The following is a 111172-nucleotide window of genomic DNA, read 5'->3' as shown; positions in this document are numbered from 1 at the left end:
TCTGGAGGGCTTGCTCCGCAAGCTGGCCGGTTAATCCAGCTGGGCCAAGACGGGGCACTTTCTTCCCCGACAAAGATCACCCGCCCGGCTGGGGTTGGCAAGATGGCTGTATGAGTCAGACGCTGCGGTTGGCCGTCGCGCAGAGCACGGTGCCAGAGGATCCGTCGGATCGAGACGGTCTTCGTAAGAGTGCGTCGGAGATCCGGGCTTTGATGCGGGAGGCGAGTGCCGCGGGTGCCCGGTTGGTGCAGTTTCCGGAGGGGGCGATCACCTATCCCGACAAGTATGCAGTGGCGGGGGATGGCGACGGGGGGCTGTGTGAGGCGGATTGGTCGCGTGCGGCTTGGGATGTGCTTCGGGAAGAGGCGGAGGCGGTCGCTGACCTCGCTGGTGCGCTCGGGATCTGGACGGTGTTCGGTTCGATCCATCGGTTGTCCGGGGCACACCGTCCGCACAACAGCCTGTATGTGGTCTCCGACCGGGGCGAGCTGGTAGGCCGCTATGACAAGCGGTACCTGTCGCACAGCGAGATCAGTTACCTGTACACGCCGGGAGTGGCGCCGCTGGTCTTCGAGGTTGATGGGTTCCGGTTCGGCTGTGTCCTCTGTATCGAGGTCAACTTTCCCGAGTTGTTCGCCGAGTACGAGAGTCTGGACGTTGATTGTGTGCTGGCATCGGTCATGGTCGACGACCTGCCGAGGTCGGTCGTGGCACAGGCGTACGGCACTCTCTACAACTACTGGGTCGCCTACTCGGTCCCGGCCCAGTTCAGCGCGACGGCCCCAGCCGGCCTCGTCGCACCCGGTGGGCGATGGATCGCACGCGCTGACAGCGGCGGGCGACCCGGCCTCGCCGTCGCCGAGCTCGATCGAGACGCGCCGGACACTGACATCGACGTGGCAGTGCGGCTCGCACGGCCGTGGCGCCGGACTGCCGGAGCAGCACTCTACGAACCCCATGTCGTGCAGGGTGATCCCCGCAGTGAGACACGCACCGCGTTCTGAGCGGGTCAGAACGGCCAGTCGGCGCTCCGGCCCGCATCGAGGAGTGGAATCATCCGGAAGGCCTGGTCGGTCAGACCGCCGAAGGTGTGCCGGTTTCCGCGTCCGGACGTCGAGTGGCCGTGCTGGTAGCCCGCGAGGTTCCGGTAGCCGTCCCGGCCTCCGTGGGTGACGCCGCCGGGGCTCCGCTCACCGGTGATCGGTGAGCCGGTCGCCGGGCGCGTGCCGGCGGTGTTGCACTTCGACACTCGACCCTCGTTTCGTTCGAGGGGAGCTTCGACTCCAGCCGATGCCCGAGAAAAGTCGGGGACGGTGCTTGTCCAATGCTCTACCGACTGAGCTACCGGCAGGATGGCTGCCGGGCGGGACTCGAACCCGCGACCCTTGGGATACGGTGAAGTATCCGTCCCCTGCGCACCGGGAGTGCTCGCGCAAGTTGCCGGCTCTCAGAAGCGGGGAAGCTCCAGCAGGTTGTTCTTCCAGATCCCGTCCGCGCGCGTGCGGAGGAACTCCGGGCCGAAGGTCGGTTTGATGATCTCCACGGCCACCCGGTGGATTCCCTCGTCCACGTAGGCTTTCCCGTCGTCGTCTTCGATCCACGCCACGATCGCCGAAACGAAGCTCTCGCCGGTCTCGCCGTTGCCGGGGTTGATCCAGCGCAGTTTCGTGATGTTCTCGTGGAACTTCCCACCTTCGAGCCGCGCTGCGATGATCTTGATGGCCATGGTGCTACCTCTTCGGCTGGGTGCCCTCGATGCGAACGGGGGTAATGCGGTACTCGTCCCCTGTCCGCACCTTGTTACGCCGTGCTCCGAACGTTACGAGTTCGAGGGCGGCGGGTTCGTTCTGCGTCAGATGACGCAGACGGCGTGCGTGCCGCCGTGTCACTGTCCTCGCGCCGGCGGGAACAGCAGCCGGGGGAGAGGGGAACAGACATGTGCGCTGCCTTCAAGACATCGGTCACCGCGGGAATCGTCCTGGCCGCGGTGGTGCTGGCCGGTTGCGCGCCGGATCCGGCGCCGGCCGCCCAGCAGACGGTGCCTTCGCCGTCCGCGGAACCGGCTTCGCCGTCCGCCGTGGAACCGGCCGCGGCGGTGGCCTGGATGAACGGCTTCTGCGGCGCGGTCAAGGATTTCGTCGAGGGAAACAACGCGATGCCGTCGGCGAGCGGGGAAACCGTCGAGGCCATCAAGAAGAGCACCAGCGCGCAACTCGGGCACTACGCGGCGATCCTGGCCAAGACGGTCGACGGCCTGGCCGCGCTGCCCGCAGCGCCGGTTCCGGCCGGAGACGCGGCGAAGCGCGATTTCCTCGCGAAATACACCTCGGCACGCGACAAGACCGTGAAAGCGAAGGCGCATCTGGACGCGGCGGGGAAGGCCGACACCGTCGCGCAAGGCCGTGCGGTCGACGGGCTCATGGCCGCCCAGAAGGACACGCACGGCGTGCTGGACCCGGTCGCGGCCATCCTGGAGGCTCCCGAGCTGAAGACGGCCGCGGCGACCGCGGAACGCTGCCGCCCGTGAGCACGGGCTAGGCGCTGTCCTGCAAGCCGAGGCCGCGCAACCGGGCGGCCTCGTGCTCGACCGATGGCGGCGCGGTGGCGATCACCTGGTCGAGGGTGCCGCGGGCGGTGGTCAGTTCGGCGATCGCGGCACTGAGCCTGGCGCGTTCCCGCTGGAGGTCCAGCAACAGCTCAGGGCAGTCGGCGATGAGCTGCCCGCCCGCGGAACCCATACAGGGCAACAGATCGGCGATCGTGGTGGTGGACAGTCCCGCGGCGAGGAGGTTACGGATGTGCTCGACGGTGGTGACGTCGTCTTCGGCGTACACGCGATAGCCGCTGGGGAGACGCTTCGGCCGCAGCAGGCCTTGTTCCTCGTAGTAACGCAGAAGACGCTGGCTGACACCAGTCCTGCGTTCCAGCTCGCTGATGCGCACGGCCCCTCCGAAAATCGTCCTTGACTCTCACATCTATGTGAGACTTTAGCGTCAAGGCATGTTCGACCGACAACTCGAAATCTCCGCGGGGCCACGGGAATGGCTCGGCCTCGCCGTGCTCGTCCTGCCGACCGCGTTGCTGTCCATGGACGCCACGGTGCTCTATCTGGCGCTTCCCAGTCTCGCCGCCGAGCTGGCCCCGAGCCCGGGGCAGCTGCTGTGGATCTCCGACGCCTACGGCTTCCTGGTCGCCGGTTTCCTCGTCACCATGGGCACGCTGGGTGACCGCATCGGCAGGCGGCGGCTCCTGCTGATCGGGGCGGCGGCCTTCCTGATCGTTTCGGTACTGGCGGCCTACGCGCCGTCGGCCGAACTGCTCATCGTCGCCCTCGGGCTGCTCGGCATCGCCGGTGCCACGCTCATGCCGTCGACCCTCGCGCTGATCGGGAACATGTTCCGTGATCCACGTCAGCGCGGGGTCGCGATCGGACTGTGGTCCGCCGGCCTGTCCGGCGGAGTGGCGCTCGGTCCGGTGGCGGGTGGGCTGCTGCTCGAGTGGTTCTGGTGGGGTTCGGTGTTCCTGCTCGCCGTCCCGGTGATGGTCCTGCTGCTGATCACCGGCCCGTTCCTGCTGCCGGAGTACCGCGACCCCGAGCCCGGTGCACTGGACGTGGCGAGCGTGGTCCTGTCCCTGGCGACCGTGCTGCCGATCGTCTACGGCATCAAACAGCTCGCGGAGGGCGGATCGATGGTGGCGGGCGGGATCGGACTGCTGCTCGGCGTCGGTGCCGGAAGCGTGTTCCTGCGGTGGCAGCGGCGGTTGAGCGTGCCCTTGATCGACCTCCGGCTGTTCGCGGCGCGGCCGTTCCGGAACGCGCTGCTCATCCTTCTCGCCGCGCTCGCCTGTGTCGCCGGGGTCTATTTGTTCGCCGCGCTTTATCTTCAGCAGGAGGCCGGATTGTCTCCGATCGTGGCCGGGATGTGGCTGGTGCCTTCCGCGGCCGCGATGGTCCTGACGTCGGTCGCGGCTCCGGCGCTGGCTCGCCGGATCCCGGTCCACCGCCTGTTCGCGTCGTCCTTGGTGGTGTCGGCGCTCGGCTTCGGCGTACTGGCCTGGACCCCGGCCGAAGAGGGGATCGCGCCGCTGGTCGCCGGTCTCGTGCTGATCTATCTCGGCCTGGGGCCGGTGATGGCGCTGAGCACGGAGATCGTGATCAGCGCGGCACCACCGGACCGGGCCGGTGCGGCGTCGGCGTTGTCGGAGACCAGCGTGGAGTTCGGGCTGGCGCTCGGGGTCGCGGTACTCGGCAGCGTCGGCACCTTCGTCCAGCGCGGTCACGGTTTCACCACCGGACTCGCCGTGGTCGCGGCGATCAGTGTGGTGGTGCTGTGCGGGCTCGCCGTACTCGCCGGCAGGCGACCGGACGCGTGACGATCAGGTATCCGTGAGTATTTTCCGCAATCGCGTCAAAGCCCGGTGCTGCGCCACCCGCACGGCCCCCGCCGTCGAGCCGACCACGCCGGCGGTCTCCTCCGCGGACAGGCCGACGACGATCCGCAACACGACGATCTCGCGCTGCTTGTCCGGCAGGATCCGCAGCAGTTCACCCATGCGGTCACTCAATTCGTTGTGCAGCGCGTGTTGTTCCGGGCCCGCGGATTCCGAGATCCCGTCGGGGACTTCGGCGACGGGTTCGGTGCGGTTGCGGGCGGCGGCGCGGCGCGCGTCGGCGACCTTGTGATGGGCGATGCCGTAGACGAAGGCGAGGAACGGCCGCCCTCGCTCACGATAGGTCGGCAGCGCCCGGAGGATCGCCACGCAGACCTCCTGCGCGACGTCGTCGGCCGAGGCGTAGGTCCGTTCCTGTCTGCCGATCCGCGACCGGCAGTATCGGATCACGAGCGGGCGGATGGTGGTCAGCAGCTGGTTCAGGGCCCGCCGGTCACCCCGTCCGGCGGCCGCGACGGGTTCGTCGAGGGTGTACCAGCGTGACGGCGTCACCTGTTCGGGTTCCGACTCGGCGGGGGAACCCGGCGCCACCAGCGCGAGTTCCCGGATCATCGCGCGGTTCTTGATCCGGGACAGGGTGTCGTCGACGTCGAGGCCCATCCTCAGCGCGTCGATGAAGGCGCTGTTGGCGCTGTCCAGGCGGTCGACGAAGCCGGGGTCGTGCTCCGCCAGACGGTCACGCGCGTGGCGAAGGGTCGCGTTGACCGCCTCGTCCGAAATGCCGAGCACGCCGGCGATCTCCCGCGACGAGTAGCCGTCCAGCGCCCACGCCATGCCGAGTTGCTGACGTTTCGGCAGCTTCCCCAGCATCGTCAGGACGGACGACGCCTCGTCGGCGAGGATGGTGAGTTTGTCCTCCCGGCCGGTGTCGTCGAAGGCCCAGTCGGACCGGACCGCCGTCTGTTCCTTCGCCCGCCGATGCCCGACCCGGCGGACCCAGGCCTTCGGCCGGACGATGCCCTGCCAGCCCTCGTAGGCGTTGAGCATCGCCTCCGCGGCGGCGTCCCGCGCCGGGTCCAGCGCGAAGCCCGCCTTGCACAGAAAGCCGTTGAGCAGCGGAAATTCGGCGTGGAAGAACTCGTCGAACCCGTCGTGGCCCATCACCCGCACTCACCGCTCTCAGCCGCCTGACGCGCATGCCCTCACAGGACAGGTGCAGTGAGCGGGCCGCTGAGTGTAACGATTCGGTCAAGGTGATGTTTGCGTGCCGTACCCGGCCGGATACCCGTCGCCGAGGGAGAAGTCGTTTGACGAGGAAGGGAAAATCGAGAAAAGGAGGTGATAGGAAAATGGAAATGAGGATGGCGGGCGACCTCAGTGGGGCCGCTTGCCGTGGTGAGGATCCCGAACTGTTCTTCCCGGTCACCGAAACCGGCCCCGGAGCACGGCAAGTGGCCAGGGCGAAGGCCGTCTGCGCACGGTGCCCGGTCATTTCGACCTGCCTGGCCTACGCCCTGGAAAACGGGTTGGCCCATGGAGTTTTCGGCGGGCTGACCGGCAGTGAGCGGAGCCACGTGATTCGCGTCGGCAGCGCCGCCTGAAAGCGTTCGATCGTGTTGTCGAATTTCCGATGTGTTCTTCGTGCGCGCGAAAAGAGGGGCCCGGTTCGGTGAACCGGGCCCCTCTGCCGTTGGTTGTCAGGCGGCAGCGGTCTCCTCGGCCAGCCGCTCGTTGCCCGACTGGGTCTTGAGCGGCTTGTGCTTGAGGAACGCGACGGCGACGACGACCAGCAGCGCGATCGGCGCGCTGATCAGGAACAACTCGCTGGTCGCCTCCCCGTAGGCCTCGCGGACGACGTTCGCGACCGGTTCGGGCAGCGTGGCGATGTTCGGCACCGCGCCGCCTTCGCCGCCGCCGGGCAGCGGCCCGAGCTTCTCGCTCATCAGCGCGAGGACCCGGTTCGCGAGCACCGCGCCGAGCGCGCTCACCCCGATGGAACCGCCGAGGCTGCGGAAGAACGACAGCGTGGAGGTCGCCGTGCCGAGGTCGTGCGCGTCGACGTCGTTCTGGGACACCAGGACCAGGTTCTGCATCAGCATGCCGACGCCCACGCCCAGCAGCACCATGTACGCGCCGAGGACGACGAGGTTCGACTTCGCGTCGATGGTGCCCAGCAAGGCCAGGCCCGCGGTCATCAGCGCCGCACCGAGCAGCAGGTGGCTCTTCCACTTGCCGGTCCGGCTGATCAGCTGGCCGGAGACCGTGGAGGACACGAGGATGCCGAAGATCATCGGCAGGCTCAGCAGCCCGGCCACCGTCGGCGACTTGCCGAGCGAGAGCTGGAAGTACTGCGACAGGAACACCGTGCCGCCGAACATCGCGACACCCACGAGGAAGCTCGCGAGGGTGGTCAGGGCGACCGTGTGGTTGCGGAACAGGCCCAGCGGCAGGATCGGCTCGGTCACCTTCGACTCGACGTAGACGGCGAGGGCGAGGATGACCACACCGGCGGTCACCAGGCCGACCGTCCACCAGGAGCCCCACGCGAACTGGTGCCCGGCCAGCGACGACCAGACCAGCAGCGTCGAAACGCCTGCCATGATCAGGAACGCGCCGAGGTAGTCGACCTTCACGTCACGTTTGATCGTCGGCAGGTTCAAGGTGCGCTGCAGCAGCAGGATCGCCGCGATCGCGAACGGGACACCGAGGAAGAAGCACCAGCGCCAGCCGAGCCACGAGGTGTCCACCATGACGCCGCCGATCAGCGGGCCCGCGATGGTCCCGACGGCGAACACGGCACCGAAGATGCCCGAGTACTTCCCGAGTTCGCGCGGGGAGACGATCGCGGCCATGATCACCTGCGCGAGCGCGGTGAGCCCGCCCGCACCGATGCCCTGCGCGACCCGGCTGCCGATCAGGACCTCGATGTTGCCCGCGAACCCGGCGACCAGCGAACCGACCACGAACAGGCCGAGCGAGAGCTGGATCAGCAGTTTCTTGTTGTACAGGTCGGAAAGCTTGCCCCAGAGTGGAACCGTCGCGGTCATCGCGAGCAGTTCGGTGGTGACCACCCAGGTGTAGGAGGCCTGCGAGCCACCGAGTTCGGAGACGATCCGCGGCAACGCGTTCGCGACCACCGTCGAGGCGAGGATGGCGACGAACATGCCCATCATCAGCCCCGACATCGCTTCGAGGACCTGTTTGCGGCCCATCGCGCCCGCCGGGGCGTCCGGTTCTCGTGGTTCGGTCATGGATACGGACATGGTCGTCCCCCTTCGTGTTTCCGTGGTGCCGGGCGCGTCAGCGCGCGCGGCCGCCGGGCTCCGGGAACCCGGCGAGAAGCGTTTCGACGGCGTCGTCCAGCAGGTCGAGCGCGGACACCCGGCCGTCGTGCTGGTACCAGTGCATGAGCACGGCGTTCACCGCGCCACCGAGCGTGGACAGCAGCAGCGTCGGGTACAGCTCGGCCTTGGGATCCACGCCGGTACGCCGCGCGATCGCCTCGATCAGCGGCGCGATGGTGTCGTGGTTCATGGCCACCGCGCGCGAGTGCAGGGTGGCGTTCTCTTGAATGGCCTTCATCCGGCCGAGCCACTCTTCGCGGTTCTCGTCGACTTGGGCGAAGTCTTCCTTCAGTGCCTCGACGAAAGCGCGGGGAGTGCTGACTTCCTTCGGCGTGGCAAGGAACTTGTCGATAATGCGCTGGGTCCGCTCGGCGCTGTCGGCGTGCGCGATGACGACAGCGTCCTCTTTGGACGCGAAGTAGTTGAAGAACGTGCGCGGGGAGACCCCCGCCGCCGCGCTGATGTCCTCGACCGTCACCTGGTCCAGACCACGTTCGGCGACGAGCCGGACGGCGGTGGTCGCCAGCGCGCGGTGGGTTTCCAGCCGCTTGCGCTCGCGAAGACCTTTGACGGGTTCGGGCATGAGCACCACGATACGCCCGAAGATGCAGATACTGCAAAATTGCAGTCTGTGAAACGTGCCACTGGTGGCCGGTGCCGGGCCGCCTGGCAGACTGCGGCGCGTGAGCGGAACGGTGCTGGTACTGGGCGGACGCAGCGAGATCGGCCTCGCGGTCGCGGAACGGCTCGCCAAGGGCGGGGCGCGCCGGATCGTGCTCGCCGCGCGCCGGAGCGCCGACCTCGGCGCGGAATCCCGGCGACTGCTGGCCGCGGGGGCGGAAACCGTCGAAGCCGTCGAGTTCGACGCCGACGATCTCGCCGGACACGGCCCGTTCCTGGAGAAGGTCGTCTCGGACCACGGGCCGCTCGACGTCGTCGTCACCGCTTTCGGGATCCTCGGCGACCAGGCACGCGCCGAAGCGGACGCCGCTCACGCCGTCGCGATCGTCCACACGGACTATGTGGCTCATGTGAGTGTGCTGACGCATGTGGCCAATGTGCTTCGTGAGCAAGGAAACGGAAGTCTCGTGGTCTTCTCGTCGGTCGCCGGGGTGCGGGTCCGGCGGGCGAACTACGTCTACGGATCGGCGAAAGCGGGTCTCGACGGTTTCGCGAGCGGCTTGGCCGACGCCCTGCACGGCACCGGAGTTCATCTCCTGCTCGTCCGGCCCGGCTTCGTGATCGGCCGGATGACCGAGGGAATGTCGCCCGCGCCGTTCTCCAGCACACCGGACCAGGTCGCCGACGCGACGGTCGCCGCACTCCGGAAGCACCGGGGAACCGTGTGGGTGCCGGGACTTCTGCGGCTGGTGTTCTCAGTGATGCGCGTGGTGCCACGCGCCATCTGGCGCCGGATGCCCCGCTAGGGGAGCGCTGCGCGGTCGGTCCGGTACTCGCTGTCGCGACCGGCTGTGCGCTTGATCACTTCGGCTCGTCCGAACGGGCTTTAAGACCCGGTTATGACACGTTTCTCAGGTAATTCCCAGCTAATGCGGTGATCCTCGAATGCGGGGGATCATTCACGGAAGCGGGGAGAAGTCGTGCTGCTCACGTCGCGAGGACGGCGGATCGGCGGCCGCGTCGCACTGGGCCTGGTGTCGACGGCCGTACTGGGGGTCACGGGTTTCGCGTGGACCCAGTTGAGCCGTTTGGACGAAGCGATCGTGACGGCGGACGTCATCGCACCCTCCGCCCAGATGCCTCAGGGCCCGGCGGGCGAACCGCTGAAGGTGGCGCAGAACATCCTGCTCGTCGGAATCGACTCCCGCACCGACACGAGCGGGAACCCGCTGCCGCAGAACGTCCTCGACGCGTTGCACGCCGGAGACAGCGACGACGGCGGTGACACCACCGACACCATGATCGTGGTCCACATCCCGGCGGGCGGAGCGGCCGCGACGGCCATCTCGATCCCGCGTGACTCCTATGTGGACATCGCGGGCGGGCTCGGCAAGCACAAGATCAATTCGGCGTACAGCCGCGGCAAGAACGCCGCGATGAACTCGCTGCGCGCGCAAGGACTCTCCGGCGCGCAGCTCGAGGTCAAGGCCAACGAGGCGGGCGCCAAACTCACCATCCAGACGATCGAGCGGTTCACCGGGCTGTCGATCAACCACTACGCGGCGGTCAATCTCGCCGGGTTCTCCGCGCTGAGCGAAGCCGTCGGCGGGGTCGAGGTCTGCCTCAACGAAGCGGTGCAGGACAAGTTCTCCGGGGCGTCGTTCGCGGCGGGCAAACAGCTGCTTTCCGGGCCGCGGGCGCTCGCCTTCGTGCGGCAGCGGCACGGGCTGCCCAGCGATCTCGACCGCATCGCGCGGCAGCAGGCGTTCCTTTCGAGCATGGCCAAGACCGTCCTGGACGCCGGGACGTTCACCGATCCCACCAAGCTGAGCGCGCTGATCGGCGCGATCCAGGGTTCGGTCGTGCTCGACCGGGGCTGGGACGTGCTCAGCTTCGCGCAGCAGCTGCGGGGGATGAGTTCCGGGGCGCTGAAGTTCCAGACGATCCCGGTCCAGAGTCTTTCCCTGCCGACGCCGTCGGACGGCGACGCGGTGAAGGTGGATCCGGCCGAGGTGCAGGCGTTCGTGAAGGCCGCGCTGAACTCGACGAGCGTCGCCGCGGTGGGGGAGCCGACCGGCGGCATCGGGATCAAGCCGGTCGCGGCCACGTCTTCGGTCACCGCGCCGCCTTCGTCTTCCAAGCCGCCCGCGATGGCCGGCTGTGTGAACTGAGCGGTCAGAGATCCAGCACGAGCTTGTCGCCGGTTGCTCGTGAGACGCAGGGGTAGATGACGTCGGCGCGGTCTCGCTCATGGGATTGCAGCACGTCGTCGCGATGGTCGGGGACACCGGCGAGCACCGTCGTTCGACAGCTGCCGCACACCCCGTCCGCGCACGACGAGGGCACGGCGGGATTGACTTCGTGGATGGCGGCCAGCAGGGTGCCGTTCGCGGGCACCCGCACGGTCCGCCCGCTGCGTCGCAGTTCCGCGTCGAAGGGACGGCTTGGTCCCGTCCGGGTCGTGGCGGCGAACCTCTCGACATGAAGTGTCCCTTGGGGACATTCTTTTCTCATCACCTCGGTCATCGCTTCGACCAGTTCCGCGGGGCCGCAACAGAAGACCGCGGCTCCGGGGGGCAGCCCTCGCACCGGTTCGGCGAGATCCGGACGCCGGCAGGTGTCGGCGGGGTACAGCGAGACCCGGGCGGGGTGAGCCGCCGCGAGCTGCTCGGCGTAGGCCATGTGGCCGAGTGAGCGTCCCCTGTAGATCAGCCGCCACGGTGATCCGGTGGCGGTGAGGCGGGGGAGCATCGGAAGGAAGGGAGTGATCCCGATGCCTCCGGCGACCAACAGGTACGCCGGAGCGTCGACGATCGGGAAGTGATTGCGGGGCCCGCGGATCTTCACCTGGGCGCCAGTCCGAAGGGCATGTACTTCACCAGAACCGCCGCGGCCCGCGGCGTCGCGCAGCACGGTGAGCCGGTAGTGACGCGTCTCGGCGGGGTCGCCGCACAATGAGTACTGCCGGATCAAACCCGACGGCAGGATCAGGTCGACATGCGCACCGGGCTCCCAAGCCGGCAGGTCATGGTCGCCCACTGGCGCCAGAGTCAGCGCGACGGTGTCGTTCGCGACCCGGCGCCGGTCGGTGACGGTGACCGCGATGGTGGGCGCCGAATCGCGGTCACGACCCCATCGGGTCCTGCCCCATGGTTTCAGGACGGAAAGAATGGTGGCGGCCCACAGCGAGATCGCGAAGCCGCCGACGGTGATCACGAGCGCGACACCGAGCGCGCCCGGCCGGGCAGCCGGGTCTTCGGTACGTGCGACCAGTTCGGTGACCCACCTGCTTTCCACCGCGGCCGCGGCCGGGATACTCAGGGAGATCAGGAATTTCGTCAGTACCCAACGGTGTCCGGCCAATCCCCAAGGTGTGCCGAGCGAGAGCACGAGGCCGGTGATGATCGTCAGCACCACACTGGGAATCACGATCACGAGGTCGAAGATGTGGAAGATCTCGTAGGCGCTGTGCCGCACGATGTGGGTACCGGCGAGTAGCCCGATGAGCGCGAGTGTGAGCATTCCCAGTGAAAGACCCAGCCAGCCCACGCTGACTCCGATGTGCAGGATGAGCCAGATCTTCCTGGACCGAGGTGACAGCCTCGGGAACCGGGGCCGCAGCCCGACCAGTATCGCCACTGACAGCCCCATCCCGAGGTTCGGCACCGGGTTCGGGAAAGCGAACAGAAACTGCGTCGGCACGAACGCCAGGTGGAAGCCGATGAGCAGGCTTCGTGCGCCCGGCTTCGGCAAGGCCGCGGCACATCCAAGGGCTACGGCGGCGGCCACCGCGTAGCCGATCACCCCCATCGTGCGGATCGTCGGCAGAGCGGCGTTCTCGCCGGGGAACAGGATCAGGATCGCGACCACGGCGAACGCGGCGAAACCGAGCTGCCACCACCGCGGGCGCGCCCGCGGTGTCATCGTGCGCCAGGCGGGAAAGCGGGTTTTCTTCATGAACGAAGCGTCGTGGTATTCACATGCCTGCTGCATCGGCATGACGACGCGAATCGCACGTCGATGGAACGATTTCCGCTCCCGCTGTCTACAACTTTCCCCTGATGCCCGCGGCCGGCGATCGGATTAGGTTGATCGGTGTGCGCCCTGTGGACAAGCCCCTGAGCTTCCTGCCCGCACGGGTGATCGACGGCGTGCTGGCGGTCGGCTGTGGGGCGGCGACCACCCCGTTCGCGGCCGCGGGTCTCATCTATGGCTACGTCCGCTGGCACCCGCCGTTGTGGTTCTGGCTCCCGGCCGTGGTGCTGGTGGCTACCGCGGCCTGGTTCCGGCGGGATCATCCGTGGGTGTTCGCCGGGGTCGCATTGGCGGGTTGGATGGTGCTGTCCGGGATCTTCGCGGTCGTGCTCGCCCAGTACACCGTCGCCGAACGCACCCGATCGTGGCGGCTCACCGCAGGCAGCACACTCGGCACACTGATCGTGGTCGGCCTGCCGATCTGGCGGCTGGGCGGTTTGGACGCAAGCCTTCCGCAGAGCATCGCGGTCTGCGTGGCGCCGGCGCTGCTCGGCCTCTACGTCGGCACCCGGCGGGAGCTGATCTCCGAAATGCGTGAACGGGTCGAGCAAGCCGAACAAGAACGAGATCTGAGAGTCCGGCAGGCCCGCAGCGACGAACGTGCCCAGATCGCCCGCGACATGCACGACGTCGTCACCCACCGGGTGTCCCTCATGGTGCTGCACGCGACAGCGCTCGAAGCCACCAACGGCCGTGACGCCACCAAGGTCGCCGGGCGGATAGGGACGATCGGGCGTGCCGCACTGGATGAACTGCGCTCCGTGGTGTCCGTGCTGAGGGCAAGCGACGCGGCACCGCTGGTTCCGCAACCAGGCCTGGCCGACCTCGTCGACCTGGTGGACCAGACCCGCGCGCTCGGGGTGCCGGTCGTCCTCGAGGTGGACACCGCAGGGCCGGTCCCCGCGCTGGTCCAGCATGCGGTGTACCGGGTGGTCCAGGAAGCGCTCACCAACGTCCGGAAGCACGCGGGGAACCCCGAGACTCAGGTCCGCGTGCTGCGTGAACCGGGTCTGCTCCGGCTCATCGTGCTCAATCGGGCTGGTGCGGCGTCCGGGCGGGTGGACGGACTGCCCGGTGGTGGGCACGGCCTGCTCGGTATCGCCGAACGGATCCGTCTCGTCGGAGGTGAGCTGACCGCCGCGCCCACCCTCGACGGTGGGTTTCTCGTCGAGGCTGTCGTTCCCCTCGCGGGGGAGTCCGGCCGGTGATTCGCGTTCTCATCGCCGACGACGAGTGGATGGTGCGTTCGATGCTGCGCACGATCATGGAGTCCGCCGACGACATCACCGTCACAGGTGAGGCGGCCGACGGCGCCGAAGCGGTGAGCTTGGCCCGATCCACCCGGCCCGACGTCATCCTGCTGGACATCAGGATGCCCCGTGCCGACGGCCTCGACGCCGCTCGCCGGCTTCAGGGGCTGGCTGATCCGCCGAAGGTCGTGGTCCTGACCACCTTCGACCTCGACGAGTACGTCGAAACCGCGCTGCGTGCCGGAGCTGTCGGCTTCCTGCTCAAGGACGCCACCGCCGGCGACATGCTCGCGGCGGTCCGGTCCGCCGCTCGCGGCGACGCGATGCTCTCGCCCAAGATCACCCGCCGCCTGCTCGCCCGGTTCACCGATGGTGAGCCTGCCGCCGGGCCGCGGGCCGACGCCGAACGGCGGCTCGAGGTCTTGACCGGCAAAGAACGCGAGGTGCTCGTCGCGGTCGCCCGCGGTCTGTCCAATATGGACATCGCCGCCGAGTTCCATCTCAGCGAAGCCACGGTGAAGACCCACGTCAGCCGTATCCTCGCCAAGCTGGGGTGTACCAATCGCGTCCAGGCCGCCCTGCTGGCACACCGGGCCGCTTTGCTTGATTAGGCCTTGTCCTGTGAACGGACAGTGCCAGAAGGATGCGGGGATGGCCTTGATGCTCAGCTCGCTGCTGGCCTGAGCTGACGTACGTGCTCGCGACGGAGAACGTGGGTATGCCGAGGGGCCCGTCGCCGGTGTGGCTGGCGGGCTCCTCGGGGTTCAGACGTGGTGGAGGGTGTTGCGGCGGGGTTGTCGGAGCGGATCCCGGTATTGGGGTGGGATGAATTCCGGTAGCCCGTCGGCCGCCATGCGGACTTCCCAGTCGCCGTGGTGGATCAGGCGGTGGTGGAATCCGCAGAGCAGCACCAGATTGCGGAGATCCGTCGGGCCGCCGTCTGCCCAGTGGTGGATGTGGTGGGCGTGGCAGTTTTTGGGTTTCCGGTGGCACCCGGGGAAGGCGCAGCCACCGTCGCGGATGTTGAGTGCGCGGCGTTGGCCTGGGGTGACGAAGCGTCTGAGTCGTCCCACGTCGAGGGGTTCTCCGGCGGCGCTCATCACCACGGGCAGCATGAGGCAGTCGCAGGCGGCCAACCTGGCTTCGCGCGCGGTCATCGTCCCGACGAAGTCCAGGCAGGCAGTCCCGAGGCCGGACTTGAGTTCGTCCAGTCCGATGGTGACATGCACCATCGTCCGGTAGCCGTTGGTGCCGGGTTGGTCGGGGCAGGCGACGGCGAGGTCGAGGATGTCGACCCACGCGTCTCCCATGCGCTCGCACTTCATCCGTAGATCCGCTTGGCCGAACTCGTCCACCGGGCGGGGCTGGGCGTAGGCCTCGAGTGCGGCGTGGGTGCGGGCACCGGTCTCGTCGTCGAGGAGGCCGGTCAGCTTCCAGAACCCGTCCTTACGCCGCTCCAGCGTGATTTCCCGGCGCGGCTCCTTCGGCTCGGGGTCTTTGGGTTCGTTGCCGTCCGGGTCCAGCAACCCGAGCAGATTCGTTTCAGCCTTCGCCAGTTGCCGGGGACCAGCCTCGCGGGCGAGGGTGGCGAGGATCTTCTCGGCATTGGCGCGGTCCTCAGTTGAGGTGTCGGCCGGGAGCTTCTTCAGGAACTCCAGAATCTGATCGATCCGCTCGTCCCCGACCAACCCCTCCGCAGCCACCGCAGCAGTCGCGGGCGCGACAGCAGGAACTTCGGTCCCATCCAACGCTCGGGTCGGATTCAACGCGAGCGCCCGGTTCACCACAGGCTGAGCCTCGCCACGCGACAGTCCCGCCACATCGGCGAACCAGGCGGCCGTCGACCCATACCCGTACAAGTCTTTGACGCCCCGAGACTCGATCTCCGCCAGATACTGTCCCAACCCGGCGGTGGCCATCCGAATCACCCGCAAGGACTGCTGCACGCCATGGGCAAGCTCCAGCTTGCCAGCACGCCACAGCTCCTGCGGCAACTCGGGAAGGAAGGTCTCGGACACTCCTCCATAATACCCCAAAACAATCGAACAAGTGTTCGTAATTTTAAGCAACCAGCCAAACCAACGCACGACACCGATGGGTGAATCAGTCGCCAACCTGGATCGCTTTGAGCGACGTGCCCAAGACCCCCTCGCATTTAGTCGACTAATTGCGAGCGCTCAGGCATGCGCATGACGCTGGCAAGAAAACAGCCGCATCGGGCGCGCACAACCCGAAGGGTGAATCGCCTTGAGTGAGACGCCCGAATCTCCCCGCAATTAGTCGACTAGGTGCGAGGGACACGCCCCGGCAGCAAGGAAGTGAGCCCAGGAGCAAGTAGTCGACTAAGTGCGGGGGGCGTGCGAAGACGGATCACGAGGCGGCCATCACGAGAACAACCCCAAGATTGTTTTGAACCGTGTCCCGCAGCCGCCCGTGTCCCTGGAGTCGGGGAAGTCGTCGGGACGGGGATGGTGTGATGAAGCACTGGACGATTCTGGTGAGTCTCTCCCTCTGGCTCGCCGGTTGCGCCGCGACCGTGGACGGCGTGGCGCGACCCGTTGATCCCACCCGCGTCGCCGGCCTCGAGATCACCGACGGCCCCAGTGGTCTCAAACCCGGCGTGCTCGACGCCGGTCTCCCGGTCGACGGTGGAGACGGCGGCGAGATCGACAGGCTCGCCGCCAATGCCGTCGCCGACGTCCAGCGGTATTGGCGCGAGCATCTGCTCGCGACCTTCGACCGGGAATTCCGGCCGCTGGCCACGCTCGTCTCCTACGACTCGGCGGGTCGCGGCCGTGAGATCTGCGGTGCCTCGACGGCGGGTCTGGTGAACGCCTTCTATTGTTCGGGGCAGGACGTCGTCGCGTGGGATCGCGGGGAATTGCTGCCGACGCTCAACGACTCCATCGGCCCGGCGGCGGTCATGGCCGTGCTCGCCCACGAGATCGGCCACGCCGTCCAGTTCCGGCTGGGGCTGCCCGCCGCGAGCCCGTCGATCGTCAAGGAGCAGCAGGCCGACTGCTACACCGGCGCGTACTTCCGCTGGGTCGCCGAGGGCCGGTCGCCGATGTTCCAGGTGTCCACCGGCCGCGGGCTCAACGAAGTGCTCACGGCGCTGTTCCAGATCCGTGACTCCGCGGGCGTGGCTTTCGACGACGACGGCGCGCACGGCAACGCGTTCGATCGGGTGTCCGCGTTCCAATTCGGCTTCACGGACGGGCCCGCCCGGTGCGCGAAGATCGACGAGCGCGAGATCGAAGGCCGGAGCACCCAAGGCGCCGTGGCGAGCGAGAAGGCCGCAGCGAACGTCCGCCTCGACGACCGCCAGGCACTCGCCGACCTCACCGCCAGTTTGCGGCAGGCGTTCCCGCTCGCGGCCACGCCGCCGATGCTCACCACCGGAGCGGCGTGCGGTGTGACGGCGGAGGACGCGCTCGCGTCGTATTGCTCGGAGTCCAACCAGATCAACCTCGACCTCGACGGCCTGGTCCGCATCGGGACCCCGCCGCGCCGGGGGAGGCAGGGCGGCATCGGTGACTTCGCCGCGTTCGCCGAGGTCGCGTCGCGCTACACGCTGGCGGTCCAGCAGGAGGGCGGGTTCCGGCTCGACGGCCCGGTGGCCGCGCAACGCACCGCCTGCCTCACCGGCTTCTGGGCGTCGACCATCGCGGACGGTGGCGCGCTCACGTTGTCCCCTGGCGACCTCGACGAGGCCATCGCCGAGATGTTGACACGGAACAGCCTGATCGCGGCGGACGTCCGGGGCCGGACCCTCCCGGCCGGTTTCGCCAGGGTCGCGGCCTTCCGTGACGGTTTCTCCTCCGGCAGCCAAAAGACTTGCGGCGACAAATACCGCTAGACACGAATGAAGGCCCCCGAGGAAAGGGGCCTTAATTCGCAAAGCGAGGCTTACACGAACGCGCTCTGGCCGGTGATCGCCTTCCCGACGATCAGCGTGTTCATCTCCCGCGTGCCTTCGAACGAGTAGATCGCCTCGGCGTCGGTGAAGAACCGCATGATGTCGTTGTCCAGCACGATCCCGTTGCCGCCGAAGATCTCGCGGCCCCAGGCGACGACCTCCCGCATCCGCGAGGTCACGAAGGCCTTCGCGAGCGATGAGTGTTCGTCCTTGAAGATCCCGGCGTCCTGCAGCCTGGCCAGCTGCACCAGCATGCCCCACGACGCGGTGATGTTGCCGAGGCTCTTCACCAGCAGATCCTGCACCAGCTGGAACCGCGCGATCGGACGGCCGAACTGCTCGCGCTCCTTGGCGTAGTCCAGCGCCAGTTCGTAGGCGCCGACCATCACGCCCAGCGCCTGCCAGGCCACGCCGCCGCGGGTCGCGCGCAGGATCTCGGCGACGTCGCGGAACGAGTCGATGCCCTGCAGCCGGTTGGCCTCCGGCACCCGCACGTCGGTCAGCGTGATCTCGGCGTTCTCCACGATCCGGAACGCGAACTTGTTCTCGATCTTGACCGGCACGAACCCGGGCGAGTCCTTCTCGACCACGAAACCCTTGACGTGGTTGTCTTCTTCGTCGCGGGCCCACACGATGACGAGATCGGCGAAGGTCGCGTTGCCGATCCATTTCTTGGCACCGTTGAGGATCCAGGTGTCGCCCTCACGGCGGGCCGTGGTGCGCATGCCGCCCGCGACGTCGGATCCGCCGAGCGGTTCGGTCATCGCGAAGGCGCCGATCTTGTCCATCGCCGCCATCGACGGGAGCCAGCGGTCGCGCTGTTCCTGGTCGCCGCCCGAGTAGATGCTGTACATCGCGAGTCCGTTGTGGACACCGAAGAAGGTGGCCACCGACGGGTCCGTGCGGGTCATCTCCATCGCCATCATGCCGCTGAGCAGGTGGCTGGTGGCCGGAAGGTGCTCGCCGTAGCCCTCGTAAGGCAGTCCGGCGACGCCGAGTTCGCGGAACTTGCCGACGAGTTCGTGCGGGAACTCGCCCTTGGCCCAGTACTCGTTCACCAGCGGTTTGACCTCGGTGCGCATGAAGTCGCGCGTCTTGAGCAGCAGCTTGCGCTCCTCTTCCGGCAGCAGGTCCTCGTAGGCGTAGAAGTCGGCGGTCATGTCAGTTCTCCTCCTTGCGATTACTGCCGGCACTGTCCAAAGCGGACAACACCGCGAGCTGCTTGCGGTCGCGCGCCTCGGCCAGTTCCGAGTACGTGGAGGAGCCGTAAGCGGATTCCACGGCTTCGATGAGCCGCTCCTGTTCTTCGGGGTTCTGCGAGGGCGTGCCGAGGCCCGCCCACATTTGCTTCATCGACTTGCCGATGTGCTCGGCCATGTGCCGGTAACCTCCGGGGCCGCCGCCCAGATGCGAGCCGAGGAACGGCCCGACCGTGGACCAGCGGATGCCGAGCGAGTTCGTCATCACCGCGTCCACTTCGGACGGTGAGACGACACCCTGTTCCACCAGGTAGATCGCCTCGCGGCTCAGCGCGTTCTGCAGCCGGTTGCCGACGAAGCCGGGGATCTCCTTGCGTTCCACCACCGGCGTGCGGCCGACGAACCGGTAGAACTCGACGGCGCGGTCCACCGACTCGGCGCTGGTGCGCTCACCGGGGACGACCTCGACCAGCGGGATCAGGTGCGGCGGATTGAACGGGTGCCCGATCAGGACGCGGGACGCGTCGTCCAGTTCCGAGGCGAACGCCGTCGAGGGGATCGCCGAAGACGAGCTGAGCAGCAGCGCGTGCGACGGCGCCTCGCGGACCAGGGTCGCGAACAGCTCCTTCTTGAACTCGACGTTCTCGGGTCCGTTCTCCTGCACGACATCCGCGTTCCGGACGGCTTCGGAGACGTCAGCGGCGAGGTGGACGCGAGGGGCGAGGTCCGCGGCGGCCCGGCCGAGATGCGGGGCGAACGTCTCCAGCGCGCCGGCGACGGCGTCGGCGAGATCGGGCCGCGGATCCGAGACCCGGACCTCCATGCCGTGCGCGGCGAACAACGCCGTCCACGACAGGCCGATGGTGCCCGCGCCGGCCACCGCGGCGGTGCGAAAAGTCATGACCGAGCTCCCTTCAGGTAGTCGAAGACCGGCTTGACCGGGGCGAGTGTCAGGTCGGTGAGGATGTGGCTCGCCGCGACGACCTCCAGTACCGGGAGATCGGCGAGCGGGGCCAGCACGTGCTGGAACAGTTGCAGCCGCGCCGGCCCGGTCCACGCTTCCTTGACCACCACGTCGGTGATCTCGGTGCGGACCAGTTCGAAGACCCGGGGCGAACCGTCGTAGTCCGGGATGGTCTTGAGCATGAACGTCGGCACGGTGATCTGCGCCTCGGCCTCGGCCACGTCCAGCCGGTGGTGTTTGTAGCCCATGGTCGCGGTCGCGACGCGCTGGCTGCCGTAGTCGAGCGTCCCGACGAGCGCGCCGTTCTCGGCGAACAACCTCGGCGAGCCGATGGTCTTCGGGTAGGCGCTGATCTCGCGGCCGGACGCGGTGGCGGGGAAGTTGTCGAGGTACATCGCGTGCAGGTACTCGCCGCGCTCGCCCTCGAATTTCACCGGGATCGCCTGCCCGGACTCGGTGTAGGGCCCGTAACCGCTGACGTCGCCCATCTTCATCACCTCGAACCGCACCAGCGGTTCGTCGATTTCCAGCGGTTCCGGCACGACGGCGCGCAGGGCGTCGGCGTCGGTGCGGTAGACGATGTTCAGGTACTCGCGGTTCGTGAACCGGGGCACCACCGGGGCGTACGCCGGGTTCGTGAGCGGCGTGGTCACATGCCGGAGAACGTCTTGTTGCTTCATTTCACTCACCTGTCCACTGTGGAACGCGGCGCTCGGCGAAGGCCTGCATGCCCTCGCGGACGTCGGCCGACTTCATCAACGCCGGCAGCTCCGAACGCTGGGTGGCAAACGCTTGCGCGTCGGGGACTCCGTCGGCGGCGCGGACGATCTTCTTGACCAGTGCCAGCGCCAGGGGAGCGTTGGCGGCGACCTGTTCGGCCAGTTGCAGGGCGACCGCGGCGGCTTCACCGCTCGGGACGACCCGGTTCACCAGACCGAGCTGTCCGGCGCGTTCGGCGCCGATCGGCTCGCCGGTGAGCAGGAACTCCATCGCCAGGTGGTGCGGGATCCGCTTCGGCAGCCGGATCACGCCACCACCGGCGGCGATCAGCCCGCGTTTCACCTCGGGCAGCCCGAACTTGGCGTCTTCGGCGGCGACGATCAGATCGCAGCCCAGCGCCAGTTCGAAGCCGCCGCCCATCGCCCAGCCTTCGACGGCCGCGATCAGCGGCTTCGACAGCTCGGCCTCGGTCAGCCCGCCGAACCCGCGGCCGGGAATCTCGGGCGACTCACCTTCCAGTGCCGCCTTGAGGTCCATTCCGGCGCTGAACGAACCGTCCGCGCCGGTCAGGACCCCGGCCCGCAGCGCGGGATCGGACTCCAGCAGATCGAGGGCTTCGGCCAGACCGGCGGCGACGGCGGCGTTCACCGCGTTGCGGGCCTGGGGCCGGTCGATCGTGATCAGCAGCGTGCCGCCGACCTTCTCTGTCCGTACTTCGGTGCTCATGGTTTCTTCCTCAGCGAGTGGTGGTGAGTTCGCGCAGGACCTCATCGGTGTCCTGACCCGGCAAGGGAGCCAGCCGCCGGACGGAACCGGGGGTCGCGGAGAACTTCACCGGGATGCCGATGGTGCGGATCGAGCCCTCGCTCGGGTGCTCGACGACGTCGAGCAGGTGGCCGTCGCGGACGTATTCGTCGTCCTGCGCCTTGTCGAGTTCGAGGACGGGGGCCATCGGGATGCTGTGCTTCGCGCAGACCTCGGTCCACTCCTCGGTGGTCAGCGCCGGGGCGCATTCGGCGATCATCGCGGCCAGCGCCTCGTGGTCGGCGCCGTCGATCGCGTCGCCGTTGACCCGGGGGTCCTCGGCCAGTTCCGGCCGCCCGGCGGCGTGGAAGAAGTCGCGGAAGTTCCGCGGGTTGTACGGGATCACGCAGGCCATGCCGTCCTTGGTGTGCACCGCCTGGTGGCCGGGATTCATGGACGGGCCGAAGCCGGTCGGGCCCTCCGCGGGCTCGAAGACGTGTCCGGCGAGGTGTTCGACGAGGTTGAACGCGATCAGCGTGTCGGTCATCGGGATCTCGACCCGCTGGCCCTCACCGGTCCGGTCACGGTGCACCAGCGCGGCGAGCACGGTGTAGGCGATGGTCAGGGAGGAGACCTTGTCGCCGATGATCGTCGGCAGGTAGACCGGCTTGCCCAACGCGCGGTTCGCGACGTCGACCAGCCCGGACGACGCCTGCACGGTCTCGTCGTAGGCGGCGTGCCCCGCGCGGTCGGAGTCGCCGCGGAACCCTTGCGCGTGGGCGTAGACCAGGCCGGGATTGCGCGCGGCGACGTCGTCGTAGTTCATGCCGAGCCTGCTCAGCGCGCCGGGGCGCATGTTGGTGATCAGCACGTCGGCGGTCTCGATCAGCTTGAGCGCCTGCTCGCGTTCCTCTTCGTCCTTGAGATTGAGGGCGACGCTGCGCTTGTTGCGGTTCACGTTCAGGTTGAGCGGCGTCATCCCCGGTGTCGTGCGGAACCTGCCCACCCGCACGGTGTCGGCCGGGGACTCGATCTTGATCACGTCGGCGCCGAGGTCGCCGAGGATCTGCGCGGCGTACGGGCCCATGACCACCGTCGAGAGGTCGATCACGCGAACGCCGTCCAGGGGTCCGGTAGCGGTTTGTGTCATTTTGCTTCCCTTCGCCGTTGTTCGCTCTACAACCGAAGTTAGGCGCGAATAGGGAAAAAGGGAATGATCAAGAAACGAAGAATGGTATGACCGCAGCGGTCATACCATTCTTGCGGGATTCGATTTCGCCGAGTAGGGCAAGGTGTTGTTCTGCTCTGGTCGTGCCGGTCTCTGGCGTTGCGAAAGCCACTTTCGCAACCTTCAGCGTTGCGAAAGTGGCTTTCGCAACACCGTCTTCCCGCCAGGCTGCCGCGCGCTGCGGGGTCTCGATCAGGTCGAAAGCGGTTCGTCGAAGATCTCGCGCGCCCCGGCGACCAGTTCGGCGAGGTCGCCCTCCTCGGCGCGGTCGCGCCGCCAGACCAGCGCCGTCTCCAGCTGAGGCCGGAAATCCGAGAACGGGAGGACGGTGGCGCCGTCGACGAGGAACAGATGCATCGGGCTGGCCGGGTCGAGCATCGTGATCGAGAACGACGAGCCGTTCGCCACCAGCTCGGAAATGCCCGAATATTCGGTTCCGCCGACTTTGAGCCTTTTCTTGATGCCCGCTTTCGACAGGGTGTGGTCCATATCGTCCGAATAGGCCGGAATGCTTTCCGAGGCGGACGGGATATAGGACAGATCGCTCAATTCGGCGATGGTGACGGTCTCCCGGCCGGCGAACCGGCCGGCCGGGACGACGGCGCCGAGCCGCTCCACCTGCACCGGGACGATTTCCAGCGCGGGATCGGTGACCGGCATCCGGACCAGCGACAACGCCAGCTTGCCCTCGTGCACCGCGGCGACCAGATCGGGTGTCGTCCCCGGCCAGCGCTTGAGTTCGAAGCGGTCGCGGCAGCGTTCTTCGAGGCGTTTGACCCGTTCCCGCAGCGCCGGGTGCACGCCGGCGGGCATGCCGACGAACACGGTGCTCCGCCGGGGTTTCACCGCCTCCTGCAACCGCCAGGGGATCGCGTTGACCTGTTCGAGGACGTCCCGCGCGATCGGCAGCAGCGCGGTGCCCGCCGCGGTGAGCGTGACGTGATGCGTGCTGCGGTCGAACAGCCGGTGCCCCAGTTCGTGTTCGAGATCCTTGATGCGCTGGCTCAGCGGGGAGGCGGCCATATGCAGTCTGCGGGCCGCCTGGGAGAAGTTCAGTTCCTCGGCGACGGCCACGAAATACCGCAGGTGCAACATCTCCACGTGCTCACCCTAGGCCGTGCCCGCTGAGCCCGCTCGCGGTCTTCGGGTCCAGGCGGCCGCTGGTGGTACGGGCGGACCCGGTACGAGGGCAGTCCGCCCGCACCGCCAGGAACCACCTGGACCTCGAAGCCCATCGAGCGGGCTCAGCGGGCACGGTCTAACCGGAACGCCACGGTGAACGCGGCCCCGCCTTCGGGCGCCGGGCCCGCCGTCAGCGTCCCGCCCATCCGGGTGACCAGCCCGTGTGCCAGCGCGAGCCCGATACCCGAACCGACCGGGCGGCGGTCGCGATACCGCTGATTCAGCACCCCGCGCTCGAACGCGACCGGGTAGTCCTCCGGCGCCAGGCCTGGCCCGCCGTCCCGCACCGCCAGCCGGGCCTGCCCGCCGGCCGCCACCAGGGAGAAGACGATCGGCGCGCCCGCCGGGGTCACGCGCAGGGCGTTCTCGGCCAGCCCGTCGACGACCTGGCGGAGCCGCCGCGGATCGGCGACGACCGGCACCTCACCGGGTGGCCGCTCGACCAGCAGCGTGACGTCCTGCCGCGTGCAGCGCAGCCGCCAGACGTCCGCGCATTCGTCGACCAGCGCGGCGAGATCGAGGCGCGCCGGGTCGAGGCGGAATTCGTCCGCGCCGAGCCGTGCGAGCTCCAACAGGTCGCTGACCAGGCGTTCCAGCCGTTCCGCCTCGCGATGGATGGTCCGCCCGGCGCGGCGCGCGTCCTCGCCTTCGGCCACGCCGTCACCGATCGCCTCGGCGAATCCGGTGACGGCGGTGAGCGGCGTCCGCAGTTCGTGCGACACCGAAAGCAGGAACTCGCGCTGGCGCGCCTCGCTGTACCGCAGGGCGTCGGCCAGTTCGTTGACCGATTTCGCGACGTCCGCGACCTCGGACGGGCCTTCGACCGGAACGCGCAGGTCACGGCGCCCGGCCCGCATCCCGTTCGCCACCGACGCGGCCCGGCGCAGCGGCCGCGAGAGCATCCGGCTCAGCAGCAGCCCGGCGATCGCGGCGACCGCCAGCCCGGCGCCGAGCGCGAGCACGGTGTTGCGCACCAACGTCCTGCCGCGCGCCTCGCCGATCTCCGTCGGCTGGACCAGCGCGAACGCGGCCCCTCTCGCGCCCACCGTGCGGACTTCGACGAGGTACTGCCGTCCTTCGACGACCACCGTGCCCGAGCGGGTGAAGCCCGTTTTGGTGGCGGCGATGGCCGCGACCGTCCCGTCGCCGTCGATCGTCCCGTTCGGACGGCGGACGACTACGTCGATCCCTTGCCCCCGAACGACTTCCGCGACCTTGCCGACGCGGAGCCGGTTGCCGATGCCGGTCTCGTCGAGCTGGCTCGCGACCACGTCGGCCTGCGCCGAAAGCGACTGCCGGAGCACGTCGCTTCCGGTCGTGCGGATGAGCCTGGCCGCGATCAGCCCGGCGACCACCACCGCGACGGCGGCGACCGCGAGGCACACCACGGTGATCCGCAGCGCGAGCGAGGTCCGGTTCATCCGGCGTCCGCCGCGTAACCGATCCCGCGGACCGTCCTGATCGGACTGTGCTCGCCCAGTTTCCCGCGCAGCTGGGCGATGTGGACGTCGACGGTCCGCGTGCCCGCCGACGCCGCGTAACCCCAGACGGAACTGAGCAGCTGCTCGCGGCTGAACACCTGACCGGGCCGCCGCACCAGATGGGTGAGCAGCTCGAACTCGGTCGACGTCAGCGCGATCTCGGTGTCGGCGGCCCAGGCACGACGCTGGGTGACATCGACGCGGACGCCGCCCGCCGCATAGGTCTCGGCGGGCGGAGGTGCTCCGGCGGCGCGACGCAGGACGGTCCGGACCCTTGCCGAGAGTTCACGCGGGCTGAACGGTTTCGTCAGGTAGTCGTCGGCGCCGATCTCCAGACCCAGCAAGCGATCGAGCTCGTCGTCGCGCGCGGTCACGAACAGCACCGGCGTCCAGTCGCCGTCCGCGCGCAGGGTGCGGCAGATCTCGATACCGTCCATTCCGGACAGTCCGATGTCGAGCACGATCGCGACCGGGCGCAGCCGTCGGATCGTGGCCAGTGCCGCGCCGCCGTCCGCCTCCACGTGCACGCCGAACCCGTCCCGCCGCAGGTACAGCGAAGCGAGTTCGGCGATCGCGGGGTCGTCCTCGACGACCAGCACCAGCCCGCGTCCCGGTTGTGTCGTCACCGGCCGATCCTGTCACGGGGCGGGGTCGCCGGCCATGTCCTGCTCGATCGAGTCGAGGGTGTGCCGGACATCGTTCAGCTCACCCGGCGCCGGGCTCGAAGCGGGCTCGTCGTCGGTGCACCCGGCCGCGCCGAAGAGCGCGAGCGCGGTCAAACCCGCGGCCAGGAGACGTTTCACTTGCCGGCCTTGCAGTGCGCGCCCGCGAACGCGTCGAGCTTCTGCTTCGCCGCGGTGAGCTCGGGCAGCCTGCCATTGCGCTTGTCGGCGCGCTTCTGCAGCCTGTCGGCGGCGTCGTTGTGGCCCTTCTTGCGCTGGCCCTCGGCCCTGGCCTTGAGGTTCGCCACCGAACCGCGGATCTCGGGGCCACCGTTGACGCGTTCGGTGAGCTTGGTGGTGCGCTGGGTGAGCTGCGGCAGCCATTCGGCGCACAGCTGCTGGGACTCTTCGGGGCTCAGCGTGATCGGTGCCTGGGCCGAGGCCGCGGGAGCGAGGGCGACTAGCCCTGCCACGGTCAGGCAGGCGGCGATGGTGTGTTTCAGCATGCGAAGAGCGTCGCGCGGCCGGATACGAGGAATGTGGGGGGAATGTTCGGGTTCGGTAAGCGATACTCGGACGATGGGGCTCAAGAGCTTGACCGTCACCGTGGTGGCGACGCTGCTGCTGACCGCCGCGCCCGCCGTCGCGTCGCCCGCGTTCGTCCTGCGCGACGGCGTCAGCGAGCCGGTGTTCTCCTACGAGAAGGCCATCCGGGAGACCGCCTGGGTGGAGACCGGCCAGGACCTCGACCGCGACGGGCGGGCCGACCGGGTCGCCGCCGACATCATCCGCCCGGCGGAACCGGCCGCGCGCGGGCAGCGCGTTCCGGTGATCATGGACGTCAGCCCGTACTTCGAGAAGGTCGGGCGAGGCAACGAGCGCCAGCCGAAGACGTACCTGCCCGACGGCACGCCGTCGCAGTTCCCGCTCTTCTACGACAACTACTTCGTCCCACGTGGGTACGCGGTCGTGCTGGTCGACGTCGGGGGTACCAACCGCTCGTCCGGGTGCTTCGACGACGTCGCGTCCGGCAACGGCGTCGTGAACTGGCTCAACGGGCGCGCTCAGGCTTTCCGCACGCCGTTCGGGCCCGAGCGCGTGCGGGCGGAGTGGGCGAACGGGTCGGTCGGCGCGATCGGGAAGTCGCAGGACGGGGCGACGGCGATCGGGATGGCCGCGTCCGGGATCGAAGGCCTGAAGACCATCGTGCCGATCGCCGGGGTCAGTTCGTACTACGAGGTCCACAACTCGCACGGCGCCTACTTCGGGTGGGCGGGCGGTCCCGGCTTCTACAACGAGCGCGCCGAGAAGCTGTGCCGTCCGTTCGAAGAGGACAACGCGCGGCGCGCGGGGACGGACGGGAACTTCAACGAGTACTGGCGCGGGCTCGACTACGTCGCGAAGACCGGCAAGGTGCGTGCGAACGTGTTCGCGTCGATGGGCTTCCACGATCTCAACGTCAACCCGATCCAGTTCGGGCCGTGGTGGGAGGCGCTGAACTTCTACGGCGTGCCGCGCAAGGCGTGGCTGCACCAGGCGGCGCACGTCGACCCGTTCGACCTCGACCGGTCGCGGTTCGTGCGGACGCTGCACCGCTGGTTCGACCGCTGGCTGCTCGGTGTCCGCAACGGTGTCGAGACCGAACCCGCGATCCGGATCGAGCACACCCCGGATCGCTGGACCGACGAACACCACTGGCCGCCCGCCACCCAGGCGCGCGTGTGGTGGCCCGCGGTGTCGGGCGGGCTGGGGAATCGCCCGTCGTCAGGCACGGCGTCGGTGAACGACGATCCGGCGCGCGGGGCGTCGCAGTGGGTGGAGAACCCGTCGGAGCCGAGTCCGGATCGGCTCGTTTTCGCAGGTGAACCCGTGCGCACGAACACTCGCGTCGCCGGGACCGCCGCCGTCACGGTGACCGCCCGCTCGGACAAACCCGCCGCACGGATCGGCGCGGTACTGGTCGACTACGGCCCCGCGACCGCGCGGAACACGAAATTCCCCGCGCTCGGCACGAAGAACCTGACGACCCGCTCCTGCTGGGGCGCGGGCACCGCCGCGGACACCGGCTGCTTCCTCGACACCGCCGCGGATCTGACCACTGTGGACAGACGGATCGTCGCGACCGGCTGGGCGGATCTCGGCCACCACCGCTCACTGTGGCGCGGCGAACCGCTCGTGCCCGGCAAGGCGTACACGATGACCTTCCGGCTGAGCAGCCTCGACCACGTCGTCCCGGCGGGGCACCGGCTGGCGCTCGTCCTCGGCGGGACCGACGGGGACATGTTCGACCCGGCGCTGCCCGCGCTCGGTTCCCGGGTGACGTTCGAGCTGGGCGGGACTTCGCTCTCGGTGCCGGTCGTCGGCCGCGTTTAGTCCTCTGAATGCGGGAGAAGGAACGGCAGCGGCATTACCCCGGCATTCGAGCCTCGTGGCGCGGGCCTCGCGCGGCGCACCATAAAGTAGGCGCATGGCCGCCCCACGACGCACACAGGAGGAACGCAGCGCCGCGATGCGCGTCAGGCTGCTCGACGCCACGATCGACTGCCTCGTCGAATACGGCTACGCGGGCACCACGACCACCCGCGTCGCGGATCGCGCCGGCGTGACCCGCGGCGCGCAGGTGCACCATTTCCCGACGAAGACCGACCTCGTCACCTCCGCGATCCGGCATCTCGCGGCCAAGCGCACCGAGGTCGCGATGGCGGAGATCGACCGGCTCAAGGCGTCGGCGGACCCGGTCGGGGACGCGTTGCAGCTGCTGTGGGAGATGCACCAGGGGCCGGTCTTCTCGGCGACGGTGGAGCTGTGGGTGGCGTCGCGGACCGACGCGGAACTGCGCGCCCAGATGGCGGTGGTCGAGCCGATCGCGACGAGCAGCCTGGTCGAGTTCGGCAGGGCACTGCTGCCGGACCATTCGGCGCATCCGGAGTTCCTGCACGCGGTGTACACGGCGATGGACGTCGTCCGCGGCATCCTCATCGCCAGCTGGGCGACCCGCGACCAGACCGAACTGGAGGCGCGCTGGGAGCGCGGCCGCCGTCATCTGATCCTGCTGTTCGAGGCGCTGATGCAGCCCACTCCCTCTCGCTAGGCGTGTTACGTGAGCACCGGGTTCGCCGTGAGCGCCGTCGTCGCCGGCGCGCTGAGCCCGGTACTCGCGCCCGTGGTCGCCCTGGTGCCGCTCGCGCTGGCGGAGGTCCTCTCCCTTCTTCCGCCCGCCGCGCAGCACTGGGACACCCTGCGCCAGGCCCGTCTGCGCCTCGCCGCGTGCAATGAAGGCGTCCTTCATCGCAAAATTCGCAATGAAGGGGCCTTTCATAGCACCGGCGGGGTGCGGATCCGCAACGCCGACCTCGGCTGGCCCGGTACCGAGCGCCCGGTCCTCACCGGCGTCGACCTCGACATCCCACCCGGTACGCACATCGCCGTCGTCGGCCCGAGCGGTGTTACTCTCCCAGAGAGAGTGAGGAGGTCACGTGCTCGGAAACCCGTACGATCCCGATTGCCCGACCCGCGCGCTGCTCGACCGCATCGGCGATCAGTGGACCGTGCTGATCGTCGGCGTGCTCGGCGACGGCCCGCTCCGGTTCACCGAGATCGGCAAACGCGTGCGCGGCATCTCGCAGAAGGTCCTCACCCAGACGTTGCGCAGCCTCGTCCGCGACGGCATCCTGACGCGCACGGCGTACCCGGAGATCCCTCCGCACGTCGAGTACGAGCTGACCGCGCTCGGCCGCAACCTCGCCGAACCGCTCGAGATGCTCGACAAGTGGGCTCGCGTCCACATGGGCGAAGTGCTCGACGCCCGCCGAGCCCACGATGAGAAGCTCAGCGCTTGACCAGACCGGCCTCGTGCGCCAGCAGGCCGGCCTGGGTCCGGTTGGCGCAGCCCAGTTTGACCAGCATCCGCGACACGTAGCTCTTCACCGTCGCCTCCGCCAGGTGCAGCCGCGTCGCGATGTCCGCATTGGACAGTCCTTCGCCGAGGCAGGACAGGACATCCGTCTCCCGCTCGGTCAGCCCTTGGGTCTTCCGCTGCGCGTCGTCGCCGCGACGGCGTCCGTCGGCCGACATCGCCACCAGCCGTCGCGCGGCTTCGGGCGAGAGCACGGTGTGCCCGTCGGCGGCGACGCGGACCAGGCCGATGAGATCCTCGGGCGGCGTCGACTTCACCAGGAAACCGGCCGCCCCCGCCCGCAGCGCGCGGATGACGTAGGTGTCCGCGTCGAACGTCGTCAGCGCGACGACCGCGGGCGGATCCGGGAGCTTCGCGATCCGCTCGATGGCGGTCAGCCCGTCGACGCCGGGCATCCGCAGGTCCATCAGCACCACCCGCGGCCGGTGCCGGAGCACGGCTTCGACCGCCTCGGCGCCGTCCTGTGCCTGCGCCACGACCTCGATGTCGGCCGCGGAACCGAGGATCGTCCGCAGATGCGCGCAGACCATCGGCTCGTCATCGACGACGACCACCCGGATCACGCATCTCCCTCCGTGGTCGGGACGTAGGCGGGCAGTATCGCATCGACGCGGTATCCGCCGCCCGTCGCCGGACCGGCGTCCAACCGGCCGCCGATCAGCGCGACGCGTTGCCGCAGCCCGGCCAGCCCCACGCCCGAACCGCTGCCTGCCAGCGCCGGGTCCGGTGCGGCGCCTGCCCGCGTGTTCTCCACCGCGACGTCCAGCCCGTCCGCGTGATACCGGAGTTCGACGGTCGCGGTCGAACCCGGCGCGTGCTTGCGGACGTTCGTCAGCGCTTCCTGGACGACGCGGTACGCCGTGCGGGCGACGGTGGCGGAGATCCGCCCGGGATCGCCGTGCACCTTCAGTTCGGTCGGGATGCCCACCGAAGCCGATTCCGTGACCAGCGTCGCGGGATCGCCCACCGCGCCGTCGGTGAGCGTTCGCGGCCCGGCGTTCGCGCCGTTGCGCAGTACACCGACCAGATCGCGCAGTTCGTCCAGCGCCAGCGCCCCTTCCCGCCGGATGTCCTCGGCGGAGGAACGGACCGCCTCGTCCGCCGAGACGACGCCGAGCGCCCCGGCGTGCAGCACCATCAGGCTCAGCCGATGGGTGACGACGTCGTGCATCTCCTCCGCCAGTTTCCGCCGCTCTTCGGCGCGGGCGCGTTCGGCGAGCAGATGCTGTTCTCGTTCGGCCCGTTCGGCCCGGTCCCGCAGCGAGCGCAGCAACTGGCGCCGCGCCTCGAAGTACAGCGAAAGTGTGGTGGGCAGCGCCGTGTTCAGCAGACCGAACGGGGTGGTGTTCCAGTGCGCGTCCCACGGCCGCGAAGCGCAGGCGATCAGGATCGCGGTCAACCAGAGCAGGGTCCGCCGGTCGATCAGGCGGGCCAGCCTGCTCAGCACCACCGGGGTGATCGTCGGGACCGTCATCAGCGTCAGCTGCCGGACCGGCACCAGCAGCCCCGGGGCGAACAGGTCGGAGGCGAGCATCAGCAGCGCCCCTGCCGTGACCAGGCCCGCGACCAGCCTCGGGAACCGGGGCAACAAGATCAGCGAGAGATCGAGCAGCACCTGCAGGGTGACGCCCGCGGCCGGGCCCGCCCAGCCGGTCGTCGGGTCGCCGAACACGTACAACGTGATGTCCAGGCCCACGAACGCGAACGCGGCCAGGGCCAGCCACAGGGTGTCGACCGGACCGGGCCGGAACGGCCTGCTTCTCTCCACCGGGTCACGGTAGCCAGGCGTGACCGACGGTGGTGTGGTCCCGCAACTTTCGTCTATCCGGTGACCCTCTTTACCCGGTTTCCCGCCGGGGCCGCCTCCGGTGGACTGGAGATCATGAGCAATGCGACCCAGACCGTCCGGACCGGACAGGTACGGGCTTTCGCCCGCTTACCGGTGCTCGTCGTCGCCGCGCTGGCCGGAGCCGCGCTGCTGGCCACCAGCGGCCGGTACGCGCACGGCTTCGACGAGCTCTACTTCCTGATAGCGGGCAGGGATCACTTGGCGTGGGGGTATTTCGACCAGCCACCGTTGGTTCCCGCGCTGGCCGGGGCGATGGACTCGCTGTTCCCCGGGTCACTCGTGGCGTTGCGACTGCCGGTGACGCTGGCCGCGGCGGGCGGGGTGGTGGTCACCGCGCTGATCACCAGGGAACTGGGCGGCGGCCGTGGCGCGCAGGTGCTCGCGGCCGGGCTCTATGCGACGTCCGGCGTGATCATCGCGAGCCACTGGATCGGCACCTACATCCTGGATCCGTTCCTGTGGACGGTGCTCGCCTGGCTCGTGGTCCGCTGGGTGCGGACCCGGCGTGACGGGCTGCTGGTCTGGGCGGGGGTGGTCACCGCGGTGTCACTGCAGACGAAATTCCTCGTTCCCGCCTTCTGGGCGCTGGTGCTGGTGAGCGCGCTCGTGATCGGGCCGAGGGAACTCGTGCGGCGGCCGAAGTTGTGGCTGGGCGCCGGGATCGCCGTCGTCGCCACGATCCCGACCCTGCTCTGGCAGGCGAAGAACGGCTGGCCGTACCTGATCATGAACGACGTCGTCAAGGCGGAATTCCCCGGCACCTTGGCGTTTCTCCGCGACGGTGTGCTGGGGGCGGGCGTCGGTGCCGGGGTGCTCGCGTTCCTGTACGGCCTGGTCCTGCTGACCGGGTCACGAAGGATGCGCGACCATCGTTTCCTGGGGGTGGCGATAGTCGCGCTCATCGTGGCTTTCCTGCTGTCGCACGGGCGTTCGTACTATCTGATGGGCGTCTACGCGCTGCCGTTCGCCGCCGCGGCGACGGGTTTCGTGAAGCACGTTCCGCGGTGGCGGCTGGTGGCCTGGCCCGTCCTCGTGCTCTCGGCCGTGATCACCCTCGTGGGGCTGCCGATCTTTCCGGCGAGCATGGCCAGGACGAGCGTCGGCCCGGTCAATCTGGGCACCGCTTTCGCCGGTGGTGAGCTGCCGCAACAGGAACTGGTCAAGGCGGTCGGCGAAACCTACGCCGCCTTGCCGCCGGAACAGCGAGCGCGCACCGCCGTCTACGCCGAGATCTACCCGTTCGCCGCCGCGACCGAGTTCTACGGCCCGCGGTACGGCGTCGAGCACGTCTACAGTGGCCACCGGGGCTACTGGTACTTCGACAAACCGCCTGAAACCGCGGACAGCGTGCTGTTCCTCGGTTTCGATCCGGAGCTGCTCCGGCCCTACTTCGCCGAGGTGACCCCGGTGGTGGAGGGACTGCTGTGGCGGTACGACGGCAGACGGGGTTCGTGGGACGAGCTCTGGCCGAAGCTGGAAAGGCATTGACGATGACCGAACTTTTCTTACCCGCCAAGGCGTACCTGCTCGCCTGCGACGTCGCCAAGGGCAAGCTGCGGGACCGGCACCGGGCGAGCCTGCTCATCCGCGGTGCCGCGATGACCGACCTCGCGCTGCGGGGGCGGGTGACCGACGCGGACGGCAGGGTCGCGGTTTCCGGCGCCGGGCAGACCGGCGACCTCGTCCTCGACGAGCTGCTCGCCGAGATGGCCGGGGAACGCCCCCGCAAGTGGAAATGGTGGGTGCGCAAGAACGCGCGCGGGACTTTGGAGTCGCTGGAGTCCCGGCTCGAGGCGGCGGGCGTGATCGAATTGGAGACCGGCCGGACACTGGGCCTGTTCCCCTCGCGCCGTCCGATGGTGCGGGACCCCGCCGTCGTCGAGCGGTTGCGGGCACTGGTCGATCAGGCACTGCGCGGGTCTTCACCGGTGTCCGATGTGGACGCCGCGCTGACCGCGCTGGTGGCCGCCGTCGAACTCCGTGACGTGATCCCCGGCCGGGACAGGCGCCGGTACAAGGACCGGCTCAAGGAGCTGAACGAGCAGGGCGGGGACGCGGTGCCGGCGCTGCGCGAACTGTTCAAGGAGATGCGCGCCGTGCAGGCGACGGTCGCGTCTTCACACGGCGGAAGCTGAGCCGAACAGCCGGTCGAGGTAATAGTCCACAGTGGACAGCGCCTCGTCCGGAGTGCGGTGCTCCATCACGATGTTGGTGCCCTGCGAATCGGCGAGTGCCCAGAGGATCGCGGATTCGTGCATCGGGTCGGCCGACTTGTCGACATCGCCCGCGTCCTGCCCCTGGCGGATCAGGAGGGCGAACAGGTCGAACAGCTGGGGGACGCCGTCGGTGAACGCGGCCGCGAACGAGGGATCGGAGATCGCGCGGATGAAGAACGCGACCCCCATCAGCCAGTCACCGCGCCTGCGCTCGTCGAGCGGCAGGATCTCGGTCATGATCGCGCGGAGGATGGCCTTGGGCGTCGAAGGGAGTTCGCCGGCCTCCAACTGGGCCTTGATGCGCGCCTCGTACACCTGTGAGCGGCGTTCGACGGCGAACAGCAGCATCTCGTCCTTGGTCCTGAAATAGTGCTGCACCAAGCCCATCGACATGCCCGCTTCGGCGGCGACGTGCCGGAGGCTGACTCCTTCGAGGCCTCGCGTGGCCGTCAGTCTCGTCAGCGCCTCGGCGATCTCCGCTCGTCGCGCGGCGTGATCCACCTGCTTCGGCACCTTCACCGCCCGTTCCGCTGTTTGCCATGCGATCGCATGGCCACTAGTGTCCGACGCTATTACGATGCGATCGCATTGTAAACATTCGTCGGGGGTGATTTTCGGTGGAAGCCGAACGGGGGAAGGTGCGGCTGAGGCCGCCGCGGAACGCGCTGGATCAGCGGGTCGTTGGCTGGTGGCGGCTGCAGGGAACGCTTTTCTGGGCCGCGCCGGTGCTGGTACTGGTGGTGCTCGGGCTGCTCATCACGCCCGCGCGGTTGTGGCTGCTGACACCGGCGGCGGTGCTCGCGGCGGCAGGCCTGGCCTGGGTGATCGCGATGCCGCTGTGGTGGTTCAAGGTGCATCGCTGGGAGGTCACGGAGACGGCGGTGTACGCGCGCTCCGGGTTCTTCTGGCAGGAGTGGCGGGTCGCGCCGATGTCACGGATCCAGACCGTGGACACGCTGCGCGGGCCGCTGCAGCAGCTGTTCAAGCTCGCGACCGTCACGGTCACCACGGCGTCGGCGCGGGGCGCGGTCAAGATCCGCGGCCTCGACCACGAACTGGCCGCGAGCCTGGCGGAGCAGCTCACCGAGACGACGCAGGCGACGCCGGGGGACGCGACATGACCTCGGGCGAGTTCGAGGGCTGGAACACGCTCGACAAGCGGACGCTCGCCGTCACCGCGCTGATGATGACCGGCGCGGCCGTCGGTGCCGCGATCCCGACCACGATCGCCATCGTGGGCGGCGGCGCGAGGTTCTGGGTCGCGCTCGTCTGGGTGGTCGCGGGCGCGGTGGTCCTCATCGGCGGCGGCGTGCTGGCGGAGCTGTTCTACTGGAAGGGAGTGCGCTACCGGGTCACCCCGGACCGCATGGAGACGGCGTTCACCCTGGTCTTCCGGTCGCGGAAATCCCTGCAGCGGGAACGGATCCGCAACGTCGACCTGACGGCGAACCCGCTGCACCGGCTGTTCGGTGTCGCGGTGGTGACCATCGGCACCGGCTCGCACGAGTCGGGCGGGCAGGGCCGGATCAAACTCAACCCCGTCTCGCGCGCCGAGGCCGAGCGGCTGCGCACGGACCTGCTGCGCCGCGCGGAAACCGCGGAGGCCGACGAGGACGCGCCGCTCGCCGAGCTGGACCGGAGCTGGATCCGCTACGCGCCGATGTCGTTCCTCACGCCGACGCTGGGGCTCGCCGCGGGCGGCGGCCTGATGCAGGTCTCCGAATGGGCGGGGCTGCAGAAAGGCCTGATCGACTGGGTGATCGGCCTGTTCCGCGGTATCCCGCTGGTGGTGGCGATCCTGATCCTGCTGGCGATCGCGATGGTCGTCGGGCTGGTCGGCGCGCTGGGCCTGTGGATCGAGATGTGGTGGAACTTCCTGCTCGACCGCGAACCCGGCGGCACCCTGCGGGTGCGCCGCGGCCTGTTCACCACGCGCTCGATCTCGATCGAGGAGCGCCGGATGCGCGGCATCGACCTCGTCGAGCCGCTCGGGAACCGGATCTCCGGCGCGGCGAGGGTCGACGCGATCGCCACCGGTATGCGGCAGAGCGACGACAAGGACAAGACCGACTACCACACGCTCCTGCCCGCCGCGCCCGTCGCGACGGCCAACCGGGTCGCCGCGGCGGTCCTGCGCGAACCGGTCTCGCCGACCGAAGCCGTCCGGCTCACCGGCCACCCCCGCGCCGCGCGGGGACGGCTGCTGCGCTGGTGGGTCGGTTCGGTGGTGGTCCTGCTGGCGATCTTCGCGCTCCTCGGCTTCCTGCTGACCGACGTCCTCCTGGTGATCGGCGCCGCGCTCGGTGTCGTGCTGCTGCCGGTGTCGGTGCTGCTGGCGCTGGACGCTTATCGCAACCTGGGGCACGGGATCACCGGGCGGTACCTCGTCGGACGGCACGGGACCGTGCGGCGGAGCACGTTCGCGCTGGAACGCGAAGGCGTGATCGGCTGGACGGTGAAACAGTCGATCTTCCAGCGGCGCAAGGGATTGCTGACCGTCGTGGCGACCACGGCGGCCGGCGGCGGGGCGTACTCGGTCTACGACGCGGGGGAGGAGCAGGGCCTGCTTTTCGCGGAGGAGTCCGTGCCGGAGCTGCTGACGCCCTTCCTGGAACGAGCCTGACGGTTCTGCAGCTCCCTTCGCGTACTTCGGTCGGGTGTCGCGCACGCGGCGGGTGACCTCGACGTTGCGAAAGCCACTTTCGCAACCTTCAACGTTGGGAAAGTGGCTTTCGCAACGCCCAGGCGGCGGTCCAGGCCCGCGCGACACTTCGGTCGCCGCCGAAGCGTCCACTGGCTACCGTCGTGACATGACCGCATTCGCCGCACTGCACGTTCCCGGTTCCCCGCTGCTCCTGCCGAACGTCTGGGAGTTCGGCACGGCCGCCTTCCTGGCCGCACAAGGCTTCCCGGCGCTCGGCACGACCAGTCTCGGGGTTTCGGCCGCCGAGGGCGAGCCGGACGGCGCCCCGTCCTCGAAGGACGCCACCGTCCGGCTGGCGCGGCGGCTCACCGGGCTGGACGCGCTCATCAGCGTCGACCTCGCCGACGGGTTCAGCGAAGACCCGGGCGAGGTCGGCGCGCTGGCGGAGGAGCTCGCCGAAGCCGGTGTCGCGGGCATCAACCTCGAAGACGCCCTCGGCGATCCCGTGCGGCACGCGGCCAAGATCGCGGTGGTCCGGGAACGCGCTCCCGGTCTCTTCGTCAACGCGCGGACGGACACGCATTGGCTGGGGGAGCCCGACGTCGGTACCGCGATCGACCGTTCGCTGTCCTATGTGGACGCAGGTGCCGACGGGGTGTTCGTGCCGGGGCTCGCCGAGCCCGCGGACGTCGAGCGGCTGGTGAAGGCCGTCGGGGTGCCGGTGAACCTGTTGTTCCTGCCCGGCAAGGTCACCGTCGCGCGAGCGGCCGGACTCGGCGTCGCGCGGGTCAGTCTCGGGTCGCTGCCGTACCGGATGGCGCTGGCCGCCACGCTCCGCACGGTCGAGGCCGTTCGCGACGGCGGTGAACTCCCGCTGACCCCGCCCTCGTACGCCGACGTCGCGGCCCTGCTCCCGGAATCTCATTGATCTCGGGAGCGTTCTGCGACTTCAGTTATTGAGGGGCGAGTCAAATGTGGCGCGCTGGAGGCAGAGCGGACTCGCGAACGACCTTACGTCCGCTCAAGCGGGGGTTGCGACGGGGTCGTGAGTGTTTTAGGTCGCTAGAACGACACTTATCACTCACGACCCCCACCCGGAACGAGGCGCCCGCGGCAGCGAGCCAGAGTCCGGCCACGGAGAAGAGCGCGACCACGGCGTAGGTCGGTAGGCAACCGGCGCGACTTGTCCATCAATCGGGAGAAGTATCGATTCCTGCCAATAGGCCTCCTTCAAGACCCAAGGCTCTGAACTGCGGGAATGCATGAGGGCGCACGCGCGAAAACTGGATGCCGTGCTCCGAGTCGGCTATCAATGGAGGCGTGGCGATACGCGCGTCGCCCAGTGAGCGACTTAGGTATTGGAGCAACGGTGTCTCTTCTGGGAAGCGGTCAATTCGCCGTTCCGCCCGGTTATCTGAACACGCCCAGTATCGGCATCCCGCCGTCGCACGTGGCCGACGCCGTGGCCGAGGCGGTCGAGCGGTGGCGCCGAGGCGAAGCCCGCCCGACGGACTTCGACGAGCCCGTCGCGCGGACCAGGGCGGGCTTCGGCGCGTTGATCGGGGTCCCGGCGGAGCGGGTCGCGATCGGGGCGTCCGTTTCGCAGCTGATCGCGAACGTGGCCGCCGGCCTGCCCGACGGCGCCAGCGTGCTGGCCGCCGGGAACGACTTCACGAGCGTGACCTTCCCGTTCGCGGCCCAGGCACACCGCGGGGTGAAGGTCACCGAAGTCCCGTTGGCCGAGCTGGCCGCGCGCGTCGAAGGGCACGACCTCGTCGCGGTCAGCGTCGTCCAGTCGGCCGACGGTGCCCAGGTCGACCTGGAGGCGCTCCGGGCCGCGGCCGAGGCGGCGGGCGCCGCGGTCCTGCTCGACGCCACCCAGGCCGCCGGCTGGCAGCCACTGGACCTCGGCTGGGCCGACTGGGTGGTCGCCGCCGGATACAAGTGGCTCCTCGCGCCGCGCGGGGCCGCGTGGCTGGCCGCGCATCCGCGGGTGCTGGAGCGGGCGGTACCGGTCGCCGCGAACTGGTACGCGGGGGAGGACCGCTGGCAGACCGTCTACGGCCTCCCGCTACGGCTCGCCGAGGGCACTCGCTCGCTCGACCTGTCCCCGGCCTGGCTCGCGTTCGTCGGCGCCGCGGTCTCGCTGGACTACCTCGCGTCGCTGGACCTCGCCGCCGTCCGCGCGCACTGCGTGGGGCTCGCCGACTCACTCCTCGAGGCGCTTGGCTCACCCGGTCAGGGGAGCGCGATCGTCTCGCTCGCCGCCGACGCCCGCCGGGTGGCGGAAGCGGGCATCGTGGCCGGTACCCGGGCCGGAAGGCAGCGATTCGGCTTCCATCTCTACAACACGGCTGACGACGTCGAACGGGTGATAAGCACGTTCGGGTGAACCGCCGGACCGGCGTGAACTACCGTATGTTCCCGTGGTTGGTGCGCAATTTACCCCGGGACCGATGGAAACGGCCCGGCTTCAGCCGGTGCGACCGGCAGGGCCGGGCGGGCCGCCGCCCGCGCCGAATCCGCCGAGGGACACCAAGGGCCTGGCGCTGAAGGGCGCCGGACTGGTCGCCATCGCGGTCGTGTCCGCCCTGCTCTGGTGGCTGATCCGGCACGAGCCGGAGTCCACCCCGGTCGCGGACGTGCCGTCGAAGAGCGGCCAGTTCCAGTACACGCTGGTCGAGGGGCCGCAGGTGACGACCGACTGCGCGAGCAAGGCCTACGGCGACACCAAGAAGTTCTTCACCGAGACGCCGTGCACGCGCCTTTCGCGGGCGCTGTACACGACCGAGGCCGGCGGGAAGAAGGCGCTGGTGTCGGTCGTCCTGGTCACCATGCCCGGCGAGGTCACCGCGACCCAGCTCAAGGCGCTCACCGACAAGGACGGCACGGGCAACGTGTCCGACCTGGTGCGCGACGGGACCTTCAAGGACCAGGGCGCCCCGAAGATCTCCGGGCAGGACGCGGCCTACGACTCCCACGTGACCGGGCCGGAGGTCGCCATCGTGCTGGCCGGTTTCTACAACAAGCAGACCGACAAACAGCTGATCGAGCGGGTCGCGACCGACGCTCTGCGGCTCTCGGGCGACCTGCGCCGCTGAGCGGAGCCCCACCTTCCGGATGCCAGGAAAGGACCTTTCCTTGCGAAATTTGCAAGGAAAGGTCCTTTCCTAGCGCGCGCGGAGGTACCGAAAGGGCCGGTCACCACCGCCAGAAAAGCTCAGGCCGACTGGCCCGGCATCGCGATCGCCACCGGCTTCGCGCCGAACTCCGCCCGCCACGCCGTCCCCCGCCGCGCCGACCCGATCAGCGCGTTCAGCGCCGTCGCCCGCAACGCCGCGTCGTCCGTCCGGTCGATCACGCCGAGCCAGGCCGAAGTCGCGTCCGACTCGGCCGTCGCCACCAGTTCCATCGCCGAATTCGCCTCGGTCACCGGCCTCGGCGGCACGTACGCGGCCTCCGGACCGGTGGGTGGCTGACCCGCCGCGGACAGCATCCGCTCGCAGACGTCCCGTCGTTTGACGTGCTCGGCCGTGCCCCTGGCCACCGCGCCGGTGAAGGCGGCCGGCAGATACGCGCTGACCAGCCCGTACACCCAGATCGCCGCGTGTTCGGCGGCCAGCGCCTGCTGGACGGCCTCCGCGCTCTCCCCGCCGAGCCGGACCCCGGCGGGCACTTCGACCGCTCCGGCGTCGTCGCCGCGGCCGAGCTTCTCCGAACTCTGCTGCAGCGCCGCGCAGCCCGCCGCGATCGAGGCGACCATCCCGGCGCGGTAGCGGGGCAGCGACGGCACCAGGCCCTCGGCCTGCTTGCGGGCCTGGGTCAGCCGTTCCTTGAGGCCGTCCACCGACGACGGCGGGTTCTCCGCGGGACCGGACTGCTCCGGCTTCGGCCGGTTGAGCCGGTCCACCTCGGTCTTGAGCGCCGCCGCGTGCGCGGCCCGCGCGGTGGCCACCGCTTCACCCTCGGCGCCCAGCGCCTTCGCGCCGGCCGCGTCGGTCTCCGCCGCGCGCAGCAAAGGGCCCAGCGGGTCGGGGCTTTCGTCGAAGCCAGGGGAGCAGGCGGACGCCAGCGGCACGGCCAGCGCGGCCAGCGCCCCCATCCGCAGGAAAGTGCGACGGCTCGGCTCTGTCGATCTTCCGGTCACGCCGCCCCATCCTGCCAGTACCCCGCGCGGGGCCGCCGCTCGCGCGTCACACGGGGGTGACCGGATAAGCTGGTCCACTACCGAACCCGGATCCACGCCGCCGGGTCGCCCACAGCCGGACAGGAGCGCTTCACCGTGCCCAACGACCTCGCCAGCAGGCTGGAGCCCATCGTGGCCGAAGCCGTCAAGGCCGCGGGTTTCGACCTCGATTCCTTCGAGGTCCAGCAGGCAGGCCGCCGCCAGCTGGTCAAGGTCGTCGTCGACGGGGACGACGGCGTCGGGCTGGACGAGGTGGCGGGCGTCAGCCGCGCCGTCTCCGCCGCGCTCGACGAGAACGAGCACGTGATCGCCAGCGCGTACACGCTCGAAGTCACCTCGCCGGGTCTCGACCGGCCGCTGACCGTGCGGCGGCACTGGCGGCGCGCGAAGTTCCGCCTCGTCAAGGTCACGCCGTCCGAAGGCGCGGCGTTCATCGGCCGCGTGGGGCACGCGGGGGAGAAATCCGCGCGAGTGCTCGTGGACGGCGAGATCCGGGACGTCCACTACACCTCGGTGACCAAGGCGGTCATCGAGATCGAGTTCAAGCAACCACCTGCCGAGGACCTGAAACTGTTGGAAAACGATGCGTCGGCCCTGAACGCCGCCACCACGGAGCCGAAGGAGGAGCCGAAGTGAACGTCGACATCGCCGCGCTGCGCGCGATCGAACGGGACAAGGACATCCCCTTCGAGACGGTGATCGAAGCGATCGAAACCGCGCTCCTCACCGCGTACAAGCACACCGAGGGCCACCAGTCGCACGCCAGGATCGACATCGATCGCAAGAGCGGGCTGGTCCGTGTCCTCGCGCACACCCTCACCCCGGACGGTCAGACCGACGAGGAATGGGACGACACCCCCGAGGGCTTCGGCCGGATCGCGGCGACCACCGCCCGGCAGGTCATCCTGCAGCGGCTGCGTGACGCCGAGCACGAGAAGACCTTCGGCGAGTTCTCCGCCAAGGAGAACGAGATCGTCGCCGGCGTGGTGCAGCGCGACGCCCGCGCCAACGCCCGCGGCATGGTCGTCATCCAGGTCGGCGACATCGAAGGCGTGCTGCCCGCGATCGAGCAGGTGCCCGGCGAGACCTACGAGCACGGCGACCGGATCAAGGCCTACGTCGTGACCGTCTCGCGCGGCAACCGGGGACCGCAGATCACGCTGTCCCGTTCGCACCCGAAGCTGGTGCACAAGCTGTTCGCCCTCGAGGTCCCCGAAATCGCCGACGGCACGGTCGAGATCGCCGCCGTCGCGCGCGAGCCGGGACACCGGACCAAGATCGCGGTCCGCTCGACGGTGCCCGGCGTCAACGCCAAGGGCGCCTGCATCGGCCCGGTCGGCGCGCGCGTGCGCAACGTGATGAGCGAACTGGCCGGCGAGAAGATCGACATCATCGACTTCTCCGAAGACCCGGCGAAGTTCGTCGGGAATGCGCTGTCGCCCGCGAAGGTTGTTTCCGTACAGGTCGTCGACGAGCGGGCCAAGACCGCTCGGGTCGTCGTCCCGGACTACCAGCTTTCGCTCGCGATCGGCAAGGAAGGGCAGAACGCCCGCCTCGCCGCCCGGCTCACCGGCTGGCGGATCGACATCCGCAGTGACGCCGCCCCTGAGCAGGGTGATGAAGCACACGCCGGGCAGGCGCGGCCCGCCGCGGCAACCGGTTCGGCTGAGTGAAGGTCGAAGCGCTAGACTTACGAGTGGTTCAGAGCCCGCGGCCGGGAACCGACCTCCAGCATGACCGGGAAACTCCGGTCCGCACGTGTGTGGGTTGCCGTAAGCGGGCCTTGATCGGCGAGTTGCTGCGAGTGGTCGCGGCGGACGGGCGGCTGATCGTCGATGAACGTCGGCGGTTGCCGGGCCGGGGTGCCTGGTTGCACCCCGTGCCGGACTGTCTGGCCAAGGCCGAGCGGCGCAGGGCGTTCCCCCGGGCACTACGTGTTCCAGGGTCGCTCGACGCCCAGGGTGTCCACGAACGCCTGGAGCGGCACGCCGAAGGCTAAAGGGCGCCGGGACATCCCCGGTGCCGGATGGAATCAGGAAGCAGGTCGACCCGTCATGAGTCAGCCGTGAAGCTGAATCAATGAACGCGCGACAATAGGACGAGGTCTGCGGGTCTGCCGCCGGCCTCCCCAGATGAGGAGAGCTGTGCCAGGCAAGGCCCGAGTACATGAGCTCGCGAAAGAGCTCGGCATCACCAGCAAGGAAGTTCTCGCCAAGTTGAAGGACCAGGGCGAGTTCGTGAAGTCCGCGTCGTCGACCGTCGAAGCCCCCGTGGCCCGGCGTCTTCGTGACGCGTATTCGTCCAAGGACGGCCAGAGCAAGAAGCCCGTCCCGACTCCCGGCCCGCGTCCGTCGGCGAAGCCCGCTGCCCCGGCTCCGGCCGCGAAGCCCGCTCAGCCCGCGCCCGCGGCGAAGACCGAGGCCCCGGCCGCCCCCGCGGCGTCCGCTCCGGCGGCGTCGGCCCCTTCGGCCCCGGCCCAGCAGCCGTCCCGGCCCTCCACCCCGGGTGTCCGCCCGGGTCCGCGCCCCGGCCCCCGGCAGCCGGCGCCCAAGGAAGAGGTCGCTCCGGCGGCGAAGGCCGCTCCGGCCGAGCCGAAGCAGTCCGAGCCCAAGGAAACCCCGGCAGCCCCGGCCACCCCGCCGGCGTCCCAGACGCCGTCGCAGGGTTCGGTCGTGCCGCCGAAGCCGCAGGGCCCCAAGCCCGGCGGCCCGAAGCCCGGCCCGCGCACCCCGCGTGTCGGCAACAACCCGTTCGGTGTGGGTTCCGGTTCCCCGGCCCCGCGTCCGTCCGGCCCCCGTCCCGGTGGCGGCCAGCAGAGCGGCGACAACCGTCCTCCGCGCCCCGGTGGTGGCCAGGGCGGCGACCGTCCGGCTCCCCGTCCCGGTGGCGGCGCTCCCGGTGGTAACCGGCCGAGCCCGGGCAACATGCCCCCGCGCCCGAACCCCGGCATGATGCCGGGCCGCCCGGCCCGTCCGGCCGGTGGTCCCGGTGGCGGCCGCGGTGGGCCCGGTGGCGGAGCCCGTGGTGGCCCCGGTGGCGGTGCTCGTGGCGGTCCCGGTGGCGGCGGCGGAGGTTTCCGCGGCGGTCCCGGTGGCGGCGGCGGCGGTGGCGGTTTCCGTCCCGGCGGTGGCGGTGGCGGCGGTTTCCGTCCCGGTGGCGGTGGCCCCGGTGGCGGCGGCGGTGCCCCGGCCGGTGGCGGCGGTTTCCGTGGCGGCGGCGGCCGTGGTGGCCCCGGTGGCCGTGGCGGTACCGCGGGTGCCTTCGGGCGTCCCGGTGGCCCCTCGCGCAAGGGCCGGAAGTCGAAGCGGCAGAAGCGCCAGGAGTACATGGACAACATGCAGGCGCCCAGCGTCGGTGGTGTCCGTCTGCCCAAGGGGCAGGGCGAGACGATCCGTCTCCCGCGTGGTGCCTCGCTGACCGACTTCGCCGAGAAGATCGACGCCAACCCGGCTTCGCTGGTGCAGGTGCTCTTCCACCTCGGTGAGATGGTCACCGCGACGCAGTCGGTGTCCGACGACATCCTGGAACTGCTCGGCGGCGAAATGAACTACAACGTTCAGGTCGTCAGTCCCGAGGAAGAGGACCGGGAGCTGCTCGAGACCTTCGACATCACCTACGGCGAAGACGCGGGTGAGGAAGAGGATCTGCAGGTCCGTCCGCCGGTCGTGACCATCATGGGTCACGTCGACCACGGTAAGACCCGGCTGCTCGACACGATCCGCAAGACGAAGGTGCGCGAAGGTGAAGCCGGTGGCATCACCCAGCACATCGGCGCCTACCAGATCGAGACCGAGCTCGAAGGCAACCCGCGTCTGATCACCTTCATCGACACCCCGGGTCACGAGGCGTTCACCGCCATGCGTGCCCGTGGTGCCAACTCGACCGACATCGCGGTGATCGTGGTGGCGGCCGACGACGGTGTGATGCCGCAGACGGTCGAGGCGATCAACCACGCGCAGGCAGCCAAGGCGCCGATCGTGGTCGCGATCAACAAGATCGACAAGGAAGGCGCGAACCCGGACAAGATCCGGCAGCAGCTGACCGAGTACGGCCTGGTCGCCGAGGAGTACGGCGGCGACACGATGTTCGTCGAGATCTCCGCGCGGCAGAACATCAACATCGACGGCCTGCTCGAGGCGATCCTGCTGACCGCCGACGCCGCGCTGGACCTCCGGGCCAACCCGGCCATGGAGGCCCAGGGTGTCGCGATCGAGGCCCACCTCGACCGCGGCCGCGGTCCGGTGGCCACGGTGCTGGTCCAGCGAGGCACGCTGCGGGTCGGTGACTCGGTCGTGGCGGGTGACGCCTACGGCCGCGTCCGCCGGATGGTCGACGAGCACAACGTCGACGTCACCGAGGCGTACCCGTCGCGTCCCGTCCAGGTCATCGGGTTCACCTCGGTGCCGGGTGCGGGCGACACCTTCCTGGTGGTCGACGAGGACCGCGTCGCCCGGCAGATCGCCGAGCGCCGCTCCGCCCGGACGCGCAACGCCCTCAACGCGTCGCGCCGCAAGCGGGTCAGCCTCGAGGACCTCGACTCCGCCTTGAAGGAGACGAACAGCCTCAACCTGATCATCAAGGGTGACAACTCCGGTACCGTCGAGGCGCTGGAAGCCTCGCTGGTGCAGCTCGAGGTCGGCGACGACGTCGAACTCAACGTCGTGCACCGCGGTGTCGGTGGCGTCACCGAGTCCGACATCGACCTGGCGACCGCGTCCGACGCGATCGTCCTGGGCTTCAACGTCCGTGCGCAGGGCAAGGCGACCGAGCGGGCCACCCGCGAAGGCGTCGACGTCCGGTACTACACGGTCATCTACCAGGCGATCGAGGAGATCGAGCAGGCCCTGAAGGGCATGCTCAAGCCGGAGTACGAAGAGGTCGAGCTCGGCAAGGCGGAGATCCGCGACGTCTTCAAGTCGTCGAAGATCGGCACCATCGCCGGTTGTCTCGTCATCTCGGGCGAGATCCGCCGCAACGCGCGGGCCCGCCTGCTCCGCGACGCGACCGTCGTCGCCGAGAACCTGCCGATCAGCTCGCTGCGGCGGTTCAAGGACGACGTGGTCGAGGTCCGCGACGGGTACGAGTGTGGTCTGACGCTGGGGTCGTACAGCGACCTCAAGGTCGGCGACATCATCGAGACCTACGAGCAGCGCGAAAAGCCGCGTGCGTAAGTGACAAAGCGGCGCTTCCCCGCATCTGGGCGGGGGAGCGCCGCTTCACCTTCGAAACAACCCAGAACCCCCCATGTTCGTAGGAGCTCTTGAGCTCGACATCCTGCTGGGCGACGTCCACTCGCTCAAGCAGAAGCGATCCGTGATCAAGCCGGTGCTGGCCGAGGTGCGCAGGCGTTTCGACGTCTCCGTCGCCGAAGCCGGCCATCAAGATCTGCACCGGCGCGCGCTGATCGGTGTGGCCGTGGTCGCCGCGAGTGGCGAGCAGGTTCGTGACGTGCTCGACTCGTGTGAGCGCCTCGTGGCCGGAAGGCCGGAGTTCGACCTGCTCTCCGCCCACCGCCGGCTGCTCGGCCCGGACGACTAAGCGAAATCTTTCGAGGAGACGAATCCCATGGCCGACCCCGCTCGGGCTCGTAAGCTCGCCAAGCGGATCTCACAGATCGTCGCGCACGCGATCGAGCACGACATCAAGGATCCGCGGCTCAACCACGTGACGATCACCGACACGAAGATCACGGCGGATCTGCACGACGCCACGGTCTACTACACGGTGCTCGGCGAGAACCTGGAGTCCACGCCCGACCACGCCGGTGCCGCGGCGGCGCTCGAATCCGCCCGCGGTGTCCTGCGCACGAAGGTCGGTCAGGGCACGGGTGTTCGCTACACTCCGACGCTGGCCTTCGTGGCCGACAGCATTCCTGAGGACGCCAAGCGCATCGAAGACCTCCTCGCGAAGGCACGGGAAGCCGACGCGGAGGTCGCCAGGCGGGCGACCGGGGCACAGCACGCCGGCGAAGCCGACCCGTACAAGCCGCCGCGGGAAGAGGCCGAGGACGATGAGTTCGCCGATGAGGAGACCCGTAGCTGAGGGAGTGGGCCACGCCGTGAGCCGGCGTGGCCTGCTGCTGGGAGCCGCGGCTCTCGGCGGCTCGGCGCTGATTTCCGCTTGTGGCGCCGAAAAGCCGCCGCTGATGGGGCCGCCGCCGGTCGCCCCGCCGAGCACCCCGACGCCGCTCACCGAAGCGGTCACGGTGCAGAAGATGCGGTCCGCGGCGCGGAACCGCGACGTCAACCTCGTCATCATCGCGCCGGACGGGGTGTCGCGGGCCGGGATGCCGGTCTGCGTCGCCCTGCACGGTCGCGGCGCCGACGCGCGGACTTTTCTGAACCTCGGCGTGCAGGACGCGCTGAACCGGACCGTCGCGGCCGGGCGGCCCGGGTTCGCGGTGGCCGCCGTCGACGGCGACAACTACTGGGTGGACGTCGGCAAGGACGACGACCCGCAGCGGATGCTGTCCGACGAACTGCCCGGCTGGCTCGCCCAGCGCCGGCTGCGGCCGCCGTCGGCGATGTTCGGGATCTCGATGGGCGGGTTCGGCGCACTTCGCTACGCCCGTGACCACAAGGACCTCAAGGCCGTCGCCGTCGCCAGCGCGGCGTTGTTCGTGAGCTGGCCCGATGCCAAGTCCCGCAAGGTCTTCGCGGATCGCGCCCACTGGGAATCGCACGAGCCGTTGCTGCACACCGGCGATCTTTCCGCCGAAGCGACCGGGGTGTGGTGCGGGAACTCGGATCCCTTCGCCCCCGCCGACCGCAAGCTCATCAAGGCAGTGGACCCCGCCGTCGCGAAGATGTCACCCGGCGCGCACAACGACGACTACTGGCGCGGGATCATGCCGGACGTGCTGAAGTTCGTGGGGGACCGCATCGCCTGACCCCGCGTTTCGTCCTCTGGATGCGGTAGTGCGCGATGCCGGCTACCGCGTCCAGAGGACGAAACGCGGGGGAAAGCGGTCAGCAGGCCGACGCCGATCGCGAGGACCAGGAGCGCTCCGAACCCCCACGGTGGCAACAGGGTTCTGCCGTCGGGGTGGGTGCTCACGACGAGCCATGTCGAAACACCCGCCGCGACCGCGACCCATGACACCGGCCACGCGGCCGCCGCTCCGAGCACCAGCGGCCAGGTGAAGTACCAGGGCAGCGTCACCGGCGCCAGCACCACCGTGGCCAGCAGCGCCGCCGCGGCCCCGCGGACAGCGGTCGCACCACCCGCGCGCGAACGCCACCACGACCAGGCCACCAGGCAGGCGAGGACGCCCCAGCCCGCCATGCGGCAGGCCGCCACGGCCCCGGTCGCGGAGGGCAGGGCCGCCTCGACGATGTTCCCCACCGCGGTCGGGATCGACAGCCAGGGTTCCAGCACCGAGTTCCTGCTCAGCGTCCGGAGCCAGCCGAGATCGACCCCGGCGACGACGGTGCACAGCCCGAAGGTGGTGACCACAATGGACACCGAAGTCACGAACGCGAAGACGTGGTCACGAACCGAGGGTCGCCCGCCGGAACGCCGCGCCGCCCACACCCACACCAGGAACGGCAACGCCACCGCCGCGGGCGCCTTCACCGCGGCGGCCAGCGTGACCAACGCGAACCCCGTGCCCGGTGCGTGGGTGAGGACGAGCGCCGTGCCCGCCGCGAGCAGCCCGGCCATCAGCAGATCGTTGTGCCCGCCCGACACGACGCACAGCACCAGCAGGGGATTCGCCACCGTCATCCACAGCGCGCGTTCCGGCCGGGCGCCGAGGTGACGGCAGAGGACGGGCACGGCGAAGCAGAGCAACGCCAGCCCGGGCAGTAGCGCGAGCCGGGTCAGGAAGACCCCGAGGAGGACGTTCTCCCCGGTCACGGCGAGCACGCCCTTCAGAATCAGGATCTGCAGCGGCCCGTACGGCGACGAAATCGACAACCAGTCGCCGGCGGCGCTGCCGGTGATCGGCGAGGGCGGGAGCTCGGCGGGAACGTGCTTGTACGGGTCCAGACCGGCGTGTGCCACGGCACCCTGTGCGAGATAGGTATAGAGGTCGGTGCTGAACAACGGTGGCGCGCAGAGCAGCGGAACGCACCACAGCCAGGTCGTCCGCACGATCTCACGCGCACTCGCCGCCGACTGTCCTAATCGGACCCAAGCCGCCAGGATCAGGACGACGCCGATGTACAGCGACACGGTGGCGAGTGTCCTGCTGGGGACGGGATCCCGCCCCGTCGCGCCTGCCTCGAACGCCCCGAAGGCGGCCAGCACAGACCCGGCCAGGCCCACGCTCTTACCGGTGAAGATCATGCGGCAGGTCTAGTCGGCGGAGGATCCCGGGCCGTTAAGATCGGCTTTTATCGGGCCTTTATCCGTGCGTCGTTCTACTTGGGCCGGTGGGGAGCGGTTGATGCGCGTACTGGTGGCCGAAGACGAACGGATGCTGGCGGACTCCATCACGGAGGGCCTGCGGCACCTCGGCATGGCGGTGGACGTCTGCTACGACGGCGACGCCGCGCTCGAACGCGTCGCGGTCCACCGCTACGACGTCGTTCTCCTCGACCGCGATCTGCCGCTGGTGCACGGCGACGAGGTCTGCCGGAAGATCGCCGAAGGCGACGGGGAGACCCGCGTGCTGATGCTCACCGCGGCGGCGGGCATCCGCGATCGTGTCAGCGGGCTCGGCCTCGGCGCGGACGACTATCTCACCAAGCCGTTCGCCTTCGCCGAACTCGTCGCCCGGGTGCACGCGCTGGCCCGGCGTGCCCGCCCGGCGCTGCCGCCCGTGCTCGAGGGCGCCGGCGTCGAACTGGACCCGGCGAAGCGGTTCGCGTCCCGCGACGGTCGGCCGTTGTCGTTGTCCCCCAAGGAGTTCGCCGTCCTCGAGGTGCTGTTGCGCGCCGAAGGACGGGTCGTCAGCCCGGAAGAACTGCTGGAGAAGGCATGGGACGAACACGCGGACCCGTTCACGAACACGGTGCGGGTCACGATGATGACCTTGCGGAAGAAGCTCGGGACACCGCCGGTCATCCACACCGTGGCCGGGGCGGGCTACCGGCTGGGCGGGTGAGGCGGGCCCGTGCGTCGGTGCGCGGCCGCGTCGAACTGGTTCTCCTCGGCGCCCTGCTCGCGCTACTGGTGCTCACGTATCCGCTCGGCAAGGCGGCGGGCATGGTGCTCGGGACGTTCGTGGACCGCGATTTCTGCCCGCGGGGTACCGGCTGCGCCGACACGGCGGGCGGGCTCTTATGGCTCCTGCCGCTGGTCGCGGTGGCCGCGCTCCTCATCTCGATACGGCGCCCGGTGGCATCGTGGGTGCTGCGGCCGTTGCCCGATCTCACCGCCACCATCGAGCAGCTGGGACCGCGGAATCTCGGTCAGCGCATGCGATCGGATCAGGCCGACGGCGAAGTGCGGGCGCTCGCCGTCGCGGTGAACGGGATGCTCGACCGGGTAGCCGTCGGTTTCGAAGGACAACGGAGGTTCGCCGCGAACGCGTCACACGAGCTGCGCACCCCGCTCGCGGTGCAGCGGACGCTGGCCGAGGTCGCCATGGTCACCGGTGGGGCCGACGACGTCCAGCGGCTGGCCACGCAACTGCTGGTGGTCAACGAACGCAACGAACGGCTGATCGAGGGACTGCTCGTGCTGGCCGAGGCGGACCGGGGGCTGCCCGGAACGGTGCCGGTCCGGCTGGACGAACTGGTGGATTCGGTGCTCGCCCGGTACGCCGAGCGGCTGGCCGAGCACGACCTGACCCTGCGCCACGAAGCGACGGAACGACCCCTGCTCGGAGACCCCATCCTGCTGGAACGGCTGATCGAGAACCTGGTCGACAACGCGATCAAGTACAACCAGCCGGGTGGCCGGGTCGAGGTGGTCGTCGGTGGCGAACCCGCGCTGAGTGTGCGGAACTCCGGCGAACGCGTACCGGCCGAATCGGTCGACGCGTTGTTCCAGCCCTTCCGGCGGCTCACCACCGACCGCGTGAACCACCGCGGCGGCGCCGGGCTCGGACTGTCCATCGTGCACTCCATCACCAGCGCGCATCGCGGCCGGGTGACCGCCGTGCCGGGACCGGACGGCGGTCTGCGCGTCGACGTGGTGCTGCCCTGACCTGGCTCCGGGGCGGCGGTCAGGCCGGTTTCGCCGCGACGATCAGATCCCGCACGATCGCCTGGTCCACCCGGTGCGCGAACTCCGCGAACGGGCCGTCCTCGCGGACTTCCAGCCCGGCCTTGTCCAGGATCGCGGCGAGTTCCGCACGGGGCGCGACGTTGGTGTTCCAGGAGATGCCGAGCGCGCCGCCGGGCCGCAGCACCCGCGTCCACACCGGGACCGCGGCCGCGAGCAGGTCGCGCGGGCTGCGCGCGAGCGACGCGTCCTGGGTGCGGTGGCTGCCGTGCTGCACGCCGTACGGGGCGTCGGTGACGATGAGGTCCACCGAGTTCGGCCGCAGCAGTTCGTCGGTGGTGAGTGTGTCGCAGTTGAGGTAGCTCAGCTTGCGGACCTCCCCCGCCTTGTACTGCTCCTTGGTGATCCCGAAGCCGATTTCGAGCCGCCTGCCGAGGCGGACCTTGTTGCGCCGGACCTGACCGGATTCGGCGCTGTGCTTGATCCGCTTCTGCTTCAGCCACGTCTTGACGAACAGCTCGTAGGAGTCGAAATCCTTGCCGTCGACGTCGAGGCCGGTCGCGTCGAAGCCGTACATCATCGCCTGGTTCAGCGTGGTGCCGCGGCCACAGAGCGGATCCAGCAGATGCAGCGGTTCGTCCAGCATCGCCGCCGGGTTCGCCGTCGACATCAGGGTGACGTTGACGAGCAGTTTGGTGAACAGCTCGTTCGTCTTGCCCGGATACTTCTGGATGGTCAGCAGATCCGAGTCGAAGTTCGCGAGCGGGCTGATCGTCACCGGCTTCAGGACGCCGTCGCCGAGTTCGAACAGCGCGTACAGCGCGGAAAGGTTCGAAAGGAGCGCGAGATCGCGTTCGCTCAGCGGGGCGGGCGTGGTGAAGGTGAGGTAGCCGACGCCACCGAGTTCCGTCTCGCCGATCTCGGAGACCACGGTCTCCAAGGCGGACAGACCGAACACCGCCAGCTCCGCGCGCAGCAGGGCCGGAGTGGAGTCGGTGTAGACCCGGTTGGCGGACGGGTAGACCAGGATCGCGTACTCGGACATCCGGTAGAGCGTAGCTTGACTGACTGTGACAGCGACTCCAGTGCCGAACCTGAAGGAAGCCGCCGCCCTGCTGGCGCGCGCGAACGACGTGACCCTGCTCGGCCATGTCCGCCCGGACGCCGACGCGCTCGGCAGCGCGCTGGCGCTGGGCCGGGCGCTCCAGCTGCGCGGCGGTGTCAAGGTCCGCGTCTCGGTCGGTGAGCCCGAGGAGATGCCCGAGACCCTGCGGAGCCTGGACGTCGGCGGGCTCTACGTCCCCGCGAGCGAGCTGCCGGAGAGTGAGCAGCTGCTGATCGCGCTCGACACGCCCACGCCGGGCAGGCTCGGGAAGCTCGCGTCGCGGGTGGACGCCGTCCGCGCGGCGGGCGGCGACGTCCTGGTGATCGACCACCACGCGTCCAACGTCTTCTACGGCACACACCACGTCGTCGACGACACCGCCGAAGCCACCGCCGTCCTCGTTTTCGCGTTGCTGGCCGAACTCGGTACCGAGATCGACGAGCCGATCGCGCGCTGCCTGTACGCGGGGCTCGTCACCGACACGAGCGGGTTCCGCCGGGCACGGCCGTCGACCCATCTGATGGCCGCGAAGCTGCTCGAAGCCGGTGTCGACCCGGACAAGGTGGTCCGCGAGATCGTCGACGATCACCCGTTCGCGTGGTTGCCGATGCTTTCCGACGTCCTCGCGGGTGCCCGACTCGAGCCGGACGAGGCACGCGGTTTTGGCCTGGCGCACGCCGTGGTGACCCTTGACGCCGCGCGGTCCGTGCGCGCCGAGGAGGTCGAAGCGGTCATCGACGTCGTCCGGTCCACTCGCGAGGCCGGCGTCGCCGTGGTGCTCAAGGAAGCCGAACCGACCGGACCTCGGCAGCGGTGGACGGTCTCGCTTCGCTCGGCGGGCGGCGTCGACGTCTCGGCGGCCGCGGGGGAGCTGGGTGGCGGCGGACATCGCCAGGCCGCCGGATGCACCACGGAGGGCACGGCGGACGAGGTGCTCGGCAAGCTGCGGGAAGCACTGTCGAGGGCGCCGCTGCTGTGACGGTGTCATCGTAATTTCATCGGTGGTTCCTAACGTGAGCCACGATGAACGACCGAACCTCGCTCCGCCGCCGGATCCTGGTCACGCTGGGCGTGATCGCGCTGTTCCGGCTGGGCCAGAGCCTGCCTGCTCCCCACGTGACCGTCCGCCTGCCGGAAGCCGACCACCCGGTGCGCTGGATCCTCGACCTCCTCACCGGCGGCGGCCTGGCCACCCTGCCGGTGTTCGCGTTCGGCGTCCTGCCCTGCCTTGCCGCCCCGCGGCTCCTGCGGGGACTGATCGTCCTGATCCCGCGGCTGGCCGCGCTCCGGGCCGAAGGTGAAGCCGGGGCCCGGGTGCTGAAGCGGTACCAGCGGCGGCTCACCGTCGCGCTCGGCCTGCTGGGGGCCGTCGGCGTGGTCGTGTCCGGCGGGCAGGACGTCCTGGACGGAGCCGTGACGGTGGCGTGCCTCACCGGGGGCGCCGCGCTGGTCCTGCGGCTGACCGAGGTGATCACCGACCGCGGTTTCGGCGACGGCGTCCGGATCCTGCTGCTCGCGCAGATCCTGGCGGTGCTGCCCGCGGGGTTCCTGCGCCTGTACGAAAAGGCGGGCTGGACCACGATCGCGGTGACGACGGTGGTGACGCTGTCGATCACGATGCTGACGATCGTCCTCGCGCAGGGACAACGCCGCGTCCCGGTGCAGTACGCCAAGCGGATGATCGGCAGGCGCGCTTTCGGCGCGACCCCGACCTATGTTCCCCTTCGCTTCCCCCAAGCGAACAGTCCGGCCGTCGTCGCCGCGGTGCTGCTGTCGGTGCCGGTGTATCACTTCGGCGTGGAAGATCCTGGGTGGATCGCGGTCTACTTCGTCCTCGTCTGTCTCTTCGCCTTCATGCGGGCGGCCACGGCGCAGGACATGGACAAGGTGGCGGGTGAGCTGGCGCGGGTGGCCGGTTTCGTCCCCGGGATCCGGCCGGGCAACCCGACCGCCGAATACCTCGATTACGTGAACCGCCGGATCCTCGCCTTCGGTGCGCTCTGCTCGGGAGTGGTCGCGCTGATCCCGGCCGCCGGTCTGGCCCTGCTGGACGTGGGGCCGATGCCGCTCGTCGCCGGCGTGACCTCGCAGGTGGTCCTGGTCTTCCTCGTCAGTGTCTCGCTCGACACCACGCGGCAGATCGAATCGCTGCGCCGGCAACGACGTTACGAACCCTTTCTCCGCTGAGCGAACGGCTCCGTGCCCTGTTCCGGCAACGCGCGTCCTGGGGCACTTCCCGGCGACTGGGACTGTCGTACCAGACGTCTAGTCTGCGGTGGTGCCTGAAGCCTCCGATATCGACGAGCGCGTCCCGCCGAAACGCGTGCTCGGCCTCGCCGTGCCCGCGCTCGGCGTCCTCGCCGCCGAACCGCTGTACGTCCTGGTGGACACGGCGGTCGTCGGCCACCTCGGCGCGCTGCCGCTGGCCGGGCTCGCCGTCGGCGGTGTCGTGCTGTCGCAGGTTTCGAGCCAGCTGACGTTCCTTTCGTACGGCACCACGGCGCGGACCGCGCGGCTGCACGGCGCGGGTCGTCGTGGCGACGCCGTCCGCGAAGGCGTCCAGGCGACATGGCTGGCGGTGCTCGTCGGGCTGGTCGTGATCGTCGCCGGGCAGTTGCTGGCCGCGCCCATCGCCCGGGTCCTTTCCGGGGACGCCGCGATCACCGACGCCGCCGTCTCCTGGCTGCGGATCGCGCTGTTCGGGACGCCGTTCATCCTGATCACGATGGCGGGCAACGGCTGGATGCGCGGCGTCCAGGATTCCGCGAAGCCGTTGCGCTATGTGCTGGCGGGCAACGGGATCTCCGCCGTGCTGTGCCCGGTGCTGGTGTACGGCGCGGACTGGGGGCTGGAAGGGTCGGCGATCGCGAACGTCGTCGCGCAGGTGATCTCGGCGTCGCTGTTCATCGTGGCCCTGGTGCGGGAGCGGGTCCCGTTGCGCCCGGAGCCGAAGGTGATGCGCGCGCAGCTCGGCCTCGGCCGGGATCTGGTGCTCCGCAGCCTCGCCTTCCAGGCGTGTTTCGTCTCCGCCGCCGCGGTCGCCGCGCGGACGTCCACCGAGGCCGTCGGCGCGCACCAGGTGGTGCTGCAGCTGTGGACCTTCCTCGCACTGGTGCTGGATTCGCTCGCGATCGCCGCGCAGTCGCTCGTGGGGGCCGCCCTCGGCGCCGGGGCGAGCAAACGGGCTCGTGGGCTGTCGCGTCAGATCACCGGCTACGGGTTGGTGTTCGGCTGTTTCCTCGGCGTCGTGTTCGCGTCGGTGGCCGGGGTGCTGCCGCAGGTGTTCACCTCCGACGCGGCCGTGCTCGGCCAGATCCCGCACGCGTGGTGGTTCTTCGTCGCGCTGCAACCGATCGCCGGCGTGGTGTTCGCGCTGGACGGCGTCCTGCTCGGCGCCGGTGACGCCGCCTTCCTGCGCAACGCGACGCTGCTGAGCGCGGCGCTCGGGTTCCTGCCGCTGGTCTGGCTGTCGCTCGCGTTCGGCTGGGGCCTGGCCGGGATCTGGACCGGGCTCTCGCTGTTCATGCTGCTGCGGCTGGCGACCCTGCTGGTGCGGTGGCGCTCGGGGCGGTGGGCCGTCGAGGGCGCCGTCCGCGTTTAGTCCTCTGGCTGCGGTCCTTGCTCGTGCAACTACCGCATTCAGAGGACGAAATGCGGGAGGGGGAGGCGTGTGGCGAAAAGCACCCGGGTAACGGCTAGGTTTCGTCGTTGCTTACGCGCTACAACTATATGAGGCGGCAGTGCGGGCGTCTCCACGCCCGAAACCGTGCCCGAGGAGGAAACACTGTGACAGGCCGAGCCACCCGCCGGTCCTGGTTCATCTGGTTCGCCGCCGTCACCGTCTACCTGCTCGCCGTCTTCCACCGGACCTCGTTCGGCGTCGCCGGGCTCCAAGCCGCCGATCGCTTCGGCGTCGGCGCGGCCGCGCTCGGCACGTTCACCGTCCTGCAGGTCGGCGTCTACGCCGCCATGCAGATCCCCACCGGCGTCCTCGTCGACCGCTACGGGCCGCGCCGCGTGCTCACCGGCGCCGTGTTCTTCCTCGGACTCGGCCAGCTCCTGCTCGCGGTCGCCGATTCCTACCCGCTCGGCCTGCTCGCCCGCGCCGTCGTCGGCTTCGGGGACGCGCTGACCTTCGTCAGCATCATGCGGCTGATCGCCGCGCATTTCCCCGGCCGCCAGTACGCCCTGCTCGCCGCGCTGACCGGGGCCATCGGTTACGTCGGCAACCTCGCCGCGACGGTCCCGCTCGGCCTGCTGCTCGACGGTCCCGGCTGGACCCCGACGTTCCTCGCCGTCGGCCTGGTGACGGCGCTGTACTCCGCCGTTGTCGCCCTGCGCGTCAAGGACAACCCGCCCGGCGAGCCTGAGCCTGTGCGCGAAAAGGTCCGTCCGAAGGCGCTGGGCCGCCAGGTCGCCGACGCGTGGCGCACCCCGGGGACCCGGCTGGGCTTCTGGGTCCACTTCAGCACGATGTTCGCCCCCAACGTGCTGACCATGCTGTGGGGTGTCCCGTTCCTCGTGCAGGGGCAGGGCTATCCGAAGGCCACCGCGAGTTCGCTGCTGATCGTGTTCGTGTTCGGCTCGATGATCGGCGGACCGGTGATCGGCGGGCTGATCGGACGGCGCCCGTCGCTGCGGATGCCGCTCGTCGGCGGGTACATCGGCGGCGCCGCGGTGATGTGGGCGGTCCTGCTCGGCTGGGGCGGCACGATCCCGGTCGCGGTCCTGGTCCCCGTGTTCGCGTTCCTTTCCCTGGGCGGCCCGGCGTCGATGATCGGTTTCGCGCTGGCGCGGGACTACAACCCGCTTTCGCGCGTCGGCACCGCGACCGGCGTGGTGAACGTCGGCGGTTTCGTGGCCACGACGATCTCGGCCCTCGCGGTCGGCGTGCTGCTGGAGTGGACGGGCGGCACGTTCCGGCTGGCGCTGCTGTCGGTGATCGTGGTGCTCGCGTTCGGCACCTCCCGGATGCTCGTGTGGTGGCGGCGCACCCGTGCTGTGCTGTTCGAGGCCGAGGCGCGAGGCGAAGCGATCCCGGTGCAGATCCGGCGCCGCCGCTGGGACGCCGAAGCGCCGATGCCCGTCTCGTCCTAGGCACGGGGCCGAAAGATAGGGTTCGCCCCGTGTCGCGCCCCAATCAGGCTCAAGCCAAGAAACGTCCCGCTCCGCCGCCCGGTCTCGTCATCGTCGACAAACCGTCCGGGATGACCTCCCACGACGTCGTCGCCAGGGCGCGGCGCTTCATGGGCACCCGCAAGGTCGGGCACGCCGGCACCCTCGACCCGATGGCCACCGGTGTCCTCGTGCTCGGCATCGAACGCGCGACGAAACTCCTGGGCCACTTGGCGCTGGACCGCAAGACCTACCTCGCGACCCTCTCCTTGGGACTGTCCACCACGACCGACGACGCCGAGGGCGAGCCGATCGCCGAAGCCGCCCCGGACGACGTCGAGAAGATCACCGACGAAGCGATCGCGGCCGGGATCGCCGCGCTGACCGGCGACATCCAGCAGGTGCCGAGCGCGGTCAGCGCGGTCAAGATCGACGGCAAACGCGCCTACGCCAGGGTCCGCGCCGGCGAAGAGGTCGTCATCCCGCCGCGGCCGGTCACCGTGCACCGCTTCGACCTGCTCGCCACCCGCCGCGAGGCGGGCCGGATCGAACTCGACGCCGTCGTCGAATGCTCGTCGGGAACCTATGTCCGGGCGCTGGCCCGCGATCTCGGCGCCGGGCTCGGCGTCGGCGGGCATCTGCTCGCCTTGCGGCGCACCACGGTCGGGCCGTTCACCCTGGCCAAGGCCCGCACCCTCGATCAGCTCGAGGACAAGCCGGAGCTGTCGCTGGACCTCGACGCCGCCGTCGCCGCCGCGTTCCCGCGCCGCGACCTGGACGTCCGCATGGCGCAGGCGGTCCGATATGGACAGAGGGTGCCCGCGGCCGGGATCGAGGGCACGTACGGCATGTTCGGACCGGACGGCCGGGTGCTCGCGCTCGCCGCGGACGAAGGCGAACTGGCCCGGTCGGTGGTCGTGTTGCTGCCCGCTTAGATAGGGAACTCGTGAGTGGTAGGGACGGTTAGAACCGTCCCTACCACTCACGAGTCAGGGCCGCCTGGGCGCGAAGCCCGCGAGCGTGCCGCGCGGGGCACGGCCTAGGGTGGTGCACGGAGCGGGCCTGAGGAGACGGGGCACAAGTGCAGCGTTGGCGTGGTTTGGGTGACCTCCCCGGGAGCTGGGGACGGTGCGTGGTGACGATCGGCGTCTTCGACGGCGTGCACCGCGGTCATCAGGAGCTGATTTCGAGGACGGTCCGCGCCGCCGCCGAACGCGGCGTGCCGAGTGTGGTGCTGACCTTCGATCCGCATCCGTCGGAGGTGATCCGGCCGGGCAGTCATCCGGCGCAGCTGACCACGTTGCGCCGCAAGGCGGAACTGGTCGAGGGCCTGGGCGCGGACGTCTTCTGCGTGCTGCCGTTCACACTCGAACTGTCGCGGCTGACGGCGCACGAGTTCGTGCACGAGGTGCTGGTGGACAAGCTGCACGCGGCCGCGGTGATCGTGGGGGAGAACTTCACCTTCGGCGCCAAGGCGGCCGGCGACGTCGAACTCCTCCGCACACTGGGGAAGCGGTTCGGTTTCGTGGCGCAGGGCGCGGAACTGCAGGGACTGCTCGCCCAGGAGCAGGCGGACAACGACATCACCTTCTCCTCGACCTACGTCCGCTCGTGCATCGACGCCGGAGACGTCGTCGCCGCGTCCGAAGCGCTCGGCAGGCCGCACCGGCTGGAGGGCATCGTCGTCCGCGGCGACGGCCGGGGGCACGATCTCGGGTACCCGACGGCGAACCTGTCGACGCCGCGGTTCGCCGCGGTGCCCGCCGACGGGGTCTACAGCGCCTGGTTCACCCGTTCGTCGGATTCCGGCCGACGGCTGCGCGCGGCAGTGTCGGTCGGCACCAACCCGACCTTCTCGGGGCGGGAACGCACCGTCGAGGCCTTCGTCCTCGACATCGACGAGGATTTCTACGGGCAGCACGTCGCGCTCGATTTCGTCGCCAAGCTGCGGGATCAGGTCCGGTTCCCGACGTCGGAGGGCCTGGTGGCCCAGATCGACGAGGACGTCGCCCGGACCAGGGAACTGCTCGGCGGGCAGGACTGACCGGTTCCGGCGTTCGCCGGATGACAATCGACAAACACACCCGCTCACGTGCGTTCCGGTGGCAAGATGTCACGGACCGCGCATGGCGTTCGATGGGGTTAAGGGGAGCGGACCAGGTGGAGGACCACAAGATCGTCCAGCGGAACGTCGCGCTGCAGAAGGAGTGGTACGGGGAGCCGCTCGGCGATCGCGTGCGGAGACTGGTCGTCGCCTTCGACATCTCCCAGGCCTTCCTCGCCGAGGTCCTCGGCATCAGCGCGCCCATGCTCAGCCAGGTGATGAGCGGGCGCCGCGCGAAGATCGGCAACCCCGTCGTCCTCGCCAAGATGATCATGCTGGAGCGCAAGGTGCTGGTCCCGGCGGTCGCCGCGGGGGACCGCAAGGCCATGCAGGAAGCGCTCGAGGACGTCCGCGATTCCCGGCCGACGGTGGGCAGGGACAGCATCCCGGTCGGTGCCGTCGCCGACGACCAGGGTGTGCTCGTGGCGCTGCGGGACATCGGCGAGGACGAAGACCTCACCGAAGCCGCGAAGCTGCTCGACGAAGACTTCCCGGCCCTGGCGGACCTGCTGCGCCGCGCCGCGAGGAACGGTTCCTGACGCGAGTCACGCGCCCATGACGATCTTCAGCGCGTTGATCCCGCCCGACGAGGTCCTCGACCAGGTCGCCGCCGCGCTCGGCACGCCCGGCGACGACGATTTCCGCTGGTCGGTGCGGGAAGACTGGCATGTCACCCTCGGTTTCTACGGCCAGGGCGACCCGGCGGAACGAGGGGACTGGCTCGCCCGGCGGCTGGACGGCGCGGGCCCGATCGGCCTCCGGCTGGAAAAGGCCGCGACATTCCCCGGGGTGCTGTGGTTGAGTGTGTCCGGAACCGGGCTCCACGAGCTGGCCGTGAAGGCCGGCGCGGAGAGTGAGGGCAGGCCGTACGTGGCCCACCTGACACTGGCCCGCTTCCCCCGCGACCGGCCCCGCGCCGCGAGCGCGTGGGAGGAGCGGCTGGCCGGGTTCACCAGTGAGACTTGGACGGCGACCGAGGCCGTGCTGATGAGCAGTGACCGTGAACAGGGCGTTTCGCGCTACCGGGTGATCCGGTCGTACGCGTTGGACCACGCCCGCGCCTGAACCCGCTGATCACGAGGCTGGTAGCCTTGACAATCGGGTCCGGCTGCAGTCCGTGGCGGCCGTGACCGTCTCACCCGGCGTGAAGACATCGTCCGGGCCGCACGGCACAGATATCTAGGAGCACCACTGTGGCTTTGTCCACCGAAGAGAAGAAGTCGATCCTTGCCGAGTACGGCGTGCACGACTCGGACACCGGATCCCCCGAGGCCCAGGTCGCGCTGCTGACCAAGCGCATCGTCGGCCTCACCGAGCACCTCAAGGCTCACAAGCACGACCACCACTCCCGTCGCGGGCTCCTGCTGCTGGTCGGCCGCCGCCGCCGGCTGCTGAACTACGTGATGAAGGTGGACATCGAGCGTTACCGTGCGCTGATCCAGCGTCTCGGCCTCCGCCGATAGCTTGAACCCGAGGGGGAGTGACCACATCGGTCGCTCCCCCTCGGTCCAAGTACAGATATCCACGGCGCGAGCGCGCGCGAGGTACCGTCCGCCGGTCCTCGGTAGTGGTTCCCGGGCAACGGCCCGGGGGCTTCGATCGAAGACCGGCCTCACTCCTCGAGCGTCCGCAGGCGAAACAGGTCCCAGGGTGGGAGACTCGCGCCGTTACAGAGGATCAAAAGAGGAGATACACCCTATGACCGACTCCACCGGAGTCACCGTGCACGAAACCGAAGCCGTGATCGACAACGGCCGTTTCGGCACCCGCACCGTCCGCTTCGAGACCGGCCGCCTGGCCCGTCAGGCCGCCGGCTCCGTCGTCGCGTACCTCGACGAAGAGACCATGCTGCTCTCGGCGACCACCGCGTCGAAGCACCCGAAGGACCACTTCGACTTCTTCCCGCTGACCGTGGACGTCGAGGAGCGCATGTACGCCGCGGGTCGTATCCCCGGCGCGTTCTTCCGTCGCGAGGGCCGCCCGTCGACCGACGCGATCCTGACCTGCCGCCTGATCGACCGGCCGCTGCGTCCGTCGTTCGCCGACGGTCTCCGCAACGAGATCCAGGTCGTCATCACCGTCCAGAGCCTCAACCCGGACGACCCGTACGACGTGCTCGCGATCAACGCGGCCTCGGCGTCGACCCAGATCGCCGGCCTGCCGTTCTCGGGCCCGGTCGGCGGCGTCCGCGTCGCGCTCATCGAGGGCCAGTGGGTCGCTTTCCCGACCTGGAAGCAGCTCGAGGACGCCACCTTCAACATGGTGGTCGCCGGCCGGATCGTCGGCGATGACGTCGCGATCATGATGGTCGAGGCCGAGGCCACCGACAAGACGCTCGACCTGATCGCCGACGGCGGCAAGTCGCCCGACGAGATCGCCGTCGCCGAGGGTCTCGAGGCCGCGAAGCCGTTCATCAAGGTGCTGTGCGAGGCCCAGCAGCAGCTGGCCGAGCAGGCCGCCAAGCCGACCGGCGAGTTCCCGGTCTTCCTCGCCTACGAGCAGGACGCCTTCGACGCCGTCGCCGCCATCGCGACCGACGACCTCGCGAACGCCCTGACCATCGCGGGCAAGCAGGACCGCGACAACGCGACCGACCAGGTCAAGGCCGCGGTGCTGGAGAAGGTCGGCCTCGGCGAGGGCGAAGCCTTCCAGGGCCGTGAGAAGGAGATCGGCGCGGCCTTCAAGGCCCTGTCGAAGAAGATCATGCGCAAGCGCGTCCTCACGGACAAGATCCGCATGGACGGCCGCGGGCTGACCGACATCCGGTCGCTCGCCGCCGAGGTCGCCGTGATCCCGCGGGCGCACGGTTCCGCGCTGTTCGAGCGCGGTGAGACCCAGATCCTGGGCGTCACCACGCTGAACATGCTCCGCATGGAGCAGCAGATCGACTCGCTCTCCCCGGAGACCACGAAGCGGTACCTGCACCACTACAACTTCCCGCCGTTCTCCACCGGCGAGACCGGCCGTGTCGGTTCGCCGAAGCGGCGCGAGATCGGCCACGGCATGCTCGCCGAGCGCGCCCTGGTCCCGGTCCTGCCGAAGCGGGACGAGTTCCCGTACGCAATCCGCCAGGTCTCCGAGGCGCTGGGCTCCAACGGCTCCACCTCGATGGGCTCGGTCTGCGCCTCGACCATGGCGCTGCTGAACGCGGGTGTCCCGCTGAAGGCGCCGGTCGCCGGTATCGCGATGGGCCTCATCTCCGACGAGGTCGACGGCGAGACCCGCTACGTCGCGCTGACCGACATCCTCGGTGCCGAGGACGCCATGGGCGACATGGACTTCAAGGTCGCCGGTACCAAGGACATCATCACCGCGCTGCAGCTGGACACGAAGCTCGACGGCATCCCGTCGGAGGTCCTCGCGGCCGCGCTGAAGCAGGCGAAGGACGCTCGCCTCACCATCCTGGAGGTCATCGCCGAGGCGATCGACGGCCCGGACGAGATGAGCCCGTTCGCCCCGCGCGTCACCAGCGTGAAGATCCCGGTGGACAAGATCGGCGAGGTCATCGGCCCGAAGGGCAAGATGATCAACTCGATCACCGAGGAGACCGGCGCCGACATCTCCATCGAGGACGACGGCACGATCTACGTGGGCGCGGCCGACGGCCCGTCGGCGGAGGCGGCGATCGACAAGATCAACGCCATCGCCAACCCGCAGCTGCCCAAGGTCGGCGAGCGCTTCCTCGGCACCGTGGTGAAGACGGCCGCGTTCGGCGCGTTCGTCTCGCTGCTGCCGGGCAAGGACGGCCTGGTGCACATCTCGAAGCTGGGCAACGGCAAGCGGATCGCCAAGGTCGAGGACGTGGTCAACGTGGGCGACAAGCTCCGCGTCGAGATCGCCGACATCGACAACCGCGGCAAGATCAGCCTGATCGTGGTTCAGGAAGAGGACACAGCGGACTCGAAGGACGCCAAGGCCGCCGAAGGCGACAAGGCCGAGGCTCCGAAGGCCGACGCCCAGTAATCCTGGCTGGACCGATGTGAAACGTCCGGGAAGGGTCGTTCAGGACATTTTCGTCCTGAACGACCCTTTCCTGACATGTGAGTAAGGAATCCGTTGGCTCGTCAGGTTCCCGGGCACGAACAGCCCGTCGGCAGCACCCGCACACTGGAGTCCACTTCGGACGGTGCGGTGGTCAAGCGCAGTGTGCTGGCCGGTGGCCTCCGGGTCATCACCGAGCACGTTCCCGCCTCCCGTTCGGCGACCGTCGGGCTGTGGGTCGGGGTCGGATCGCGTGACGAGCCGTCGTCGGTCGAAGGCGCGGCGCACTACCTCGAACACCTGCTGTTCAAGGGCACCACGAACCGGGACGCCACCCAGATCGCCGAGGAGATCGACGCGGTCGGCGGGGAGTTCAACGCGTTCACCGCGAAGGAGCACACCTGCTACTACGCGCAGGTGCTCGACGAGGATCTGCCGCTGGCGATGGACCTCGTCACCGACGTCGTGTTCGAGGCGCTGTGCACGGACTCCGACGTCGAGACCGAGCGCAGTGTCGTGCTCGAAGAGATCTCGATGCGCGACGACGACCCCGAAGACCTGCTGCACGAGACGTTCGTCGGCGCGATCCTGGGGAACCACGCGCTGGGCCGCCCGGTGCTGGGCAGCGAGAAGTCCATCGTCGAGATGTCCGCTTCGGCGTTGCGCGGGTTCTACCGGCGCCGCTACACCCTGCCGCGGATGGTGCTCGCGGTCGCCGGGAACATCGACCACGCCCAGGTGCTTCGCTTGGTGCGCAAGGCTTTGGGGACCAAGCTGACCGGGACGGCGACGCCCGTGCCGCCGCGCGGCGGACGCGCGCGGATCGCGATGGTGCCCAAACTCGCGCTGCACACCGACGACACCGAGCAGGCGCATGTGATGCTCGGCCTGCGTTCGCTGTCACGGCACGACGACCGCCGGTTCGCGCAGTCGGTGCTCAACGCCGCGCTCGGCGGCGGGATGAGTTCGCGCCTGTTCCAGGAGGTCCGGGAGAAGCGCGGGCTGGCGTACCAGGTGTACTCGTCCGTCGCGAGCTACGCCGACACCGGGCACATGGCCGTGTACGCGGGCTGCCAGCCGGAGAAGCTCGGCGAGGTCGCCGGGGTGATCCGCGAGGTGCTTGAACTCGTCGGCAAGGACGGGCTGAGCGAAGCCGAGGTCGCGCGGGCGAAGGGGCAGTTGCGGGGCGGGCTTGTGCTCGGTCTCGAGGACACCTCGTCGCGGATGTCGCGGATCGGCAAGAACGAACTGAACTACGGCCGCTATCTCGGCGTCGACGACACGGTGGCGCGGATCGACGCCGTCACCACCGAAGAGGTCTGTGCGCTCGCTCGCACTCTGCTGCGTCGCCCTGGTGGCGTGTCGGCGGCGGCGGTGGTCGGGCCGTACGCTCACGCCGACGACCTTCCGGACGACCTGCACGAGGTGATCGCATCATGACCGCTGGAATTCGCGTCGGTGTGCTGGGCGCACGCGGCCGGATGGGCCAGGAGGTGGTCAACGCCGTCAACGGTGCCGACGACATGGAGCTCGTCGCCGCGCTCGACGCCGGTGACGACTTCTCGGCGCTCAAGCAGGCGCAGGTCGTCGTCGACTTCACCCATCCCGACGCGGTGATGGACAACCTGGAGTTTCTGACCGGCAACGGGATCCACGCCGTGGTCGGCACCACCGGGTTCAGCGGGGAACGGCTGGAGACGCTGCGTTCGTGGCTCGCGGCCGACCCGGCGCTCGGCGTGTTGATCGCGCCGAACTTCGCCCTCGGCGCGGTGCTGGCGATGCGGTTCGCCCAGCAGGCGGCGCGGTTCTACAACTCGGCCGAGGTCATCGAGCTGCACCACAACCGCAAGGCCGACGCGCCGTCCGGTACCGCCGCGCACACCGCGCGGCTGATCGGCGAGGCCCGAGCGGAAGCCGGTCTCGCGCCGGGCGAAGACGCGACGACGTCCGAAGTGGACGGTGCCCGCGGCGCGCTCGTCGACGACGTCCGCGTGCACTCGGTCCGGTTGCCCGGACTGGTGGCGCACGAAGAGATCCTGTTCGGCGGCGAGGGGGAGACCCTGACCATCCGGCACGATTCCCTGCACCGCACGTCGTTCATGCCGGGGGTGCTGCTCGGTGTGCGTTCGGTGCTCACCCGGCCCGGCCTCACGGTCGGTCTCGAGAACATCCTCGACCTGTGAGGGCCCGCAATTTCGCGCTGGTGATGACGGCGGCGCTCGCCGTCTACGTCGTCCTGCTGGCGGGACGGGGTATCGCGCTGGTGCGCACCGGGGAGACGGTGCCGGTGCTCTTCGGCGTCGGGGTCCTGCTGCTGCCGCTGCTCGGGATCTGGATCATCGTGACCACCTGGCGTTCCGGCGTCCAGATCCAGCGGCTTTCGCGGCGGCTGGACGAGGAAGGCGGCCTGCCCGACGTCTCCGATCTGCCCCGGCGGCCTTCGGGCCGGGTGGATCGCGACGCCGCCGACGCCTGGTTCGACGAGCGCCGCGCCGAAGTCGAGGCGGACCAGGAGAACTGGCGCGTCTGGTACCGGCTGGCGTACGCGTACGAGATCGCCGGCGACCGGAAACGCGCCCGCGCCACGATGCGGCGCGCCGTCGAACTCGAAGCCGCTTCTCGCATTTAGTCCTCTGAATGCGGAGGCTCGATCCCTAGAACGGGCAGGCATTCGCGGACGGCGACCAGTTCGATGTCGTCCCGGCGCCGCCAGTGTTCACGGGTCAGCAGCCATTGCTTGATCCGGGCGGGATCACCGCGTCGCGTGTCCCAGGTGACGCCGTTCGGCTCGTAACCCAGGGCTTGGGAGACGCGGTTCGAGGCGTGGTTGTCGAAGAAGGCGTCGCTGGACGACTCACGGGCTCCGATCCCCTCGAAGGCCAGCTGCAGCACGGCCTGCCGCATCTCCTTGCCGAGGCCGCGGCCACGCAGGTCCGGGTCGAGCCAGGAGAACGTGGTGACCGTGCCGAACGTGGCGAAGTCGATGCCGATCAGATCCTGCATGCCCACCGGCTCGCCGTCGACGACCACGACGAAGTACAGCCGCCACTGGCTTTCGCTCACCTGACCCCGGCCCCGCCAGATCCCGCGTAGCCAGCGCCATTCGCGCTCCGGACCGTCTTCGTAGAGCGAGGCCGGATCGTCGAAGGGCCACGGGGGTTCGGTGACCACGCCCTTGCGGACCGTCGGGATCAACCGCTCCAGGAGCTCGTCCGTCGCCCCCAGCAACGACAACCGGGGTGTGTGCACCTGCACGTTCAACGGCGGATACGCGGACGAAGTCGACATGGGCGGAAACCCTAGGGCGCGGCCGCCATGGCGCGCATCACAATATCGGTGCTCAGTAGTGGAACCAGCCCGCGAACAGGGCGGGGGAGGCGGCCAGCACGCTGAACCGCAGCCAGCGGCCCAGGAAACCGGTGGCCAGGAACGTCGCCAGCGGCATCCGCACCAGGCCCGCGAGGACGCTCGTGGCCATGTACGGCGGCAGGCCGACGACCGAGCTCACCCCGTACGTGCCCGCCATCCAATGCGGATGCCGATGGCACCGTTCGCGCAACGCGTCGAGCCGGGCGCGCACCTTCTTGGTGCGCGCCCGCCATCTTTCCCGGCGCGCGCTGGGCGGGCGCACCCGGTGCAGGCGGTCGTGCAGCGGTTTCGGAAGTTTGATCGTGCCCTTCGCGGCGAGGTAGTAGAGCGTCTTCCCGCCCACCTGACCGGCCGCGACGATGGCGCCGAGCAGCAACCACGGCACCGTCGGCTGGCTCGCGCACAAGCCGATGAGGAACATCTCGATGCTGACGACGGGGAGGATCGCGGAACCGAAGGCGACGCCGAACGACAGCAGCAACCAGCCCACCATCGTTGCCTCCCCGTTATCTTCGTTCTCTCCAAGCTATCAGCTGAAAACCAGGACGCACTGGGGCCAGCCCCCGTTCCCGGCTTCCGGGCCGCACCAGAAGATCACCTGTTCGTCGGCTCGCGGCCACCTGCCGCTGCCATGCTGGATCCGTGGCCGACGTGCACGACGCGGTCCGCGGCAAGGGTTTCGCGGATCGCTTCGCCGACTTCTGCGCGGCCGTGGTGCGGCGCCTCCCCTTCGGGCTTTCCCGGCTGGTGGCGCCGAGTTTCCTCGGTTTCGCGCTCATCAACGGGTTCACCTTCGGGGTCGACCTGATCCTCCTGACCCTGCTCCGGAGCTGGCTCGGCCTGCCGGTGTGGCTCGCGATCACGCTCGCGTACGCGACCGCGTTCGGGTTGAGCTTCGTGCTGAACCGCAGCATGAACTTCCGCTCGCACGCGCCCGTCGGCAGACAGGCGGTGCTGTACGTCATCGCGATCGTCGTCAACTACGTGGCGTTCCTGCTCGGCGTCGGCGCCGGGCTGGCCGCGCTGGGCGTCGACTACCGCCTCTCCCGGCTCATCGCCGGGGCGTGCGAAGGCGTCTTCATGTACACGGTGATGCGCTGGGTCGTGTTCGCGAAGTCAGGGAGCGAGCTCGAGGTCGAGGCCACCGGTGAGGCGGACTTCGCGCACGTTCGTGCTCCCGGTGTCGAGGATGCGGACGGTTCCGTCGGGTGACCAGCCCGCGCGGCGGAAGAAGCCCAGTGACGCGTGATCGGTCTGGGCGACCCAGCTGATCCCGCGCGTAGCGCCGTCCTCGCGCAGCCAGGCGGACGCGTTCGCCAGCAGCCGTCCCGCGTGTCCGCGCCGTCCCCAGCGCGGCTCGACCAGCAGCGAGGCGATGAGCGCCGTCGTCGAAGCGTCGTCGGGCAGCGAACCGCCGGCGGTGGCGACCTCGCTCGCCGGAGCGCGGCCGGCGACGCAGAAGCCGACGGTGAACTCGCCTTCGGTGGCGAGGAAGACGCGCGTGCCCGGGTACTCAATCGTTTCGGCCCAGGTCTTTTCGAGTTCCTCGATGTCGAGCCCGGCGACAGCCGCTTCGCCGAGCAACTCCGTGTAGGCGCTTCGCCAGGTGTCGCGTTGGATGCGCGCGATTTCGGGGGCGTCGGACACGACTGCTGGGCGGACTTCGGCGGCGGCCATGCTGCGCAGATTAGCGGTGCGGCCGAAAACTGTCGGTGGTGGATGGCACCATTCCGACGATGAGCACTACGACCATCAGCGGGCCGGTCGCACGCCGGATCGCGCTGGCCGCGCAGGGGTTCGCCGAGGCACGTCCAGGCGGGGCGGTGACAAGGCGGCATCTGCAGCGCGTGCTGTCGCGAATCCAGTTGCTGCAGCTGGATTCGGTGAACGTCGCGGTCCGCGCGCACTACATGCCACTGTTCTCCCGGCTCGGCGCGTACGAGCCCTCGCTGGTGGACGACGCGGCGTGGACGCATTCCGCGCGCAGGCCCCGGATGCTGGTCGAAACCTGGGCGCACGAGGCGAGTCTGCTGCCGATCGCGGACTGGCCGCTCCTGCGGTCCGGGGCGAAACGCATGGGCTGGTGGACGAACTACGCCCGGGTGCTGGAGCAGACGCCTCGGCTGGTGGACGACATCCTCACCGTGGTCAAGGAGCACGGACCGATCGGCGCGGGCGGTATCGAGCGGGCGCTGGAGGGTAACGGGAGCGGTGCGAAACCCGGCTCGTGGTGGGAGCGATCCGAGGTCAAGAAGGCCTGCGAGTGGCTCTTCGGCATGGGACAGCTGACCACCGGCACGCGCCGGTCGTTCGAGCGGCTGTACGACCTGACCGAACGCGTCGTCCCGCCGGAGATCCTGGCGCTGACCGTGAGCCCGGAGGAAGGCGCCCGCGAACTGATCACGCGCGCGGCCGTCGCGCTGGGCATCGGCACCGAACCGGATCTGCGGGACTACTACCGGCTCGGCCCCGACGTCAGCAAGCGGGCGGTGGCCGAACTGGTCGAGGAGGGTGTGCTGGAACCGGTGATCGTCGACGGCTGGCCCGCCCCGGCGTACCGGCACGTCGCGGCGAAGGTGCCTCGCCGCGTCACCGGCCGGGCCCTGCTGTCGCCGTTCGACCCGCTGATCTGGGAACGCGCCCGCACCGAGCGCATCTTCGACTTCTTCTACCGCATCGAGATCTACGTGCCCGAGCCGAAGCGGATCTACGGGTACTACGTGTTCCCGTTCCTGCTCGACGGCGAACTCGTCGGCCGGGTCGACCTCAAATGCGATCGGGCCGCCGGGGTGCTTCGCGTTCAGAGCGCCTTCTCCGAGCCCGGCGTGGATGTCGCTCGGGTCGCGAGCGAGCTGGCGGGCGAGTTGCGGCTGATGGCGGACTGGCAGGGGTTGGACGGGGTCGTGGTGGGGGAGCGGGGCGATCTCGCTCCCGTGCTGTCGCGCCTGGTGCACTGAGGGCCGCTGAGTACGTGAAGGCCTCCTTCCCTCGGCTCAGCCGAGGGAAGGAGGCCTTCACGCGCTGCTAATGCCTGTGGTCCCTATATGGCGATTGCCGAAGTCCGTGAAGGCCTCCTTGAGGGACTCTGGGTCCCTCAAGGAGGCCTTCACGGACTGGATCTGGGTACGAAGGCGCCCTGCGCCACGGGCACTGGGGTCAGCCATCCGCCCGGCCGGCGAGGTTGCGAAAGCCACTTTCGCAACCTTCAACGTTGCGAAGGTGGCTTTCGCAACACACCCGCCGGGGGTCTCTCGGCCCCCCGGTCCTGGCAGAGCTCGGAAATGAGCGAGGGACCTTTGCTCCCACCCCCGTGGAAAAGTGAGAGCAAAGGTCCCTCGATCCCCCCCTGCGGCCCGCGGCTCAGCTCGCCGCGCTGGTCACCACCGCGTCGCCGGTACCGGTGCGCGCCCGCACCTTCAGCGAGACCTCCGCGGGCGCGGTCTCCGCGACCTCAAGCTCGCTCGACACCGAGCCGGTCGTCGACGAAAGATCGATCTCCGCCTGAACGCCGCCGCGGATGCCGACGCGGACCTCACCCGATCCGGTGGTCAGCTCCAGCGTCCCGGAGGCGGCGTCCGCCACCGAGAGGGAGCCGCTGCCGGTGCGCGCCAAGACCTCACCCGCGACTTCGCCGAGCCAGACGTCGCCCGTGCCGGTCGCGAGCGTGGCCGAACCGCTCACCGAGGCGGCCTCGACAGAGCCGCTGCCGGTGCGCAGCTGGAGACCGGACAGGGTCGGCCCGAGTTTGATGTCGCCGGTGCCGGTGCGGACGATCGCGGAGCCGTCGGCCCGTTCGAGGCCGACCTTGCCTGCGCCGGTGAGGAGGTCGGCCCGCCCGGCGGAGCCGGTGACCGTGACATCGGCCGCCCCGGCCCGCACCTCCAGATGCGAACCGGCGGGCGCCCGGACGGTCACGGCGAGCGGGACGTTCTTCAGCTGCCAGGCCTTGGGCGCCTGGACGACCAGCCGGTTGCCGACCTTCTCGATCCGCGTCTGCGCCACGGCATCCCCCACCGAGCCGGCGGGTGAGCCGCCGAGCTGGTCGCCGAAGCGCTCCCCGACCCAGCTGAGCAGGCTCGTCATCCCGTCCACCCACGGCTGCTGTTCGCCGCCGTCCCGGCGGACCTCGGCGCGGACGCCGCTCTCTCCGGTCAGTTCGATGGTCACCCGGCCGATGCCCACGCTCACGTCGATCTCGATCGGGCCTTCGGCCTCGAAGTCCTCGACGCGCACGGTCTCTTCACCGGCGGGAATGCTTTCCTCGGTCATTTCCGTCCCCCTCAGCCCTGGACCCAGCCGTGCAGGTGCGAACCCGCACCGCCGCCCGGCTTCTGCTTGTAGTGCCAGTGCTCGCTTCCGCTCTTGCCCAGCGCCCCCTGGACGGCCTGCGAGACGAACGTGTTCAGCGAAACGCCCTGAGCGGCGGCCGCGGCTTCGGCCTGGCCCTTGACCTGCTCGAACAGGCGCAGCGTGATGCGGGTGATGTCGCCCGTGTCCACCTTCGGCGCGCGCGGGGCTTCCCGCGGCGCCTCCTGGCGGGGCGCGGACTGCTCGGTGCCCTCGCCCGAACCGGAGCCGGTGACGACGACGCGCACGTCGCGGCCGTCGAGCCGGACGTCGACGACGTGCCCCGGAAGCGCCGAAGTCACTTCGGCGGCCAGGTCGGCGAGGGCGTTCATGATGGTCAGGCGGGCGGCGGGCTCCAGCGCCGACGACAGCAACGCGGCAGCGCGCCGCGTCTGCTCGTCGCCGGCCGAAGCCGTGTTCGCGAGGTCCTCGCGAAGGCTTGTGATGTACGGCGTCAGATCCATGACACCACTATGGCGTCACTTTTGATGTCAGTCAAGGAGGCTCTGACGTCACCGTGATGTCGCCCCGGCGTCAAAGACGGGTTGCGGTTACGCTGCCCGGAGTCGTGGAGCAGGGGTCGTAAAGGAGTGCGAACGTGGCCGAGACCGTGTCACCCAAGGTTCAACTGATCGCGAAGACGGAGTTCTTCCCGCCGTCGGACGTACCGTGGTCGACCGATGCCGACGGTGGTGAGGCGCTGGCCGAATTCGCGGGCCGGGCCTGCTACCAGTCCTGGAAGAAGCCGAACCCGAAGACGGCCACCAACGCCGGCTACCTCGAGCACATCATCGACGTCGGTCACCTGTCGGTGCTGGAGCACGGATCCGTCAGCTTCTACATCACCGGGATCTCCCGTTCGCTGACGCACGAGCTGATCCGCCACCGGCACTTCTCCTACTCGCAGCTCTCGCAGCGCTACGTGCCGGAGCGCGACGCCGCCTTCGTCGAGCCCGACGTCATCGCGCAGGACCCGGAACTGCACGCCAAGTTCCTCGCCGCCTCGCAGGCCGCCGTCGACGCCTACACCGAACTGCTCGCCGGCCTGGAGGAGAAGTTCGCCGACGTGCCGAGCGCGACCCTGCGCCGCAAGCAGGCCCGCCAGGCCGCCCGCGCCGTGCTGCCCAACGCGACCGAGACCCGCATCGTGGTCACCGGCAACTACCGGGCCTGGCGGCACTTCATCGCGATGCGCGCCACCGAGCACGCCGACGTCGAGATCCGCGCCCTGGCCATCGAGTGCCTGCGCGAGCTGCAGAAGGCGTCGAGCAACGTGTTCGCGGACTTCACCATCTCCGCGCTGCCCGACGGCACCGAGGTCGCGTCCAGCCCGAAGGTTCTCGAGGGCTGATGCGACGCCTCGCGATCGACGTCCGGCCCGGCGAGTACACGGTCGCCCGCCTCGCCCCGGACGCGCCGGTTCCGGCGAACCTGCTCGACCCCGGCGAGCCCGTGCTGATCTCGATCACGCGCACGCCGGAGGAGCTGTCGGTGATCTGCCCGGCCGGTCTCGCGCCGGCCGGGGCCACCGTCGAGGACGGCTGGCGGCTGCTGTCGGTGCGCGGGCCGCTGGCCTTCACGCTGACCGGCATCATCGCCGCGCTGTCCAGCGAGCTGGCCGCCGCCGGGGTGGCGCTGTTCTCGATGTCCACCTTCGACACCGACCACGTGCTGGTCCGGGCTCCCGAGTTGGAACGCGCGGTGAAGGCGCTCCGGGAAGCCGGGCACGAGGTCACGGTCTGATCGAGGAGCTCGGCGAAGGAACCTTTCGGCGCGCGAACGGGTCCGAGTCAGCATCCTGCGCGAACCGAAGGAGCACCGAACCTTGACCGACGAACAGACCCGTCCGTACGGGCCGCCCCAGCAGACACAGCAGGCCACCGGCGCGCGGATCGTCGCCGGCCGATACGCCCTGCTGGGCGAGCTCGGCCGCGGCGGGATGGGTATCGTCTGGCGCGCGCAGGACCAGGTGATCGGCCGTCAGGTGGCGATCAAGGAGCTGAAGTTCCCGAACGCGCCCGAGGACGCCTCGGTGCTGTCGGAGCGGATGCTGCGCGAGGTCCGCTCCGGCGGGCGCCTCAACGACCCGGCCGTCGTCACCGTGTACGACGTCGTCACCGAGAACGGCGCCACCTACATCGTGATGGAGCTGGTCGAGGCGCCGACGCTGGCCGACCTGGTCCGCGACCGCGGGCCGCTGCCCGCCCAGCAGGTCGCGCTGGTGGGGGAGCGGGTGCTGTCCGCGCTGCGCGCCGCGCACGCCGCCGGGATCGTGCACCGCGACGTCAAACCCGCGAACATCATGGTCGCGCCGGACGGCCGGGTGAAGCTCACCGACTTCGGTATCGCGCACGCCGCCGACGACCCGCGCCTGACCACCAGCGGCATGATCGTCGGCTCGCCCGCGTTCATGGCGCCGGAACGGGTCGAGGGCCGGGACGCGATGCCCGAGTCCGACCTCTGGTCGCTGGGCACGACGCTGTTCTTCGCCGCGGAGGGCATCGTCGCGTTCGAACGGTCGACCACCGCCGCGACCCTGCACGCGATCATGACCGAGGCCCCGTACCTGACCAGGATCCAGGGCCCGCTGGCCGCCGCGGTCCTCGGCCTGCTGGTCACCAAACCCGAGGCGCGGATGTCGTACGACCAGGTGCGCGGCCTGCTCGCGGCCGCGCAGGGCGTGCAGGCCCAGCCGACGCCGCCTTCGGGCGGCACGGCGATGATGCCGCAGCACGGTCAGCCGATGACCCGGCTCGCCCCGGCCCCGGCGAAGCGCGACCTGCGCCCGCTGTGGCTGAGCCTGGCCGCGGTCGCCGTGATCGGTGCGCTGGTCGGCGGGATCTTCCTCGGCCGCTGGACGGCCGCGCCGGAGGGGACCAACCAGGCCCAGCCCACCTTGACCTACGGCATCAATGGGCAGGTCAAGCTCGGGTCCTCCGGTGACTGCTACAACGTGCCGCTCAAAGAGGGCGTCAACCTGAACGACGGCATCAGCTGCGGCAAAGACCACCTGCTGGAGGTCTTCGCCAAGGGCAGCCTGCTCGACGTCGAGTCCTATTCGGACGACGACGCCCAGGTCGCGGCATATCCCGGCGCGGACGCGGTCAACCGGATCGCCGAGTCGCTGTGCTCGGCGACCTTCAACTCGAACGTCGTGCCCGGGGCACAGCGGGCCTCGCTGACCTGGCGGGCCGTCGTGCCGACCGAAGCCGAATGGAACCGGCCGCCCAACGAGGACGACCGGACCTATTCGCGCGGGTTCCTCTGCCTGCTCGCCAAGACCGACGGCAGCCAGATACCTGCGCAGATCACGACCAAGGTCAAATAGCTCACGCCAGAGTTTGCGTCGAGTTCGCCTTCGTCGCGGAAAATCTCCCGCATTCGGCGGGAACGACCACGTCGGCAAGGGTTCGGCGCCGGCAGGAGGTACCTTCTCAGCATGTCCACTCCACCTACCGCAGCGCCGGGAAGACCGTTCGGGCGCGTGCTCACCGCGATGGCCACCCCCTTCGACGCCGACGGCGCGCTGGACCTGAAGCGGGCGCAGGAGCTGGCCGAACACCTCGTGGAACTGGGCAACGACGGTCTCGTCGTGAACGGCACGACCGGGGAGAGCCCCACCACGACCGACGCCGAGAAGACCGAACTGGTCCGCGCCGTCGTCGAAGCCGTCGGTGACCGCGCGACGATCGTCGCCGGGGCCGGCACGAACAACACCGCGCACAGCATCGAGCAGGCGAAGCAGGCCGAAGCCGCGGGCGCGCACGGCATCCTCGTCGTCACCCCGTACTACTCGCGGCCCAGCCAGGCCGGGCTCTACGCGCACTTCACCACGGTCGCCGACGCGACCGAACTGCCGGTGATGCTCTACGACATCCCGCCGCGCTCGATCGTCCCCATCGAGGTCGACACGCTGCTGCGGCTGGCCGAGCACCCGCGCATCCTCGCGGTCAAGGACGCCAAGGGCGACCTGATCGCCGGCTCCGAGGTCATCGCGAACACCCAGCTCGCCTACTACTCCGGTGACGACGGCCTCAACCTCCCATGGGTCTCCGTCGGCGGCACCGGCGTGGTCAGCGTGATCGGGCACGTCGTGGCGGGCCGTATCCGCGGCATGATGGACGCCTACGAGTCCGGCGACACCTCCACCGCGCGCACCAACCACCGCGGCATGCTGCCGGTCCTGCGGGCGATGTCCCGGGTCGGCGGGGTCGCGTTCTCGAAGGCGGCCCTGCGGCTGCGCGGCTTCGACATCGGTGACCCGCGGCTGCCCATCGTGGCCGCGAACGACGAGCAACTCCAGGCGATTTCCGCGGATCTCGCCCAGGGAGGCGTGCCGCTCGGGGAAAGCGCCGCCAGTGACTGGCATGGTGCACGAGTGGCACAAGCAGATTCAGCGGCGGCCTACACGGCGCCGACCTCACATACCAGCGTAGGGACCATGCCTCGGTGAGTTCATTGCCAACCGGACCCGGACCGACCACCCCACCGCCCGCGCTGCCCGAAGGCGCCTTGCGCGTGGTCGCGCTCGGCGGCATCGGCGAAGTCGGCCGCAACATGACCGTCTTCGAGTTCGGCGGCCGTCTGCTGATCGTCGACTGCGGGGTGCTCTTCCCCGAAGACGACCAGCCCGGCGTCGACCTGATCCTGCCCGACTTCCGCGCGATCGAAGACCGCCTCGAGGACATCGACGGCCTCGTCCTCACCCACGGGCACGAGGACCACATCGGCGCCGTCCCGTTCCTGCTGCGGCTGGTCCCGGACCTGAAGATCTACGGCTCGCGGTTCACGAACGCGCTGCTCGCGGCCAAGGCCAAGGAGCACCGGCAGCGGCCGAACCTGATCGAGGTCCGCGAGGGCGAGCGACGCAAGGTCGGCGACTTCGACCTCGAGTTCTTCGCGGTCAACCACTCGATCCCGGACGCGCTCGCGGTGGCCATCCGCACGCCCGCGGGGGTCGTGCTGCACACCGGTGACATCAAGCTCGACCAGCTCCCGCTCGACGGCAGGCTGACCGACCTCGCCGGGTTCTCCCGGCTCGGCGACGAGGGCGTGGACCTGTTCTGCGTCGACTCGACCAACGCCGAGGTGCCCGGATTCGTCATGCCGGAACGCGACATCGGCCCGGTGCTCGACGACGTCGTCCGCAAGGTCGGCCAGCGCGTCATCGTCGCCTGCTTCGCGAGCCACGTGCACCGCGTCCAGCAGGTGCTCGACGCCGCCGTCCGGCATGGCCGCCGGGTCGCCTTCGTCGGCCGGTCGATGGTCCGGAACATGGGGATCGCCGCCGACCTCGGGCTGCTGAACGTGCCTGACGGCTTGCTGGTCAACCTCGACCAGGCGGGCGACCTGCCCGAGAGCAAGGTGCTGTTCGTGTCGACCGGTTCGCAGGGCGAGCCGCTGTCGGCGCTGTCGCGGATGGCGCGCGGCGAGCACCGGCAGATCTCGATCCGCGCCGGCGACACCGTCGTGCTGGCCAGCTCGATGATCCCGGGCAACGAGACCGCCGTCTTCGGCGTCGTCAACGGCCTCACCCGGCTCGGCGCGAACGTCGTGCACCAGGGCAACGCCAAGGTGCACGTGTCCGGGCACGCGTCGGCGGGCGAACTGCTGTACCTGTACAACGCGGTGCGCCCCAGCAACGTCATGCCGGTACACGGCGAATGGAAGCACCTGCGCGCCAACGGTGAACTGGCCGTGCGCACCGGTGTCGCGCCGGAGAACGTGGTCATCGCCGAGGACGGCGTCGTGGTCGACCTCGTCGACGGCAAGGCCACGCGGACCGGACGGGTCGAGGTCGGGCACGTGTACGTCGACGGCCTCTCGGTCGGCGACGTCGGCGAGTCGACGTTGTCGGACAGGCTCGTGCTCGGCGAAGGCGGCTTCATCGCCATCACCGTCGCCGTCGACACCAGCACCGGCCGCGCGGTGACCCGCCCGACGGTGTCCGGACGCGGGTTCTCCGACGACCCGAAGGCGCTCGACGCCGTGCTCCCGATGGTGGAGATGGAACTCGCCAGGACCGAGGCCGAGGGCATCACCGACACGCACCGCATCGCGCAGGCCGTGCGCCGCGTCGTCGGCCGCTGGGTCGCCGACACCTACCGGCGCCGTCCGATGATCGTGCCGACGGTGATCCCGGTCTAGGTGGACTGGACCGGGCACCCCTTGTAGTACATGAAGGACCCCTTCCTTGCGCCAGGCGCAAGGAAGGGGTCCTTCATGTACTTGGCAAGGTGTGAGGGTCGAGTTTCCTCGGCTGAGCCGAGGGAAGGGGCCTTCACGCGCCGCCGTTGTGACTGCTGGGGCCGGTGGGGTTGCTGGGGCTGCGGTGACGATCGTGTAGTCCGTGAAGGCCTCCTTGAGGGACCCAGAGTCCCTCAAGGAGGCCTTCACGGACCTGCGACCAAGGCCGACGCCAGCAGCAGGGCGAAGGCGACCGTGATCGCCTGGCCGAAGAGGGCGTTGCGGGCTTTGCGCTGTTCCGCGCGGGTGGGCCGGTTCATCACGAATTCCCCCGATTTCGAGTGCTTTCCTTACCGGGCAAGTGTTCCGCGATCGGCGTCGGGGCACCTCCCGCCTCGGTGGGGTTTTTCTACGTCGAAAGTCGCGGCCTTCCCCTAGGGGTGCTCGCGGCGTACCCTCGGACGCTCCTCGAGCCCCATGCCGGGAGACCGCGCTGGTGGCCGTGTACTCACCCGACGCCCCGGCGCTCGACTACCCGTTCGTCGAAATCGCGGGGGCGACCCCGCACCAAGGCAAGGCCGTCGCGGACCTGAAACGCACCCTGCTCTACGGCGCCGCGACGGGCCCGCGGTCCGACCTGCGTGCCCCCGGCGGGCAAGCGTTGCGGCTCACCGAAACCGGTCGACGCGTCGAGGCACAGGGACAGCGCAGCGCCGAGATCCCGGCCGCCGAGAAGGTCGCCAAGGTGCTCAGCCAATGGGCCGGGGTCAACGCGAGCGCCCGGGTCCAGGTGTTGATCGACGTGTCCGGTTCGATGAGCGCGCCGGTCCCGGGCACCGGCAAGTCCCGCCTGCGAATCACGCTGGAGGCCGCGGAGAACGCCTTGCACCTGTTCAAATCCACGTCACAGGTCCGTTTTCTGGCGTTCGCGACCAAAGTGGACGGTGACCGGGACCACCGGGAGATCTTGCCGATGGCGCCGGTCGGTGAGCAGCTGGCTGCCGTCGATCGGTTGCGCGCCGTCCATGCCGTGCCGGACGGGCAGACCGGGCTCTACGACAGCGTCCTCGACGTCTACCGGCTGGCGCACGAGGAATGGGAGCGGGGGAAGCTGAACCTCGTCATCGTGATGACCGACGGCCGCGACACCGATCCCGGCGGTATCAGCCGCGAGAACCTGGTGGCGGAGCTGGGAAAGCTGAGCGACCGGACCGCCCGGTGCCGTTGATCGCCATCGGGATCGGGCCGGAGGCCGACGAGACCGAACTCCGTCAGCTCGTCGCGCCCGCCGGCGGCCAGGCTTTCCTCAGCCGTGATCCCGCGAAGATCGGAGAGGTGTTTTACGGCGCTCTCGGCCGGATCGCCGGCGCTGGATGAAATAGACGCCGAGGATCACCGCCAGGCTGATCAGGCTCAGGTACAGCTGGGCCCGCGTGTCCGCGTCCACGAACAGCATCGACGCGACCACGGCCAGCGTCCCGGCGAGCGTGAGCCGGCTCAGCCACGGGTAGCCCCACATGCGCAGCTTCAGCCGTTCCGGCGCTTCGGCCTCCAGACGGCGCCGCATCCGGAGCTGCGAGCCGGCGATGATCGCGTAGACGAACAACGCGACCGCACCGGCGGAGTTGATGATGAAGTAGAAGATCTTGTCCGGGGACACGAAGTTCATCGCCACGGCCACGTAACCGACCGAAGTGGACACCAGGATCGCCTTCCACGGCACGCCGCGCCGGTTCGTGTCCGCGATCCACTTCGGCGCCCAGCCGTTGCCGCGCAACGCGAACAGCATGCGGGAAGCGGTGTACAGCCCCGAATTCAGCACCGAAAGCACGGCCGTCAGCACCACCGCGCTGACCACCGTCTCGGCGGCGGGGATGCCGAACCGGCCGAACGCGGCGGCGAACGGGCTCGTCGTGGTCGGGATGTCACGCCAGCCGGTGATCATCACCAGCAGTGTCACGGAGCCGACGTAGAACACGATGACCCGCCAGACGATCGACGAGGTCGCCTTGCGCACGGCCGTTTCGGGCTCCCGCGACTCGGCGGCGGCGATGGTGACGATCTCCGCGCCGAAGTAGGAGAAGATCACGATCACCACCCCGTGCACCACCGAGAACGGGCCGTTGGCCAGGAAACCGTCCTGCGCGATGTTGCCGACCGAGAACGATCCGCCGGGCCAGGCCCCGAGCACGAACAGGATGCCCACCACGAGGAACACCACGATCGTGGCGATCTTGACCGACGCGAGCCAGAACTCCGTCTCCCCGAAGGAACGGGCCGAAGCGAGGTTGGTCGCGGTCAGCAGGAGCATCAAGACGAGCGAGAAGATCCATTGCGGTACAACGGGAATCCACGTCTGGAGGATCTTCGCCCCGGCGACCGCCTCGAACGCGACCACGCCGACCCAGAAGTACCAGTACAGCCAGCCGACGGTGAAACCCGCCCAGCCGCCGAGCGAGGTCCGCGCGTATTCCATGAAGGAACCCTGCGACGGCGCGGCCGTCGCCATCTCGCCCAGCATCCGCATCACCAGCACGACGATCAGGCCGCCGATGGCGTAGGACAGGACGGCGGCCGGGCCGACGGTGTGGATCACCGCGCCGCTGCCGATGAACAGGCTCGCGCCGATGATGCCGCCGAGCGCGATCATCCGGACGTGGCGTTGCCGCAGGTCCGGGCGCAGCCCCGCCCGTTCGGTGGTGGTTTCTGCGCCCATTCGCGGTGACCTCCTCGTCTCCAGCGGCGGTGGATCGCGGGATTGTCGCACCGCGCGGCCGGGAGGAAAAGTGTTTGCGCAACCCCCGGTGAACAGGCCGATGTGGACTCTGCCAACCTAGGCACTTCCACCGCGCGTTCCGAGGAGCTCTTCGATGCCGCACGCCGTCCTCCGGTTCCTGCCCGTCGTCGCCCTGGCCGCCGTCGCGCTCGCGGGCTGCTCGGACGAGGCACCCCAGTCGCAGACGGCGCCTCCCGGATCGTCACCGGTGGCGCAGCAGGCCGCCGTTCCGTTTAACGACGCCGACGTCGCGTTCGCGCGGCAAGCCCTCGCGCACCACCAGCAGGGCGTGGATCTGGCTTCCCTGGCCGAAACCCGGGCGACGAACGAGCAGCTGAAAGCGCTCGCGAAGCGGGTCATCGACACGCACGAACCGGAGATCGCGCGGCTGTCCGGGCTCATCGAGGCGTGGGGTCAGCCCGCGCCGGACGACCCGAACCTCGAGCACATCCAGCGCGACGGGTACCTCAGCCCCGGTGACATGGCGGCACTGGCCGGACTGTCCGGAAAGGACTTCGACCGCCAGTTCGCCGCACGGTTGCTGCGCCAGCGCGAAGCCGGCGTCCGCATCGCCGACGCCGAAACCCAGCACGGCCGCAACCCCGACGCCCGCGATCTCGCCGCGACGACTTCACGTTCGCAGCAGCAGGAGATCAGCGACCTACGGGGCCTCCAGCAGGGTTGAGTCCGTCTGGACCACGTTCGAATTCAGCTGGACGATGTACGCGCCGGTCAGCAGCACCACCGCGCCGGCGGCTTGAACCCAGGTGAGTGCCTCGCCCAGCAGCAGCCAGGCCGCGGTGGCGGCGATCAACGGCTCCACCAGTCCGACGACGCTCGCCACCGACGCTGGGAGATGCCGCAGCGCCGCCATGCCCGTCGCGTAGGCGAGGACGGTCGCGATCAGCACCAGCGCGATCAGCAACGACCACACCGGCGGTTCCCACGGCCCGAACGCCGCCGGGGTGTCGAGGACACCCCATGGGATCGTCCACGGCGGGGCGACCGCGCACACCAGGACCGCACCGATCGTCATCCCCCAGGTGACCATGCCGAGCGGATCGCGGTTCGCGACGCCCCGCTCGCCCAGGAGGAAGTAGCCCGCCGAACAGACGGCCGCGCCCAGCCCGGCGAGCAACCCGAGGACGTCCAGGCTGAGCCCCTCCCAGACCTGCGCGACCAGCATGAGGCCCGTCATCGCCAGCGCGATCCCCGCCCACATCACCCTCGGCAGCCGCACCCGGCGCACGAACCGCACCCACAGCGCGATCAGCACCGGGGAGGTGAACTCGAGCAGGATCGCGATCCCGACCGGGATCCGGCCCGCCGCCAGGAAGTACATGAGCTGGACGCCCGCGACACCGAGCGAGCCGTACGCGAGCAGCAGCGGCCACTCGTTCTTCGTGACTTTGAGGAGCCTCGGCCGGAAGACGGCGACCAGCGCGAGCAGCACGATCGCCGACAGCCCGATGCGGATCGCCGCGACCTGCTCCGGCGACAACCCGGCCTGCATCGCCGGTTTGCCCAGCACACCCGAGGTTCCGAAGAAGACTGCGGCCAGCAGGATCAGCGTGATGCCCCGGCCGCGCCGCGCGACGTGCGGGGCGGGGGCGGCGGCGAGTTCGGCGGTCACGGCCGGAGGGTAGAGGCCGGGTGACCGCGGGTCGACCCGTTTTCCCAGCGGGTGGGCGGGGGCGAGACGGTTGTCCGTGAAGGCCTCCTTGAGGGACCCAGAGTCCCTCAAGGAGGCCTTCACGGACTCGATGATCGCCACGTGTGCCCCACAGGCACCTGCGGTCACAGCGGCCGCGCGTGAAGGGGGCCTTCACGTCAGAAAGAGGTGCCGCCGTCGGTCCAGTCGGTCTGGGCGAAGTCCTCGTCGTCGACGGGAGCGCGACGCGGTTTGCGGACCGGCTCCGGTTCCGGGGGAGCGGCGACCGGCTGCTCGGGTTCGGTGGCTTCGGTGGCTTCGGAGGCCTGGGGTTCGGGCGTGCCGTTCGGCCAGACACAGGGGGAGGTCGCCCCGAGGTAGAACTTGCCGAGGTCGTTCGCCTTGATCGACATGTCGAAGGCATCGCCGGTGTTGCGTGCGAAGACATACTGATCCGTCGGCCGGGCGTCGGTCAGGATCTTGAAGGCGTGCGATTCCCACCACTGCGTGATCGCGGCGAAATGCTCGGCGAACCGTGCGGAGTCCAGGCCGACAATCTCGTAGGTCGCGGAGATCTCGAAGCGGCCCAGTGGACCTTTGTCGGTCGGGTCCGTGCATTCCGAACGGTTCCGCGTGAACGGCTTCAATTCGGCGCCGGCGGGCAACGCCGACAGCGCGCCATGGATGTACTGCTCGACCTTGTCGCGAGCCTGCTGTTCGGTGATCGTCGATTCCATGTCGTCCCCACCTCCAGGGGAACAGGCCGCCAAGAACATCAGCGAGGCGAGGATGAATATGCGGGCCCGGTTCACGTCGTCGGTTTCCCGGCGATGATCTGGCCGAGATTGTTCAGCGACGGGTTGTTGTCTTCCCAGTATTCGCTGTGCGCCTCCGTGCTGTACCCGCCCCACCCGTCCGTGCCCGGCGCCGAGGTGAACACCTGCCCGCCGAAATCCGCGTCGGTCGGATCCTGGCCGAGGATCGGGTCGTAGCCGGCGATCTCGACGTTCGCCAGGTTGATCATGTCGTGTTCGGCCACCGTCGCGTGCACGTGTTTGCCGATCTCGTCCTGATTCACCCCGTCGAGACGCAGTTCGCTCACGCCGTGTGCGCCGACGCCGGGGCTCGCCACGAAGACGAGTTCGTCCGCGGCGAGGCCATCGTCGCCGGCCGCGTGCCCGACGACGGTGGTGCCGTAGCTGTGCCCCAGCACCGTGTTGTGCGAGGGCGGTCCTTGGTGTGTTTCCCGCAGCCCGTCTTGGAACTGCGCGAGGGCCGCCTTGCCGCCGTCGGCGTACTCGGCGCTCGCGGCGTCGGTGATCTCGTTCGGTGCGTCGTAGCCCAGCCAGGTGATCACGGCGGTCGAGGGGGAGCCCGAGGTGGTCGCCGCGGCCCACATCTTGTCCGCCCGGTTGAGATCGCCGCCGATTTTCGACAACTCCGAGCCCGTCCCGGGCACGTAGGTCGCCACGTTCATCGCGGTGTCGGGATTCCCCGCGGAAACGATCGCCTTCCCGTCGCCGCCGGTGTCCAGTCCCAGCAGGAACGCCTGCGGTTCGGACTGGTCCAGCCGCTGTTGGATGGCTTCCAGGCCCTTGACCTTGGGGTCGCCTTGAAGGCGTGCGATCTCGCTGGCGAGGACGGCGCGGTTGGCGGCGTCGCGGTCGGCCGCCGGGATGCCGTCGAGATTGCCGACGAGGCCCGGATTTCCTTGCAGCAGAGCGACTTTCGCCGTATCCGACAGGCTCGCCCACCAAGCCTTGTTGTCGCCGGGGGTGCCGTTCTCCGGCGGGCTGATGATCGACAAACCGCTCTGCGCGGCTCCGGCGTCCGCCGCCTGGGCGAGCGTGCCGCCTTGATCCGTGATCTCGCCATGAAGCGCACGCCGCAGGATCTCGGCGAAATCGGCGTCGACGTCGGCCGCGCGGCGCAAGCCCTGTTCGACCCTGTCGGCCAGTTCCGCCCTGACGCGAGCCTGGTCGGGCTGCGGAACGCCGACAGAAATCTCGCCGCCGGGGCCGATGGCCAGGCCGTTCCGGTGGGCCAGCTCGTCGGTCTCCCGTACGAACGCGACGATCCGGTCCAGCGCGATCTGTACTTCGTGAGCGCCTCGCCGGACCGCGGACGCCTCGGCGACGAGCCGCTCCAGGGTCGAGGTCAGCGACGCGCCCCGCGTCGACGCGGCGGTGGCCGCGTCACCGGTCCAGCCCGTGAAGCGGGCCATGGCTTCGACGTCGTCGTTCGCGGCGATGATCTTGGTGCAGCCGTCGTTGAGCGCGTCGGCGACGCGGCCGATCGCGGCCGGATCCCACCGGCGCACGTCTCCCCAGGTGAGCATCAGACGGGAAGTTCCTGCGACGCAGCCAATTCGTTCGAGCGGTAGCTGGCGGCCGCCGCGTCGAGTCGTGCGGAGTAGTCCGCGGTGTTCTCGGCCCAGCCGGGCACCGCGCGGCCCCAGGCGTCCGCGAGCAGGCGGGCCGCTTCACCGGATACGCCACCCGGCAAACCCGCCGCGACGTCGGCGAGCGTGGCCGCGAGGTTCACCTTCCCGACGTCGTCCGAAGCCCGTTTCGCCGCGCTCGACGCCGCGCCGATCGCCTCCAAGGCCACCTCGTACCCACCGGCCATCGCGCTTCCTCCCCGTAGCGTGACGCTGTGTGACCACTCTACGACGCGGGAGGCGGACTCGCGGTTCCCTTCACCCGTCCTTGAAAAGACCGTCGGCGACGTAACCCGAAACGGTGGCGAGGCGCCGCCCTTGCAGACGGAGGGTGTCCAGGGCGAGATCGTCGGGTTCGGCGGACTTGCGCGAGACGAACGAGCCGCCGTACGGATTGCCCGATTCGAGCAGCCGTGGATCGGTGTAGCCGAGGGGCAGGACGATGGCGCCCCAGTGATAGAAGATGTTGTTGGTCGCGAGCACGGTCGACTCGAGGCCGCCGTGCGCGGTGGACGCGGTGGTGAACGATGTCGCGACCTTGTTCACCAGCCTTCCCTTGGCCCACAGGCCACCGGTACTGTCCAAATAGGACTTCAGCTGGGCGGCGGGGCCGCCGAACCGGGTCGGGCTCCCGGCCGCGAACCCGTCGGCCCACTCCAGGTCTTCCAGCGTCGCCGTCTCGTGGTGTGGCCCCGCGTCCACCCACGCCTGCCAGCGCGGATTGCTCGCGACCGCACCGGGCGGGGCGGTTTCGGGAACCGTGCGGACGCGGACGTCGGCTTCGGCCTCGCGGGCGCCGTCGGCCAGCGCCGACGCCAGTTTCGCGGTGTTGCCGGTCGCGCTGTAGTAGACGACGAGGATGCGGGTGCTCACGTCCGCCGACCTTAGGCGAGCGTGCGCACCTGTCTCAGGATCTGGACTCAGTACTTCTTCCAGGGGCTGACGGTGTCGGTCGGCCGCGTCGGGTCGTGGAAACGCGGCTTGTCCAGTTCGTCGCGGCGCAGCGGGACGAGACCGTCGGTGATCGCCTGCATGATCTTGGCGTGCGCGCGGACCCCGGCGCCCGGCCGCTCCGGCTCGACCTCCGACAGATCCACCGGCTCACCGAAGTGCACCTTGAACCGCGGCCGCCGCATGGGAGCGCTCAGCCCGGACTTCGCGAGCGGCACCAGGTCGGCGGGGCCGTTGACGGTCTCCGTGCCCCAGTACACGGCTTCGTGCGCGCCCCACTGGCTGATCGGGATCACCGGCACCCCGGCGGCCAGCGCGAGCCGCGCCGCGCCGGTCTTGCCCCGCTCAGGCCACAGGCCGGGGTCGTGGCTGATCCGGCCCTCGGGGTAGACGATCAGCGGGTCGCGGGTGGTCCGCAGCGCTTCGGTGGCTTCGGCGAACTGGCCGATGGCTGTCGACGCCTGTTTGCGGTCGACCCGCAGATGGCCGCTGACCCGCAGCGCGGGGCCGATGACCGGCGCGTCGAGGATGCCGCCCGCCAGCATGAACCGCGGGTTGATGCCGATCCGTTTGCAGGCCGCCATCAGCACGAACGCGTCGAACACGCCGATGTGGTTGGCCGTCATGAGCAAGGGCCTGCGGCGCAGTTCGGCCGAAACACCGCCGGTCACGGTGAGTTTGCCGACGAAGTTGACCAGCCCCCGGTCGATGTTCAGCATCGTGCGCCAGATGGCCGGGGCGCGGCGAGCCGAATTCTCATCCTGATGCAGCGCGAACATGGGGCAGAGCATGTCATGAACCGCTTTTCACCCGGATGGCCGCTCAAGCTGTGACCTGAGACGAATGTTCCAGGTGTGCTCCGAGTGGCAGCCGGGGCTGGAGGGCCGAGGCGGTTACCGTGGAGGCATGGCTAGCGGGTCGACGACCAGGAAGCGGAGTACGGCGCGAAGCGGCGGCAGCAAGGGGCCGGCGCGAAAGCCGCGTACCCCGGCGAAGCCCAGGTCAACGGCTGCGAGGAAGCCCACTCCACGGCGTCCGGCACTGCGGAAGAAATCGTCCGGCACGTTCGCCAAGGGCGTGCGCGGCACCTGGAATCTGCTCGCGAAGGGGCTCGGCACCCTGGCGCGGACGGTCGGCCGCGGCCGTGAACTCGAACCGGAACACCGCCGGGACGGTCTCGCGCTGGGGCTGATCGCGCTGGCACTGGTGATCGCGTTCGGCGTCTGGTGGCGGGCCGCGGGCCCGATCGGCGGCTGGGTGGAGGTCGGCACGCGCTCGCTGCTGGGTGCCGGAGCCGTGACGCTTCCGCTGGTGCTCACCGTCGTCGCCGTCGCGCTGATGCGGTCGGAACCGATGCCGGAGGCCCGGCCACGGATGGTCATCGGCACCCTGCTGGTGGTCCTGGCGGTGCTCGGCCTGCTGCACATCTTCACCGCGCTGCCCGAGACCAACGACGGCCGGATGTACGCCGGCGGCGTGATCGGCGCGTTCTCCGGCGGCCTGCTGACCATGGGCGTCACCACCTGGGTCGCCGTGCCGCTGCTGGTGCTGGCGCTGTTGTTCGGCACGCTCGTGTTCACGGGGACCCCGGTCCGGGAGATCCCGCACCGCCTGCGGAACTGGGGTCTCGACCCCGAAGAGATCGAAGAGGCCGAGGCCGAGCGCAAGGCCATCCACGACGAACGCGACGCCGTCACCGAGGCCGATCCGAAGTCGGCCCGCCTGCGGAAGCCGTCGCGCCGTCGCCAGGCTTCGGCCGACCACGAGGGCGAACAGCTCGACATCGAGGCCGCGCTGGCCGAAACGCCGACGCCGCTGCGCCCGCCGAAGCCCACTCCCAAGCCTGTCGAGGAGAAGAAGCCGAAGAAGGCCGAGCCTCCGCTGGCGGTCACGAGGACCGTCGAAGGCGACTACAAGCTCCCGCCGCCGGATCTGCTGAAGCTCGGCGACGCGCCGAAGTCCCGCAGCAAGGCCAACGACGCCATGATCGAGGCGATCACCGGCGTGCTGGAGCAGTTCAACGTCGACGCGCAGGTCACCGGGTTCACGCGGGGCCCGACGGTCACCCGGTACGAGGTCGAACTCGGCCCCGGCGTGAAGGTCGAGAAGATCACCGCGCTGACCAAGAACATCGCCTACGCGGTGGCGACCGACAACGTCCGGCTGCTGGCGCCGATCCCCGGCAAGTCCGCGGTCGGCATCGAGGTGCCGAACTCCGACCGCGAGATGGTGCGCCTCGGCGACGTGCTGCGCGCGCCGTCGACGGTCAAGGACAACCACCCGATGGTCATCGGGCTCGGCAAGGACATCGAGGGCCATTTCGTCACCGCGAACCTGACGAAGATGCCGCACCTGCTGGTGGCGGGGTCCACCGGTTCCGGTAAGTCGAGCTTCGTGAACTCGATGCTGGTGTCGCTGCTCGCGCGGTCGACGCCGGACGAATGCCGGATGATCCTGATCGACCCGAAGATGGTCGAGCTGACCCCGTACGAGGGCATCCCGCATCTGATCACGCCCATCATCACCCAGCCGAAGAAGGCCGCCGCGGCGCTGGCCTGGCTGGTGGAGGAGATGGAGCAGCGCTATCAGGACATGCAGGTCAACAAGGTCCGGCACATCGACGACTACAACAAGAAGGTGCGCTCGGGCGAGATCACCGCGCCGCCCGGCAGTGAGCGCGTCTATCAGCCGTACCCGTACATCATGGCGATCGTCGACGAGCTCGCCGACCTGATGATGACCGCCCCGCGCGACGTCGAGGACGCGATCGTCCGGATCACCCAGAAGGCGCGTGCGGCCGGTATCCACCTGGTGCTGGCGACCCAGCGCCCGTCGGTCGACGTCGTGACCGGGCTGATCAAGACGAACGTGCCGTCGCGGCTGGCGTTCGCGACCTCGTCGCTCACCGACTCGCGGGTCATCCTCGACCAGCCGGGCGCGGAGAAGCTCATCGGTATGGGTGACGCGCTGTACCTGCCGATGGGTGCCGGGAAACCGGTCCGCATCCAGGGCGCCTTCGTCGGCGACGAAGAGATCTCCGCGGTGGTGAACTTCGCCAAGGAGCAGGCGCAGCCGGACTATCAGGACGGCGTCACCGCGGCGAAGGCCGGCGAGAAGAAGGAAATCGACTCCGACATCGGCGACGACCTCGACGTCCTGCTGCAGGCCGCCGAGCTGATCGTCACCTCGCAGTTCGGCTCGACGTCGATGCTGCAGCGGAAACTGCGGGTCGGCTTCGCCAAGGCGGGACGCCTGATGGACCTGCTGGAAAGCCGCGGCGTCGTCGGCCCTTCGGAGGGCTCGAAGGCGCGGGACGTGCTGATCAAGCCGGAGGAACTGGAGTCGGTGCTGTTCATGATCCGCGGTGGCGGGGACGGAGGAGGCGGCGACGTCTCCGACGACTGAGTCGGCCCTGGAGGATGCTTCAGGCCATTCTGTGCGGTTTACTGGCGCAGAATAGCCTGAAACTTTGCCAGGGAGATGGTCAGAGTGCTCCGAAGCTTTCGGTTGGGCAACCATCGCTCGTTCCGTGACGAGCAGGAGTTGCTCCTGATGCCCGCGATGCCAGGGGATGACCGCCCGGTGGTTCCGGTGGCGGCCATCTACGGGGCGAACGCCTCTGGCAAGTCGAACCTGCTCGACGGGCTCGCGCTCATGCAGGCGGCAGTGCTCGCGACAGGGTCTCTTGGGATAGGCAGGCGCACGTTCTTCCGGCTCGACGAAGACGGAGCCGTACGGCCATCGACCTTCGTCATCGAACTGGTCACCGAAGGGGTTCGCTACACGTACGGCTTCAGCGTCGACGACGAGGGATTTCGTGAGGAGTGGCTGTACTCCTATCCGGAGAAGCGTCGGCGTGTGCTGTTCGAGCGGAGCGGAGGTGTTTTCAGATTCGGATCCGCGTCGTCTGAGCTGAAGGCCAAATTCGCCGCCCTGGAGGAGCTGATCCGGGGTGATGTGCTCCTGCTGGATTTCTGTTCGCGACTTGAACTAGGCCCCCTCATGCCCGTGTACAGGTGGTTCCAGCAGGGATTGCGCATCAGGCTCCACGAGGACCGATGGTCCTTGCGGCAGGTAGAGGGCAGGGTCGGGGAGTTCCTTTTCAAGGATGAGCGCAATGGCAGTCGGCTGCTGTCGCTGTTGTCGGCCGCGGACGTGGGAATCACGGATGTCGCCGCAGAGCTGATCGACGAGCACGAGGGGAGCAGGGTCCACGGATACGCGACTTTGCGAGGCGCGGAGAAGCCGGCTCGCATCCGGCGACGTTGGCGACTGATGTTTCAGCACGGCGATGCCGGTGCCCCGTTCGAGCTGAATGACGAGTCAGTGGGAACGCGAAACTGGCTTGAGCTCATTCCTTCCGTTCTGGACGTCCTCGACGGAGGTCAGGTGCTTCTGGTCGACGAGATCGACTCAAGCCTGCACCCGATGTTGACCGCGAAGCTCGTCGGTCTGTTCCAGTCCGAGGCGACCAATCCCCACGGCGCCCAGCTCATCTTCACCACGCACGACACCAGCCTTTTGGGAACGATGCTCGGCGACCACGTGCTGGACCGGGACCAAGTCTGGTTCGTCGACAAGAACGCCGAGGGCGCCAGCGAGCTCTACCCACTCACGGACTTCAAGCCGCGCAAGGATCAGAACACCGAGCGCCGCTATCTCGCGGGTGGCTACGGGGCTGTTCCGGTGCTGGGTGACTTCGCCGAGGCGGTGTTGGGTAGATGACCCGCCGGGAGAACAGTGGCCGGAGACTATCGGCGTTCCGGGAGGAGCGAACGTCGATCCTGGTCGTCTGCGGTGCCGAGGCCACGGAGCCCGCGTACTTCGAAGGGCTCAAGCATGCGCGTCGCAACCCAGCCATCACGATCAAGATCAAAGCGAAGCGCGGCGACCCAGAAGCCGTGGTCAAGTACGCCGCGGGGATGCGTGATCGTGCCGAAGGAACGCACGACGAGGTGTGGTGCGTGGTCGATGTCGACGAGTTCGACCTCGACAGGGCGGCGGCGACCGCTCGCAGGCTCCGGATCGACCTCGCGATCTCGAATCCCTGTTTCGAGTTCTGGTTGCTGCTGCATTTCGAGGCGTGTTCGGCGCCGTTGACCTGCTACGGCGACGTGGCGAAACGACTGGTCAAGCACGTGCCGGGATTCAGCAAGTCGGCGTTGCGGTTCGCGGACTACGAGAGCGGGGTCGGATCCGCGGTCCTGCGCGCGAAGAACCACGACGTCGAGCTGGGGCTCGAGCACGGCCGCAACCCGTCCACCGGCGTCTGGGCACTGGTCGAAAAGATCACCTGAGACCCGGTGCAACGGACCGGAGCCTCCGCTACGTCCAGAGCACGTGGACCCCAAGAAGCTGCTCGTCGTCCTCTGCGCCCTGGTCGGCCTCGCGTGCGGAGCCGGTAGCTCCGCCGCGCGTGAAGAACCCGCCGCGAGCAGGCCCCCGGTGGTCCAGCAGGCGCCGGTACAGAAGCCTGTTCAAGGCGCAGTCGAGCTGGGGGAGACCGTCGACCTCAAGGCCGGTGAAACGACCGAGGTCGCGTCGAAGGACGTCAGCATCCGCTTCGCTCGCCTGGTGTCCGATTCCCGCTGCGCAGAGGGAATGGTCTGCGTCTGGGAAGGGGAGGCCGTGATCGAGCTGACCCTGGCCGAACCGGGACGCGGCGAGCGGACGACGGCGGCCCTCGCCTCCACCGGACGAGGTGGCAGTCAGTCCGTCGAGTTCGCCGCCTGCCGGGTGGACCTGGTCGCCGTGAGTTCGGGGGGCGACCAGGTCACCCTGCAGGTGTCCAAGGCCTAGCGAGGGGTGCGGCCACGGTGGCGTGTTGCGAAAGCCACTTTCGCAACCTTCAACGTTGCGAAAGTGGCTTTCGCAACGTGCCGGTGCGCGGGCGGCGGTTTCGCGCGTCTGGATGGACGGCTCGCGGGTGGAGCTCGCGAGCAGCCTCACTGAAGCGCGTTCCCCCAGCCGTCGAGGTACGCGACTTCCGACAGCGGCACGCGCGAAGCGGGCTTGAAGTCCGGCACCGTCGTGTAGGCGACCGGCAGCAGCCCGACCTGCGTGACCTCGGCGGGGATGCCGAGGATTTCGGCCGCCTCCGCCTCGTGGGTCAGGTGGTACGTCGTGAGTGTCGAGCCGAGGCCGCGTGACCGCAGCGCCAGCTGGAAGTTCCACACCGCCGGGAAGATCCCGCCGTAGAAGGCGGCGTCGGCCGCGTTGTCACCGCTGGGCCTGCCGGTCAGGCACGGGATGACGAACACGGGCACCCGGTCGACCACGTCGATCAGATGCTGCCCCGACGCGAACGCCCGCGCCACCGAGGGCTCGGTGATCGCTTCGCCCAGCGCTGCCGCGTTCGCCTCCAGGTAAGCCTTCCCGACGCGCCGGAACAGCTCGGACAGCCGGTCCTTCACTCCCTGATCCCGCACCACGAGCCATCGCCACGCCTGCTGGTTGCCCGGCGTGGGCGCCTGCAGCGCGAGCCGCAGGCACTCTTCGAGCACCTCGGGTTCCACCGGCCGGTCCAGGTCGAGCTTGCGGCGCACCGCGCGCGTCGTGCTGAGCAGGTGGTCGGTGACCGAGGTGTCCATGAGCCGCCTTTCAGAGATGTTCCGCGAGGAAGCGGTCGATCAGCTCGCTGATCGGTTCGAGGTCCTCCTCCAGCGCGAAATGCCCGGTGTCGAAGAGGTGAACCTCCGCCGAGGGAACATCATTCCGGAACGCTTCGGCGCCCGCAGGGACGAAGAACGGGTCGTTGCGGCCCCACACGGCGAGTACGGGTGGTTGGGCCTCGCGCAGCCACGCCTGGAACCGCGGGTACGCGGGCGGGTTGTTCCGGTAGTCCCAGAACAGGTCCAGCATCGCCTCCGTCCGGCCGGGCAGGCCGAGGAAGTACTGGTCCAACAGGTAGTTCGCGGGATCGATGGTCTCCGGATCGCGGGCGCCGGTGTACTGGAACCGGATCTGTGCCGGTTCGAGGATCTCCTCGAATCCGCGCCGCGCCTCGGTTTCGTCGGTCAGGGAAGGGAAGTCCGGCATCGCCGGGCCGAGCCCTTCGACGTAGGCGTTGCCGTTCTGCGTGATGAGCGCCGTCACCTGGGACGGGCGCGAGACGGCCAGCCGCAGGCCGGTCGGGGCGCCGAAATCGAAGACGTAGAGCGCGTAGCGGCGCAGTTCCAGCGCATCCACGAAGCCGCCGATCACCTCCGCGAGCCGGTCGAAGGTGAACGTGAAGCCCTCGGGTGTGACGGTCTGCCCGAAGCCGGGCAGGTCCGGCGCGATGAGCCGCCACCGGCCGGCGAGACGGCGCATCAGCCGTACGAACTGGTGCGAGGACGTCGGGAAGCCGTGCAGCAGGAGCAACACGGGTGCTTCGGGGTCGCCTGCTTCGCGATAGAAGACCTCGACGTCGCCGAGTTCGACCGAACGGTGCCGGATGGTCGCCATGAACACTCCCTAATGGTTAAAACTGCCTTGAACCATTAGTACCTGATAGTGTCAAGGCATGCTCGATCTCGACTCGCTTCCCGGTGACGATCTCGCGGTGAACCTCGCCGACACCATGATGCTCGCCGTCTCCCCGCCGATCGACCTGCTCGACGACGGTCACGCGAAGTTCTGGGCGACTCAGGCTTTGCCCGAAGGTGCCCGGGCGCCTTCGGCCGAGCAGACGAGGCGCCTGCGTTCAGCGGTGCGTGAACTGCTGGAGGCGACCGTGTCCGCACGGGAGCCGGAGGTGTGGGCGGTCGAGCGGGTCAACGCCGCCGCGGCCGCCGTGCCCACCAGCCCGCGGCTGACGGCCGAGGGTGCCAAGACGTCCTGGCACGGCGAGGACGGCGGCGAGATCGCGCTCGCGGCCGTCGCGGTCGCGGCGATCGACCTCGTGTCCGGGCCGCGTGCCACTCAGCTGCGGCGATGCGGCGCGCACGACTGCTCGATGCTGTTCGTGGCGGCCAACAGCAGGCGGGTCTGGTGCACGCCGTCGCTGTGCGGCAACCGCGTCCGGGTCGCCCGCCACGCGAAGAAGAGCTAAAGCTCCAGCAGCATCCGGCTGTTGCCCAAGGTATTGGGCTTCACGTACGGCAGGTCCAGGAACTCCGCGACACCCGGATCGGCCGAGCGCCGCATCTCCTCGTAGACCTCCTGGGTCACCGGAGTGCCGTCGATCTCGACGAACCCGTGACCGGCGAAGAAGTGGGTCTCGAAGGTCAGCACGAACAGCCGTTTCAGCCCGATCTCGCGGGCGAAGCCGATCAGCTGCGCGACCAGTGCGTGCCCGATGCCACGCCCACGGGAGTCCTTGTCGACGGCGATGGTGCGCAGTTCGGCGATGTCCTCCCACAGCACGTGCAGCGCACCGCAGCCGAGCACGTCGTCGCCGTCTTCGACCACCCAGAACTCCTGGACGCTCTCGTAGAGGGTGACGAGTTCCTTCTCCAGCAGCACCGTCCCGGCGTCGGAGTCGACCAGCGCCTTGATCTTGCGGACGTCCGCGATCCGCGCCCGGCGGACGGTGGGGCGGCGGTGCGGGAGGGGGTCTGAGGGCACGTCCACCATTAAGCCATCCCCGGCGCCCCGGCCGGTCGAGGGCTCGCCCGAGCGAGCGATGGCCGACCCCGCGAGCAGGCCAGCTACCCTAAGGCACGTGCCTTCTCCCACCACTGATCCTGTCGCCACCCGTCGCGTGTCCTTGTTGACCCTCGGTTGCGCCCGCAACGAGGTCGATTCCGAGGAACTCGCCGGACGGCTGGCGGCGGGTGGCTGGGAGCTCGCCGCCGAGCCCGAGGACTCCGACGTCGTGGTCGTCAACACCTGCGGCTTCGTCGAGTCCGCCAAGAAGGACTCGGTCGACACCCTGCTCGCGGCGTCCGACACCGGCAAGAAGGTCGTCGCGGTCGGCTGCATGGCCGAGCGCTACGGCAACGAGCTGGCCGAGAGCCTGCCCGAGGCCGACGCGGTCCTGGGTTTCGACCACTACGCCGACCTCGCGGAGCGTCTCGACGACGTCGTGGCCGGCCGCAAGGTCGAGTCCCACACCCCGTCCGACCGCCGCAAGCTGCTGCCGATCAGCCCGGTCCAGCGTCCGACGGCCGCCGAGTCGGTCGAGGTGCCGGGGCACGCACAGCACGGCTGGGGTCCGCGCGTGCTGCGCACCAGGCTCGACACGTCGCCGGTGGCCGCGCTGAAGATCGCGTCCGGCTGTGACCGGCGCTGTTCGTTCTGCGCGATCCCGTCGTTCCGCGGGTCCTTCGTGTCCCGGCAGCCGGACGAGATCGTCGCCGAGGCGATGTGGCTCGCGGAGAACGGCGTCAAGGAGGTCTTCCTCGTCTCGGAGAACTCCACCTCCTACGGCAAGGACTTCGGCCGCGACGGCGCCCGTGCGCTGGAGCTGCTGGTGCCGCGCCTGGCCGCGGTGCCCGGGATCGAACGCGTCCGCGTCTCGTACCTGCAGCCCGCCGAGACCCGCCCGGGCCTGGTCAAGGCCATCGCGACCACGCCGGGTGTCGCCGACTACTTCGATCTGTCCTTCCAGCACTCCAGCGAGACCGTGTTGCGCCGCATGCGCCGCTTCGGGTCCACGGACTCCTTCCTCGCGCTGTGCGACCAGATCCGGGAGTACTCGCCCAACGCCGGCATCCGCACCAACGTCATCGTCGGCTTCCCCGGCGAGACCGAGGAGGACCTCGCCGAGCTGGAGCGCTTCCTGAACGGCGCGCGGCTGGACGCGGTCGGCGTCTTCGGGTACTCGGACGAGGATGGCACCGAGGCCGAGACCTTCGACGGCAAACTCGACGAGTCCGTGGTGGCCGAGCGGGTCGCCCGGATCTCCGCGCTGGTCGAGGAGCTGACCTCGCAGCGCGCCGAGGACCGGATCGGCGACTTCGTCGACGTCCTCATCGAGCAGGCCGAGGACGGCGAGGACCCGATCGGCCGCGCCGCGCACCAGGCCCCCGAGGTCGACGGCGAGTGTGTCCTGATCGAGACCGAAGACCTGCCCCCGCTGGCGGTGGGTGACTTCGTGCGCTGCGAGGTCGTCGACTCCGAGGGTGTCGACCTGATCGTGCGGCCCGCGCCGCCCGAGGCCGACCGGTGAATGCCGCCCCGAGCGACGCCGGGGCCGGTGAGGGGACGGGTGGTGAGCACGCCCGGGTCCCCGAGGCCACCCCGGTCCCGACGCTGAACCTGGCGAACCTGCTCACGATGTCGCGGCTGGTGCTGGTGCCGCTGTTCGTGCTGGCGCTGTTCACCGGCGACGGGGCGGACACCTTCTGGCGCGCGATCGCCACCGCGCTGTTCGCGATCGCGTCGTTCACCGACCAGGTCGACGGCTGGGTCGCGCGCAAGTACGGGCTGATCACCGACTTCGGCAAGATCGCCGACCCGATCGCGGACAAGGCGCTGATCGGCGCCGCGCTGATCGGGCTGAGCGTGCTCGGCGAACTGGGCTGGTGGGTCACCATCGTCATCGCGATCCGCGAGATCGGCGTGACGTTGCTGCGGTTCTGGGTGATCCGGCACGGCGTCATCCCGGCCAGCCGGGGCGGCAAGGCCAAGACGCTCGCCCAGATCGCGGCCATCACCGCGTACCTGCTGCCCCTGCCCGTGGCCGCGGAGCCGGTGCGCTGGGTGCTGATGGGGCTCGCGGTCGTGCTGACCGTCGTGACCGGGCTCGACTACGTCGTGCGCGCGGTGCGGCTGCGCGCCGCCGGAAAGCGTGCCGCGGGAGCATGAACGCTGAGACCTTGATCACTCACCTGATCGAGCGCGGGGAGACGGTGGCGACGGCCGAGTCGCTGACCGCCGGACTCGTCTGCGCGACGCTGACCGAGGTCCCCGGGTCGAGTGCCGCCGTCCGGGGCGGGCTGGTGGTCTACGCCACCGACCTCAAGGCGAAGCTGGCCGGAGTCGACGAAGACCTCCTCGCCGCACATGGCGCCGTTCATCCCGAGGTCGCGGCACAATTGGCCGCCGGCGCACGGGATCGGTGCGGCGCCACCTGGGGGCTCGGCCTGACCGGAGTCGCGGGCCCGGACGGGCAGGACGGCGTCGAGCCGGGCACCGTCCACGTCGGCCTCGCGGGCCCGGGGGTGCTCACCGTCCGCACGCTGGACTTGAGCGGTGATCGAGCCTCGGTCAGGGCCGGTGCGGTTTCGGGCGCGTTCGCCCTGCTGGGGGAACATCTCGCATGATCGCCGCGTTCGCCCTTGGCGTATTGCCGTGTCAACACCTGCGCCCGGGGCACCGCTCTGGGTAACGTAGGGGGTAGTCAGTCCTGGAAGGGAGGCGCGTGATGACCGTGCTGTTGCGCGAGGCGATCGGCGACCGGCTCCGACACGCCCGCACGAACCAGCGTCGAACGCTGCGGGACATCTCCCGCGCCGCCAGGGTGAGCCTCGGTTACCTCTCCGAGGTCGAGCGCGGGCAGAAGGAGGCGTCCAGCGAGCTGCTGGCGTCCATTTGCGAGGCCCTGGACCTTCCGCTGGGTGAACTCCTGCACAAGGTCGCGGCGGACGTCTCGGCGATCGACAACGTCGAGGTCGCCCCGGTGGACGAGAAGGTCGAAGCCGGCAAGCGGCGCGCTCCGGAGCGGGAAGGCGCCGAAGCGGGCCTCGAAGGCGGCCGCCTGGTGTCCGAGCTGATCGGCAACGACCTGGCCGATCTGCGGATCTCGCCACCGCCGCGGATGAGCCCCGCACTGCGGACCACCATCTCCGCACCGAAGATGGTCGCCGCCTAGCGACGCTGTGAGCGGAAAAGGCCCCAGGCAATCCGCCTGGGGCCTTTTTCCGTCAGTTGTCGAACGTGCCCGCCTGGTAGGAGCCGCCCTTGGTGTGGGTGATGACGAGCAGCCGGTTGGCGGCGTTGATCATCGCGACCAGGTAGATCAGCGCGGCGACCTGGTCGTCGTCGTAGTGCTTGCGCACCTGGGCCCAGGTCTCGTCGGAGACACCCTTGTGCGCGTCGACGATCCGGCTGCCTTCCTCCGCGAGCGCCAGCGCGGCCTGCTCGGCCTCGGTGAAGACCGTGGATTCGCGCCAGGCGGCGACCAGGTTGACGCGGACCGCGGGTTCGCCGGCGGCCGCCAGGTCCTTGGCGTGGGCGTCGACGCAGAAACCGCAGCCGTTGAGCTGGCTGGCCCGCAGCGACACCAGCTCCTGCGTGACCTTCGGCAGGGTGGAGCCCTTGATGGCCACACTGACTCCTGCGAAGCGCTTGCCGAGCTTGGCGCCGAGCTCGTTGCTGTTCAGATCGAAACGGGAATCCATGATCTCGCCCTCTTCGTGGTCGTGTGCTGAACCGGATGACCACCAGATGCCGGCGGCCTCGCCCCGCTGACAGCACCGGGACGTGACGTGCGCCACGGCGTCGACCTGTCAGAAACCGAGGGGACGCGGCGTCTGGTGGGGACACCGTCGCCGAGAACAGGAGCCATCCATGTCCGACACCGCCACGGAGGCGTTCGTCGCCCACCGGAACCTGCTGTTCACCGTCGCCTACGAGATGCTCGGCTCGGCCGCAGACGCCGAAGACGTCCTCCAGGAGACGTGGCTGCGCTGGTCCGGGGTCGACCTCGGCACCGTGGAGAACCTGCGGGCGTACCTGGTCCGCGTCACCACCAGGCAGGCGCTCGGCAGGCTGCGCACGCTCGGCCGTCGCAAGGAGTCCTACGTCGGTCCTTGGCTGCCCGAACCCCTGCTGACCAGCCCCGACGTCGCCGACGACGTCGAACTGGCCGACAGCGTCTCGATGGCCATGCTGCTGGTGCTCGAGACCCTCGCCCCGACCGAACGCGCGGTGTTCGTGCTGCGCGAGGTGTTCGACGTGCCCTACGGCGAGATCGCCGAAGCGGTCGGCAAGACCCCGGCCGCGGTCCACCAGATCGCCCACCGGGCGCGGGCGCACGTCGCCGCGCGGAGGCCGCGTGGTGCCGCGTCGCCCGGAGAGACCAAGGACGTGCTCGACGCGTTCCACCGCGCGGTCCGTACGGGTGACCTGCAAGGACTGCTCGACGTTCTCTCGCCGGACGTCGTCTTCCTCGGCGACGGCGGCGGAGTGGCACAGGCCCTGCTGGAGCCCGTGGTCGGAGCCGCGCTGGTCGCGCCGCTGCTGGCCGCGAGCCGACCGGTCCGCGATGAGGCGGCGACGATGAGGACCGCGCAGGTCAACGGCCATCCCGCGCTGATCTTCCGGCTCGGTGACGAGGTCGACACCGTCGTCGCGCTGCGGGTGGAGGACGGGCTCGTCACCGGCCTCTACGCCGTGCGCAACCCCGAAAAGTTGTCACGGATGGACCAGGAGACGGCTCTGCGCCGCTGACTCCGGCCGTTTTCACTCACGGTGAACCCGAAAGGTCGTGGACATCACAGTCAGGGGGATCCCTGAATTCCGTCGGGGTCGCCTGGAACGCGGGACGCCGACCTGACACGATGGAACTCAACGCCGGGGTCGGGACGTTGCAACATCACAGAGGGGACGCCCCACCTCGAGGTAACAGCCCGTGGGATGCGAGAAGGCAGGCGGAGGAGATGGCCAACCCGTTCGTGAAGTTCTGGAAGTACATGATGGCGGCGTTCTCGTCGAAGATCGACGAGCACGCCGACCCGAAGGTACAGATCCAGCAGGCCATCGAGGAGGCGCAGCGCAATCACCAGTCGCTGACCCAGCAGGCCGCCTCGGTGATCGGTAACCAGCGCCAGCTGGAGATGAAGCTGAACCGCCAGCTCGGCGACGTGGAGAAGCTGCAGGCTTCGACCCGCCAGGCGCTGGTGCTCGCCGACGAGGCGCGCGCCAAGGGCGACGAGCAGAAGGCGACCGAGTTCGAGAACGCCGCGGAGAGTTTCGCCGCGCAGCTCGTCACGGCCGAGCAGAGCATCGAGGACCTGAAGACCCTGCACGACCAGTCGCTCCAGGCTGCGGCGCAGGCGAAGAAGGCCGTCGAGCGCAACGCGACCATGCTGCAGCAGAAGCTGGCCGAGCGCACCAAGCTGCTCTCGCAGCTGGAGCAGGCGAAGATGCAGGAGCAGGTCTCCGCTTCGCTGAACCAGATGAGCGAGTTGGCGGCGCCGGGCAACACCCCGTCACTGGAAGACGTTCGCGACAAGATCGAGAAGCGCTACACCACCGCGCTGGGCTCGGCCGAACTCGCACAGAACTCCGTCCAGGGCCGGATGATGGAGGTCCAGGCCTCCACGACGCAGCTCGCGGGGCACTCGCGGCTGGAGCAGATCCGCGCGTCCATGAAGGGTGACTCCGTCGCTCAGGTGACCGACGGCAAGACCGCCGCCGCGGCGCCGAAGGCGTCGTCGGGCTCCGCGGACATCCAGCGTGAGATCCAGGCACGGGTTCAGGCCGAACAAGGCAAGAACCCCGCCTGACACACCACCTAGAGCCGGTCCCGCGCCCACGCGGGTGCGGGACCGGTCTCACCTGAAGACGGGGAGAGGCAATGGGCCAGGGCAGGCGCAAGGACTTCGGGGAGTTCACCGCCAAGCTTGAGAAGCACATCGAAAAGCTGCCCGACTACGCCCAGCGCGCGCAGGAGAAGCTGCAGCGCTACATCCCGCCGTCGGAGGAGGGTTCTTCGCGGCCCGCTCGGCCGGCGCCGCCCAGGCCGCGCCCGCAGATGCCCGCGATGCCCGCCATGCCGAAGATCTCCCAGCAGCTGACGACGATGGCCGCGGGCCAGATCCCGGTCGTCGCCGACGCGAAGGCCAAATGGGCGCGCTGGAACGAGCCCGCCGCCAAACTGGAGCGCCGCAAGCGCCGGACTTCGCGGGCGCTGACGTTCTGGATCCTCCTCACCTTCCTTTGTGGACTGTTCGCCGTCGTCGCGGGCACCGGCCTGTTGAAGGACGGCCAAGCCGACGTCCTCCAGGCCATCGCGGGCGGCGCGTTCGCCGTCATCTTCGGCACCTTCGGGGTCAAGTCGGGGCTGCGGCTGCGGGAGCTCAAGCGCACCGTGCTGCCCGCGGCGCCCGCCGCTCCGCCTCCGCTGCCTCCGGCGCGGTCCGTGGCGCGTGAGCCGATGGAGCGTCTCGTCGAGAGCGAGGCTTCGCTGGCGGAGCTGCTTCGCCAGCTTTCGCAGCCGACGTCGCTCGGCACCATGCCGGTCTCGGAGATCGCCGTGGCGGACGCCCGGACCACCGCGGCGGAAGCCGCGCAAGCGCTGCGCGGCCTGGCCGGCCGCATCCAGGCCATCGAACGCGGACGTGACGCGGCGCCCGAGCGGGAACGCGGCGCCCTCGACGCCGCCGTCAAGCAACTGCGCGAGCAGCTCGACGACGGCCTCGACGGCTACGGCGGTCTCGTCGCGGCCGCCGGGCACACCGTCGCCGCGAGCTCGGACGGCATGACGTCGTCCAAGGAGCAGCTGTCCGACGCGACCGACAAGCTCGCCGGCCTCGCGATGGCGCTGCGCGAACTCTCCTGAACCCGCGACACGTGTGATCAGACGGACGACACGCGTGATTGAACGGCGATCGCGGTGATGTCCGTCTGATCACGCGTGATCGCCCTACAATCACGAGTGTCGTCCGTCTGATCACATCGGGCACCGCGAGTCGGTAGCGTCTGAGCAGGCGCTTTCCTGGACCATCGTCTCATTCGTCGTCGCTAATACTCCATTGCGTAACGACTCGCTCACTGTGTGGTACCGAAACGCTCGCGTAACCCGGATCCGCTGGTGACGGCGCCTCGCGATGCCTAACGTTCCTTACATGCACGCAGTGCTCTTCCCAGCTCGGGCCTGAACCCAGCCCGCGTGAGCGGGCGTCCCAGGGTGGCGGACCGGACACAGTGGATCTCGCGCAGTGGTCTTTCTCGTCCCCACCGAGGAAAGGACGCCCAGTGACGACGCTCCCCCCGGAACCAGAACCGACCCCCGCCCCTCCTCCCAGTTCCTATCTGCGCGTCATAGCCGCCTACGACCGGATCGCCGAGGTCGACCGGCCCGACGTCTGGATCACCCTCCGCCCGGTGGAAGACGCCCTCGTGGACGCGAAGGCGGTGGACGAACGTCTTCGCGCGGGCGCGGACCTACCGCTCGCGGGAACGCTGGCGGCGGTCGCCGACGTCATCGACGTCGCCGGCCTTCCCACGGCGGGGGAGGACGTCCGCTGTGCCGGCGCCACCTCCGTGTCCAGGCTGACCGCGGCCGGGGCGGTCGTGATCGGCAAGACCAATTGCGACCGGTTCGGCAGCGACCTCGAGCACACGCACAGCCCGTACGGCGCCGTGAGCGCCGCGCTGAACACCGAGCGGGTCTCCGGGAGCGCGAGCAGCGGTGCGGCCGTCGCCGTCGCGCTCGGCCTCGTCGACCTGGCGGTCGGCACGGACACGGCCGGTGCTGGCCGGGTTCCCGCTTCCCTCAACGGGATCGTCGGGTTGAAACCGACGATGGGCCTCGTGCCGAAGACCGGCGCCCCGCCGTGCGGCGGGATCGCCCTCTTCGCCCGCAGCCTCACCTTGGGGCAGCGCGCGCTGGGACTGATGACCGGTCCCGACGGGATCGACCCGCTTACCCGCGACTGGCCCCCGGACGTCCGGCTGTCCGCGGGCGACCGGCCGCGGGTGGCGATCCCCGGCTCCGACACGCTCACCGCCCTGTCGCTGCAGTCCCGGTCCGCCTTCCTCGGCGCGGTTTCGGCGCTGCGGGCGTCCGGCGCGCGGGTGGAGACGGTGGAGGTCTCGGCGCTGCTGACGCTGGGCGGGTTGATCCACGACGACGGCTTCACCGCCGACAGGCTGCGTGTCGCCGAGGCGGGGATGCTCGCGCTCCGGATGCTGTCGGAGTACGACGCCCTCGTGCTCCCGACGGTCGCGGATCATCCCTCGGTCGCCGAGGCACTGTCCGATCCGGACGGTGTCGCGAAACGGCTGGAGCGGTTCACGGCGTTCGTCAACCTGCTCGACCTCGCCGCGGTCACGGTGCCGTCGTCGCCGTCGGATCTGGGACCGTACGGGGTTTCGGTGGTGGTGCGGCCGTTCGACGACCAGGTCGCCATCGACCTCGCCGCCGTGCTCACCGACGAACAGGCCGATTTCCCTTATCCCGCACCGGGTGCGAACCTCGTGGTGTTCGGCGCGCAGCTGCGCGGGCAGCCGTTGAACGGAAGCCTGGTCGCCGCGGGGGCCCGGTTCACCGGCCTGGTCCAGACCGGCGAGGGCTACCGGATGCTGTTGCTGCCCACCGATCCGCCCCAGCCGGGGGTGGTGCCGGTAAGCGCCACGGGCGAGCACACGATGCTTTCGGGTGAACGCTGGCGGCTCTCGCCCGCCGCGCTCGGTGCCTTCGCGGCCACGCTGCCCGCCCCGTTCGTCCTAGGCCGGATCCGGCTGGAGAACGGGGAGACGCCGCTGGCGGTCCTTTGCGACCAGGCCGCCGCGGCGACGGCGACGGAGCTGACGAGATACCAGTGCTGGCGCGCCTACCTGAGGTTCGTCAGTACGGCCGGGCCGCGAGACCTCGGGCGACCCGCTTGACCAGACCGGGACCGTGCAGGGCGAAACCGGTGTAGAGCTGGACGAGACCGGCGCCGGCGTCGAGCATCCGGGCGGCGGCGCCGGCGTCGAAGATCCCGCCGACGCCGATGATCGGCAGCTTGCCGCCGGTCTCGTCGTGCACGAACCGCACCACCTCGACCGAGCGCGCGGTGAGCGGGCGGCCGGACAACCCGCCCGCCTGCTCGCCGACGGCGGCCTCCGGCGGGGCGATCCCTTCGCGGGACAAGGTCGTGTTGGTCGCGATCAGCCCGGCGACACCGTGGCCGAGGCAGACCTCCAGCAGTTCCGCGAGCGCCTCGTCCGTGAGGTCGGGAGCGACCTTCACCAGCACCGGAGTCGGCGTCGCGTCGCCGGCGAGTTCGGCCGACGTCTTCCGCAGTTCGGCGAGCAGCTCGGCCAGCGCGGACTTGTCCTGCAGGGCCCGCAGTCCCGGCGTGTTCGGGGAACTGACGTTGATCGCGAAGTAGTCGGCGTACGGATACAGCGCCCGCAGCGAGAACCGGTAGTCCTCGACGGCTTCGTCGAGCGGGGTCACCTTGGACTTGCCGATGCTGACGCCGAGCGGCACGGGCGGTTTCCCGGTCGCGGCGAGGCGGGCGGCGAGCGCCTCCGCGCCTTCGTTGTTGAAGCCCATCCGATTGATCACCGCGTCGGTCTCGGCGAGGGTGAACAGCCGCGGTTTGCCGTTGCCCGGCTGCGGATGCCGGGTGACCGTGCCGACCTCGACGAAACCGAAGCCCAGCGCGGGCCAGGCGTGCAGGGCGCGGCCGTTCTTGTCCATCCCGGCGGCGAGGCCGACCCGGTTCGGGAAGCGGAGCCCGAGGAAGGTGAGCGGATCGTCCGTCCGGTAGACGCGGCCGAGGGCGGCGAGCGCGGGGGAGACCCGGCTCAGCCTGGCGAGCGTGCCGATGGTGCGTTCGTGCACGGTTTCGGGGTCGCTGCCGGAGACCCGGTAGAGCGCGGGGCGGACGATCTTGTCGAAGAGCACGGCCCCATCATGCCTGGTGGCGTGTAGGCCGTGTCCGGCAAGTCTGTCCGCGGTCTCCGCGCCCAGGTGGTTCCTGACGGCACGGGCGGATGCGGCCGAGTACGACCCGGTACGAGGCCGATCCGCCCGCACCGCCAGGAACCACCTGGATCACGAAGCCCATCGAACAGACTTGCCGGACGCGGCCTAGCGGCTCGCCTTCCACTCGTCTTCGAGCATCGCGAAGACGAGTTCGTCACACCACTCGCCCTTCACGATCTCGTTCTGCCGCAGATGGGCCTCCTTCTTCATGCCGAGGCGTTCCATCAGCGCGGCGGAGGCGGTGTTGCGGCCGTCACAGCGGCCGATGATCCGGTGCAGTCCGAGGTCTTCGAACCCGAGCCGCAGCACTTCGACGGCGGCCTCGGCGGCGAGCCCCTTCCCGTGGTGATCGGGGTGGAAGACGAAGCCGATCTCGCCCTGGCGATGCTCGCTGCTGAGGTATTCGAGGTTCAGATCGCCGATCAGCTGCCCGGTCTCGGTCAGTTCCGCGGCCACCGCGAGGAACTGGCCTTCCTTCGACAGGCTGGTGCTGTGCACCCGTTTGGCGAGCGCGGCGGCGGATTCGGCCCGGCTGCGCGGGCCCCAGTAGAGGTAGCGGGCGACGTCGGCGCGGGACTGGAAGGAGTTGAGTTCGTCGAGATCCGCCGGGGTGAAGGCCCGGAGGGTCAGGCGCTGGGTGATGATCGGGAAATCGGGCCTCAGCATGGTGTCAGGCTATCGGAGTCGGCGGGGTTCCCGGGGCGGAACCGCGGCGGACGGTCCTTCGGGGCGGCGGGCGGCACACCCGGAAACAGGGGTACCCCCGAGGCGGCTCCCGGACGCCGGAATCGGCGGCCGGGCCCGAGCCGGACCGGTGCTCGGGAACCTCGGGGGCCCGGTGACTGCCTGGTATTCGCTATCAGGCATCACGCGAAGCAGAGACGACGAGCCGAAGGTGGCTCCAACTTGCGTTGTATCGCTGCTCTGAAGTCCTACGCGTGGGGTCCGCTAGCGGACAGCCACCTCACGAGTCCTGTTGGAATACAACTTTGGACCACCTCCTCTCTCGTGTACCGCCAAACTATGCGAGGAGTTCGGGGTCCTGCAACAGGATTTCTTCGATCTCCGCCGTGAGGGCGGTCTTGTCCGCCGACGGCAGAAAAGCGGCTTCCACGGCATTCTTCGCGAACAGGGCGATTTCGGCCGCCGTCAGCTCGAGGGCTTCGGCCACCGCCACGTACTCGCCGTCGAGGGTGGCACCGAACATCGGCGGGTCGTCGGTGTTGAGCGTGACCGGCACGCCGTGATCGAGCAGCCGTCGCACGGGATGCGCCGCGATCGACGCGCACTGCCCGGTCGCTACGTTCGACGTGGGGCAGACCTCCAACGGGATCCGTTGCACGGCAAGGTATTCCAGGAGCGACGGATCGGTGTGCGCGCCGATGCCGTGCCCGATCCGCTCGGCGCCGAGATCGTGCACCGCCGACCAGACGGTGGCGGGCCCGGTGGTCTCGCCCGCGTGCGGGACGCTGTGCAGCCCCGCCTCCCTGGTCGTGGTGAAGAAGGGGGCGAACTGAGCGCGGCCGACACCCACCTCGGGGCCGCCGAGCCCGAACGACACCAGGCCTTCGGGGCGTTCGCGGAGCGCGAACACCACCGTCTCCCGGCCGGCGACGACCCCTTTCTCGCCGGGAATGTCGAAGCACCAGGCCAGTTCCACGCCGTGGTCCGCGCGCGCCGCCGCCCGCCCGGTCGCGAGACCGGTGAGGAGATCGTCCGTCGACATCCCGTCGAGGACGTGGTTGTACGGCGTCACGGTCACTTCCGCGTAGCGCGCGTTCTGCGCGGCCAGATCCGCCGCCAGCCCGGTCACGAGGGTGTGGATGTCGCGGGCGTCGCGTACCAGCGACGTCACCGCCAGGTAGTTGCGGAGGAAATGCGGGAAATCGCGGAAGGTGAAGAACTCGGCGAGCGCCGACGGCTCCGTCGGCACCCCCGCGGACGGGCGGCGGCGGGCCAGTTCCAGCACCGTGGGCAGGCTCGCCGAACCGACGAGGTGGACGTGGAGTTCGACCTTGGGCAGGGCGTGCACGAACGCGCGCAGCGCCGTGCCGGTGAGGATTCCGGGCATGACAAAGCTCCCTGGGATGAAGAAGTGAAGGTGACGTGCGGAGGGAGCGGGCGGCTCAGGGAGCGAGGTCGCCGCGTTCGGTGTCGGCCCCGTAGAGCGGGAGCTTGAACAGCGTCACGAGGCCAGCTTAGCCGCTCGGAGCGGGTCCTGACTGACATTTCGGGCAGAACCAGGTCGGCCTCGCCTGGTGTCCGGCGCCCTGGGGAGCGACCTTGAGCCGTCCGCCGCAGCGGAAACAGCCCTGTTTGGTCCGCTCGTAGACCCAATGTTCCCGGCCGCGGCGCAGATCGCCGGTGGTGGTCTGCGAAGTGCGCCAGGCGTTGCTCTTGAGCAGCTTGCGCCCGAGCGCGACCGTCTTCGCCGAGTCCACTTCGGACACCGGAGTCCACGGCGTGACGCCGAGCAGGAAGCACATCTCGACCTTGTACATGTTCCCGATCCCCGCCATGATCCGCTGATCCAGCAGGGCGTCGCCGAGTTCGCGGGCCGGGTCCGCGGCCAGCGCGGCCGCCGCCCGCCCGGCGAGTTCGTCCGTCCATTGTGGATCGAGCAGATCCGGGCCGAGGTGCCCGACCAGCCGGTCTTCTTCGTCCGTGGGCACCAGTTCGAGATCGTGCACGCGGAAACCGATCGCCTGCAGATCCTCGGTGGCGAGGATGACCCTCGCCTGGTGGGCCGGATGCCGCCAGCGCGCGCCGGCCCGGTAGACGGCCCACTTGCCGTCCATGCGCAGATGGCTGTGGAGGGTGAGACCGCCGGAGAGCCGCGTCAGCAGATGCTTGCCGACCGTGCCGACGCCGAGCACGTCGAGTCCGGCGAGATCCGTCGTGGCCAGCCGAGGGACCCTGAACTCGCCTCGCAGCAGGGTCTTCCCGGCCAATGCCTTGTCGAGGACCTTGCCGGCGAGGAAGACGGTGTCGCCTTCGGGCATCGGACGTCAGCCCGTGCCGGTGTCGCTCAGCTTGGCGGGCGCTTCGGTGGGCTCGGGCCCTTCGTCGCCACGGACGCGATGCCGTCCGGCCCGGCTCGAGCGCAGGACCTTCGCCAGCACCATGTTGAAGGTGAGCGCGATCTCCTGCGCGCCGGGGGAGTGCCACTCGTGGATCGGGCTGCACGCGCCTTGGGCCTGCTGCACCGCGAGCCGGTCCGGGATCGCCGTCGGCATCACGAGCGGACCGAAGTTCTCCCGCAGTTCGGCCACGCGGAACTGGTGCTCGTAGGAGCGCACGCGGAGCTTGTTGACCACGACGCCGATCGGCCGCAACCCCGGGTTCTGCTCCTCGCGGATCTTCTCGATCGCCTCCAGGGCGCGGCGGGCACCGGAGACGGCGTACATCGTCGGCTCGGTGACGATCAGGGCGCTGTCCGCGGCCACCAGGGCGGAGCGGGTCAGCCTGCCGAGTGACGGCGGGCAGTCGAGGATCACCAGTTCGTAGGGTTCCTCGCGCAGCGGATTCGTGTGCAGCTCGTCGAGCGCGCGGGAGAGGTTCTCCAAGCGGCGGTTGTCGGCGTCCGGTTCGTTGAGCATCTCCAGCTCTTCGGCGCCGACGAGGACGTCGATCCGGTCGCTCCACACGCTGGGCGCGATCGCGCGTTCGAGCACCGAGCGCACCGGCGTCTCCAGGACGTCGGCCAGCGTGCGATCGGTGAAGGGCGGGTCCAGCGAGGTGGTGGCGTTGCCTTGCGGGTCGAGGTCGGCCACGAGAGTCCGGGCGCCCCTACGCAGCGCGGCGGACGCGACACCGAGGGCGACCGTCGTTTTACCGACGCCACCCTTCAGGCTGAGAACAGCGACCGTGTGCACTCGATACAGCCTACGGGCAGTCGGCGGGGTGGCTCCTTGGCAAGGTGTCGAACACCGCATCGGACTACACCCGGCGGGCCGGCGAAGGCGGGCATTACCCTGTGCGTTTATGAAGACGGACACCGTGGCCACGCGGGGATCGGGGGCGGTTCGCCGGGTTCTCGAAGCAGAACTCCGGGCCGCACGGGCGCGAGGCGCGCAACAGCCGCACGTCGTCGACGTCGGCGGCGGCAGCGGCGGCTGGGCGGTGCCGCTGGCCTCGGCGGGTTGCCTGGTGACCGTGGTCGAGCCGAACCCCAACGCGCTGGCGACCCTGCGCCGCCGCGCCGAGGAAGAGGGCGTCTCCGGCAGCATCACGGTGATCGCTGACGACTCCGACGCGCTCAGTGCCCACGTCGAAGCCGCCTCGGCCGACCTCGTGCTCGCGCACGGGCTGCTCGAAGTCGTCGACGACCCGGCGCTCGTGCTCGCCGCGCTGGCCGCCGCGGTCAAACCCGGCGGCGCGGTGTCGGTGCTGGTGGCGAACCGGCACGCCGCGATCCTGCAGCGCGCGCTGGCCGGACGGCTCGGCGAGGCGCGGGAACTCCTCGCGGCCGACAGCGGCGTCCTCGGCGGCGGCCGGGAGACCGTGCTGCGGCGCTTCGACGCGGAGGGCCTCCGCGCCCAGCTGGTGGCGGTCGGGCTCGAGGTGACGTCGCTGCAGGGCGACGGTGTCGTGGCGGACTTCGTGCCCGGTGGGGTGCGGGAAGAGGACCTGGCGGAGTTCGAGCTGGCGGCGGCGTCGGTTCCGCCGCTGCGGGACATCTCCAGCCGGCTGCACGTCCTTGCCCACCGTCCCTGACTTGGCATGCGCGTGAAGGCCCCCTCGGGTCTGACCGTCACTCACGAGACTGTCGGTGGTCCGGGCTAGCTTCTGTCCGTGGGACGAAACGCTGAACTGCCCGGCGGGATGGCCCGCTACCGCGTGACGACCGGGGCCACCACCTGGCCCGACGACACCGGCTGCGGCCTGCTGCACGTCGACATGGACGCCTTCTTCGTGTCCTGCGAGCTGCGCACGCGCCCGGAGCTGGCGGGCAAGCCGGTGGTCGTCTCCGGTGGCGGGCCGAGGTCCGTCGTCGCGGCGGCGAGCTACGCGGCACGCGAGTTCGGCGTCCGGTCGGCCATGCCGTTCTCGACGGCCAAGCGGCTCTGCCCGCAGCTGATCTGCATCACGCCGACGCCGGGGCTCTACGGCGAGGTCTCCAAGGGCGTCATGGGGATTTTCCGCGAGCTGACGCCGCTGGTGGAGCCGCTGAGCCTGGACGAGGCGTTCCTGGACGTCAGCGGGGCACTCAAGCGGCTGGACTCCTCGCCCGCGCGGCTCGGCGCCTGGATCCGGGAACGGGTGGCCGCCGACTTCGGCATCAGCTGCTCGGTCGGCGTCGCGAAGGTCAAGTTCGTCGCCAAGCTGGCGTCCGGGATGGCCAAACCGGACGGCATGGTCGTCGTGCCGTCGGCCGAGACGCTCGCGTTCCTGCGTCCGCTGCCGGTGTCGGCGCTGTGGGGCGTCGGCAAGCGCACCGAGGAGCAGCTGCGCCAGCAGGGCCTCGACACCGTCGCCGACGTCGCGGCCGCTCCGCTGTCCAGGCTGCGGCGGTCGCTCGGGCGGGCGCTGGGAGACCATCTGTACGCGCTCGCGAACGGGCACGACGAGCGCGAGGTGGTCCCGGAGTCGCCGGACAAGTCGATCGGCGCCGAAGTGACCTTCGACGTGGATCTCCACGACCGCTCGGCGCTCGGGCTGGAACTGCTCCGGCTGTCGGAGCGCGTCGCCGCCACCCTGCGCCGCCGCGGGCTGCGCGGGCGGACGGTGTCGATCAAGGTCCGGTTCGCGGACTTCAAGACGATCACCCGTGCCAGGACAACCGCCGTCGGAGTGGACGTGGCCCGCGACATCCACCGCACCGCCGTCGAACTCCTCACCGAGCACGCGCCGACGGGCGCAGTCCGCCTGATCGGGGTAAGGGTCGAGGGATTGGACACGGAGAGTGATGGAGAGCAGCTGCTTTTCGCGTCACCCGAACCCCGTTGGCGGGATGCGGAAGTCGCCGCCGACGTCGCGAGGTCGAAGTTCGGTGCCGCCGCGGTGCGGCCCGCGTCACTGCTGACCCCCCGTGACCAGTGACTTCGCCTGCTCGACCGGCTTCGAGAGGGCCGAGCCGGGTGGTTTCGCCCAATTCGATCCCTTCTGGATACGGGATCGGGTAGTCGGACGAGCGTGGGGCTCGTATCCTGGACAGAGACACCCCGCCTGGGGTTGTCTGTTGGGTCCATGACGTTGCGCGGCCCGGCGCCCGCGACAGCTGTGCCGGAGGAGGAAAGATGCCACTCTCCGAGCATGAGCAGCGGCTGCTCGATCAGATCGAGCGCGAGCTCTATGCCGAGGACCCCAAGTTCGCATCCACGGTGCGAGGCACCCGGTTGCGCCGCCCCGCCCGCCGACGGCGTTTGCAGGGCATCGCCCTGTTCGTAGTGGGCGTCGCACTGTTGGTGCTCGGCGTGGTGGTCAACATCCGGGTCGCCGAGATCCCCGTGATCAGCGTGCTCGGGTTCCTCGTGATGTTCTTCGGAGTCATGATGGCCGTCACGTCGATTCGGCAAGGAGCCGAAACGGAAGGCGGCAAGGACAGCGGTGGCCCGGGGGCGGGCGGAGGTGGCGGCAAGACGTCGCCGCGCCGAAGCTCCTTCACCCAGCGCATGGAAGAGCGCTTCCGCCAGCGCTTCGAGGAGCAGTAGCTCCCACACACGCGAACATGCCGGCAGGGCGATGCCTTGCCGGCATGTTCGCGTTGTCCTGTCTCGCGTGAAGGGCCCCCTTCCCTCGGCTCAGCCGAGGGAAGGGGGCCTTCACGCGCTTCTGCGGGGGGCGGCTACTTGCCGCGCCGCAGCGACCGCGGGAACAGACGGCCCTTCCACGACATCGGCGCGTTCCGCTTCAGGCTCTTGCGAACCTCGTCGAAGGCCGGGCCCAGCGTCAGGTCGTCCGTGGGCTGGTCCGAGTACCAGGACCGCTCCACGACACCGATGACCGTCCGCAGGCTGGTGCGGCCCTCCTCGTCCAGCCGGTGCTTTTCGACGACCTTCCGGCCCGCCACGCGCACCGTGTCGCCGTCGGAGAGCGGCAGGCCGCGGTCCGCGCATTCGTCCATCAGTTCGCGCCACGCCGCGTCGGCCGCGGCGGGGGAGCGGGACGCGATCTTCTGCAGCCGCAGCCGTCGCTTGATCTCCCGGATCGTCGTCGGCGTGCCGAGCCCGCCGAGGACGACCACCAGCGCCAGCGCGAACCACCACGACACCCACGCCGCCAGGAACGCGAACGCCGCCACCCACAGCCCGATCACGATCAGCGGCAGCCAGTTCGTCACCTTCTGGTTGTCCAGGAACCCGCCGTCCTCCCGGATCGGGGCAGGCGCGTCCGGGCCTGGGGACCGGGCGGGTGACGAGCGCAGCAGCGCCCGGTATCTCAAACGCGACCGCACGATCATCACCACGGTCAGCGCGGCCGCCAGTCCACCGAGGATCCCGGCGAGGATCGCGGGCCACAGCGGCTCTTCCTCCTGCTGGCCGGTGCCGCCGTCCGCGCCGAGGTCGGCGCCGGGGTCGCGGGGTGTGCCGGTGGCGGGGGCGCTCGACGCGGGTGCGCTCGGCACCTCCTGGGTGTCGTTGGGCGTGGAGCTGCCGGTGTCGTTCTGCAGGTACGGCGGGACGACCCCGCGCCCGTCGAGCCGCGGGGTCGGGTCGAAGTTGACCCAGCCCTTCGTCTGGAAGTAGACCTCGACCCACGCGTGCGCGTCCTCGGAGGTGATCGAGAGGTAGTCGCCCTTCGGGGTCCCGGTGGAGAAGCCGATGGCGACCCGCGACGGGATGCCGACCGACCGCAGCATCACGGCCATCGCCGACGCGTACTGCTCGCAGAACCCGCGTTTGCCGTTGAGGATGAAGTCGGCGAGCGCGTCGGAGTCGGTGGCGTCCGCGGTCTTGGTGTCGTAGACGA

113 protein-coding genes and 1 pseudogene (2 of these 114 only partly in view) are annotated in these 111172 nt (G+C 69.5%); 68 read left to right on the top strand and 46 right to left on the bottom strand.

Annotated elements, in window-relative coordinates; translation table 11 throughout:
- Both ACLJQ7_RS15160 and ACLJQ7_RS15155 read left to right on the top strand, forming a co-directional pair.
- Positions 1-34, top strand: the 3' end of a protein-coding gene (locus ACLJQ7_RS15160; RefSeq protein WP_410648843.1) for an enoyl-CoA hydratase/isomerase family protein. Its footprint begins 800 nt before the window's first position; 34 of the gene's 834 nt are visible here — the last part of the coding sequence; its start codon lies beyond the left edge, outside the window; the stop codon is at positions 32-34.
- A gap of 76 nt (positions 35-110) precedes the next feature.
- A complete protein-coding gene (locus ACLJQ7_RS15155; protein ID WP_410648842.1) occupies positions 111-1004 on the top strand; it encodes a carbon-nitrogen hydrolase family protein in 894 nt (297 codons plus the stop codon).
- A 5-nt stretch (positions 1005-1009) separates the two neighbouring features.
- Here the strand turns inward: ACLJQ7_RS15155 and ACLJQ7_RS15150 are convergent, their stop codons facing one another.
- Positions 1010-1249 carry a hypothetical protein gene (locus ACLJQ7_RS15150; RefSeq protein ID WP_410649219.1) on the bottom strand — a complete coding sequence of 80 codons (240 nt, stop codon included), beginning with the start codon at positions 1247-1249 and terminating at the stop codon, positions 1010-1012.
- 198 nt (positions 1250-1447) lie between these two features.
- Positions 1448-1726, bottom strand: a complete 279-nt coding sequence (locus ACLJQ7_RS15145) for a DUF3892 domain-containing protein (RefSeq protein ID WP_410648841.1) — start codon at positions 1724-1726, stop codon at positions 1448-1450.
- A 210-nt stretch (positions 1727-1936) separates the two neighbouring features.
- Between ACLJQ7_RS15145 and ACLJQ7_RS15140 the strand changes: the two genes are divergently transcribed.
- Positions 1937-2527 (top strand): hypothetical protein, encoded by a 591-nt coding sequence (locus ACLJQ7_RS15140; RefSeq protein WP_410648840.1) that lies wholly within the window; start codon positions 1937-1939, stop codon positions 2525-2527.
- A gap of 7 nt (positions 2528-2534) precedes the next feature.
- On the opposite strand, the gene ACLJQ7_RS15135 is transcribed toward ACLJQ7_RS15140, so the two are convergent.
- The gene (locus tag ACLJQ7_RS15135; RefSeq protein ID WP_410648839.1) at positions 2535-2942 is read right to left on the bottom strand and encodes a MerR family transcriptional regulator; all 408 of its coding nucleotides are present in this window, start codon (positions 2940-2942) and stop codon (positions 2535-2537) included.
- A 58-nt stretch (positions 2943-3000) separates the two neighbouring features.
- On the opposite strand from ACLJQ7_RS15135, the gene ACLJQ7_RS15130 reads away from it, so the two are divergent.
- The gene (locus ACLJQ7_RS15130) at positions 3001-4374 is read left to right on the top strand and encodes an MFS transporter (protein WP_410648838.1); all 1374 of its coding nucleotides are present in this window, start codon (positions 3001-3003) and stop codon (positions 4372-4374) included.
- 3 nt (positions 4375-4377) lie between these two features.
- Here ACLJQ7_RS15130 and shbA read toward each other — a convergent pair whose 3' ends face one another.
- On the bottom strand, positions 4378-5553 hold the full coding sequence (gene shbA / locus ACLJQ7_RS15125; protein WP_410649203.1) for an RNA polymerase sigma factor ShbA: 1176 nt from the start codon (positions 5551-5553) through the stop codon (positions 4378-4380).
- A gap of 188 nt (positions 5554-5741) precedes the next feature.
- Between shbA and ACLJQ7_RS15120 the strand changes: the two genes are divergently transcribed.
- On the top strand, positions 5742-5993 hold the full coding sequence (locus ACLJQ7_RS15120; RefSeq protein WP_410648837.1) for a WhiB family transcriptional regulator: 252 nt from the start codon (positions 5742-5744) through the stop codon (positions 5991-5993).
- Between the two features lie 96 nt (positions 5994-6089).
- Here the strand turns inward: ACLJQ7_RS15120 and ACLJQ7_RS15115 are convergent, their stop codons facing one another.
- Entirely contained in the window at positions 6090-7655 is a 1566-nt protein-coding gene (locus ACLJQ7_RS15115) for an MDR family MFS transporter (protein WP_410648836.1), read from the bottom strand.
- A 37-nt stretch (positions 7656-7692) separates the two neighbouring features.
- The gene (locus ACLJQ7_RS15110; RefSeq protein WP_410648835.1) at positions 7693-8319 is read right to left on the bottom strand and encodes a TetR/AcrR family transcriptional regulator; all 627 of its coding nucleotides are present in this window, start codon (positions 8317-8319) and stop codon (positions 7693-7695) included.
- Positions 8320-8419: 100 nt separating this feature from the next.
- Here ACLJQ7_RS15110 and ACLJQ7_RS15105 point away from each other — a divergent pair, with 100 nt between their 5' ends.
- Positions 8420-9163, top strand: a complete 744-nt coding sequence (locus tag ACLJQ7_RS15105; RefSeq protein ID WP_410648834.1) for an SDR family NAD(P)-dependent oxidoreductase — start codon at positions 8420-8422, stop codon at positions 9161-9163.
- Positions 9164-9337: 174 nt separating this feature from the next.
- Entirely contained in the window at positions 9338-10528 is a 1191-nt protein-coding gene (locus tag ACLJQ7_RS15100; RefSeq protein WP_410648833.1) for an LCP family protein, read from the top strand.
- 4 nt (positions 10529-10532) lie between these two features.
- Here the strand turns inward: ACLJQ7_RS15100 and ACLJQ7_RS15095 are convergent, their stop codons facing one another.
- Positions 10533-12314, bottom strand: a complete 1782-nt coding sequence (locus tag ACLJQ7_RS15095) for a PDR/VanB family oxidoreductase (protein WP_410648832.1) — start codon at positions 12312-12314, stop codon at positions 10533-10535.
- 149 nt (positions 12315-12463) lie between these two features.
- Here ACLJQ7_RS15095 and ACLJQ7_RS15090 point away from each other — a divergent pair, with 149 nt between their 5' ends.
- Positions 12464-13600, top strand: a complete 1137-nt coding sequence (locus ACLJQ7_RS15090; protein WP_410648831.1) for a sensor histidine kinase — start codon at positions 12464-12466, stop codon at positions 13598-13600.
- Positions 13597-14253: a response regulator gene (locus tag ACLJQ7_RS15085; protein WP_410648830.1), complete on the top strand. Its 657-nt coding sequence runs from the start codon at positions 13597-13599 to the stop codon at positions 14251-14253. The genes ACLJQ7_RS15090 and ACLJQ7_RS15085 overlap by 4 nt, the downstream gene beginning before the upstream one ends.
- Before the next feature lie 153 nt (positions 14254-14406).
- Here the strand turns inward: ACLJQ7_RS15085 and ACLJQ7_RS15080 are convergent, their stop codons facing one another.
- A complete protein-coding gene (locus ACLJQ7_RS15080) occupies positions 14407-15660 on the bottom strand; it encodes a DUF222 domain-containing protein (RefSeq protein ID WP_410648829.1) in 1254 nt (417 codons plus the stop codon).
- 458 nt (positions 15661-16118) lie between these two features.
- Here ACLJQ7_RS15080 and ACLJQ7_RS15075 point away from each other — a divergent pair, with 458 nt between their 5' ends.
- Positions 16119-17501: a neutral zinc metallopeptidase gene (locus ACLJQ7_RS15075; RefSeq protein ID WP_410648828.1), complete on the top strand. Its 1383-nt coding sequence runs from the start codon at positions 16119-16121 to the stop codon at positions 17499-17501.
- A 50-nt stretch (positions 17502-17551) separates the two neighbouring features.
- Here ACLJQ7_RS15075 and ACLJQ7_RS15070 read toward each other — a convergent pair whose 3' ends face one another.
- From ACLJQ7_RS15070 to ACLJQ7_RS15025, 10 genes are all read right to left on the bottom strand, one after another.
- A complete protein-coding gene (locus ACLJQ7_RS15070) occupies positions 17552-18721 on the bottom strand; it encodes an acyl-CoA dehydrogenase family protein (protein ID WP_410648827.1) in 1170 nt (389 codons plus the stop codon).
- 1 nt (position 18722) lies between these two features.
- On the bottom strand, positions 18723-19661 hold the full coding sequence (locus tag ACLJQ7_RS15065) for a 3-hydroxyacyl-CoA dehydrogenase NAD-binding domain-containing protein (RefSeq protein ID WP_410648826.1): 939 nt from the start codon (positions 19659-19661) through the stop codon (positions 18723-18725).
- Positions 19658-20404 carry an acetoacetate decarboxylase gene (locus ACLJQ7_RS15060; protein ID WP_410648825.1) on the bottom strand — a complete coding sequence of 249 codons (747 nt, stop codon included), beginning with the start codon at positions 20402-20404 and terminating at the stop codon, positions 19658-19660. The genes ACLJQ7_RS15065 and ACLJQ7_RS15060 overlap by 4 nt, the downstream gene beginning before the upstream one ends.
- A gap of 1 nt (position 20405) precedes the next feature.
- Positions 20406-21170: a crotonase/enoyl-CoA hydratase family protein gene (locus ACLJQ7_RS15055; protein WP_410648824.1), complete on the bottom strand. Its 765-nt coding sequence runs from the start codon at positions 21168-21170 to the stop codon at positions 20406-20408.
- Between the two features lie 10 nt (positions 21171-21180).
- Entirely contained in the window at positions 21181-22338 is a 1158-nt protein-coding gene (locus ACLJQ7_RS15050) for a CaiB/BaiF CoA transferase family protein (RefSeq protein ID WP_410648823.1), read from the bottom strand.
- Between the two features lie 270 nt (positions 22339-22608).
- Complete coding sequence (locus ACLJQ7_RS15045; protein ID WP_410648822.1) at positions 22609-23517, bottom strand: LysR family transcriptional regulator; 909 nt, start codon at positions 23515-23517, stop codon at positions 22609-22611.
- A 143-nt stretch (positions 23518-23660) separates the two neighbouring features.
- A complete protein-coding gene (locus tag ACLJQ7_RS15040) occupies positions 23661-25019 on the bottom strand; it encodes a histidine kinase dimerization/phospho-acceptor domain-containing protein (RefSeq protein ID WP_410648821.1) in 1359 nt (452 codons plus the stop codon).
- Entirely contained in the window at positions 25016-25705 is a 690-nt protein-coding gene (locus ACLJQ7_RS15035; RefSeq protein WP_410648820.1) for a response regulator, read from the bottom strand. Before ACLJQ7_RS15035 ends, ACLJQ7_RS15040 begins: the two co-directional genes overlap by 4 nt.
- 12 nt (positions 25706-25717) lie before the next feature.
- Positions 25718-25882: a hypothetical protein gene (locus tag ACLJQ7_RS15030; protein WP_410648819.1), complete on the bottom strand. Its 165-nt coding sequence runs from the start codon at positions 25880-25882 to the stop codon at positions 25718-25720.
- Positions 25879-26247, bottom strand: a complete 369-nt coding sequence (locus ACLJQ7_RS15025; protein ID WP_410648818.1) for a hypothetical protein — start codon at positions 26245-26247, stop codon at positions 25879-25881. Before ACLJQ7_RS15025 ends, ACLJQ7_RS15030 begins: the two co-directional genes overlap by 4 nt.
- Before the next feature lie 73 nt (positions 26248-26320).
- Here ACLJQ7_RS15025 and ACLJQ7_RS15020 point away from each other — a divergent pair, with 73 nt between their 5' ends.
- From ACLJQ7_RS15020 to ACLJQ7_RS15005, 4 genes and pseudogenes are all read left to right on the top strand, one after another.
- Positions 26321-28114, top strand: coding sequence for a CocE/NonD family hydrolase (locus ACLJQ7_RS15020; protein ID WP_410648817.1), 1794 nt, complete (start codon positions 26321-26323; stop codon positions 28112-28114).
- 136 nt (positions 28115-28250) lie between these two features.
- On the top strand, positions 28251-28832 hold the full coding sequence (locus ACLJQ7_RS15015) for a TetR/AcrR family transcriptional regulator (protein ID WP_410649202.1): 582 nt from the start codon (positions 28251-28253) through the stop codon (positions 28830-28832).
- A pseudogene (locus ACLJQ7_RS15010) lies at positions 28833-29186 on the top strand (glutathione/cysteine ABC transporter permease/ATP-binding protein); the annotation flags it as partial.
- Positions 29187-29217: 31 nt separating this feature from the next.
- Positions 29218-29580: a winged helix-turn-helix transcriptional regulator gene (locus ACLJQ7_RS15005; RefSeq protein WP_410648816.1), complete on the top strand. Its 363-nt coding sequence runs from the start codon at positions 29218-29220 to the stop codon at positions 29578-29580.
- Here ACLJQ7_RS15005 and ACLJQ7_RS15000 read toward each other — a convergent pair.
- Together ACLJQ7_RS15000 and ACLJQ7_RS14995 are read right to left on the bottom strand one after the other, a co-directional pair.
- Positions 29570-30220: a response regulator gene (locus ACLJQ7_RS15000; protein ID WP_410648815.1), complete on the bottom strand. Its 651-nt coding sequence runs from the start codon at positions 30218-30220 to the stop codon at positions 29570-29572. The genes ACLJQ7_RS15005 and ACLJQ7_RS15000 overlap by 11 nt on opposite strands.
- Positions 30217-31425 (bottom strand): sensor histidine kinase, encoded by a 1209-nt coding sequence (locus tag ACLJQ7_RS14995; protein ID WP_410648814.1) that lies wholly within the window; start codon positions 31423-31425, stop codon positions 30217-30219. Before ACLJQ7_RS14995 ends, ACLJQ7_RS15000 begins: the two co-directional genes overlap by 4 nt.
- A gap of 114 nt (positions 31426-31539) precedes the next feature.
- Between ACLJQ7_RS14995 and ACLJQ7_RS14990 the strand changes: the two genes are divergently transcribed.
- Together ACLJQ7_RS14990 and ACLJQ7_RS14985 are read left to right on the top strand one after the other, a co-directional pair.
- On the top strand, positions 31540-32994 hold the full coding sequence (locus ACLJQ7_RS14990) for an ArnT family glycosyltransferase (RefSeq protein ID WP_410648813.1): 1455 nt from the start codon (positions 31540-31542) through the stop codon (positions 32992-32994).
- A gap of 2 nt (positions 32995-32996) precedes the next feature.
- A complete protein-coding gene (locus tag ACLJQ7_RS14985; protein ID WP_410648812.1) occupies positions 32997-33641 on the top strand; it encodes a GOLPH3/VPS74 family protein in 645 nt (214 codons plus the stop codon).
- Here ACLJQ7_RS14985 and ACLJQ7_RS14980 read toward each other — a convergent pair.
- Positions 33624-34241, bottom strand: coding sequence for a TetR/AcrR family transcriptional regulator (locus tag ACLJQ7_RS14980; RefSeq protein ID WP_410648811.1), 618 nt, complete (start codon positions 34239-34241; stop codon positions 33624-33626). The genes ACLJQ7_RS14985 and ACLJQ7_RS14980 overlap by 18 nt on opposite strands.
- A 98-nt stretch (positions 34242-34339) precedes the next feature.
- On the opposite strand from ACLJQ7_RS14980, the gene ACLJQ7_RS14975 reads away from it, so the two are divergent.
- The 5 genes from ACLJQ7_RS14975 to ACLJQ7_RS14955 all read left to right on the top strand — a co-directional run bounded on the left by ACLJQ7_RS14975 (position 34340) and on the right by ACLJQ7_RS14955 (position 39467).
- The gene (locus ACLJQ7_RS14975; protein WP_410648810.1) at positions 34340-34843 is read left to right on the top strand and encodes a PH domain-containing protein; all 504 of its coding nucleotides are present in this window, start codon (positions 34340-34342) and stop codon (positions 34841-34843) included.
- Positions 34840-36345, top strand: a complete 1506-nt coding sequence (locus tag ACLJQ7_RS14970) for a PH domain-containing protein (RefSeq protein ID WP_410648809.1) — start codon at positions 34840-34842, stop codon at positions 36343-36345. Before ACLJQ7_RS14975 ends, ACLJQ7_RS14970 begins: the two co-directional genes overlap by 4 nt.
- A 187-nt stretch (positions 36346-36532) precedes the next feature.
- A complete protein-coding gene (locus ACLJQ7_RS14965; RefSeq protein ID WP_410648808.1) occupies positions 36533-37294 on the top strand; it encodes an isocitrate lyase/phosphoenolpyruvate mutase family protein in 762 nt (253 codons plus the stop codon).
- Between the two features lie 441 nt (positions 37295-37735).
- Positions 37736-38758, top strand: a complete 1023-nt coding sequence (locus ACLJQ7_RS14960) for an aminotransferase class V-fold PLP-dependent enzyme (RefSeq protein ID WP_410648807.1) — start codon at positions 37736-37738, stop codon at positions 38756-38758.
- Positions 38759-38846: 88 nt separating this feature from the next.
- Complete coding sequence (locus tag ACLJQ7_RS14955; RefSeq protein ID WP_410649201.1) at positions 38847-39467, top strand: hypothetical protein; 621 nt, start codon at positions 38847-38849, stop codon at positions 39465-39467.
- A gap of 119 nt (positions 39468-39586) precedes the next feature.
- On the opposite strand, the gene ACLJQ7_RS14950 is transcribed toward ACLJQ7_RS14955, so the two are convergent.
- Positions 39587-40513 carry a ferritin-like domain-containing protein gene (locus ACLJQ7_RS14950; RefSeq protein WP_410648806.1) on the bottom strand — a complete coding sequence of 309 codons (927 nt, stop codon included), beginning with the start codon at positions 40511-40513 and terminating at the stop codon, positions 39587-39589.
- A 135-nt stretch (positions 40514-40648) separates the two neighbouring features.
- Here ACLJQ7_RS14950 and rimP point away from each other — a divergent pair, with 135 nt between their 5' ends.
- From rimP to ACLJQ7_RS14915, 7 genes are all read left to right on the top strand, one after another.
- Positions 40649-41188 (top strand): ribosome maturation factor RimP, encoded by a 540-nt coding sequence (rimP, locus tag ACLJQ7_RS14945; protein WP_410648805.1) that lies wholly within the window; start codon positions 40649-40651, stop codon positions 41186-41188.
- Positions 41185-42225, top strand: a complete 1041-nt coding sequence (nusA, locus tag ACLJQ7_RS14940) for a transcription termination factor NusA (protein WP_410648804.1) — start codon at positions 41185-41187, stop codon at positions 42223-42225. The genes rimP and nusA overlap by 4 nt, the downstream gene beginning before the upstream one ends.
- A 23-nt stretch (positions 42226-42248) precedes the next feature.
- Complete coding sequence (locus tag ACLJQ7_RS14935; RefSeq protein WP_091597421.1) at positions 42249-42551, top strand: YlxR family protein; 303 nt, start codon at positions 42249-42251, stop codon at positions 42549-42551.
- A 145-nt stretch (positions 42552-42696) separates the two neighbouring features.
- Positions 42697-45723 (top strand): translation initiation factor IF-2, encoded by a 3027-nt coding sequence (gene infB, locus ACLJQ7_RS14930; RefSeq protein ID WP_410648803.1) that lies wholly within the window; start codon positions 42697-42699, stop codon positions 45721-45723.
- A 73-nt stretch (positions 45724-45796) separates the two neighbouring features.
- Positions 45797-46090, top strand: a complete 294-nt coding sequence (locus ACLJQ7_RS14925; RefSeq protein ID WP_034312220.1) for a DUF503 domain-containing protein — start codon at positions 45797-45799, stop codon at positions 46088-46090.
- Between the two features lie 27 nt (positions 46091-46117).
- Positions 46118-46594 (top strand): 30S ribosome-binding factor RbfA, encoded by a 477-nt coding sequence (gene rbfA, locus ACLJQ7_RS14920; RefSeq protein ID WP_005168622.1) that lies wholly within the window; start codon positions 46118-46120, stop codon positions 46592-46594.
- The gene (locus ACLJQ7_RS14915; protein ID WP_410648802.1) at positions 46575-47441 is read left to right on the top strand and encodes an alpha/beta hydrolase; all 867 of its coding nucleotides are present in this window, start codon (positions 46575-46577) and stop codon (positions 47439-47441) included. Before rbfA ends, ACLJQ7_RS14915 begins: the two co-directional genes overlap by 20 nt.
- Here the strand turns inward: ACLJQ7_RS14915 and mptB are convergent.
- Positions 47384-48841, bottom strand: a complete 1458-nt coding sequence (mptB, locus tag ACLJQ7_RS14910; RefSeq protein WP_410648801.1) for a polyprenol phosphomannose-dependent alpha 1,6 mannosyltransferase MptB — start codon at positions 48839-48841, stop codon at positions 47384-47386. The two genes, ACLJQ7_RS14915 and mptB, sit on opposite strands and share 58 nt — an antisense overlap.
- Positions 48842-48941: 100 nt before the next feature.
- Between mptB and ACLJQ7_RS14905 the strand changes: the two genes are divergently transcribed.
- Both ACLJQ7_RS14905 and ACLJQ7_RS14900 read left to right on the top strand, forming a co-directional pair.
- The gene (locus ACLJQ7_RS14905; protein ID WP_410648800.1) at positions 48942-49601 is read left to right on the top strand and encodes a response regulator transcription factor; all 660 of its coding nucleotides are present in this window, start codon (positions 48942-48944) and stop codon (positions 49599-49601) included.
- On the top strand, positions 49598-50647 hold the full coding sequence (locus tag ACLJQ7_RS14900) for a sensor histidine kinase (protein ID WP_410648799.1): 1050 nt from the start codon (positions 49598-49600) through the stop codon (positions 50645-50647). Before ACLJQ7_RS14905 ends, ACLJQ7_RS14900 begins: the two co-directional genes overlap by 4 nt.
- 19 nt (positions 50648-50666) lie before the next feature.
- On the opposite strand, the gene ACLJQ7_RS14895 is transcribed toward ACLJQ7_RS14900, so the two are convergent.
- The gene (locus ACLJQ7_RS14895) at positions 50667-51710 is read right to left on the bottom strand and encodes a TRM11 family SAM-dependent methyltransferase (RefSeq protein WP_410648798.1); all 1044 of its coding nucleotides are present in this window, start codon (positions 51708-51710) and stop codon (positions 50667-50669) included.
- Positions 51711-51750: 40 nt separating this feature from the next.
- Here ACLJQ7_RS14895 and ACLJQ7_RS14890 point away from each other — a divergent pair, with 40 nt between their 5' ends.
- The 13 genes from ACLJQ7_RS14890 (at position 51751) to ACLJQ7_RS14830 (ending at position 65599) form a co-directional block, all read left to right on the top strand.
- A complete protein-coding gene (locus tag ACLJQ7_RS14890) occupies positions 51751-52749 on the top strand; it encodes a DHH family phosphoesterase (protein WP_410649200.1) in 999 nt (332 codons plus the stop codon).
- Between the two features lie 44 nt (positions 52750-52793).
- Complete coding sequence (locus tag ACLJQ7_RS14885) at positions 52794-53957, top strand: preprotein translocase subunit SecY (protein WP_410648797.1); 1164 nt, start codon at positions 52794-52796, stop codon at positions 53955-53957.
- Between the two features lie 88 nt (positions 53958-54045).
- A complete protein-coding gene (locus tag ACLJQ7_RS14880; protein WP_410648796.1) occupies positions 54046-55371 on the top strand; it encodes an MATE family efflux transporter in 1326 nt (441 codons plus the stop codon).
- Between the two features lie 185 nt (positions 55372-55556).
- Positions 55557-56867 carry an MFS transporter gene (locus ACLJQ7_RS14875; protein ID WP_410648795.1) on the top strand — a complete coding sequence of 437 codons (1311 nt, stop codon included), beginning with the start codon at positions 55557-55559 and terminating at the stop codon, positions 56865-56867.
- Positions 56868-56896: 29 nt separating this feature from the next.
- Complete coding sequence (truB, locus tag ACLJQ7_RS14870; RefSeq protein ID WP_410648794.1) at positions 56897-57820, top strand: tRNA pseudouridine(55) synthase TruB; 924 nt, start codon at positions 56897-56899, stop codon at positions 57818-57820.
- A gap of 146 nt (positions 57821-57966) precedes the next feature.
- Complete coding sequence (locus tag ACLJQ7_RS14865; RefSeq protein WP_410648793.1) at positions 57967-58929, top strand: bifunctional riboflavin kinase/FAD synthetase; 963 nt, start codon at positions 57967-57969, stop codon at positions 58927-58929.
- Between the two features lie 116 nt (positions 58930-59045).
- Positions 59046-59528, top strand: a complete 483-nt coding sequence (locus ACLJQ7_RS14860) for an XRE family transcriptional regulator (protein WP_410648792.1) — start codon at positions 59046-59048, stop codon at positions 59526-59528.
- A 16-nt stretch (positions 59529-59544) separates the two neighbouring features.
- Entirely contained in the window at positions 59545-60054 is a 510-nt protein-coding gene (gene thpR, locus ACLJQ7_RS14855) for an RNA 2',3'-cyclic phosphodiesterase (protein WP_410648791.1), read from the top strand.
- Between the two features lie 128 nt (positions 60055-60182).
- Positions 60183-60452: a 30S ribosomal protein S15 gene (gene rpsO / locus ACLJQ7_RS14850; protein WP_003084034.1), complete on the top strand. Its 270-nt coding sequence runs from the start codon at positions 60183-60185 to the stop codon at positions 60450-60452.
- Positions 60453-60687: 235 nt separating this feature from the next.
- A complete protein-coding gene (locus ACLJQ7_RS14845) occupies positions 60688-62952 on the top strand; it encodes a polyribonucleotide nucleotidyltransferase (RefSeq protein WP_410648790.1) in 2265 nt (754 codons plus the stop codon).
- A gap of 93 nt (positions 62953-63045) precedes the next feature.
- Entirely contained in the window at positions 63046-64410 is a 1365-nt protein-coding gene (locus ACLJQ7_RS14840; protein ID WP_410648789.1) for a M16 family metallopeptidase, read from the top strand.
- A complete protein-coding gene (gene dapB / locus ACLJQ7_RS14835) occupies positions 64407-65153 on the top strand; it encodes a 4-hydroxy-tetrahydrodipicolinate reductase (RefSeq protein WP_410648788.1) in 747 nt (248 codons plus the stop codon). Before ACLJQ7_RS14840 ends, dapB begins: the two co-directional genes overlap by 4 nt.
- Positions 65150-65599 carry a tetratricopeptide repeat protein gene (locus ACLJQ7_RS14830; RefSeq protein ID WP_410648787.1) on the top strand — a complete coding sequence of 150 codons (450 nt, stop codon included), beginning with the start codon at positions 65150-65152 and terminating at the stop codon, positions 65597-65599. Before dapB ends, ACLJQ7_RS14830 begins: the two co-directional genes overlap by 4 nt.
- Here the strand turns inward: ACLJQ7_RS14830 and ACLJQ7_RS14825 are convergent.
- Both ACLJQ7_RS14825 and ACLJQ7_RS14820 read right to left on the bottom strand, forming a co-directional pair.
- Positions 65596-66258, bottom strand: coding sequence for a GNAT family N-acetyltransferase (locus ACLJQ7_RS14825; protein WP_410648786.1), 663 nt, complete (start codon positions 66256-66258; stop codon positions 65596-65598). The genes ACLJQ7_RS14830 and ACLJQ7_RS14825 overlap by 4 nt on opposite strands.
- Positions 66259-66310: 52 nt before the next feature.
- Positions 66311-66832, bottom strand: a complete 522-nt coding sequence (locus tag ACLJQ7_RS14820; protein WP_410648785.1) for a hypothetical protein — start codon at positions 66830-66832, stop codon at positions 66311-66313.
- A 149-nt stretch (positions 66833-66981) separates the two neighbouring features.
- Between ACLJQ7_RS14820 and ACLJQ7_RS14815 the strand changes: the two genes are divergently transcribed.
- Complete coding sequence (locus tag ACLJQ7_RS14815; RefSeq protein WP_410648784.1) at positions 66982-67551, top strand: GtrA family protein; 570 nt, start codon at positions 66982-66984, stop codon at positions 67549-67551.
- Here the strand turns inward: ACLJQ7_RS14815 and ACLJQ7_RS14810 are convergent.
- Positions 67456-68016: a GNAT family N-acetyltransferase gene (locus ACLJQ7_RS14810; RefSeq protein WP_410648783.1), complete on the bottom strand. Its 561-nt coding sequence runs from the start codon at positions 68014-68016 to the stop codon at positions 67456-67458. The genes ACLJQ7_RS14815 and ACLJQ7_RS14810 overlap by 96 nt on opposite strands.
- 59 nt (positions 68017-68075) lie before the next feature.
- Between ACLJQ7_RS14810 and ACLJQ7_RS14805 the strand changes: the two genes are divergently transcribed.
- The gene (locus ACLJQ7_RS14805) at positions 68076-69296 is read left to right on the top strand and encodes a winged helix-turn-helix domain-containing protein (RefSeq protein ID WP_410648782.1); all 1221 of its coding nucleotides are present in this window, start codon (positions 68076-68078) and stop codon (positions 69294-69296) included.
- A 403-nt stretch (positions 69297-69699) separates the two neighbouring features.
- On the opposite strand, the gene ACLJQ7_RS14800 is transcribed toward ACLJQ7_RS14805, so the two are convergent.
- Both ACLJQ7_RS14800 and ACLJQ7_RS14795 read right to left on the bottom strand, forming a co-directional pair.
- Positions 69700-70608 (bottom strand): DUF4097 family beta strand repeat-containing protein, encoded by a 909-nt coding sequence (locus tag ACLJQ7_RS14800; protein WP_410648781.1) that lies wholly within the window; start codon positions 70606-70608, stop codon positions 69700-69702.
- Positions 70609-70619: 11 nt separating this feature from the next.
- Positions 70620-71150: a toxin-antitoxin system HicB family antitoxin gene (locus ACLJQ7_RS14795; RefSeq protein WP_410648780.1), complete on the bottom strand. Its 531-nt coding sequence runs from the start codon at positions 71148-71150 to the stop codon at positions 70620-70622.
- Positions 71151-71284: 134 nt separating this feature from the next.
- On the opposite strand from ACLJQ7_RS14795, the gene thyX reads away from it, so the two are divergent.
- The 6 genes from thyX to ACLJQ7_RS14765 all read left to right on the top strand — a co-directional run bounded on the left by thyX (position 71285) and on the right by ACLJQ7_RS14765 (position 78100).
- Positions 71285-72037, top strand: coding sequence for an FAD-dependent thymidylate synthase (gene thyX, locus ACLJQ7_RS14790; protein ID WP_007029376.1), 753 nt, complete (start codon positions 71285-71287; stop codon positions 72035-72037).
- The gene (locus ACLJQ7_RS14785; protein ID WP_034312164.1) at positions 72037-72429 is read left to right on the top strand and encodes an ACT domain-containing protein; all 393 of its coding nucleotides are present in this window, start codon (positions 72037-72039) and stop codon (positions 72427-72429) included. Before thyX ends, ACLJQ7_RS14785 begins: the two co-directional genes overlap by 1 nt.
- 82 nt (positions 72430-72511) lie before the next feature.
- Positions 72512-74014: a protein kinase domain-containing protein gene (locus tag ACLJQ7_RS14780; protein ID WP_410648779.1), complete on the top strand. Its 1503-nt coding sequence runs from the start codon at positions 72512-72514 to the stop codon at positions 74012-74014.
- A gap of 111 nt (positions 74015-74125) precedes the next feature.
- Positions 74126-75139, top strand: a complete 1014-nt coding sequence (gene dapA / locus ACLJQ7_RS14775; RefSeq protein ID WP_126737569.1) for a 4-hydroxy-tetrahydrodipicolinate synthase — start codon at positions 74126-74128, stop codon at positions 75137-75139.
- A complete protein-coding gene (locus ACLJQ7_RS14770) occupies positions 75136-76833 on the top strand; it encodes a ribonuclease J (RefSeq protein ID WP_410648778.1) in 1698 nt (565 codons plus the stop codon). Before dapA ends, ACLJQ7_RS14770 begins: the two co-directional genes overlap by 4 nt.
- A gap of 535 nt (positions 76834-77368) precedes the next feature.
- Complete coding sequence (locus tag ACLJQ7_RS14765; protein WP_410648777.1) at positions 77369-78100, top strand: hypothetical protein; 732 nt, start codon at positions 77369-77371, stop codon at positions 78098-78100.
- Positions 78101-78178: 78 nt separating this feature from the next.
- On the opposite strand, the gene ACLJQ7_RS14760 is transcribed toward ACLJQ7_RS14765, so the two are convergent.
- On the bottom strand, positions 78179-79588 hold the full coding sequence (locus ACLJQ7_RS14760) for an amino acid permease (RefSeq protein ID WP_410648776.1): 1410 nt from the start codon (positions 79586-79588) through the stop codon (positions 78179-78181).
- Between the two features lie 154 nt (positions 79589-79742).
- On the opposite strand from ACLJQ7_RS14760, the gene ACLJQ7_RS14755 reads away from it, so the two are divergent.
- Positions 79743-80333: a DUF305 domain-containing protein gene (locus ACLJQ7_RS14755; RefSeq protein ID WP_410648775.1), complete on the top strand. Its 591-nt coding sequence runs from the start codon at positions 79743-79745 to the stop codon at positions 80331-80333.
- Here ACLJQ7_RS14755 and ACLJQ7_RS14750 read toward each other — a convergent pair.
- The 6 genes from ACLJQ7_RS14750 to ACLJQ7_RS14725 form a co-directional block, all read right to left on the bottom strand.
- The gene (locus ACLJQ7_RS14750; protein ID WP_410648774.1) at positions 80310-81281 is read right to left on the bottom strand and encodes an EamA family transporter; all 972 of its coding nucleotides are present in this window, start codon (positions 81279-81281) and stop codon (positions 80310-80312) included. The two genes, ACLJQ7_RS14755 and ACLJQ7_RS14750, sit on opposite strands and share 24 nt — an antisense overlap.
- A gap of 197 nt (positions 81282-81478) precedes the next feature.
- The gene (locus ACLJQ7_RS14745) at positions 81479-82036 is read right to left on the bottom strand and encodes a hypothetical protein (protein WP_410648773.1); all 558 of its coding nucleotides are present in this window, start codon (positions 82034-82036) and stop codon (positions 81479-81481) included.
- A 71-nt stretch (positions 82037-82107) separates the two neighbouring features.
- Positions 82108-83637, bottom strand: coding sequence for an alpha/beta hydrolase (locus ACLJQ7_RS14740; protein WP_410648772.1), 1530 nt, complete (start codon positions 83635-83637; stop codon positions 82108-82110).
- Positions 83637-83927: a hypothetical protein gene (locus ACLJQ7_RS14735; RefSeq protein WP_410648771.1), complete on the bottom strand. Its 291-nt coding sequence runs from the start codon at positions 83925-83927 to the stop codon at positions 83637-83639. The genes ACLJQ7_RS14740 and ACLJQ7_RS14735 overlap by 1 nt, the downstream gene beginning before the upstream one ends.
- Positions 83928-83997: 70 nt before the next feature.
- A complete protein-coding gene (gene wrbA / locus ACLJQ7_RS14730; protein WP_410648770.1) occupies positions 83998-84612 on the bottom strand; it encodes an NAD(P)H:quinone oxidoreductase in 615 nt (204 codons plus the stop codon).
- Between the two features lie 47 nt (positions 84613-84659).
- Positions 84660-85469, bottom strand: coding sequence for a lysophospholipid acyltransferase family protein (locus tag ACLJQ7_RS14725; protein WP_410648769.1), 810 nt, complete (start codon positions 85467-85469; stop codon positions 84660-84662).
- Between the two features lie 298 nt (positions 85470-85767).
- On the opposite strand from ACLJQ7_RS14725, the gene ACLJQ7_RS14720 reads away from it, so the two are divergent.
- The 4 genes from ACLJQ7_RS14720 to ACLJQ7_RS14705 all read left to right on the top strand — a co-directional run bounded on the left by ACLJQ7_RS14720 (position 85768) and on the right by ACLJQ7_RS14705 (position 90489).
- A complete protein-coding gene (locus ACLJQ7_RS14720; protein WP_410648768.1) occupies positions 85768-88095 on the top strand; it encodes a DNA translocase FtsK in 2328 nt (775 codons plus the stop codon).
- 75 nt (positions 88096-88170) lie between these two features.
- Complete coding sequence (locus ACLJQ7_RS14715; protein WP_410648767.1) at positions 88171-89415, top strand: AAA family ATPase; 1245 nt, start codon at positions 88171-88173, stop codon at positions 89413-89415.
- Positions 89412-89987, top strand: a complete 576-nt coding sequence (locus ACLJQ7_RS14710; protein WP_410648766.1) for an RloB family protein — start codon at positions 89412-89414, stop codon at positions 89985-89987. The genes ACLJQ7_RS14715 and ACLJQ7_RS14710 overlap by 4 nt, the downstream gene beginning before the upstream one ends.
- Positions 89988-90030: 43 nt before the next feature.
- Positions 90031-90489, top strand: a complete 459-nt coding sequence (locus ACLJQ7_RS14705) for a hypothetical protein (RefSeq protein WP_410648765.1) — start codon at positions 90031-90033, stop codon at positions 90487-90489.
- 146 nt (positions 90490-90635) lie between these two features.
- Here ACLJQ7_RS14705 and ACLJQ7_RS14700 read toward each other — a convergent pair whose 3' ends face one another.
- Positions 90636-91280, bottom strand: a complete 645-nt coding sequence (locus ACLJQ7_RS14700) for a nitroreductase family protein (protein WP_410648764.1) — start codon at positions 91278-91280, stop codon at positions 90636-90638.
- Between the two features lie 10 nt (positions 91281-91290).
- On the bottom strand, positions 91291-92136 hold the full coding sequence (locus ACLJQ7_RS14695) for an alpha/beta fold hydrolase (protein ID WP_410648763.1): 846 nt from the start codon (positions 92134-92136) through the stop codon (positions 91291-91293).
- Positions 92137-92194: 58 nt separating this feature from the next.
- Between ACLJQ7_RS14695 and ACLJQ7_RS14690 the strand changes: the two genes are divergently transcribed.
- Entirely contained in the window at positions 92195-92722 is a 528-nt protein-coding gene (locus tag ACLJQ7_RS14690; protein WP_410648762.1) for a CGNR zinc finger domain-containing protein, read from the top strand.
- Here ACLJQ7_RS14690 and ACLJQ7_RS14685 read toward each other — a convergent pair.
- Positions 92719-93246, bottom strand: coding sequence for an amino-acid N-acetyltransferase (locus ACLJQ7_RS14685; RefSeq protein WP_410648761.1), 528 nt, complete (start codon positions 93244-93246; stop codon positions 92719-92721). The two genes, ACLJQ7_RS14690 and ACLJQ7_RS14685, sit on opposite strands and share 4 nt — an antisense overlap.
- An 88-nt stretch (positions 93247-93334) precedes the next feature.
- On the opposite strand from ACLJQ7_RS14685, the gene rimO reads away from it, so the two are divergent.
- The 4 genes from rimO (at position 93335) to ACLJQ7_RS14665 (ending at position 96427) form a co-directional block, all read left to right on the top strand.
- A complete protein-coding gene (gene rimO, locus ACLJQ7_RS14680) occupies positions 93335-94783 on the top strand; it encodes a 30S ribosomal protein S12 methylthiotransferase RimO (protein WP_410648760.1) in 1449 nt (482 codons plus the stop codon).
- Entirely contained in the window at positions 94780-95421 is a 642-nt protein-coding gene (gene pgsA, locus ACLJQ7_RS14675) for a CDP-diacylglycerol--glycerol-3-phosphate 3-phosphatidyltransferase (RefSeq protein ID WP_410648759.1), read from the top strand. The genes rimO and pgsA overlap by 4 nt, the downstream gene beginning before the upstream one ends.
- Positions 95418-95879 (top strand): CinA family protein, encoded by a 462-nt coding sequence (locus ACLJQ7_RS14670; RefSeq protein WP_410648758.1) that lies wholly within the window; start codon positions 95418-95420, stop codon positions 95877-95879. Before pgsA ends, ACLJQ7_RS14670 begins: the two co-directional genes overlap by 4 nt.
- 101 nt (positions 95880-95980) lie before the next feature.
- A complete protein-coding gene (locus ACLJQ7_RS14665; RefSeq protein WP_410648757.1) occupies positions 95981-96427 on the top strand; it encodes a helix-turn-helix domain-containing protein in 447 nt (148 codons plus the stop codon).
- 52 nt (positions 96428-96479) lie between these two features.
- On the opposite strand, the gene ACLJQ7_RS14660 is transcribed toward ACLJQ7_RS14665, so the two are convergent.
- Complete coding sequence (locus ACLJQ7_RS14660; protein WP_410648756.1) at positions 96480-96956, bottom strand: carboxymuconolactone decarboxylase family protein; 477 nt, start codon at positions 96954-96956, stop codon at positions 96480-96482.
- A gap of 169 nt (positions 96957-97125) precedes the next feature.
- Here ACLJQ7_RS14660 and ACLJQ7_RS14655 point away from each other — a divergent pair, with 169 nt between their 5' ends.
- The 4 genes from ACLJQ7_RS14655 (at position 97126) to ACLJQ7_RS14640 (ending at position 102171) form a co-directional block, all read left to right on the top strand.
- Positions 97126-98007 (top strand): RNA polymerase sigma-70 factor, encoded by an 882-nt coding sequence (locus tag ACLJQ7_RS14655; protein WP_410648755.1) that lies wholly within the window; start codon positions 97126-97128, stop codon positions 98005-98007.
- Between the two features lie 209 nt (positions 98008-98216).
- Entirely contained in the window at positions 98217-99065 is an 849-nt protein-coding gene (locus ACLJQ7_RS14650) for a PspA/IM30 family protein (protein ID WP_410648754.1), read from the top strand.
- 71 nt (positions 99066-99136) lie between these two features.
- A complete protein-coding gene (pspM, locus tag ACLJQ7_RS14645; protein ID WP_410648753.1) occupies positions 99137-100120 on the top strand; it encodes a phage shock envelope stress response protein PspM in 984 nt (327 codons plus the stop codon).
- Between the two features lie 416 nt (positions 100121-100536).
- Positions 100537-102171, top strand: coding sequence for an amidase family protein (locus ACLJQ7_RS14640; RefSeq protein WP_410648752.1), 1635 nt, complete (start codon positions 100537-100539; stop codon positions 102169-102171).
- On the opposite strand, the gene ACLJQ7_RS14635 is transcribed toward ACLJQ7_RS14640, so the two are convergent.
- From ACLJQ7_RS14635 to ACLJQ7_RS14615, 5 genes are all read right to left on the bottom strand, one after another.
- Positions 102131-103180: a quinone-dependent dihydroorotate dehydrogenase gene (locus tag ACLJQ7_RS14635; RefSeq protein WP_410648751.1), complete on the bottom strand. Its 1050-nt coding sequence runs from the start codon at positions 103178-103180 to the stop codon at positions 102131-102133. The genes ACLJQ7_RS14640 and ACLJQ7_RS14635 overlap by 41 nt on opposite strands.
- A 186-nt stretch (positions 103181-103366) precedes the next feature.
- Entirely contained in the window at positions 103367-103927 is a 561-nt protein-coding gene (locus tag ACLJQ7_RS14630; protein ID WP_410648750.1) for a GNAT family N-acetyltransferase, read from the bottom strand.
- A 355-nt stretch (positions 103928-104282) separates the two neighbouring features.
- Positions 104283-105332 (bottom strand): adenosine deaminase, encoded by a 1050-nt coding sequence (gene add / locus ACLJQ7_RS14625; protein ID WP_410648749.1) that lies wholly within the window; start codon positions 105330-105332, stop codon positions 104283-104285.
- Positions 105333-105459: 127 nt separating this feature from the next.
- Positions 105460-106263, bottom strand: a complete 804-nt coding sequence (locus tag ACLJQ7_RS14620; RefSeq protein ID WP_410648748.1) for a DNA-formamidopyrimidine glycosylase family protein — start codon at positions 106261-106263, stop codon at positions 105460-105462.
- A 6-nt stretch (positions 106264-106269) separates the two neighbouring features.
- Complete coding sequence (locus ACLJQ7_RS14615) at positions 106270-107136, bottom strand: ParA family protein (RefSeq protein ID WP_410648747.1); 867 nt, start codon at positions 107134-107136, stop codon at positions 106270-106272.
- Between the two features lie 109 nt (positions 107137-107245).
- Here ACLJQ7_RS14615 and ACLJQ7_RS14610 point away from each other — a divergent pair, with 109 nt between their 5' ends.
- From ACLJQ7_RS14610 to ACLJQ7_RS14600, 3 genes are all read left to right on the top strand, one after another.
- A complete protein-coding gene (locus ACLJQ7_RS14610; RefSeq protein ID WP_410648746.1) occupies positions 107246-107977 on the top strand; it encodes a methyltransferase domain-containing protein in 732 nt (243 codons plus the stop codon).
- A 108-nt stretch (positions 107978-108085) separates the two neighbouring features.
- Entirely contained in the window at positions 108086-109303 is a 1218-nt protein-coding gene (dinB, locus tag ACLJQ7_RS14605) for a DNA polymerase IV (protein ID WP_410649199.1), read from the top strand.
- A 197-nt stretch (positions 109304-109500) separates the two neighbouring features.
- Positions 109501-109914 carry a DUF3040 domain-containing protein gene (locus ACLJQ7_RS14600; RefSeq protein WP_410648745.1) on the top strand — a complete coding sequence of 138 codons (414 nt, stop codon included), beginning with the start codon at positions 109501-109503 and terminating at the stop codon, positions 109912-109914.
- A 134-nt stretch (positions 109915-110048) separates the two neighbouring features.
- Here ACLJQ7_RS14600 and ACLJQ7_RS14595 read toward each other — a convergent pair whose 3' ends face one another.
- Positions 110049-111172: the final stretch of a transglutaminaseTgpA domain-containing protein gene (locus ACLJQ7_RS14595; protein ID WP_410648744.1), read on the bottom strand. Its footprint extends 1405 nt past the window's final position; 1124 of the gene's 2529 nt are visible here — the last part of the coding sequence; the start codon falls outside the window, past its right edge — the gene reads right to left on this strand; it ends in the stop codon at positions 110049-110051.

The organism is Amycolatopsis sp. cmx-4-54, assembly GCF_046548895.1.
In the GTDB taxonomy this organism is placed as follows: domain Bacteria; phylum Actinomycetota; class Actinomycetes; order Mycobacteriales; family Pseudonocardiaceae; genus Amycolatopsis.
This window is presented reverse-complemented; position numbering and strand designations above follow the sequence as displayed.

Excerpts from the sequence above, each read along its gene's own strand:
- ACLJQ7_RS15155 (WP_410648842.1), top strand. The coding sequence starts at position 111 with ATGAGTCAGACGCTGCGGTTGGCCGTCGCGCAGAGCACGGTGCCAGAG.
- ACLJQ7_RS15145 (WP_410648841.1), bottom strand. The coding sequence starts at position 1,726 with ATGGCCATCAAGATCATCGCAGCGCGGCTCGAAGGTGGGAAGTTCCAC.
- ACLJQ7_RS15140 (WP_410648840.1), top strand. The coding sequence starts at position 1,937 with ATGTGCGCTGCCTTCAAGACATCGGTCACCGCGGGAATCGTCCTGGCC.
- ACLJQ7_RS15130 (WP_410648838.1), top strand. The coding sequence starts at position 3,001 with ATGTTCGACCGACAACTCGAAATCTCCGCGGGGCCACGGGAATGGCTC.
- shbA (WP_410649203.1), bottom strand. The coding sequence starts at position 5,553 with ATGGGCCACGACGGGTTCGACGAGTTCTTCCACGCCGAATTTCCGCTG.
- ACLJQ7_RS15120 (WP_410648837.1), top strand. The coding sequence starts at position 5,742 with ATGGAAATGAGGATGGCGGGCGACCTCAGTGGGGCCGCTTGCCGTGGT.
- ACLJQ7_RS15115 (WP_410648836.1), bottom strand. The coding sequence starts at position 7,655 with ATGTCCGTATCCATGACCGAACCACGAGAACCGGACGCCCCGGCGGGC.
- ACLJQ7_RS15110 (WP_410648835.1), bottom strand. The coding sequence starts at position 8,319 with ATGCCCGAACCCGTCAAAGGTCTTCGCGAGCGCAAGCGGCTGGAAACC.
- ACLJQ7_RS15095 (WP_410648832.1), bottom strand. The coding sequence starts at position 12,314 with ATGAAGAAAACCCGCTTTCCCGCCTGGCGCACGATGACACCGCGGGCG.
- ACLJQ7_RS15075 (WP_410648828.1), top strand. The coding sequence starts at position 16,119 with ATGAAGCACTGGACGATTCTGGTGAGTCTCTCCCTCTGGCTCGCCGGT.
- ACLJQ7_RS15070 (WP_410648827.1), bottom strand. The coding sequence starts at position 18,721 with ATGACCGCCGACTTCTACGCCTACGAGGACCTGCTGCCGGAAGAGGAG.
- ACLJQ7_RS15065 (WP_410648826.1), bottom strand. The coding sequence starts at position 19,661 with ATGACTTTTCGCACCGCCGCGGTGGCCGGCGCGGGCACCATCGGCCTG.
- ACLJQ7_RS15060 (WP_410648825.1), bottom strand. The coding sequence starts at position 20,404 with ATGAAGCAACAAGACGTTCTCCGGCATGTGACCACGCCGCTCACGAAC.
- ACLJQ7_RS15055 (WP_410648824.1), bottom strand. The coding sequence starts at position 21,170 with ATGAGCACCGAAGTACGGACAGAGAAGGTCGGCGGCACGCTGCTGATC.
- ACLJQ7_RS15050 (WP_410648823.1), bottom strand. The coding sequence starts at position 22,338 with ATGACACAAACCGCTACCGGACCCCTGGACGGCGTTCGCGTGATCGAC.
- ACLJQ7_RS15040 (WP_410648821.1), bottom strand. The coding sequence starts at position 25,019 with ATGAACCGGACCTCGCTCGCGCTGCGGATCACCGTGGTGTGCCTCGCG.
- ACLJQ7_RS15025 (WP_410648818.1), bottom strand. The coding sequence starts at position 26,247 with ATGCTGAAACACACCATCGCCGCCTGCCTGACCGTGGCAGGGCTAGTC.
- ACLJQ7_RS15020 (WP_410648817.1), top strand. The coding sequence starts at position 26,321 with ATGGGGCTCAAGAGCTTGACCGTCACCGTGGTGGCGACGCTGCTGCTG.
- ACLJQ7_RS15015 (WP_410649202.1), top strand. The coding sequence starts at position 28,251 with ATGCGCGTCAGGCTGCTCGACGCCACGATCGACTGCCTCGTCGAATAC.
- ACLJQ7_RS14990 (WP_410648813.1), top strand. The coding sequence starts at position 31,540 with ATGAGCAATGCGACCCAGACCGTCCGGACCGGACAGGTACGGGCTTTC.
- ACLJQ7_RS14985 (WP_410648812.1), top strand. The coding sequence starts at position 32,997 with ATGACCGAACTTTTCTTACCCGCCAAGGCGTACCTGCTCGCCTGCGAC.
- ACLJQ7_RS14970 (WP_410648809.1), top strand. The coding sequence starts at position 34,840 with ATGACCTCGGGCGAGTTCGAGGGCTGGAACACGCTCGACAAGCGGACG.
- ACLJQ7_RS14965 (WP_410648808.1), top strand. The coding sequence starts at position 36,533 with ATGACCGCATTCGCCGCACTGCACGTTCCCGGTTCCCCGCTGCTCCTG.
- ACLJQ7_RS14925 (WP_034312220.1), top strand. The coding sequence starts at position 45,797 with ATGTTCGTAGGAGCTCTTGAGCTCGACATCCTGCTGGGCGACGTCCAC.
- rbfA (WP_005168622.1), top strand. The coding sequence starts at position 46,118 with ATGGCCGACCCCGCTCGGGCTCGTAAGCTCGCCAAGCGGATCTCACAG.
- ACLJQ7_RS14915 (WP_410648802.1), top strand. The coding sequence starts at position 46,575 with ATGAGGAGACCCGTAGCTGAGGGAGTGGGCCACGCCGTGAGCCGGCGT.
- mptB (WP_410648801.1), bottom strand. The coding sequence starts at position 48,841 with ATGATCTTCACCGGTAAGAGCGTGGGCCTGGCCGGGTCTGTGCTGGCC.
- ACLJQ7_RS14905 (WP_410648800.1), top strand. The coding sequence starts at position 48,942 with ATGCGCGTACTGGTGGCCGAAGACGAACGGATGCTGGCGGACTCCATC.
- ACLJQ7_RS14895 (WP_410648798.1), bottom strand. The coding sequence starts at position 51,710 with ATGTCCGAGTACGCGATCCTGGTCTACCCGTCCGCCAACCGGGTCTAC.
- ACLJQ7_RS14885 (WP_410648797.1), top strand. The coding sequence starts at position 52,794 with ATGAACGACCGAACCTCGCTCCGCCGCCGGATCCTGGTCACGCTGGGC.
- thpR (WP_410648791.1), top strand. The coding sequence starts at position 59,545 with ATGACGATCTTCAGCGCGTTGATCCCGCCCGACGAGGTCCTCGACCAG.
- ACLJQ7_RS14845 (WP_410648790.1), top strand. The coding sequence starts at position 60,688 with ATGACCGACTCCACCGGAGTCACCGTGCACGAAACCGAAGCCGTGATC.
- dapB (WP_410648788.1), top strand. The coding sequence starts at position 64,407 with ATGACCGCTGGAATTCGCGTCGGTGTGCTGGGCGCACGCGGCCGGATG.
- ACLJQ7_RS14825 (WP_410648786.1), bottom strand. The coding sequence starts at position 66,258 with ATGTCGACTTCGTCCGCGTATCCGCCGTTGAACGTGCAGGTGCACACA.
- ACLJQ7_RS14820 (WP_410648785.1), bottom strand. The coding sequence starts at position 66,832 with ATGGTGGGCTGGTTGCTGCTGTCGTTCGGCGTCGCCTTCGGTTCCGCG.
- ACLJQ7_RS14810 (WP_410648783.1), bottom strand. The coding sequence starts at position 68,016 with ATGGCCGCCGCCGAAGTCCGCCCAGCAGTCGTGTCCGACGCCCCCGAA.
- ACLJQ7_RS14805 (WP_410648782.1), top strand. The coding sequence starts at position 68,076 with ATGAGCACTACGACCATCAGCGGGCCGGTCGCACGCCGGATCGCGCTG.
- ACLJQ7_RS14800 (WP_410648781.1), bottom strand. The coding sequence starts at position 70,608 with ATGACCGAGGAAAGCATTCCCGCCGGTGAAGAGACCGTGCGCGTCGAG.
- ACLJQ7_RS14795 (WP_410648780.1), bottom strand. The coding sequence starts at position 71,150 with ATGGATCTGACGCCGTACATCACAAGCCTTCGCGAGGACCTCGCGAAC.
- ACLJQ7_RS14785 (WP_034312164.1), top strand. The coding sequence starts at position 72,037 with ATGCGACGCCTCGCGATCGACGTCCGGCCCGGCGAGTACACGGTCGCC.
- dapA (WP_126737569.1), top strand. The coding sequence starts at position 74,126 with ATGTCCACTCCACCTACCGCAGCGCCGGGAAGACCGTTCGGGCGCGTG.
- ACLJQ7_RS14760 (WP_410648776.1), bottom strand. The coding sequence starts at position 79,588 with ATGGGCGCAGAAACCACCACCGAACGGGCGGGGCTGCGCCCGGACCTG.
- ACLJQ7_RS14755 (WP_410648775.1), top strand. The coding sequence starts at position 79,743 with ATGCCGCACGCCGTCCTCCGGTTCCTGCCCGTCGTCGCCCTGGCCGCC.
- ACLJQ7_RS14745 (WP_410648773.1), bottom strand. The coding sequence starts at position 82,036 with ATGGAATCGACGATCACCGAACAGCAGGCTCGCGACAAGGTCGAGCAG.
- ACLJQ7_RS14740 (WP_410648772.1), bottom strand. The coding sequence starts at position 83,637 with ATGCTCACCTGGGGAGACGTGCGCCGGTGGGATCCGGCCGCGATCGGC.
- ACLJQ7_RS14735 (WP_410648771.1), bottom strand. The coding sequence starts at position 83,927 with ATGGCCGGTGGGTACGAGGTGGCCTTGGAGGCGATCGGCGCGGCGTCG.
- ACLJQ7_RS14725 (WP_410648769.1), bottom strand. The coding sequence starts at position 85,469 with ATGTTCGCGCTGCATCAGGATGAGAATTCGGCTCGCCGCGCCCCGGCC.
- ACLJQ7_RS14715 (WP_410648767.1), top strand. The coding sequence starts at position 88,171 with ATGGTCAGAGTGCTCCGAAGCTTTCGGTTGGGCAACCATCGCTCGTTC.
- ACLJQ7_RS14710 (WP_410648766.1), top strand. The coding sequence starts at position 89,412 with ATGACCCGCCGGGAGAACAGTGGCCGGAGACTATCGGCGTTCCGGGAG.
- ACLJQ7_RS14700 (WP_410648764.1), bottom strand. The coding sequence starts at position 91,280 with ATGGACACCTCGGTCACCGACCACCTGCTCAGCACGACGCGCGCGGTG.
- ACLJQ7_RS14695 (WP_410648763.1), bottom strand. The coding sequence starts at position 92,136 with ATGGCGACCATCCGGCACCGTTCGGTCGAACTCGGCGACGTCGAGGTC.
- ACLJQ7_RS14690 (WP_410648762.1), top strand. The coding sequence starts at position 92,195 with ATGCTCGATCTCGACTCGCTTCCCGGTGACGATCTCGCGGTGAACCTC.
- ACLJQ7_RS14685 (WP_410648761.1), bottom strand. The coding sequence starts at position 93,246 with ATGGTGGACGTGCCCTCAGACCCCCTCCCGCACCGCCGCCCCACCGTC.
- ACLJQ7_RS14670 (WP_410648758.1), top strand. The coding sequence starts at position 95,418 with ATGAACGCTGAGACCTTGATCACTCACCTGATCGAGCGCGGGGAGACG.
- ACLJQ7_RS14665 (WP_410648757.1), top strand. The coding sequence starts at position 95,981 with ATGACCGTGCTGTTGCGCGAGGCGATCGGCGACCGGCTCCGACACGCC.
- ACLJQ7_RS14660 (WP_410648756.1), bottom strand. The coding sequence starts at position 96,956 with ATGGATTCCCGTTTCGATCTGAACAGCAACGAGCTCGGCGCCAAGCTC.
- ACLJQ7_RS14655 (WP_410648755.1), top strand. The coding sequence starts at position 97,126 with ATGTCCGACACCGCCACGGAGGCGTTCGTCGCCCACCGGAACCTGCTG.
- ACLJQ7_RS14650 (WP_410648754.1), top strand. The coding sequence starts at position 98,217 with ATGGCCAACCCGTTCGTGAAGTTCTGGAAGTACATGATGGCGGCGTTC.
- pspM (WP_410648753.1), top strand. The coding sequence starts at position 99,137 with ATGGGCCAGGGCAGGCGCAAGGACTTCGGGGAGTTCACCGCCAAGCTT.
- ACLJQ7_RS14630 (WP_410648750.1), bottom strand. The coding sequence starts at position 103,927 with ATGCTGAGGCCCGATTTCCCGATCATCACCCAGCGCCTGACCCTCCGG.
- add (WP_410648749.1), bottom strand. The coding sequence starts at position 105,332 with ATGCCCGGAATCCTCACCGGCACGGCGCTGCGCGCGTTCGTGCACGCC.
- ACLJQ7_RS14620 (WP_410648748.1), bottom strand. The coding sequence starts at position 106,263 with ATGCCCGAAGGCGACACCGTCTTCCTCGCCGGCAAGGTCCTCGACAAG.
- ACLJQ7_RS14610 (WP_410648746.1), top strand. The coding sequence starts at position 107,246 with ATGAAGACGGACACCGTGGCCACGCGGGGATCGGGGGCGGTTCGCCGG.
- dinB (WP_410649199.1), top strand. The coding sequence starts at position 108,086 with ATGGCCCGCTACCGCGTGACGACCGGGGCCACCACCTGGCCCGACGAC.
- ACLJQ7_RS14600 (WP_410648745.1), top strand. The coding sequence starts at position 109,501 with ATGCCACTCTCCGAGCATGAGCAGCGGCTGCTCGATCAGATCGAGCGC.